111 protein-coding genes (2 of these 111 cut by a window edge) are annotated in these 111,933 nt (G+C 70.5%); 68 read left to right on the forward strand and 43 right to left on the reverse strand.

Annotated elements, in window-relative coordinates:
* The 4 genes from EIZ45_RS23440 to EIZ45_RS23455 all read left to right on the forward strand — a co-directional run.
* Nucleotides 1-1,125, forward strand: partial view of an adenosylmethionine--8-amino-7-oxononanoate transaminase gene (locus EIZ45_RS23440; RefSeq protein ID WP_134665732.1) — the 3' portion only. 162 nt of this gene lie to the left of the window's left edge; only the last 1,125 of its 1,287 coding nucleotides appear in the window; the start codon falls outside the window, past its left edge; it ends in the stop codon at nt 1,123-1,125.
* A gap of 140 nt (nt 1,126-1,265) precedes the next feature.
* Nucleotides 1,266-3,440, forward strand: coding sequence for a bifunctional SulP family inorganic anion transporter/carbonic anhydrase (locus EIZ45_RS23445; RefSeq protein ID WP_205670081.1), 2,175 nt, complete (start codon nt 1,266-1,268; stop codon nt 3,438-3,440).
* 85 nt (nt 3,441-3,525) lie between these two features.
* The gene (gene bioD, locus EIZ45_RS23450) at nt 3,526-4,251 is read left to right on the forward strand and encodes a dethiobiotin synthase (RefSeq protein WP_134665737.1); all 726 of its coding nucleotides are present in this window, start codon (nt 3,526-3,528) and stop codon (nt 4,249-4,251) included.
* A gap of 152 nt (nt 4,252-4,403) precedes the next feature.
* On the forward strand, nt 4,404-5,018 hold the full coding sequence (locus tag EIZ45_RS23455) for a DUF2567 domain-containing protein (protein WP_134665739.1): 615 nt from the start codon (nt 4,404-4,406) through the stop codon (nt 5,016-5,018).
* 496 nt (nt 5,019-5,514) lie between these two features.
* On the opposite strand, the gene EIZ45_RS23465 is transcribed toward EIZ45_RS23455, so the two are convergent.
* Together EIZ45_RS23465 and EIZ45_RS23470 are read right to left on the reverse strand one after the other, a co-directional pair.
* Nucleotides 5,515-6,231: an LON peptidase substrate-binding domain-containing protein gene (locus EIZ45_RS23465; protein ID WP_134665743.1), complete on the reverse strand. Its 717-nt coding sequence runs from the start codon at nt 6,229-6,231 to the stop codon at nt 5,515-5,517.
* A gap of 43 nt (nt 6,232-6,274) precedes the next feature.
* A complete protein-coding gene (locus EIZ45_RS23470) occupies nt 6,275-6,928 on the reverse strand; it encodes an NUDIX domain-containing protein (protein WP_240015912.1) in 654 nt (217 codons plus the stop codon).
* A 134-nt stretch (nt 6,929-7,062) separates the two neighbouring features.
* Here EIZ45_RS23470 and nadA point away from each other — a divergent pair, with 134 nt between their 5' ends.
* The 4 genes from nadA to EIZ45_RS23490 all read left to right on the forward strand — a co-directional run bounded on the left by nadA (nt 7,063) and on the right by EIZ45_RS23490 (nt 11,844).
* Nucleotides 7,063-8,073 (forward strand): quinolinate synthase NadA, encoded by a 1,011-nt coding sequence (nadA, locus tag EIZ45_RS23475; protein ID WP_037809568.1) that lies wholly within the window; start codon nt 7,063-7,065, stop codon nt 8,071-8,073.
* Entirely contained in the window at nt 8,070-9,719 is a 1,650-nt protein-coding gene (locus EIZ45_RS23480) for an L-aspartate oxidase (RefSeq protein WP_134665745.1), read from the forward strand. Before nadA ends, EIZ45_RS23480 begins: the two co-directional genes overlap by 4 nt.
* A complete protein-coding gene (gene nadC / locus EIZ45_RS23485) occupies nt 9,716-10,609 on the forward strand; it encodes a carboxylating nicotinate-nucleotide diphosphorylase (protein WP_043828856.1) in 894 nt (297 codons plus the stop codon). The genes EIZ45_RS23480 and nadC overlap by 4 nt, the downstream gene beginning before the upstream one ends.
* A gap of 62 nt (nt 10,610-10,671) precedes the next feature.
* Entirely contained in the window at nt 10,672-11,844 is a 1,173-nt protein-coding gene (locus tag EIZ45_RS23490) for a S8 family serine peptidase (protein WP_043828857.1), read from the forward strand.
* Between the two features lie 15 nt (nt 11,845-11,859).
* On the opposite strand, the gene EIZ45_RS23495 is transcribed toward EIZ45_RS23490, so the two are convergent.
* From EIZ45_RS23495 to EIZ45_RS23520, 6 genes are all read right to left on the reverse strand, one after another.
* A complete protein-coding gene (locus EIZ45_RS23495; RefSeq protein WP_043828858.1) occupies nt 11,860-12,237 on the reverse strand; it encodes a hypothetical protein in 378 nt (125 codons plus the stop codon).
* Nucleotides 12,234-13,511: an alpha/beta hydrolase gene (locus EIZ45_RS23500; protein ID WP_134665747.1), complete on the reverse strand. Its 1,278-nt coding sequence runs from the start codon at nt 13,509-13,511 to the stop codon at nt 12,234-12,236. Before EIZ45_RS23500 ends, EIZ45_RS23495 begins: the two co-directional genes overlap by 4 nt.
* Nucleotides 13,508-14,827: a WXG100 family type VII secretion target gene (locus EIZ45_RS23505; protein WP_134665749.1), complete on the reverse strand. Its 1,320-nt coding sequence runs from the start codon at nt 14,825-14,827 to the stop codon at nt 13,508-13,510. Before EIZ45_RS23505 ends, EIZ45_RS23500 begins: the two co-directional genes overlap by 4 nt.
* A complete protein-coding gene (locus EIZ45_RS23510) occupies nt 14,824-15,207 on the reverse strand; it encodes a hypothetical protein (protein ID WP_037809579.1) in 384 nt (127 codons plus the stop codon). The genes EIZ45_RS23505 and EIZ45_RS23510 overlap by 4 nt, the downstream gene beginning before the upstream one ends.
* Before the next feature lie 97 nt (nt 15,208-15,304).
* Entirely contained in the window at nt 15,305-15,604 is a 300-nt protein-coding gene (locus EIZ45_RS23515; protein WP_037809581.1) for a hypothetical protein, read from the reverse strand.
* Between the two features lie 16 nt (nt 15,605-15,620).
* Entirely contained in the window at nt 15,621-15,962 is a 342-nt protein-coding gene (locus EIZ45_RS23520; RefSeq protein WP_078870305.1) for a WXG100 family type VII secretion target, read from the reverse strand.
* A gap of 214 nt (nt 15,963-16,176) precedes the next feature.
* Here EIZ45_RS23520 and EIZ45_RS23525 point away from each other — a divergent pair, with 214 nt between their 5' ends.
* Complete coding sequence (locus EIZ45_RS23525) at nt 16,177-17,151, forward strand: hypothetical protein (RefSeq protein WP_134665751.1); 975 nt, start codon at nt 16,177-16,179, stop codon at nt 17,149-17,151.
* Nucleotides 17,152-17,200: 49 nt separating this feature from the next.
* Nucleotides 17,201-18,643: a class I adenylate-forming enzyme family protein gene (locus EIZ45_RS23530; RefSeq protein WP_134665753.1), complete on the forward strand. Its 1,443-nt coding sequence runs from the start codon at nt 17,201-17,203 to the stop codon at nt 18,641-18,643.
* Nucleotides 18,644-18,698: 55 nt separating this feature from the next.
* Here EIZ45_RS23530 and EIZ45_RS23535 read toward each other — a convergent pair whose 3' ends face one another.
* On the reverse strand, nt 18,699-19,403 hold the full coding sequence (locus EIZ45_RS23535; RefSeq protein ID WP_037809585.1) for a trypsin-like serine protease: 705 nt from the start codon (nt 19,401-19,403) through the stop codon (nt 18,699-18,701).
* A 307-nt stretch (nt 19,404-19,710) separates the two neighbouring features.
* On the opposite strand from EIZ45_RS23535, the gene EIZ45_RS46180 reads away from it, so the two are divergent.
* Nucleotides 19,711-20,025, forward strand: a complete 315-nt coding sequence (locus EIZ45_RS46180) for a hypothetical protein (RefSeq protein ID WP_167756535.1) — start codon at nt 19,711-19,713, stop codon at nt 20,023-20,025.
* Nucleotides 20,026-20,293: 268 nt separating this feature from the next.
* A complete protein-coding gene (locus EIZ45_RS23545) occupies nt 20,294-20,554 on the forward strand; it encodes a hypothetical protein (RefSeq protein ID WP_134665757.1) in 261 nt (86 codons plus the stop codon).
* Between the two features lie 6 nt (nt 20,555-20,560).
* On the opposite strand, the gene EIZ45_RS23550 is transcribed toward EIZ45_RS23545, so the two are convergent.
* Nucleotides 20,561-24,505: a type VII secretion protein EccC gene (locus tag EIZ45_RS23550; RefSeq protein ID WP_043828866.1), complete on the reverse strand. Its 3,945-nt coding sequence runs from the start codon at nt 24,503-24,505 to the stop codon at nt 20,561-20,563.
* A 135-nt stretch (nt 24,506-24,640) separates the two neighbouring features.
* Here EIZ45_RS23550 and EIZ45_RS23555 point away from each other — a divergent pair, with 135 nt between their 5' ends.
* Genes EIZ45_RS23555 through eccD form a run of 6 tightly spaced genes read left to right on the forward strand, consistent with a single transcriptional unit; the run spans nt 24,641 to nt 30,033 of the window.
* A complete protein-coding gene (locus tag EIZ45_RS23555) occupies nt 24,641-25,420 on the forward strand; it encodes a WXG100 family type VII secretion target (RefSeq protein WP_134665759.1) in 780 nt (259 codons plus the stop codon).
* Nucleotides 25,421-25,447: 27 nt separating this feature from the next.
* Complete coding sequence (locus EIZ45_RS23560) at nt 25,448-26,497, forward strand: WXG100 family type VII secretion target (protein WP_134665761.1); 1,050 nt, start codon at nt 25,448-25,450, stop codon at nt 26,495-26,497.
* Nucleotides 26,498-26,500: 3 nt separating this feature from the next.
* The gene (locus EIZ45_RS23565; protein WP_037809594.1) at nt 26,501-27,847 is read left to right on the forward strand and encodes a WXG100 family type VII secretion target; all 1,347 of its coding nucleotides are present in this window, start codon (nt 26,501-26,503) and stop codon (nt 27,845-27,847) included.
* A gap of 5 nt (nt 27,848-27,852) precedes the next feature.
* Nucleotides 27,853-28,344 carry a hypothetical protein gene (locus EIZ45_RS23570; protein WP_134665763.1) on the forward strand — a complete coding sequence of 164 codons (492 nt, stop codon included), beginning with the start codon at nt 27,853-27,855 and terminating at the stop codon, nt 28,342-28,344.
* Nucleotides 28,337-28,660, forward strand: coding sequence for a YbaB/EbfC family nucleoid-associated protein (locus EIZ45_RS23575; protein ID WP_037809598.1), 324 nt, complete (start codon nt 28,337-28,339; stop codon nt 28,658-28,660). Before EIZ45_RS23570 ends, EIZ45_RS23575 begins: the two co-directional genes overlap by 8 nt.
* Complete coding sequence (gene eccD / locus EIZ45_RS23580) at nt 28,657-30,033, forward strand: type VII secretion integral membrane protein EccD (protein ID WP_134665765.1); 1,377 nt, start codon at nt 28,657-28,659, stop codon at nt 30,031-30,033. The genes EIZ45_RS23575 and eccD overlap by 4 nt, the downstream gene beginning before the upstream one ends.
* Here eccD and EIZ45_RS23585 read toward each other — a convergent pair.
* Complete coding sequence (locus EIZ45_RS23585) at nt 30,023-30,991, reverse strand: Lrp/AsnC family transcriptional regulator (RefSeq protein ID WP_370318169.1); 969 nt, start codon at nt 30,989-30,991, stop codon at nt 30,023-30,025. The genes eccD and EIZ45_RS23585 overlap by 11 nt on opposite strands.
* Before the next feature lie 81 nt (nt 30,992-31,072).
* Here EIZ45_RS23585 and EIZ45_RS23590 point away from each other — a divergent pair, with 81 nt between their 5' ends.
* Nucleotides 31,073-32,392: an MFS transporter gene (locus tag EIZ45_RS23590; RefSeq protein WP_134665767.1), complete on the forward strand. Its 1,320-nt coding sequence runs from the start codon at nt 31,073-31,075 to the stop codon at nt 32,390-32,392.
* Here the strand turns inward: EIZ45_RS23590 and EIZ45_RS23595 are convergent.
* Entirely contained in the window at nt 32,337-33,290 is a 954-nt protein-coding gene (locus EIZ45_RS23595) for a helix-turn-helix domain-containing protein (protein WP_134665769.1), read from the reverse strand. The genes EIZ45_RS23590 and EIZ45_RS23595 overlap by 56 nt on opposite strands.
* 84 nt (nt 33,291-33,374) lie before the next feature.
* Between EIZ45_RS23595 and EIZ45_RS23600 the strand changes: the two genes are divergently transcribed.
* Nucleotides 33,375-33,968, forward strand: a complete 594-nt coding sequence (locus EIZ45_RS23600; RefSeq protein WP_205670082.1) for an NIPSNAP family protein — start codon at nt 33,375-33,377, stop codon at nt 33,966-33,968.
* On the opposite strand, the gene EIZ45_RS23605 is transcribed toward EIZ45_RS23600, so the two are convergent.
* Nucleotides 33,907-34,674, reverse strand: a complete 768-nt coding sequence (locus EIZ45_RS23605) for a MerR family transcriptional regulator (RefSeq protein WP_134665771.1) — start codon at nt 34,672-34,674, stop codon at nt 33,907-33,909. The genes EIZ45_RS23600 and EIZ45_RS23605 overlap by 62 nt on opposite strands.
* Nucleotides 34,675-34,728: 54 nt before the next feature.
* On the opposite strand from EIZ45_RS23605, the gene EIZ45_RS23610 reads away from it, so the two are divergent.
* Nucleotides 34,729-35,010, forward strand: a complete 282-nt coding sequence (locus EIZ45_RS23610) for a hypothetical protein (RefSeq protein ID WP_134665773.1) — start codon at nt 34,729-34,731, stop codon at nt 35,008-35,010.
* A 31-nt stretch (nt 35,011-35,041) separates the two neighbouring features.
* Here the strand turns inward: EIZ45_RS23610 and EIZ45_RS23615 are convergent, their stop codons facing one another.
* Together EIZ45_RS23615 and EIZ45_RS23620 are read right to left on the reverse strand one after the other, a co-directional pair.
* Complete coding sequence (locus EIZ45_RS23615) at nt 35,042-36,316, reverse strand: MFS transporter (protein ID WP_134665775.1); 1,275 nt, start codon at nt 36,314-36,316, stop codon at nt 35,042-35,044.
* A 103-nt stretch (nt 36,317-36,419) separates the two neighbouring features.
* The gene (locus EIZ45_RS23620; RefSeq protein ID WP_134665777.1) at nt 36,420-37,667 is read right to left on the reverse strand and encodes an ROK family transcriptional regulator; all 1,248 of its coding nucleotides are present in this window, start codon (nt 37,665-37,667) and stop codon (nt 36,420-36,422) included.
* 152 nt (nt 37,668-37,819) lie between these two features.
* On the opposite strand from EIZ45_RS23620, the gene EIZ45_RS23625 reads away from it, so the two are divergent.
* Genes EIZ45_RS23625 through EIZ45_RS23640 form a run of 4 tightly spaced genes read left to right on the forward strand, consistent with a single transcriptional unit; the run spans nt 37,820 to nt 42,346 of the window.
* Nucleotides 37,820-38,968 (forward strand): Gfo/Idh/MocA family protein, encoded by a 1,149-nt coding sequence (locus EIZ45_RS23625; RefSeq protein ID WP_134665779.1) that lies wholly within the window; start codon nt 37,820-37,822, stop codon nt 38,966-38,968.
* Nucleotides 38,965-39,897, forward strand: a complete 933-nt coding sequence (locus EIZ45_RS23630; RefSeq protein ID WP_134665781.1) for a sugar phosphate isomerase/epimerase — start codon at nt 38,965-38,967, stop codon at nt 39,895-39,897. Before EIZ45_RS23625 ends, EIZ45_RS23630 begins: the two co-directional genes overlap by 4 nt.
* A complete protein-coding gene (locus EIZ45_RS23635; RefSeq protein ID WP_240690747.1) occupies nt 39,894-41,420 on the forward strand; it encodes a GMC oxidoreductase in 1,527 nt (508 codons plus the stop codon). Before EIZ45_RS23630 ends, EIZ45_RS23635 begins: the two co-directional genes overlap by 4 nt.
* Nucleotides 41,417-42,346: a sugar phosphate isomerase/epimerase gene (locus EIZ45_RS23640; RefSeq protein WP_134665783.1), complete on the forward strand. Its 930-nt coding sequence runs from the start codon at nt 41,417-41,419 to the stop codon at nt 42,344-42,346. The genes EIZ45_RS23635 and EIZ45_RS23640 overlap by 4 nt, the downstream gene beginning before the upstream one ends.
* 9 nt (nt 42,347-42,355) lie before the next feature.
* On the opposite strand, the gene EIZ45_RS23645 is transcribed toward EIZ45_RS23640, so the two are convergent.
* Nucleotides 42,356-43,438 carry a type VII secretion protein EccE gene (locus EIZ45_RS23645; protein WP_134665785.1) on the reverse strand — a complete coding sequence of 361 codons (1,083 nt, stop codon included), beginning with the start codon at nt 43,436-43,438 and terminating at the stop codon, nt 42,356-42,358.
* A 152-nt stretch (nt 43,439-43,590) separates the two neighbouring features.
* On the opposite strand from EIZ45_RS23645, the gene eccB reads away from it, so the two are divergent.
* Genes eccB through EIZ45_RS23665 form a run of 4 tightly spaced genes read left to right on the forward strand, consistent with a single transcriptional unit; the run spans nt 43,591 to nt 47,439 of the window.
* On the forward strand, nt 43,591-44,997 hold the full coding sequence (gene eccB / locus EIZ45_RS23650; RefSeq protein WP_134665787.1) for a type VII secretion protein EccB: 1,407 nt from the start codon (nt 43,591-43,593) through the stop codon (nt 44,995-44,997).
* 38 nt (nt 44,998-45,035) lie between these two features.
* Entirely contained in the window at nt 45,036-45,707 is a 672-nt protein-coding gene (locus EIZ45_RS23655) for a response regulator transcription factor (protein ID WP_134665953.1), read from the forward strand.
* Nucleotides 45,704-46,357 (forward strand): response regulator transcription factor, encoded by a 654-nt coding sequence (locus tag EIZ45_RS23660; RefSeq protein WP_037809611.1) that lies wholly within the window; start codon nt 45,704-45,706, stop codon nt 46,355-46,357. Before EIZ45_RS23655 ends, EIZ45_RS23660 begins: the two co-directional genes overlap by 4 nt.
* Nucleotides 46,354-47,439 (forward strand): TIR domain-containing protein, encoded by a 1,086-nt coding sequence (locus EIZ45_RS23665; RefSeq protein WP_051728694.1) that lies wholly within the window; start codon nt 46,354-46,356, stop codon nt 47,437-47,439. Before EIZ45_RS23660 ends, EIZ45_RS23665 begins: the two co-directional genes overlap by 4 nt.
* Nucleotides 47,440-47,442: 3 nt before the next feature.
* Here EIZ45_RS23665 and EIZ45_RS23670 read toward each other — a convergent pair whose 3' ends face one another.
* A complete protein-coding gene (locus EIZ45_RS23670) occupies nt 47,443-48,237 on the reverse strand; it encodes a carbon-nitrogen hydrolase family protein (RefSeq protein ID WP_134665789.1) in 795 nt (264 codons plus the stop codon).
* Nucleotides 48,238-48,321: 84 nt separating this feature from the next.
* Here EIZ45_RS23670 and hisD point away from each other — a divergent pair, with 84 nt between their 5' ends.
* Genes hisD through hisB form a run of 3 tightly spaced genes read left to right on the forward strand, consistent with a single transcriptional unit; the run spans nt 48,322 to nt 51,349 of the window.
* Nucleotides 48,322-49,647, forward strand: coding sequence for a histidinol dehydrogenase (gene hisD / locus EIZ45_RS23675; RefSeq protein WP_037809616.1), 1,326 nt, complete (start codon nt 48,322-48,324; stop codon nt 49,645-49,647).
* Nucleotides 49,644-50,753, forward strand: coding sequence for a histidinol-phosphate transaminase (locus EIZ45_RS23680; protein ID WP_134665791.1), 1,110 nt, complete (start codon nt 49,644-49,646; stop codon nt 50,751-50,753). The genes hisD and EIZ45_RS23680 overlap by 4 nt, the downstream gene beginning before the upstream one ends.
* A complete protein-coding gene (hisB, locus tag EIZ45_RS23685) occupies nt 50,750-51,349 on the forward strand; it encodes an imidazoleglycerol-phosphate dehydratase HisB (RefSeq protein ID WP_037367102.1) in 600 nt (199 codons plus the stop codon). Before EIZ45_RS23680 ends, hisB begins: the two co-directional genes overlap by 4 nt.
* 177 nt (nt 51,350-51,526) lie before the next feature.
* On the opposite strand, the gene EIZ45_RS23690 is transcribed toward hisB, so the two are convergent.
* Nucleotides 51,527-52,264, reverse strand: a complete 738-nt coding sequence (locus EIZ45_RS23690) for an MBL fold metallo-hydrolase (protein WP_134665793.1) — start codon at nt 52,262-52,264, stop codon at nt 51,527-51,529.
* Between the two features lie 17 nt (nt 52,265-52,281).
* Here EIZ45_RS23690 and EIZ45_RS46185 point away from each other — a divergent pair, with 17 nt between their 5' ends.
* On the forward strand, nt 52,282-52,440 hold the full coding sequence (locus tag EIZ45_RS46185; protein WP_162836028.1) for a hypothetical protein: 159 nt from the start codon (nt 52,282-52,284) through the stop codon (nt 52,438-52,440).
* A 780-nt stretch (nt 52,441-53,220) separates the two neighbouring features.
* On the opposite strand, the gene EIZ45_RS23700 is transcribed toward EIZ45_RS46185, so the two are convergent.
* Together EIZ45_RS23700 and EIZ45_RS23705 are read right to left on the reverse strand one after the other, a co-directional pair.
* Nucleotides 53,221-53,865, reverse strand: coding sequence for a GNAT family N-acetyltransferase (locus tag EIZ45_RS23700; protein WP_134665795.1), 645 nt, complete (start codon nt 53,863-53,865; stop codon nt 53,221-53,223).
* 33 nt (nt 53,866-53,898) lie between these two features.
* Nucleotides 53,899-56,082 carry an MMPL family transporter gene (locus EIZ45_RS23705; RefSeq protein ID WP_134665797.1) on the reverse strand — a complete coding sequence of 728 codons (2,184 nt, stop codon included), beginning with the start codon at nt 56,080-56,082 and terminating at the stop codon, nt 53,899-53,901.
* A gap of 195 nt (nt 56,083-56,277) precedes the next feature.
* Here EIZ45_RS23705 and EIZ45_RS23710 point away from each other — a divergent pair, with 195 nt between their 5' ends.
* Together EIZ45_RS23710 and EIZ45_RS23715 are read left to right on the forward strand one after the other, a co-directional pair.
* Entirely contained in the window at nt 56,278-56,856 is a 579-nt protein-coding gene (locus EIZ45_RS23710; RefSeq protein ID WP_037809627.1) for a TetR/AcrR family transcriptional regulator, read from the forward strand.
* Between the two features lie 64 nt (nt 56,857-56,920).
* A complete protein-coding gene (locus EIZ45_RS23715; RefSeq protein WP_134665799.1) occupies nt 56,921-57,736 on the forward strand; it encodes a class I SAM-dependent methyltransferase in 816 nt (271 codons plus the stop codon).
* 80 nt (nt 57,737-57,816) lie between these two features.
* On the opposite strand, the gene EIZ45_RS23720 is transcribed toward EIZ45_RS23715, so the two are convergent.
* The 3 genes from EIZ45_RS23720 to soxR are packed head-to-tail and all read right to left on the reverse strand — an operon-like array spanning nt 57,817 to nt 59,127.
* Nucleotides 57,817-58,035, reverse strand: a complete 219-nt coding sequence (locus EIZ45_RS23720; protein ID WP_134665801.1) for a hypothetical protein — start codon at nt 58,033-58,035, stop codon at nt 57,817-57,819.
* A gap of 35 nt (nt 58,036-58,070) precedes the next feature.
* Nucleotides 58,071-58,619, reverse strand: a complete 549-nt coding sequence (locus EIZ45_RS23725; RefSeq protein ID WP_134665803.1) for an RNA 2'-phosphotransferase — start codon at nt 58,617-58,619, stop codon at nt 58,071-58,073.
* A gap of 46 nt (nt 58,620-58,665) precedes the next feature.
* Nucleotides 58,666-59,127, reverse strand: coding sequence for a redox-sensitive transcriptional activator SoxR (gene soxR, locus EIZ45_RS23730; RefSeq protein WP_037809633.1), 462 nt, complete (start codon nt 59,125-59,127; stop codon nt 58,666-58,668).
* Between the two features lie 54 nt (nt 59,128-59,181).
* Between soxR and EIZ45_RS23735 the strand changes: the two genes are divergently transcribed.
* Entirely contained in the window at nt 59,182-59,880 is a 699-nt protein-coding gene (locus tag EIZ45_RS23735) for a thiamine pyrophosphate-dependent enzyme (protein ID WP_134665805.1), read from the forward strand.
* Nucleotides 59,880-60,770, forward strand: coding sequence for a transketolase family protein (locus tag EIZ45_RS23740; protein ID WP_134665807.1), 891 nt, complete (start codon nt 59,880-59,882; stop codon nt 60,768-60,770). Before EIZ45_RS23735 ends, EIZ45_RS23740 begins: the two co-directional genes overlap by 1 nt.
* 33 nt (nt 60,771-60,803) lie before the next feature.
* On the opposite strand, the gene EIZ45_RS23745 is transcribed toward EIZ45_RS23740, so the two are convergent.
* Nucleotides 60,804-60,989: a hypothetical protein gene (locus EIZ45_RS23745; RefSeq protein WP_037809637.1), complete on the reverse strand. Its 186-nt coding sequence runs from the start codon at nt 60,987-60,989 to the stop codon at nt 60,804-60,806.
* 130 nt (nt 60,990-61,119) lie between these two features.
* Here EIZ45_RS23745 and hisH point away from each other — a divergent pair, with 130 nt between their 5' ends.
* Both hisH and priA read left to right on the forward strand, forming a co-directional pair.
* Complete coding sequence (gene hisH / locus EIZ45_RS23750) at nt 61,120-61,743, forward strand: imidazole glycerol phosphate synthase subunit HisH (RefSeq protein ID WP_037809638.1); 624 nt, start codon at nt 61,120-61,122, stop codon at nt 61,741-61,743.
* 145 nt (nt 61,744-61,888) lie between these two features.
* Complete coding sequence (priA, locus tag EIZ45_RS23755) at nt 61,889-62,620, forward strand: bifunctional 1-(5-phosphoribosyl)-5-((5-phosphoribosylamino)methylideneamino)imidazole-4-carboxamide isomerase/phosphoribosylanthranilate isomerase PriA (RefSeq protein WP_037370068.1); 732 nt, start codon at nt 61,889-61,891, stop codon at nt 62,618-62,620.
* Between the two features lie 29 nt (nt 62,621-62,649).
* On the opposite strand, the gene EIZ45_RS23760 is transcribed toward priA, so the two are convergent.
* A complete protein-coding gene (locus EIZ45_RS23760; RefSeq protein WP_134665809.1) occupies nt 62,650-62,976 on the reverse strand; it encodes a YdeI family protein in 327 nt (108 codons plus the stop codon).
* A complete protein-coding gene (locus EIZ45_RS23765; protein WP_134665811.1) occupies nt 62,973-63,398 on the reverse strand; it encodes a VOC family protein in 426 nt (141 codons plus the stop codon). The genes EIZ45_RS23760 and EIZ45_RS23765 overlap by 4 nt, the downstream gene beginning before the upstream one ends.
* Before the next feature lie 88 nt (nt 63,399-63,486).
* On the opposite strand from EIZ45_RS23765, the gene EIZ45_RS23770 reads away from it, so the two are divergent.
* Both EIZ45_RS23770 and EIZ45_RS23775 read left to right on the forward strand, forming a co-directional pair.
* Nucleotides 63,487-64,413 (forward strand): YafY family protein, encoded by a 927-nt coding sequence (locus EIZ45_RS23770; protein WP_134665813.1) that lies wholly within the window; start codon nt 63,487-63,489, stop codon nt 64,411-64,413.
* An 85-nt stretch (nt 64,414-64,498) separates the two neighbouring features.
* Complete coding sequence (locus EIZ45_RS23775; RefSeq protein ID WP_037809646.1) at nt 64,499-64,843, forward strand: DUF1330 domain-containing protein; 345 nt, start codon at nt 64,499-64,501, stop codon at nt 64,841-64,843.
* Between the two features lies 1 nt (nt 64,844).
* Here EIZ45_RS23775 and EIZ45_RS23780 read toward each other — a convergent pair whose 3' ends face one another.
* Genes EIZ45_RS23780 through EIZ45_RS23795 form a run of 4 tightly spaced genes read right to left on the reverse strand, consistent with a single transcriptional unit; the run spans nt 64,845 to nt 67,179 of the window.
* On the reverse strand, nt 64,845-65,228 hold the full coding sequence (locus tag EIZ45_RS23780; protein WP_037809647.1) for a PPOX class F420-dependent oxidoreductase: 384 nt from the start codon (nt 65,226-65,228) through the stop codon (nt 64,845-64,847).
* Nucleotides 65,229-65,247: 19 nt separating this feature from the next.
* Entirely contained in the window at nt 65,248-65,682 is a 435-nt protein-coding gene (locus EIZ45_RS23785) for a hypothetical protein (protein ID WP_134665815.1), read from the reverse strand.
* Nucleotides 65,683-65,698: 16 nt separating this feature from the next.
* Entirely contained in the window at nt 65,699-66,667 is a 969-nt protein-coding gene (locus EIZ45_RS23790) for a hypothetical protein (RefSeq protein WP_037809649.1), read from the reverse strand.
* Nucleotides 66,664-67,179, reverse strand: coding sequence for a SigE family RNA polymerase sigma factor (locus EIZ45_RS23795; RefSeq protein ID WP_037809651.1), 516 nt, complete (start codon nt 67,177-67,179; stop codon nt 66,664-66,666). The genes EIZ45_RS23790 and EIZ45_RS23795 overlap by 4 nt, the downstream gene beginning before the upstream one ends.
* A gap of 98 nt (nt 67,180-67,277) precedes the next feature.
* Between EIZ45_RS23795 and hisF the strand changes: the two genes are divergently transcribed.
* Genes hisF through EIZ45_RS23810 form a run of 3 tightly spaced genes read left to right on the forward strand, consistent with a single transcriptional unit; the run spans nt 67,278 to nt 68,766 of the window.
* Nucleotides 67,278-68,051, forward strand: coding sequence for an imidazole glycerol phosphate synthase subunit HisF (gene hisF, locus EIZ45_RS23800; protein ID WP_037809653.1), 774 nt, complete (start codon nt 67,278-67,280; stop codon nt 68,049-68,051).
* Nucleotides 68,048-68,404: a phosphoribosyl-AMP cyclohydrolase gene (gene hisI / locus EIZ45_RS23805; protein WP_037809655.1), complete on the forward strand. Its 357-nt coding sequence runs from the start codon at nt 68,048-68,050 to the stop codon at nt 68,402-68,404. The genes hisF and hisI overlap by 4 nt, the downstream gene beginning before the upstream one ends.
* Entirely contained in the window at nt 68,404-68,766 is a 363-nt protein-coding gene (locus EIZ45_RS23810; protein WP_037809656.1) for a DUF1304 domain-containing protein, read from the forward strand. The genes hisI and EIZ45_RS23810 overlap by 1 nt, the downstream gene beginning before the upstream one ends.
* Here EIZ45_RS23810 and EIZ45_RS23815 read toward each other — a convergent pair.
* On the reverse strand, nt 68,763-69,368 hold the full coding sequence (locus EIZ45_RS23815) for a TetR/AcrR family transcriptional regulator (RefSeq protein WP_037809657.1): 606 nt from the start codon (nt 69,366-69,368) through the stop codon (nt 68,763-68,765). The two genes, EIZ45_RS23810 and EIZ45_RS23815, sit on opposite strands and share 4 nt — an antisense overlap.
* A gap of 96 nt (nt 69,369-69,464) precedes the next feature.
* Here EIZ45_RS23815 and EIZ45_RS23820 point away from each other — a divergent pair, with 96 nt between their 5' ends.
* From EIZ45_RS23820 to EIZ45_RS23850, 7 genes are all read left to right on the forward strand, one after another.
* Nucleotides 69,465-71,027, forward strand: a complete 1,563-nt coding sequence (locus tag EIZ45_RS23820; RefSeq protein WP_037809658.1) for an anthranilate synthase component I — start codon at nt 69,465-69,467, stop codon at nt 71,025-71,027.
* A 109-nt stretch (nt 71,028-71,136) separates the two neighbouring features.
* Nucleotides 71,137-71,655 (forward strand): Trp biosynthesis-associated membrane protein, encoded by a 519-nt coding sequence (locus EIZ45_RS23825; protein WP_134665956.1) that lies wholly within the window; start codon nt 71,137-71,139, stop codon nt 71,653-71,655.
* A gap of 120 nt (nt 71,656-71,775) precedes the next feature.
* Nucleotides 71,776-72,585: an indole-3-glycerol phosphate synthase TrpC gene (trpC, locus tag EIZ45_RS23830; RefSeq protein ID WP_134665817.1), complete on the forward strand. Its 810-nt coding sequence runs from the start codon at nt 71,776-71,778 to the stop codon at nt 72,583-72,585.
* Complete coding sequence (gene trpB / locus EIZ45_RS23835) at nt 72,582-73,799, forward strand: tryptophan synthase subunit beta (RefSeq protein ID WP_370318170.1); 1,218 nt, start codon at nt 72,582-72,584, stop codon at nt 73,797-73,799. The genes trpC and trpB overlap by 4 nt, the downstream gene beginning before the upstream one ends.
* A complete protein-coding gene (trpA, locus tag EIZ45_RS23840; protein ID WP_037809663.1) occupies nt 73,796-74,587 on the forward strand; it encodes a tryptophan synthase subunit alpha in 792 nt (263 codons plus the stop codon). The genes trpB and trpA overlap by 4 nt, the downstream gene beginning before the upstream one ends.
* 135 nt (nt 74,588-74,722) lie before the next feature.
* Nucleotides 74,723-75,289, forward strand: coding sequence for a Uma2 family endonuclease (locus EIZ45_RS23845; RefSeq protein WP_134665821.1), 567 nt, complete (start codon nt 74,723-74,725; stop codon nt 75,287-75,289).
* A gap of 48 nt (nt 75,290-75,337) precedes the next feature.
* Nucleotides 75,338-75,997 carry a peptidoglycan recognition family protein gene (locus EIZ45_RS23850; RefSeq protein ID WP_037809668.1) on the forward strand — a complete coding sequence of 220 codons (660 nt, stop codon included), beginning with the start codon at nt 75,338-75,340 and terminating at the stop codon, nt 75,995-75,997.
* A gap of 6 nt (nt 75,998-76,003) precedes the next feature.
* Here EIZ45_RS23850 and EIZ45_RS23855 read toward each other — a convergent pair whose 3' ends face one another.
* Complete coding sequence (locus tag EIZ45_RS23855) at nt 76,004-77,311, reverse strand: glutamine synthetase family protein (RefSeq protein ID WP_205670086.1); 1,308 nt, start codon at nt 77,309-77,311, stop codon at nt 76,004-76,006.
* A gap of 171 nt (nt 77,312-77,482) precedes the next feature.
* Here EIZ45_RS23855 and EIZ45_RS23860 point away from each other — a divergent pair, with 171 nt between their 5' ends.
* Entirely contained in the window at nt 77,483-78,898 is a 1,416-nt protein-coding gene (locus EIZ45_RS23860; RefSeq protein WP_134665823.1) for an APC family permease, read from the forward strand.
* A gap of 263 nt (nt 78,899-79,161) precedes the next feature.
* Here the strand turns inward: EIZ45_RS23860 and EIZ45_RS23870 are convergent, their stop codons facing one another.
* Complete coding sequence (locus EIZ45_RS23870; protein ID WP_134665827.1) at nt 79,162-79,446, reverse strand: hypothetical protein; 285 nt, start codon at nt 79,444-79,446, stop codon at nt 79,162-79,164.
* A gap of 77 nt (nt 79,447-79,523) precedes the next feature.
* Between EIZ45_RS23870 and EIZ45_RS23875 the strand changes: the two genes are divergently transcribed.
* The 5 genes from EIZ45_RS23875 to lgt all read left to right on the forward strand — a co-directional run bounded on the left by EIZ45_RS23875 (nt 79,524) and on the right by lgt (nt 84,431).
* The gene (locus tag EIZ45_RS23875) at nt 79,524-80,369 is read left to right on the forward strand and encodes an XRE family transcriptional regulator (RefSeq protein ID WP_134665829.1); all 846 of its coding nucleotides are present in this window, start codon (nt 79,524-79,526) and stop codon (nt 80,367-80,369) included.
* Nucleotides 80,370-80,380: 11 nt separating this feature from the next.
* Nucleotides 80,381-80,944, forward strand: coding sequence for a class IV adenylate cyclase (locus tag EIZ45_RS23880; RefSeq protein WP_134665831.1), 564 nt, complete (start codon nt 80,381-80,383; stop codon nt 80,942-80,944).
* Between the two features lie 87 nt (nt 80,945-81,031).
* Nucleotides 81,032-82,168, forward strand: a complete 1,137-nt coding sequence (locus EIZ45_RS23885) for an amidohydrolase family protein (protein WP_134665833.1) — start codon at nt 81,032-81,034, stop codon at nt 82,166-82,168.
* Nucleotides 82,165-83,355, forward strand: a complete 1,191-nt coding sequence (locus EIZ45_RS23890; RefSeq protein WP_134665835.1) for a M20 family metallopeptidase — start codon at nt 82,165-82,167, stop codon at nt 83,353-83,355. Before EIZ45_RS23885 ends, EIZ45_RS23890 begins: the two co-directional genes overlap by 4 nt.
* Before the next feature lie 68 nt (nt 83,356-83,423).
* On the forward strand, nt 83,424-84,431 hold the full coding sequence (lgt, locus tag EIZ45_RS23895) for a prolipoprotein diacylglyceryl transferase (protein ID WP_134665837.1): 1,008 nt from the start codon (nt 83,424-83,426) through the stop codon (nt 84,429-84,431).
* Between the two features lie 148 nt (nt 84,432-84,579).
* On the opposite strand, the gene EIZ45_RS23900 is transcribed toward lgt, so the two are convergent.
* Genes EIZ45_RS23900 through EIZ45_RS23910 form a run of 3 tightly spaced genes read right to left on the reverse strand, consistent with a single transcriptional unit; the run spans nt 84,580 to nt 87,575 of the window.
* Nucleotides 84,580-85,392 (reverse strand): hypothetical protein, encoded by an 813-nt coding sequence (locus tag EIZ45_RS23900; RefSeq protein ID WP_134665839.1) that lies wholly within the window; start codon nt 85,390-85,392, stop codon nt 84,580-84,582.
* Between the two features lie 15 nt (nt 85,393-85,407).
* On the reverse strand, nt 85,408-87,192 hold the full coding sequence (locus EIZ45_RS23905; RefSeq protein WP_134665841.1) for a hypothetical protein: 1,785 nt from the start codon (nt 87,190-87,192) through the stop codon (nt 85,408-85,410).
* Between the two features lie 41 nt (nt 87,193-87,233).
* On the reverse strand, nt 87,234-87,575 hold the full coding sequence (locus tag EIZ45_RS23910; protein WP_037809678.1) for a hypothetical protein: 342 nt from the start codon (nt 87,573-87,575) through the stop codon (nt 87,234-87,236).
* 398 nt (nt 87,576-87,973) lie between these two features.
* Here EIZ45_RS23910 and gltB point away from each other — a divergent pair, with 398 nt between their 5' ends.
* The 3 genes from gltB to EIZ45_RS23925 all read left to right on the forward strand — a co-directional run bounded on the left by gltB (nt 87,974) and on the right by EIZ45_RS23925 (nt 94,451).
* A complete protein-coding gene (gene gltB, locus EIZ45_RS23915; protein ID WP_134736072.1) occupies nt 87,974-92,515 on the forward strand; it encodes a glutamate synthase large subunit in 4,542 nt (1,513 codons plus the stop codon).
* Entirely contained in the window at nt 92,508-94,016 is a 1,509-nt protein-coding gene (locus EIZ45_RS23920) for a glutamate synthase subunit beta (RefSeq protein ID WP_134665845.1), read from the forward strand. Before gltB ends, EIZ45_RS23920 begins: the two co-directional genes overlap by 8 nt.
* 63 nt (nt 94,017-94,079) lie before the next feature.
* On the forward strand, nt 94,080-94,451 hold the full coding sequence (locus tag EIZ45_RS23925; protein ID WP_134665847.1) for a MerR family transcriptional regulator: 372 nt from the start codon (nt 94,080-94,082) through the stop codon (nt 94,449-94,451).
* On the opposite strand, the gene EIZ45_RS23930 is transcribed toward EIZ45_RS23925, so the two are convergent.
* Nucleotides 94,448-95,335: an NADP-dependent oxidoreductase gene (locus EIZ45_RS23930; protein WP_134665849.1), complete on the reverse strand. Its 888-nt coding sequence runs from the start codon at nt 95,333-95,335 to the stop codon at nt 94,448-94,450. The genes EIZ45_RS23925 and EIZ45_RS23930 overlap by 4 nt on opposite strands.
* A 133-nt stretch (nt 95,336-95,468) precedes the next feature.
* Between EIZ45_RS23930 and EIZ45_RS23935 the strand changes: the two genes are divergently transcribed.
* From EIZ45_RS23935 to EIZ45_RS23945, 3 genes are read left to right on the forward strand one after another with little or no spacing between them, the layout of a single operon-like run.
* Nucleotides 95,469-97,289 carry an ATP-binding protein gene (locus tag EIZ45_RS23935; RefSeq protein WP_134665851.1) on the forward strand — a complete coding sequence of 607 codons (1,821 nt, stop codon included), beginning with the start codon at nt 95,469-95,471 and terminating at the stop codon, nt 97,287-97,289.
* A gap of 18 nt (nt 97,290-97,307) precedes the next feature.
* Nucleotides 97,308-98,642: a hypothetical protein gene (locus tag EIZ45_RS23940; protein ID WP_134665853.1), complete on the forward strand. Its 1,335-nt coding sequence runs from the start codon at nt 97,308-97,310 to the stop codon at nt 98,640-98,642.
* A gap of 52 nt (nt 98,643-98,694) precedes the next feature.
* Entirely contained in the window at nt 98,695-100,086 is a 1,392-nt protein-coding gene (locus tag EIZ45_RS23945; protein WP_037809686.1) for a class II 3-deoxy-7-phosphoheptulonate synthase, read from the forward strand.
* Between the two features lie 45 nt (nt 100,087-100,131).
* On the opposite strand, the gene EIZ45_RS23950 is transcribed toward EIZ45_RS23945, so the two are convergent.
* From EIZ45_RS23950 to pknB, 5 genes are all read right to left on the reverse strand, one after another.
* Nucleotides 100,132-101,412, reverse strand: a complete 1,281-nt coding sequence (locus tag EIZ45_RS23950; protein ID WP_134665855.1) for a wax ester/triacylglycerol synthase domain-containing protein — start codon at nt 101,410-101,412, stop codon at nt 100,132-100,134.
* A gap of 104 nt (nt 101,413-101,516) precedes the next feature.
* Complete coding sequence (locus tag EIZ45_RS23955) at nt 101,517-102,212, reverse strand: hypothetical protein (RefSeq protein ID WP_037809689.1); 696 nt, start codon at nt 102,210-102,212, stop codon at nt 101,517-101,519.
* On the reverse strand, nt 102,212-103,687 hold the full coding sequence (locus EIZ45_RS23960; protein ID WP_134665857.1) for a flotillin family protein: 1,476 nt from the start codon (nt 103,685-103,687) through the stop codon (nt 102,212-102,214). The genes EIZ45_RS23955 and EIZ45_RS23960 overlap by 1 nt, the downstream gene beginning before the upstream one ends.
* Nucleotides 103,688-103,753: 66 nt before the next feature.
* Nucleotides 103,754-103,963: a hypothetical protein gene (locus EIZ45_RS23965; RefSeq protein ID WP_037809693.1), complete on the reverse strand. Its 210-nt coding sequence runs from the start codon at nt 103,961-103,963 to the stop codon at nt 103,754-103,756.
* On the reverse strand, nt 103,960-105,978 hold the full coding sequence (pknB, locus tag EIZ45_RS23970) for a Stk1 family PASTA domain-containing Ser/Thr kinase (RefSeq protein WP_043828970.1): 2,019 nt from the start codon (nt 105,976-105,978) through the stop codon (nt 103,960-103,962). Before pknB ends, EIZ45_RS23965 begins: the two co-directional genes overlap by 4 nt.
* A 92-nt stretch (nt 105,979-106,070) precedes the next feature.
* On the opposite strand from pknB, the gene EIZ45_RS23975 reads away from it, so the two are divergent.
* From EIZ45_RS23975 to EIZ45_RS23985, 3 genes are all read left to right on the forward strand, one after another.
* Nucleotides 106,071-106,439 carry an Rv2175c family DNA-binding protein gene (locus tag EIZ45_RS23975; RefSeq protein ID WP_037809697.1) on the forward strand — a complete coding sequence of 123 codons (369 nt, stop codon included), beginning with the start codon at nt 106,071-106,073 and terminating at the stop codon, nt 106,437-106,439.
* A 258-nt stretch (nt 106,440-106,697) separates the two neighbouring features.
* A complete protein-coding gene (locus EIZ45_RS23980) occupies nt 106,698-108,866 on the forward strand; it encodes a hypothetical protein (RefSeq protein WP_134665859.1) in 2,169 nt (722 codons plus the stop codon).
* Entirely contained in the window at nt 108,863-109,978 is a 1,116-nt protein-coding gene (locus EIZ45_RS23985) for a S8 family serine peptidase (RefSeq protein WP_043828974.1), read from the forward strand. Before EIZ45_RS23980 ends, EIZ45_RS23985 begins: the two co-directional genes overlap by 4 nt.
* Here the strand turns inward: EIZ45_RS23985 and EIZ45_RS23990 are convergent.
* Entirely contained in the window at nt 109,956-111,110 is a 1,155-nt protein-coding gene (locus EIZ45_RS23990; protein WP_043828976.1) for an MFS transporter, read from the reverse strand. The genes EIZ45_RS23985 and EIZ45_RS23990 overlap by 23 nt on opposite strands.
* Before the next feature lie 19 nt (nt 111,111-111,129).
* Here EIZ45_RS23990 and EIZ45_RS23995 point away from each other — a divergent pair, with 19 nt between their 5' ends.
* Together EIZ45_RS23995 and EIZ45_RS24000 are read left to right on the forward strand one after the other, a co-directional pair.
* Nucleotides 111,130-111,678, forward strand: coding sequence for a CGNR zinc finger domain-containing protein (locus tag EIZ45_RS23995; RefSeq protein WP_043828978.1), 549 nt, complete (start codon nt 111,130-111,132; stop codon nt 111,676-111,678).
* A gap of 5 nt (nt 111,679-111,683) precedes the next feature.
* A protein-coding gene (locus tag EIZ45_RS24000; protein ID WP_043828981.1) for a pyridoxamine 5'-phosphate oxidase family protein crosses the window boundary here: on the forward strand, nt 111,684-111,933 show its 5' portion. The gene runs 179 nt beyond the window's last position; only the first 250 of its 429 coding nucleotides appear in the window; the start codon lies at nt 111,684-111,686; the stop codon falls past the right edge of the window.

Consider the following 111,933-nt stretch of genomic DNA (forward strand, 5'->3'; position numbering starts at 1 on the left):
TGGTGGGCGGCGGTGCACGGCTACCGGAACCCGGTGCTCGACGCGGCATTGGCCGAGCAGGCCGGGCGGATGAGCCACGTGATGTTCGGCGGGCTCACCCACGAACCGGCGATCACGCTCGCGAAGACGCTCGTCGAGATGACCCCGGACGGGCTCGAGCACGTGTTCCTGTGCGATTCGGGCTCGGTTTCGGTCGAGGTCGCGGTGAAAATGTGCCTGCAGTACCAGCGTTCCCGCGGGCTGCCCGGCAAACACCGGCTGCTGACCTGGCGCGGCGGCTACCACGGCGACACGTTCACGCCGATGAGCGTCTGCGATCCCGACGGCGGCATGCATTCGCTGTGGCGGGGAGTGCTGCCGGAACAGGTTTTCGTGCCCGCGCCGCCGTCCGGGTTCGACGCGCCGGTCGATGAGTCCTATGTGGACGAACTGGCGAAGGCTCTCGAGCAGCACGCGGACGAACTGGCCGCGGTGATCGTGGAACCGGTGGTGCAGGGCGCGGGCGGCATGCGGTTTCACCATCCCGGTTACCTGCGCGCGCTGCGCGAGCTGACTCGGGAACACGACGTATTGCTGGTGTTCGACGAGATCGCGACCGGATTCGGCCGTACTGGAAGGCTTTTCGCGGCCGAGCACGCCGGCGTGACGCCCGACGTGCTGTGCGTCGGCAAGGCGCTCACCGGCGGCTACCTCACGATGGCCGCGGCGTTGTGCACGCCCGAAATCGCCGACGGCATCACGCGCGGCGAGCTTCCGGTGCTCGCGCACGGCCCGACGTTCATGGGGAATCCGCTGGCTTCCGCGGTCGCCAACGCGTCGCTCGGTTTGCTGGCCGAAGGCCGCTGGCAGGCCGACGTCGAGCGGATCGAAACCGCGCTGCGCCAAGGGCTCGAGCCGGCTCGGGAGCTGCCGCACGTCGTGGACGTGCGGGTGCTGGGCGCGATCGGCGTGCTGCAGCTGGACCACGAGGTGGACATGGGTGTCGCGACGGAAGTGGTGACCGCCGAAGGGGCGTGGCTGCGGCCGTTCCGGGATCTGATCTACGCGATGCCGCCGTACCTCAGCACGGACGCGGACCTGGCGGTGATCACGTCGGCGATGCGGGCCGCCGCGGCGAAGGCCTGAGGTTACTTCGGGTTTGGCGTGGCTGCCTGTGGTGGATCTTGCCGGGTCGCGCAACCCGATCGTGGGTAATTCGATAAAGATCCACTCCATAGAGTGGTACATAGCGGACATTTCACAGGGATCCCGGTTTCCTGGTGATCATGAGACGACTTGCCGTGCTTCGCCACGACGTGCCCGCCTCGCTCGTGGTTTTCCTCGTCGCGGTCCCGCTTTCGCTCGGGATCGCCCTCGCGTCCGGCGCGCCGATCGTCGCCGGGCTGATCGCCGCCGTGGTGGGCGGCGTGGTCGCCGGCGCTCTCGGCGGCTCTCCGCTGCAGGTCAGCGGGCCCGCCGCCGGGCTGACCGTGCTGATGGCCGAGACGATCTCGACCTTCGGCTGGGCGGTCACCTGCCTGATCACCGTCCTCGCCGGGGCACTGCAGATCCTGTTCGGCCTGAGCCGGGTAGCGCGGGCGGCGCTGGCGATCTCGCCGGCGATCGTGCACGGGATGCTCGCCGGGATCGGCATCACGATCGTGCTCGGCCAACTGCACGTGCTGTTCGGCGGGAAGGCGCAGAGTTCGGCGCTGGAGAACATCGCCCAGCTGCCCGCGCAGATCGCCGCGCACCACGACGCCGCCGCCCTGATCGGCATCCTGACCCTCGCCATTCTGCTGGCCTGGCCCAAACTTCCCGCTGCGGTAAGGAAAATCCCCGGACCGCTGGCGGCCATCGCGGTCGCGACGGCGGTGTCCCTGGTCGCCGGGATGACGCTGCCGCGCGTCGAACTGTCCGGCGACCTGCTGCAGATCCGCTTCGCGCCGCAGCTGCCGGACGGCGGATGGGGTCAGATCGCGGTCGCGGTGATCACGATCGCGCTGATCGCCAGCGTCGAAAGCCTGCTGTCGGCGGTCGCGGTCGACAAACTGCAGAACGGTCCGCGCGCCAACCTGAACCGCGAGCTGATCGGTCAGGGCGCGGCGAACATGGTGTCCGGCTCGCTCGGCGGCCTGCCGGTGACCGGCGTGATCGTGCGCAGTTCCACCAACGTCGCGGCCGGGGCGCGCACGCGGGCGTCGGCGATCCTGCACGGCGTGTGGGTGCTGGTGTTCGTGGTCGCGCTCGCCGGGGTGCTGAAGTCCATTCCGCTGGCCGCGTTGGCCGGGCTGCTCGTGCACGTCGGCGCGAAGCTGGTGAACCCCGGTCATCTGCGACAGGTGCTGCGCCACGGCGATCTGCCGCTCTACCTGGTGACCGTCGCCGGGGTGGTCGTGTTCGACCTGCTGACCGGCGTGCTCGCCGGGATCGTGCTGGCGGTGCTGCTGATGCTGCGCCGGACCGTGTGGTCGGGCGTGCACGCCGAGCACCACGGCGGCGAATGGCGCGTGATTGTCGAAGGCGTGCTGACGTTCCTGTCCGTGCCGCGGCTGACGAAGGTGCTCGGCACGATCCCGGCGGGCTCGAAGGTGACGCTGGAGCTGGTCGCCGATTACCTCGACCACGCGGCGTTCGAGAGCCTTTCCGCCTGGCAGCAGGCGCACGAACGGACCGGCGGCACGGTGGTCGTCGACGAGATCGGGCATCCGTGGTTCGCGAAGGGCAAGGAAGGCCGTCCGACGCTCCGGCGCACCGCGGCGGCCGGTGCGATGCCCAGGTGGCTGGCGCCGTGGTCGGCTTGGCAGGCCGCGGACGTGCGGGTGCCCGGTCAGCGGACGCACCGGGGCGCGACCGAATTCCAGCGCCGGGCCGCGCCGCTGCTCAAGGACGTCCTCAGCGGGCTCGCGCACGCGCAAGAACCGCACACGCTGTTCATCACTTGCGGTGATTCGCGGATCGTGCCGAACCTGATCACCACGTCCGGTCCGGGCGACCTGTTCACCATCCGCAACATCGGCAACCTGGTGCCGCCGGGGCAGGCCGATCCGTCGACCAACGCGGCGATCGAATTCGCGGTCGGGGTGCTGGGAGTGCGGGAAATCGTGGTGTGCGGGCACTCCTCGTGCGGTGCGATGGGCGCGCTGGCCAGCGGTCCGCCCGCGGACACGGCGCTCGCGTCCTGGCTGGTGCACGCCGAACCGAGCCGGAAGCGGGCGGGCGCGGTGACCCTCGACGGGGAACGGCCGGAGCGCGAACCGGACCGGCTGGCGTTGCACAACGTCCTGCAGCAGCTGACGCATCTGCGGCAGTACCCGCTGGTGGCCGAGGCCGAAGCGCGCGGCGAACTGGCGCTGACCGGGCTGTACTTCGACGTGGGCGAGGCGCAGGTGTACCTGGCCGATCCGGCGAAGGGCGAGTTCGTGGCCGCGGGAGCGCCCGCGGCGGCCCCGGCCGGCTGACCCGGGCCCTCGCGCGTGCCCCCGGGTGCGCGCGAGGGAGCCCCGAGTGTTGACATCGGGGAGCACGGCAATATCTTGATGGCTCGTGACGACGCTCGTGATGACCGGAACCGGGACCGACGTCGGCAAAACGGTCGCCACCGCGGCGATCGCGGCGCTGGCCCTCGCGCAGGGACAACGCGTCGCGGTGCTGAAACCCGCGCAGACCGGCGTGCTCCCCGGCGAGGCGGGAGACCTCGCCGAGGTGGTGCGGCTGGCAGGCAAGGACCTGACGATCCGGGAGCTGCGGCGGTATCCGGATCCGTTGTCCCCGGAAGCCGCTTCCCGGCGCTCCGGGCTCCCGACTGTCGGGCCCGGGGAGATCGCCGCCGCGGTCAGCGACCTGGACGCGGCGCACGACCTGACCCTGGTCGAGGGCGCTGGCGGGCTGCTGGTCCGGTTCGATTCGCAGGGGAGCACGCTGGCGGATGTCGCGTGGTCACTGGGGGCGCCGGTGGTTCTCGTCGCGCAAGCCGGGCTGGGGACGCTCAACACGACTGCGTTGACCGCTGAGGTGGCTACCCGGCGTGGGCTGAACGTCGTGGGGGTCATCATCGGGTCCTGGCCGGCTGATCCGGATCTGGCGGCTTTGGAGAATCTTCGGGATCTGCCGGTCGCTGGCGGCGCGCCCTTGCTGGGGGTTCTTCCGGCTGGGCTGGGCGCGGCGGACCGGGAGACCTTCGCCGAGCAGGCTCGGCAGGGGTTGTCGCCGTGGTTCGGCGGGGAGTTCGATCCCGAGGCGTTCACGGCTGCTGCTTCCGCCCAGAACTAGCGCCGCGCGGATTGAGCGATCCGATCGGCTCGCGGGCCGGGTGAAGGCGATTTCTTCGCGGACTCGGGGCAATCAGACACGAGTCGCGGCGGTCGGACGCGAGGCAACCGGTTACCCTCAGTTCCGCACACGCGCAGGGAAGGGAGCCTCGGGTGGTCGATTCCGCGGGCAAGGCGGCGCATCGGTCTTCGGCACACCGGTCTTCGGCGGTGGCCGAGGGGTGGTCGGTGCCGGTGTTGTTTCCGCCGCAGCGGCCGCGGGTGGTGGTGAAGGCTGATCTGCTTCCCGCGGTGAGCGTTCTCTCGACTGCTGCGTTGCTGGGGATTCCGCTGGGGTGGTTGTGGTCGCTGCTGGCTCCGGCGGAGAAGGTGCGGGTGATCGGGACCAACGGTCAGCTGGCGCCCCTGGAACTGGAGAGCTGGCATCGGTTCGACGATCTGGCTGTGTTCGGGTTTTTGGCGATGGCCGCTGGGTTGTTGATCGGGCTGGTGGTGTGGTTCCTGCGGGAGCGGCGGGGGCCCGTTGTTTTGGTGGCTGCTGCTGGCGGGGCGTTGGTCGCGGCTTGGCTGGGGACGCAGATGGGGCCTGCGTTCGCCAATTCGAAGTATTCGGTGGACGCGCCGCCTGCGTTGGGGGCGGTGATCGAGCAGGCGCCTCGGCTGGAGACTGGGTGGGTGGTGCTGGCCGCGCCGTTGGTGACGTGTTTGGTTTATGCGTTGATGACGGCGTGGAATGGGCGGGAGGATCTTGGGCGGCGGTTGGGGTGAGTTCGGCTCGTCGCCTGGCGGCGACATTGCGCTTCTAGGTGGGCCCACCACCCCTCAGCTTGATTGTGACTACGGGCGGCGAGTGCTTGTCAAGGCGGGAAAGATGCCTTGACAAGCACCCGCCGCCCGTGTTTTTGGCTTCGTATCGGGGTTGTGGGGGGCGTGGGTGCCTTTCTTCGTTGGGTGCATCGGCTGCGGGTGGTACGCGGCTTGGGTGGTGGGTTGCGGTGGGGTTCGCGGGTGGCGGTTTAGCGCCCCAATGTGGCATTGGGTGCGTTAGATGCACCGAATGCCGCATTGGGTGCATGTGACGCACCCAATGCGGCATTGGGGGCGCAATTGCGGCGGCGGGTGGGGCGGGCCGTGAAGGGCTCCTTGAGGGAATCTAGGTACGTGAAGGGGTCCTTCAACGGCGCGCGGGAGGGCGTGAGGGGAACCCTGGGGGAATCAGGGGCAATGAGGGTGGCCCTCACGGCGGGCGGAACCCTGGGGGGAGCTAGTTCAGGTCTGCGGGTTTGGTGAAGGTCGCCAGTTCGGTCGGAGGCAGCGGTACAGCGCCGAGGGTTTCCAGGAAACCGGCTTCTCGGGTTAGCAGGCGGCAGGCGATGCGCAGGCGGCGCAGCGGGTGCGTTTCCTCCAGCAGCAACTGCCGGTCCTCAAGCGGGAGGAGGCAGTCGGCGGCTAGCTGGTAGGCGAGTTCGCCCAGGTCGGCGTCGTCGTGGGGTGGGCGCCAGTCGTCTGCGTGCCAGGCGGCTTCGCAGTATCGCTGGTGGGCGCCTCTCGCTACGTCGGCCAGTTGGCGGGCCGTTGACTCCGCGGTGGCGGGGACTGGGTCGTCGGGGAGCCAGTCGACCACGGCCATCAGGTACGGCGCGGACGCTCGGTGCAGTTCGCGCAGGCGGAAGCGGCGGGCGGCGCGGGTGACTACGTCGTAGCGGCCGTCGGGGAGGCGTTTCGCTTCGCGCAGGATCGTGCTGCAGCCCACGCTGTACACGTGGTCCAAACCACTGACCTCGCGGACGAGCGGGGCGCGCAGGGCGACCACGCCGAACTCGTGTTCCGGGACGTTGCCCGTGACGAGGTCCGCGGTGAGCTGCCGGTAGCGCGGTTCGAAGATGTGCAGCGGCAGGTGCGTCCCGGGGAGCAGCACGGTCTGCAGCGGGAACAACGGCAGGGTCGCCGTTCCGCTGGGGCACTGCTCAGACTCGGTCACGGCGTCCACGGTACGGGCTGCGGAGCCCCGCCGCAGTTCGTGTTTACCGTCGCGGCGGGGGCTTCAGGACCGCGAAAGGGTCGGTGATGTGCATGTCTTTCGCGGCAAAGGAGAACAGCGCCGCAGGTCGTCCGCCGGTCCGGCCGGGGGCCGCGGTGTGGCCCGTGGGGACCAGCAAGCCACGCCGTTGGAGCACGCGTTGCAGGTTCGTCGCGGACACTTTGTAGCCGAGTGCGGCGGAGTACAGGCCCCGTAGCGCGGAGATGGTGAATTCCTCTGGGGCCAGTGCGAAACCGAGGTTGGTGTAGCTCAGTTTCGACCGCAGGCGGTCGCGGGCGCGCAGGACGATCGCCTCGTGGTCGAAGGCGGTGCGGGGCAGGGCGTTCACGTCGTGCCACTCGGTGTCTTCGGGGACGGCCGGGTCGACGTCGGAGGGGACCAGCCCGAGAAACGCGGTGGCTACGACGCGGGGGCCGGGGACGCGGTCGGGGGCGCTGAACACGGCGAGCTGCTCGACGTGCTTCAGCTGGCGGACGTCCACCTTCTCCGCGAGCTGCCGCCGGATGGAGGTTTCGACGTCCTCGTCGGGGCGCAATCGGCCGCCGGGGAGCGACCAGCGGCCCAGGTGCGGATCGAGCGCTCGGCGCCACAGCAGCACGCGCAGTGTGTCCGAGCGCACTTGAAGGACTGCCGCCAGAACCTCGTGGGCGAGGGGGGCTCGGGTGTTAAGATGGCTTCGCACGGTTTTCGATTATAAGGCGAAAACCGGGTTGGGGAGGAACCGGGGTCGATCCGGTTCCGAGGCCGGCGATTCTCGAGAGGGCCGAACACATGACCACCACGCTTGACCAGGATCTGACCCCTTACGGCGGGGTCGAGGCGGACGCCGACTGGGCCGCCCGCGTGCGGGAGCTCGCCCGCAAGCGCGACGCGGTGCTGCTCGCGCACAACTACCAGGTCCCGGAGATCCAGGACATCGCGGACTTCACCGGCGACTCTCTGGCGCTCAGCCGCATCGCGGCCAGCAGCGACGCGTCCACGATCGTCTTCTGCGGCGTGCACTTCATGGCCGAGACCGCGAAGATCCTGGCCCCGGAGAAGACGGTGCTGATCCCGGACGCGCGGGCAGGCTGCTCGCTCGCCGACTCCATCACCGGCGCTCAGCTGCGCGAATGGAAGGCCGAGCACCCGGGCGCGGTGGTCGTGTCGTACGTGAACACGACGGCCGAGGTCAAGGCCGAGACGGACATCTGCTGCACGTCGTCGAACGCGGTCGACGTGGTCGCTTCCATCCCGGCTGACCAGGAAGTTCTCTTCCTGCCGGACCAGTTCCTCGGCGCGCACGTCAAGCGCGTGACCGGGCGCGAGAACATGCACGTCTGGGCCGGCGAATGCCACGTGCACGCCGGCATCAACGGGGCCGAACTGGCCGCGCGCGCCGAGGAGAACCCGGACGCCGACCTGTTCATCCACCCCGAATGCGGCTGCGCGACGTCGGCGCTTTACCTGGCCGGAGAGGGTGCGGTGGCCCCGGAGCGGGTCAAGATCCTCTCCACCGGCGACATGGTGCACGCGGCGCGCGACACCAAGGCGACCTCGGTGCTCGTGGCCACCGAGATCGGCATGATCCACCAGCTGCGCAAGGCCGCGCCGGAGATCGACTTCCGCGCGGTGAACGACCGGGCGTCGTGCCGGTACATGAAGATGATCACCCCGGCCGCGCTGTTGCGGAGCCTCACCGAGGGCGCGGACGAGGTCCACGTCGACCCGGAGACGGCTTCGCGGGCCCGCGCCTCGGTGCAGCGGATGATCGAAATCGGGCAGCCTGGCGGTGGGGAATGAGCGGCCTAGTTAACGCCGATGAGGCGAAAACCTCACCAGATCCGCGGTGGGAGGCCCGGGCCGATGTCGTCGTGATCGGCAGCGGTGTGGCCGGGTTGTCGGCGGCGCTGCGGGCCCGCGAACTCGGGCTGCACGTGCTGGTCGTGACTAAAGCGGCGGTCGCCGACGGCAACACCCGGTGGGCGCAGGGCGGCGTGGCCGTGGTGCTGGACGGCGAGCGCGACGAGGGCGACACGGTCGAGAAACACACGGCGGACACGCTCACCGCCGGAGCCGGGCTCTGCGACGAGGACGCGGTGCGGTCGATCGTCGGCGGCGGTCCGGCGGCGGTCACGGAGTTGCGGCAGAACGGCGCGGTGTTCGACCACAGTGCGGGCGCGCTGGCAAGGGCACGCGAGGGTGGGCACAGCGCGTTCCGGGTCATCCACGCGGGTGGCGACGCGACCGGTGCGGAGGTCGAGCGCGCGCTCGTCGCGCAGGCCGGCGAACGGCGGATTCCGGTGCTGGAGCACCACATCGCGGTCGACGCGCTGCGCACGTCCGCGGGCGAGGTGGCCGGGGTGACGGTGCTCGACCGCAACGGCGTGCCCGGGGTGGTGCGCGCGTCGGCGGTGGTGCTGGCAAGCGGCGGGTACGGGCAGCTGTACCAGGCGACCTCCAATCCCGAGATCGCGACGGGCGACGGGCTGGCGCTCGCATTGCGCGCCGGTGCGGCGGTGGCCGACATCGAGTTCGTGCAGTTCCACCCGACGGTGCTGTACACGCCGGGTGCGCGCGGGCGGTGTCCGCTCGTCACGGAGGCGGTGCGCGGCGAGGGTGCGACGCTCGTGGACGGCGCGGGCGCGTCGGTGATGGCCGGGGTGCATCCGCTCGGCGATCTGGCTCCGCGCGACGTCGTGGCGGCGGCGATCACCCGGCGGCAGGCGTTGGCTCCCGGCGGCATCGACGATCACGTTTTCCTTGACGCCACCGGCATTCCCGGGTTCGCGAAGCGGTTCCCGACGGTGCACGCGGCGTGCGCGGTGCTGGGGATCGACCCGGCGGTGGACGCGATTCCGGTGACCCCCGCGGCGCACTTCGCGTGCGGCGGTGTGGTGGCCACTGTGGACGGACGCTCGACCGTGCGCGGGCTGTACGCGGCGGGCGAGGTGGCTCGCACCGGACTGCACGGGGCGAACCGGTTGGCGTCCAACAGTCTTCTCGAAGGATTGGTCGTCGGGCAGCGAGCTGCGGAGGCGGTAGCCGCGGATCTGGCCGCTGGGTTGCTGCCGGATCCTTCGCGCGGCCGGATTCCGGAACGGACCACCGCGCCGGCGGCGGAACGCGATGTGCTGCAACGGGTGATGAGCCGGTACGCGGCGATCGGCCGGGACGCGGACGGGCTCGCCGCGGCGGGCTCGGCGCTCGACTTGTCGACAACGGACAGTCCGTTGTGGACGCACCGCGCGGTCGAGGACGCGGCGCTCACCGTGGCGGCGCAGGCGTTGCTCGCGGCGGCGGAGCGACGGACGGAATCGCGGGGATGTCACGTGCGGACGGACTTCCCGGAGCGGGTCGAAGGGCTGCGGCGGAGCCAGCTGATCCGGCTGAGCCCGTCGGGACAGCCGGTGCTGGTCGAGGCGGCGTCGTTGGAAGGGGTGGCATGAGCGGGGAATTCTCGGAAGCAGTCGTGCGGGCACTGGTGGTGGACGGGCTGGACGTCGCCGACGTCCGGCGGGTCGTCACCACGGCGCTGGAAGAGGACTTGCGGTACGGGCCGGACGCGACGACGGCGTCCACGGTTCCGGCGGACGCTCGCGCGGTGGCCGAGCTGACGCCGCGCGTCGCCGGGGTCGTCGCCGGGATTCCGGTGGCGCTGGCGGTTTTCGACGAGGTGCTCGGTTCCGACTACGAGGTGGTCTCGATCCGCGAGGACGGTTCGCCCGCCGTCGCGGGGGAACCGGTGCTCGTGCTGCGCGGTCCGGTGCGCGGATTGCTGACCGCGGAGCGCACGGCGCTGAACCTGTTGTGCCTGCTGTCCGGAGTGGCGACGGCGACCGCGGCGTGGGTGTCCGCGATCGAGGGAACCGGTGCTGCGGTAAGGGATTCGCGCAAGACGATCCCGGGGTTGCGGCTGCTGCAGAAGTACGCGGTGCGATGCGGCGGCGGCGTGAACCACCGGATGGGTCTCGGCGACGCGGTGCTGATCAAGGACAACCACGTGGTCGCGGCCGGTTCGGTCACCGCGGCGCTGGCGGCGGCCCGGGAACTCGCGCCGCAGCTGGCGTGTGAGGTCGAGGTGGACGATCTGGCCCAGCTGGACGAGGCGCTGGCCGCCGAGGCGGACGAGGTGCTGCTCGACAACTTCACGCCGGAGGAGTGCGTGAAGGCGGTCGCGCGGCGGAATGAAGTGTCGCCGAAGACGCGGCTGGAGTCGTCCGGCGGGCTGACGCTCGACCGTGCGCGACCGTACGCCGAGTCCGGAGTGGACTACCTGTCAGTCGGCGGGCTCACGCATTCCTCGCCCGCTCTCGATCTCGGGATGGACCTGCGGTAACCCTGTCGCCGCGGCCCGCTCTCCACTAGAATCTCCTTGTCCGACAAGGGGAGGGGGCCGCGGTGCGGGGAATTGCCGCCGGAGCGGTGGCCGCGCTCGTGGCGCTCGGCCTGCCCGTCACGGCCGCCTCGGCCGGAGCGGCTTCGTGCGCGAATCCGTCCGGCCCGTACACCGGGGCGGTGTCCTGGGGGCAGCGGCTGGTCAACCCGCCGCGGCTGTGGGCCCTGACGAGGGGCGAGGGCCAGACCGTCGCGGTGATCGGCACCGGGGTCGACAAGCAGAACGCGCAATTCGGGCCCGGACAGGTGCTCGGCGGCGCCGGCACCGCGGATTCCGATTGCGACGGCCGGGGCACGATCGCCGCGGGCATCGTCGGCGCGCAGCCGGCGAACGAGACCACCTTCACCGGTGTCGCACCCGGCGTGAAGCTGCTTCCCTTGCGCTACACCGAAAGCAACGGCTCGTCCTCGGACGGCGGCGGTGATCCAGTCGCGCTGGCGGGTGCGATCGACACGGCGGTCGACCGCGGGGCGGGAGTGATTCTCGTGGCGGTCCCGGCGGGTTCGGACAGCCCGGCGCTCGGTGCGGCGCTCGACCACGCGAAGTCGCGCGGGGCCGTGGTGATTTCGGCCGCGGCGGCGACTCAGCAAGGGGCGCATACTTACCCGACTGCGTCGAAGGGCGTCCTCGCGGTCGGTTCGACGGACGAATCCGGCGCGCCAGTGCAGTCCGAAGCCGGGGATTACCTCGGAATCGCCGCGCCTGGCGCGAATTTGGTGAGCACGTCGGCCGGCGGCGGGGGCGCGGTCGCGCATCGCTGGCCGATCACCGACCCGAGCCTCGCCGCGGCTTATGTCGCCGGGGTGGCGGCGCTGGTTCGTTCGGCGCATCCGGAGCTGAAGGGCGAGGAAGTGGTGAACCGGTTGATGCTCACTGCTTCCCGCCCGCCGTCCGGCGCGCATGACCCGCGCCGCGGTTGGGGAATGCTCGACGCTTACGCTGCGGTGTCTTCCACCTTGCCTGCCAACGCGCCTGGTCCGAGTGCGGCTGCGGTGCGGTCTGAGTTGCCTGTGGTGGTTCCGGCTGCGGCTCAGGTTCGGCCGAGGTCTGATGTGGCGGCTGGAGTTGTCGCGGTGGGTGGGGTTGTGGTTGCTGCTGGGGCGGGGATTGGTGTCGCGGCGTTCCGGCGGGGGCGGCGGCGCGGGTGGCGGCCGTCGCGGTTTCGGGCGTCGTGAGCGGCAATCGCGGTTCTAACCGGGATTAGCACTCACGAGGCGCGTCGAGCCGATGATCGCCACCCCGCGTCCGTCGCGGGCGATGTGCACGCTGAAATCCGCGCCGTCCCGGGAAAACCGTGCGATCACTTCCCGATAAGTGCTGCGGTCGTAGGATTCCCAGCCCGCCTTTTCCAGCGTCGGTCGCACCGCTTCGGTCAGCACCCGCAGCGCGGCGGGGCGCTCCTCCAGCCGGACTCCGTACTGCCAGCACACCAAATGGCCCGGCTGCGCGGGATCGCAGTCCAGCTCACCGTCCACTGTGGGCAGTGCACGGGAGCCGAACGCGGCGGCGACGCTGTCGATGACGTTCGTCAGTTCGGCAGCCAGGTCCTTCAATTCGCGCGTGATCACGGCAGCACCGCCGGAACCGGCGCGGGCGCTTCGGTGACGTGGCCGCCGGTCAGCACGCCGTAGATGTTCTCCCACGAATCCGAACCCGGTTTGAGCACGCCGCTGTGCGAGGACAAGCCCCACTGCACGTCGCCGGCGGCGTCGCGGCCGGTGGTGAGATCGGTGACGCCGGGGAAGGTGTCCGGGTCGGCGCCGTGGCCGATGCCGGTCCATTCCAGTGCCCCGGCGTTGCCCTGGGCGAGGATGATCGGGTCCAGCGGGGCGGTCATCGAATACCGCTGCACGCCGGCTTGGCTCGGCGGCAGGTCTGCTGGGCTCCATACGCCGTGTCCCATGCCCGCCGACTCTACGTGCAGCACCCGGTCCACTGGCAAGCCTTGCTGGTCAGCGAGCCCGACGGTGGCGCCGCCGTAGCTGTGGCCGATCGCGGTGATCGTGGCCGCGCCGCCGGTCTGGGAGTCGACCTGGCCGCGCAGTTCGTCGCCGAACGCCTTGAGGTTCGGGGCCATCGTCTGCGCATAGCTGGCTTCGGCGCCCTCGGTGGTGACGTTCTGCGGGAAGACCCCGTCGGCCCAGACGACCATCGCGGTCCGGCCGCTCGGGTCGGCGGCGACGAGGCTGCGGCCGAGGTCGGCGTAGGACTGGAAGGTGTCCATCCGGGTGTGCACGCCGGGCACGAACAGCCCGACGTTGCGCGTGCCCGGCTGGATCGTGCCGACCAGTTCGGCGATCCGGCCGTTGCCGGACGGATCGAACCGCAGGATCTGCCGGTGGTCGTCGATAATGCTTTGGTACAACGCGATCCGCCGCTTCGAGCGGGCGATGGCGTCCGGGTCGGACAGTCCGGCCAGGCGGGTCCGTTCGGCGGCGAGCGCGTCGGACACCTTCATCCGGTTGGCCGCGATGGTCCCGGCCCAGCCGCCGCTGGCGGCCGATTTCCCGGCTGACGGCACCGGATCTTCGGGCAGCAGCGAACGGTACATCGCCGCCACCTGCTCGTCGGCGCGCCGGTAGCCCGCCGACGAAGCCGTGAGGCCGTCGCGAAGGACCTGGGCGCGGGCGACGCGCTGGTCGACGTCCGCGGCGAGTGCGCTGAACGTTTTCGCGAGCCCGGCGGCACATCCGGACGACGCGGAGACCTGGCCGAAGGCCGTGGCGGGGATTCGTTCGCCCGCCACGGCCTGCTGGACGGTCCGGAGCGCGCCGGCGCGAGTGTCCAATTCGGACGCCGCAGTGGCGAGTTTCGCCGGTGCGACCCGGTAGCCGCCGGTCACGGCTGGTCGGCCGGCTCTTCGCCGATGACCGAGGGCGCGACCGGAGCCTGCTGGCCCCACACGTTCTCGGTTTCGACGAGCCACGCGGGAATCCGGCGGCCGGAGCCAAGGTCCCCGCCCGCTCCCATGCCGCCCATCGGCATCATGGGCATCATCGGCATGGCGCTCTTGGCCGCCGCGCCCGCTGCCCCGGCGGCACCGCCCGCGAGTCCGCTGAGGACGTTCGACTGCGCGTTCCCGGCGAGCCCGGAGTGCGCGGCCGGAGCTTCCCCGGCGCCGCTGAGACCGCCGCCGGACGGAATGCCGCCGCCGTCGATCGACGGGGCTTCCCCGCCGCCGACCGGGATCCCGCCGCCGCCGCCCGCGGGACCGGCTCCGCCGCCGAGCTTCGTGCCCGGAGGCGCGTCCTGCTCCTTGTCCTTGCCGTCCTTGTCTTTGTCCTTGCCCGAGGCCCACGGCGGAACCTTCGGCATGATCGACCCGAACCGGCCGAACGCCGCCGCGGAAGCGGCCGCGAGACCGGCGGTGAACATGTCGCCGAACAGCGGGCTGCCCGGATTCTGCGCCGGGTGTCCGGGCTGCGAAGAGCCGGGAACCTGCGTGCCGTCGGTGGGCAGCGGGTGCGAATCGACGGGTGCGCCGACCGCGGTGCCGCCGTCCGGGGTGTTGCCGATCGCGCCGGCGCCGCCGGTCGAAGCGCCGCCGCCGGGGACCGGCTTGGGCGGCGGGGCGGCCGCGTTGGGCGAGACCGGGATCGAGTCTTCGGCGGTGTCGTAGTTCGTCGCGAGGTTGTTCATGACGACGATCGCCTTCGCGTGCGCGGAGCCGGCGGCGTTGGCGGCCTGTTGCTGCGCTTCGACGTTGGCGATCGCCTGCTGCCGTTGCTGCGTCGCGGCGATGATCGTGGCCGGCGGGGTGTCCGCCGGAAGCAGCGGCGGGTTGACCGCGAGCGCGACGTCGGCGGGGGAGACGTCCGGCACCGCGACCGGCGGCGGCATCTCGGCCTTCGCCTTGACCAGCGCGTCCGCGGCGTCCTCCAGCATGTCGCGCATGCCCTGCGCGGTGACCGCGACCTTGCGGATGCCGCCGACCAGGTCGGTCATCATGGTCCGGTACTGGTCGGCCGCGCCGCCGGTCCACGAGCTGGAGAAGTCGGTGAGCTGGTCCGACAGGTTCTCGGCCTGGTCGTACAGCCCGCGCGAGGCCGAACTCCACTGTTCGGCCGCGGCGCGCGCGGTGGTCGGGTCGCCCGCCTGCAGCATCGCGTAGAGCTGCTGGTGGGTGTAGCCGGCGAAGTTGGTGCGAGGCCCGCTCATGTGTTCTTACCCCCTGAAGAATCAAGGCCCAGCAACGAAAAAAGCGGGTCGAGCAGACCGGTCTGCTGACCCGATTGGTGCAGATCGCCCGCGACCGACTGGTCGGCCTGGGCGTATCCGTCGGCGACGGTGGTGGTGACGTCCTGCGCGAACGTGATCGCCCCGCGGACCTGCTCGAGCAGGCCCTGCATCTCGGCGACCGCGGCGCGGTGGGCGTCGGCGAGCGAAGCGGCTTCCCCGAACTCCCCGAACAGCAGCGGATGCTCCCCGAGGGTGCGCAGGAAGTCGTTCGGCCGGGACATCGCGTGGATCTGGGTTTCCAGCTCCCGGACGAAGTCCGTCAGCGATTCCAGGTGGACGTAGTACGACTGGTCGGGCATCGGCCGGTGACCTCTCGTGCGGCAGGACGCGGGAAAGCCGGCCGTCCGGAGCGGGCGGGGGGTGGTCCCGCCCCGGACGGCCGGCGTCGGGGCCGGATCAGGCGAACAGGCCCTGGTTGCGGTTCTCCAGCTGGTGCTGGAGATCGTGGGCGTCGCCGACCTTGGTGCCGAACTGCGCGATGATCGCGACGATGTCGGCGGTCGCCTGGCGGAGCCGGGTCTCGGACGCGCGCGCCGCTTCACCGGCGGAGCTGCCCGAGGCGTACCAGGTCTGGGTGATCGGCTGCAGGTTCTGGTGCAGCTGCTCCAGCTGGGAGGTCAGCGCCTTCGCCTTGGCGGCGAGCGACGCGGAGCTGTGCTGCAGGGCCCCGAAGCTGATTTCTACGACGTCAGCCATGGTGTCTTGTCCTCTCTCAGGGGTTGAGGCGAGGGATCACGTTGCCCTCGACGGTGTGGCTGACGCTCTGGAAGCTCTGGTGCACGTCGGAGTCGCCCGAGTTGTAGTTCGCGTGGCTGGTGTGCACGAGCTGCGACATGGTGTCGAGCTCCCGGACGGCGGCGCCCATCTTCTCCTGAAGCCTGCGCTGCAGGTCCCAGAAGGCGACCGCCTGGTCGCCCTTGTAGTTCCGCAGCGTCTCGGTCAGCTCGGACTCCAAGCTGGCCATGGTCGTCTTAGCGTTCGAAGCGGTTTCCTCGAAGCCCTGGACGGCGCGCGTCATGGCAGCGGAATCTGCCTGGAATCCCGGACTGGACATCTGACGGGCCACCTCCTTCCCTCTCGTGGAAAATCCCGGTGCGCGGCGGGCCGCGCGGTGTGAATGTCACGCTAGAAAAAGAGCGGGTGTGGTCAAACGGCACAACTGCCGGTCGCTTTGACGGCACTATTACCCACAGGTGGGGCGCTCCCTACCAGCAAGACGGGGGACGACGCCAGTGCTCGCGGCCCCGCGCGCGGCCAGGCTGACCCCCATGACTTCCTGGGGATTACGGCTGTTCCGGCTGCATCGCCCGCTGGGGGTGCTGGCCGGGGCGATGGCGGTGCTGCTGGTCGCGTGCGGGTTCGGGCTGCTCCTGGATGATCGCACGCTCGTCAACGCGCCGCTGTGGGCGAAACCGTTCAAATTCGCGGTTTCGGTGGCGTTGTACGCGCCGACGCTGGCGTGGCTGCTTTCACTGGTGAAGCGCGGCCGCCGAGCCGGCTGGTGGATGGGCACGGCGTTCGCGGTCGGCATGGGCACGGACATGGCGTTGCTGGTGTGGCAGGTGCTGTTCCAGGACCGGCCGTTGCACTTCAACCACGCGACGCCGGCCGACGTCACGATCGGCAACATCCTGGCCACCGGCGCGTTCACCGCGTGGGCCGCGACCGCGGCGGTAGTCGTGCTGCTGCTGTTCCAAAAGCTGCCGGACCGCGCGCTGACGTCCGCGCTGCGGTGGGGAACCGCGCTCGCGGCGGGCGGAATGGGGTTGGCGCTCCTGATGTTCTCGGCCAGCCCGGCGCAGCAGCGGGTACTGGACGGCGGCGGGAAACCGGCGATGATCGGCGGGCACACGATCGGTCTCGAGGACGGCGGGCCGGGGCTGCCGCTGCTGGGCTGGAGCACGGTCGGAGGGGACCTGCGGATCCCGCATTTCGTCGGGATCCACGCGATTCAGGCGTTGCCGCTGCTCGCTTTGGCGCTGGTCGCGTTGTCCCGGCGGTATCCGGTGTTGTCGCACGAGCTGGTGCGGCGTCGGCTGGTGTGGACTGGGGCGGCCGGGTACGCGGGGGTCATCGTTATTACGGCGTGGCAGGCGATGCGCGGGCAGTCGATTGTGCGGCCGGACTTTTGGACGCTGTCGGCGTCTTTTGGCTTGGTCGCCGTGGTGGCGCTTGGCGGCTTGCTGTCGGTCCGGTCTCGCGCGGGTGTTCCCGATGAGCGGCATGCGCTGAGGGGATTCTGAGATCTCTCCGGTACGCCTTGGCGGGTTGGCCCGACGGGAGGACGGTGTGATGGCATTTCCCCAAGACCTGCTGGACGCGCTGCGGCGCGCGCCGGACGCGATCGCGTTCGAGCACGGGGAGCGGCGGGTGCGCCGGGGCGAGGTGCTCGACCTGATCGGCCGGTTCGCCGCCGGGCTGCGGGCGGCCGGGATCCGGCCGGGAGACGGCGTCGGGCTCGCGACCGGGGTGACGCCGGAGGGCTGGGCCGCCCAGATCGCGGTGCAGACGCTGGGCGCTCGGGCGGTGGGGGTGCGGGCCGGGTTGCCCGCGGCGCATCTCGACGCGGTGCTGGACGGGGTGACCGCGGTGGTGACCGACGCCGAACTGCCGGAGCTGGCGGGGGTGCGGACGCTTCCGATCGGGCCGGAACTCCTTGCCGCGGATGAGGAACCGGTGCCGTGCGGGAAACCGTCGGACGTCGGCTGGGTGGTGTTCACCAGCGGGAGCACGGGGGTGCCCAAGGGGGTCGCGTACCGGTTCGACGCGTTGGGGGAGTTCGGGCTCGAGCAGCGGGCCGGGGATTCGGCGGCGGACTACCGGCGGTTCCTGCTGTTCGGGACTTTGAGCAGCGCGGTGATGGTGCTGCATTTGCAGGCTTGTTTGCTCGCTGGCGGTACCGCGGTGATTCCGGAGGGGCTGCCGGACTTTCCCTGGATTCTGCCGCGGTTGGACATCACGGCGGCGCTGGTGACGGTTCCCCGGTTGTACCGGATGCTGGATGTGCTGCGGGAGGAGGAAATCGATCTTTCCGGGCTGCGAATGCTGACCGTCGCCGGGTCTCCGGTGGAACCCGGGTTGCTGGCTGAGGGATTCGAGCGAATCGGACCCGCGTTGCGGCAAGGATACGGGCAGACCGAGACCGGGAAATTGACGGTGCTGGACACGGCGGACGTGGCTGCGCATCCGGAGGCGATCGCTTCGGTCGGATTGCCGGTCGAAGGGGTTTCGCTGGAGGTGCGGGATGCTTCGGGCCGTGCGGTTCCCGCTGGGGAGACGGGGGAGGTTTTCGCCCGTACCGCAAGGGCTTTCGCGGGCTACTGGCGCGATCCTTCGCTGAGCGGGACGGTGCTGGCCGACGGTTGGGTCCGCACGCAGGACATCGGGCGGCTCGACGAGAACGGTTTTCTGTATTTGACCGGTCGCGCCCGGGATGTGGTGATCGTGAACGCGGTGATTCATTACACCGGGCCGATCGAGCGCGCGCTCGCCGCGCATTCCGCCGTGGATCAGGCGTATGTCGTCGCGGTTCCGGACGAACGGACCGGGGAAGCGGCGCACGCGTTCGTGGTCGCCGCGCCGGGGCGCACTCCGGATCCGGGGGAATTGCGGGCGGCGGTGGCCGCGGAATTGGGGGAGGCCGCGGTTCCGGCTTCGTTCACGGTGCTGGACGAGGTTCCGGTCGCGGAGTCGGGAAAACCGGACAAGGCCGCGCTGCGCGCCCTCGCCCGGTGATCGCCGCGGGGTTCCGGCCTGCCGCGCACGGGGGCGGCAGGCCGGAACGCGCGGATCAGACGCCCGCGGTCTGCTTGATCCAGTCGCGGCTGTTGGCGACGCTGGCGTAGTTCTGGGTGCCGTGTTCGTCGCTGCCGGAGTTCTCGCCGGTGGAGCAGACGCCGACCTGGACGCCGTCGGCCAGCTGCGGGCCGCCGGAGTCGCCGTGCCACGAGGAGCCGGTGACGCCCTTGCTCGCGATCGCCTTGCCGTTGAAGGCGTCCGTGCTCTCGCCGGTCACCTGGACGTCCGCGGTCTTGAGCGTGTCCGAGGGCGGGCTCTGGTCCTTGGTGCGGCCCCAGCCGTAAATCTGGTTGGTGGCACCGTTTTCCGGATCCTTGTCGGCCAGCTTCATGAACGTGGTGTCCACAGCGGACTTCAGGTGCAGCAGGGCGATGTCGCCGTTGGGCGAGGCCTTCTGCTCGTCGACCGCGGCTTCGGTGCCCTGACCCAGCGCGACGTCGCCGACCTTGACGTGCATGCCGCCCTTGTTCAGGCAGTGCTGCGCGGTGAGCACCCACTGCGAGGCGATGATCGTGCCGGAGCATTCGAAGCCGCCGTAGTCGGTGACGTCGTCCCAGAACACCTGGGCGCCCCACGGGGCCGACTTCACGGTGTCGCCGCCGATGATGTGCGTGTCGGCACTCGCCGGGACGACCGCCCCGACCCCGAAGGCCATCGCAGCCCCGGCGACCACGGCCGCCGCTTTCGCGTAACGCATGGAAAATCCCTCCGCCTCGGTGGTGATTTCCCGACCGTAGGCGGCAAGTGGAAATCCGGTAACCTACGGAAGTCGGTCTTCGATCCACGTTTCGCGGAGCGCGCCGTCCGGGTCCAGCCGCCGGTGGAGGGCATCGGCTTGCTCCGGACGGGTGAGCACGGCGACGGCGGCTTCTTGCGTTCGGTGCAGGGCGTGCACGGCGACGCGAAGTCTGCGGATGCGGAGCCGGGCTCGCCACGGGTGCCAGAGGACGGCGAGCAGGAGGCTGGTGGTTTCCGTCCGGTAGTCCTGGGCGGCTTGGGGCCAGTTGACCGGAGTCGGCGATTCCGCCGAGTTGACGGTCGACGCCGGTCACTACCGCGCTTTCCAGGACGCGTTCGTGCGCACCGGCGGCGAAATCGGCTACACGGCGGGGGATTCCGGCGACCAGCACGGCGGTAAGCAGTTCGGAGAGGGCTTCGCGGAGGGCGCGGTGGGCGTCTGTCCCGTCTCCGAGGACGGCGACGATCCCGAGCGCGTCGGCGAGGTTTTTCCGGCTGGTCAAGGTATTCGGGGGCAAACCGATCCGGATTTCGCGCACACCGCCGGAGATCGCGCGGGCCGCTTCGAGCCGCCGTCGTGAGGGGAACCCTGAGGGAATCAGATTCCCTCAGGGTTCCCCTCACGAACGGTGCCTGGCGATCAGCCCGCGAGTTTGCAGGAATTAGGGGCGGGGCCCACGTGTCGGTGTTGTCGGAGTAGCGGTACCAGCGCAGCACCGGCACCGTCTCGTTGCCCCACGGGCTCTTGCCGTGGCTGCCGCGGGCGTACAGGATGTCCGCGCCCGGCGAGAAGATTTCGCTGAGGGTCTGCCAGCCGTTGCCTACCGGGTTGTTTCGCTCGTCAGCTCGGTGACCACCACTGGCGACCCCGCGTCGCCGGAGCTCGGGCTGAGCGAGGAACTGTCTCACGACCTGTCCGCGTGGCAAGACGAATGGGACGACACGCTGAACTACGCCGACCCAGCGCCCGCCTTCCCCTCGGAGGAAGCCGGGCGCCGTTTCGACGAGCGAGGTTGGGAGCTGGTCCGGCGGGTCCGCAGTGAGGTACCCGCGGACTGGGACGTTTCCTACGTGAGCCACCTGACCCACCTAGAGGTCTTCCTCGACTGAGCCCGTTCAGTCCTCCACCGGCTTGGTCCACGCCACCTGCACCAGCTCAGTTCCGTGCCGACGCGACACCAGCGTTCCCCGGCCCGCGGGCTGCGGCGAGGGTTTCACATCGCCCAGCAGTGCGCCCTCTTCCTTGCCGCCGGACATGACCAGGCCTGGCGAGCCCAGTTCCCGCACCCGCTGGATCACCGCCTCGTACAGGCCGCGTCCGGCGCCGCCGGAGGAGCGGGCCAGGATGAGGTGCAGGCCGATATCCCGTGCTTGCGGCAGGAATTCCAGCAAGGGCAGCACTGGGTTCCGGCCCGCGGTGGCGACGAGTTCGTAGTCGTCGATGACCACGTACAGGTCTGGGCCGCGCCACCACGAGCGGTTGCGCAGCTGGTCGGGCGTGACGTCCGGGCCGGGGAGGCGGTTGCGCATCGCGGTCGCGCATTGGTTCACCAAGTCGGTCAACGTGTTCTCGGCACCGGCATAGCCGAGCAGGTGCGGTTGGTCTACCACGCCGAGCAGGCCGCGGCGGTAGTCGCCGACCAGGATCAACGCCTCGTCGGGAGTGTTCGCCTGGCAGATGCCGGTGACGAGCGCGCGCAGCAGTGAGCTCTTGCCCGATTCGACGTCGCCGAAAGCGAGGAAGTGCGGGTCCGTCCGGAAGTCCAGGTGGACGGGGCGCAGCGTGGATTCCGCCAATCCCAACGTGATCCGGCCGGACGGGGCGGCGGGCAAGGAGTCCAGCGGGACTTCCGGCGGGAGGAGGCGAACTTGAGGGGCGCGGGGGCCGGTCCAGGCGGCGGAGACTCGGCGGACCAGGTCCAGACCGCCGGCGCCGACGGTTTCCGGGCGTTGGTCGGAGTCGATGCGCGGGAGGGCCGCGAGGAAGTGCAGTTTGTCGGCGGTCAGGCCGCGGCCGGGGCGGTCGGCGGGGACGTTTTGTGCGATCTTGCGGTCGATCGACGAATCCGCCGGGTCGCCCAGGCGCAGTTCGAAGCGGGTGCTGATGGCGTCACGCAGCTGCGCACGGGCGCCGATCCACTGGTTCAGCGAGACCAGGACGTGGATGCCGAAGCCGAGACCCCGTTGGGCGAGCGCGGTGATTTGTTCTTCCAGGCGTTCGTATTCGGAGCGGATGGTGGTCCAGTTGTCCACGAACAGGAAGACATCGCCGAACTCGCGGTCGTCGCTGCTTTCGGTGAACTCGCCGCGGCGGCTGCGGAAGGCGGCCATCGACTCGATCCCGTGCGCGGCGAAGAACTCTTCCCGCTGTTCCAGCAAAGTGACCAGTTCCGCGACGACCCGGCGGCAGCGTTGCGGGTCGCGGCGGGTGGCGTAGCCCGAGACGTGCGGGAGGCCGGCGATCGGGGCCAGTGCGCCGCCGCCCATGTCCAGGATGAAGAACTGCACTTCGGCGGGGGTGTGGGTGAGCGCGAGCATCGCCGCGATGTCCTTCATCAATGTCGACTTGCCGCTTTGCGGTGCGCCGACGATGACCGCGTTGCCCGCGGCGCCGGAGAAATCCGCCCACAGCATGTCGCGGCGCTGTTCGAAAGGCTTGTCCACCAACGCGACGGGAATGGTGAGTTTGCCGTTGCCGCCCCAGCCGAGCGGGCACAGACCGCGGCGCGGGTCTTCGCCGATGGGCGGCAGCAGCTGGTCCAAAGTGGGCGGTTCGGCCAGCGGGGGCAGCCAGATCTGGTGCGCGGCCGGGCCGCGTCCCTCCAAACGGGACAGCATCGCGCCGATGATGGTCTCGCCGGTGCCCTTCTCCGGAGCCTCGGCGGCGGGTTGTTCGGCGACCGGGACCTCAACCGGGCCCAGGGTGAAGGGCAGCACGCCGAGTTGTTGTCCGTCCGAGCGCACGATCCGGCTGCGCGGCGGGAGTTCGCCGGAGACGTAAGCGGCTTTGAGCCGGATCAGGGTGTCGTTGTCGGACTTCAGATAAGCCGAACCCGGCACCGGCGGCAGTTGGTAGGCGTCCGCGACACCCAGCACCGCACGGCTTTCCGCGGCGGAGAACGTGCGCAGGCCGATCCGGTACGACAGGTGCGAGTCGAGCCCGCGCAGGCGGCCTTCCTCCAGCCGTTGAGAAGCGAGCAGCAGGTGGATTCCGAGGGAACGACCGAGTCGTCCGATCGCGACGAACAGGTCGATGAACTCCGGCCGCGACGAAAGCAGCTCGGAGAACTCGTCGATGATCACCAGCAGCGACGGCAACGGTTGCAGCGGCGTACCGTCCGCGCGCGCCTTCTCGTAATCGCGCACCGACGCGTAATTCCCGGCTGCGTGCAGAAGTTCCTGACGCCGCAGCAGTTCGCCGTTCAGCGCGTCCGCCATGCGGTCGACGAGCGCGAGGTCGTCGGACAGGTTCGTGATCACCGCGCAGGTGTGCGGCAGGTTGGTCATTCCCGCGAACGTCGCGCCGCCTTTGAAGTCGATCAGCGCGAGGTTCAGCTTCTCCGACGAATGCGTGACGGCCAGCGCGGTGACCAGCGTGCGCAGCAGTTCGCTCTTGCCGGACCCGGTCGCGCCGATCACCAGCCCGTGCGGGCCCATGCCGCCCTCGGCGGATTCCTTGAGGTCCAGGTCGACCGGGCGGCCGTCGGGGTTGACGCCCAGCGGGATCCGCAGCCGGTCGCGCGCCGGGCGCGGTGCCCAGGTGACGGTCGGGTCGGTGTCGCGCGGGTCGCCGATGCCGAGCAGCCCGGCGAGCCCGAACGTCGAGGACATCGGCTGTTCGCTGACCACCGCGCCGCCTTGGTGCAGCGGCGTCAGCATCCGGGCCAGCGCTTCGGCCGCGCCGTGGTCGAGCCGGTCCGGCATGCCGAGGAACCCGAGCCGCGCTTCGGTGCCGTCGAGCACCACCATGCCGAGCTGATCCGGAGCGACGTGCAGGCTCAGCAACCGGTCGGTCGACGTCGCGCGCGGCTGGTCGCCGCCGATCTCCAGCACCGTGACGCCCAGCCGGCCGTCCTCGGCCAGCAGCCGCGGTTCGCCGTGGGAGTCTCCGCCGTCGACGACGAGCACGATGTGCGGCAGGTCGGCGGCGGCACCACGGCGCGAGAACGCCGGACGGTCGCCGAGATCAGGACCGAGCAGCTTCGCGAGTTCCGGGGCGCTGTCGGCGAACAGCCGCCGCGGGCCGGTCGCGTCGGACAGCACCGGCGCGGTGGCGTGCGGCAGCCACTTCGCCCATTCCCAGTCGTGCGAACGGTCCGGGGCAACGCAGAACGCCACGCGCAGGTCGGTCGGGGAATGGAAAGTCACCAGCTGCGCCAGCACCGCGCGGGTCATCCCGAGCACCTCGAACCGACGCCCGGACAGCGTCGCGGCCGCGTAGGAGCGCAGCGAGATCGAAACCGGCAGGCCCTCGACGGTCGAGAAAGTCTGGATGAAGTGCTTGAGGTTGGTGGAGGAAACCGGGTCCAGCTCTTCCAGCGGCGCGATCTGCGGCGCGCGCAACGGCGTCGCGAGCGGCTGCGGGCCGGTGGCCGCGCGCACCATCGCGAACGAGCGGTCGCCGCGGCGGCGGTCCCAGTGCTGGTCGGTTTCGACGTACGCCCACAGGTCGGCCGGATCCGGCTGCTGCGCGATCAGCGTGGCGCGCTGGGAGTCGGCGACCGCGCGCACGCGCGTGCGCAGGCCCGCGAGGTACCGCTGGTAGTCGCGGCGCTCCTCGTTGATCTGCGCCTTCTTCGCCATGCCGCCGCGGCCGAGCGACATCACGATCATGCCGCCCATCGCGGTGACGAACAGCGCGCCGAAGATCCAGGTCATCACCCCGCCGTCGCGTCCGATGTAGACGAACGACATCGCGCCCATGCCGAGCATCATCGGCAGGAACATCATGAGCTGCATCACGCCGCCGGAGCCGCTCTTGGGCAGCATCGGCGGGGACTGCAGCATGATCTCCCCAGGCTGCTCGCCGAGCAGGCCGAGGCGGTCGCGGGGGGCACTCATGCCCCGTATTTTGGCCGTCCGCTGTCCGGTCGCGGTGGGTACTTTTGCCGTCCGCTCGCCCGGCGGCGCGAACTTACGCTCTGCGCAGACGCCCCGCACCGGTGCGTCGATCGCGGGAGAGCGGGAGGGAGCGCCATGGGCACGACCGGCGAGTACCGGGCCGAGCCGGAGGCCATGCGCTCCACCGTCGGCAACGTGGGCGCCGTCATCGCCCACGGCATCAACGCCGTCGCGGACCTGGAAAAACTCGTCCTGCAGCCGACGACGTTCGCCAGTTTCGGCAGCGTCGTCGCGGCGGCGAACGAGGCGCTGCACTCGCAGCAGGTGACCGCGGTGCGCTCGCTGCTGCAATTGCTGCAGGAGATCAACGGCCTGGTCAAGCACAGCGCGGACGCTTACCAAAGCGCCGACGAAGCAGTATCCGACGGCTACGGCGGCGGCCATGCGCAGTCCTCGTCGCCGTCGTTGACGTCGATCTGGGGAACACCGCACGCCGCGCACTTGGCCGAGGCAGCGATCACCGACAGCGCCGGTGCGCACGGCGAACCGTCGTCAGTCGGCAACGTCCTGCGTTACCTCGGCGACGCGGATCTCGGCAGGCTCGCCGAGCATCCGCTCACCGACGCCCGGTTCCACGGCGTCGCGGACTTCAACGACTGGCTCGCCGGCGACGCCGACAACCAGGCGCGCGTCGGCCTGATCGAGGTCTATTCGGGCACCGCGCGCACCTTCGGCGACGTGCCCGGCGGCGTGCACAGCGGTGACGTCGTCGTGGTGGAGCCGCTTCTGCTCGCCGACCAGCATCCGGTGATCGGCGTCGCCGGGGACGGCGGCGCTCTCTACAACCATGGCCTGCTCGATCCGGGCCTCGGCGGACTGGCCAAGGTCAGCGTGTACCGGCCCGCCTCCGTCTGACCCCGAACCCCGACCAAGTGAGGTCCGATGCTCTTCCCGAACTCCAGCGCGATGGACGCCACCGCTTCCGGCGGGGGCCCGATCACCGTGCTGCCGCAGATCGTCACCGGCCAGCCGGAGCAGATCGCGAAGCACGTCCTCGACCTGCTGCACAAGGCCGCCGAGCTGACCTCGCTCTACACCGAGCTCAGCAGGGCCGCCGACCAGCTCGGCAAGGTCTGGTCCGGCGGGGCGTCGGAATCGGCGCTGCAGAAGATCTCCCACTCGCTCGACCAGCTCACGAAGATCATCACCGTGATCGAGAAGGGCGCTGAACTGCTCGGCGTTTCCGGCACGCTGGTGAAGACGGCGCAGGAGGCGTACCGGTCGGTGGTCGCGGCGGTGAACCCGACCGTCGCGTCGCTGATGTCGAACTGGTGGACCTACGGGGCCGCGGTCGCGCTTTCCACCGCTACCAGCGCGACGCTGCGCGGATTCATCACCGCGGTCGGCGGGCTGCTGAAGGCGCTCGGCGCGGGCGACCTCGCGAACCAGATCACCCAGGTCGCGACGATCATCGGCGACCTCGAAAAGCTGTTCCACCACGGTTCTTCCGACGGAGGAGGAGCGGCGGGCAACGCGGCGGTCTCCGGCACGCCGGTCACCGCGCCGCAGATGCCCGCGCCGGTCGCGAGCGCGTCCGGGCAGGCGGCCATCGGCGGCAGCGGCGGGGGAGTGCCCGGCGGGAACCCGTCGTTCACGAACTACACGCCGCCCGCGTTGGCCAACGGCGGCTGGCCGACGGGCAGCGGTACTGGCGGCTGGCCTTCTGGCGGCGGTGCGGGTGTGGGGGCCAATGCGGGGAACAGCTGGATTCCGGTGGACCACCCGGCTCCGGCACCGTCTCCCGCGCCTTCGGTGCCTTCGGTGCCGGGCCAGTCGACCGGTGCGCACGAGGTCGTGATCCACACCGACCTGACCACCGGGCAGTCGACCGTCGAGGCCCCGGCCGGGCAGGACGTGGACATCGATGTCGACGTCACCTACCAGGGCAAACACTTCCAGCAGCACGTCGACATCGACGTGAAGGGCGCGTAGCCGGTGGCCGTGGACGCGTCCGGAGTCGTCAGCTCGGTGCTGTCGAACTACCGGCAGGTGCTGGTCGAATACCAGCGCCGGGTCACGGGCGACCCGGCGGCGCTCGAAGCGGCGGCGAACCGCTGCGGCACCAACGCGTCCACGATTACCGGCAAAGCCACCGAAATCGCGGACGCGGCCACGGCATTGCACGCTGACTGGGACGGTGCTGCGTACACCGCGTACGCGACAGCAGCGGCCGACGTCGCGCACGCGTTGACCGAAGACGGCACGAAGCTGGCTGACCAGAGCAAGCGGTTGTCGATGGCCGGACAGCTGTTGCGGTGGGCGCGTTCTGGTGTTGACTCCGTCGCCGCGCAGTTCGATCAGTACGGCGCGCAGCTGATCAACCAAGCCCGGTCGGCGGATCCGAACGCGGTGGGCGCTTTTATCGCCGCGGCAAGGGATTTGGGCGAGCAGGCGGTCGCGGCGGCCGGGCAGGTCGCCGACGAGCTGTCGGACGCGCTGGCGGAGTTGTTCCCCGCGCCGTGGGCCGGGCCGATGAGCAAGCCGGGCAAGCTGGGCAAACGCGTCTACGGCCCGTTGTCCTGGGTCAACGGCGACACGCTCGACGGACGGAAGCGGCCGCGTTCGGTGCCGTCGTGGTTCGGCAATTCCGGCTGGAAGAAGCTGACCTGGAACGGGCTCGAAGGCACCCGTGCGCCGAAGAAGGCGGACACGCCGTTCGGGCAGCCGAAGCAGAAGAGCGCGATCGCCCGCGCCACCGAGATCACTTACCTCAAGACAGCGCACGAGCAGGACGGCTTCATTCCGGAGTACGACGGAAAAATCTCCTCGCAAGGCTGGGACGCGAAGGCGTCCGGCCACGCCGAGCTGGGGTTCCGGGAGGACATCGGGACCAGCGGAAGCTACGGCGTCGCGCACGGCAGCGCTCGCGGTTCGGCTTTCGCAGGCGGCGAGGTGAGCGGTTCCGCGCAACTCGGCGTGCACGGGCTTGGGGTGCACGCCAACGCTTTCGCGGGCGGCAAGCTCGAAGGCCAGGTCGCGGCGGATGTCGCGGGAGTCGGCGTCGGCGCGAGCGGGAGTGTCCAATATGGAATCGGCGCGCAGCTCGACGGCCAGTTCGTGTATGACAACGGGCATTTGAAGATGAACTTCAAGGCCGGTGCCGCGTTGGGCCTGGGTGCCGGAGTCGGTGCGAAGATCGACATCGACCTGCCGAAGGTCGGCGCGGCGGTCAGCGAATACGGCGGCGCGGCGGTCGACGCGGTCGGCGACGCGGCCGGTCAGGCGGCGGACGCGCTCGGCGGGGCTTGGGACGACGCCGTGCAGTATGTGGGTTCGTGGTGAGCGCCATGGCGGATCTGGTGACGCTCCCGCTGGGCTTCGACGTCCCGGAGGGCTGGACGCCGGTGCCGCCGATCGCACCCGGTCTCGTTTTCGTTGCCGTGCACCCGAATCCGCGGGCGGAGTTCACCCCGAACATCACGCTCGGCATCCAGCAGCGCCAGGATTCCTTGCCGATGAAGGACATCGCCGACGAGGCGGTCGAACGGCTCGGCCGGACGATGGCGCTGCTCGACGTCCTCGACCGCCAAGAGGTCGGCAGTGCGGTCGCGCCCGGCTGCACCCAAACCTTGCGGATGCGCACCGGCGAAGGCCAGGATCTGGTGCAGATCCAGGTGTTCCTGACCGTGCCCGGCCCGGCCGGGCGGGTCGTGCTGGAACTGGTCTGCACGGCCGATCCGCGGGACGCGCGCACGCTCGTCCCCGACTTCCGGAAGTTCGTCGCCAGCGTGCACGTCCGCCGCGAAACCCCGCAGGAGAAGGAGAACGACGGTGACTGAACCGTATGCCGTGCCGGACATGGACGAGCTGCTCGCGCAGGTCCGCAAGCAGACCGAAGAGGTCCAGCGGATCCAGCGCACAGTCGAGGCGATGGAGGTCAAGGCCGCCTCGCGGCAGAACGAGGTGACCGTGACGCTGCGCGGCGACGGCCGGTTCACCTCGGTCGACATCGACCAGCGCGCGATCCGCGAGTACGACGCGCGCACGCTGTCGGAGATCGTCCTCGAAGCGGTGAACGCCGGCCTGCAGAAGCTCGCCGAGGCGAGCAGCGCGAAGTTCGCCCCGGTGATCGAGGCGTCCAGGTCCCAGCAGTGAGCGCGCCGGCCGTCGCCGGGTCGACCCGGCGCGTCACGATCGTCACCCCGCGCGCCAGGGTGGACGTCGCGCTGCCGCAGCAGAGCACGTTCGCCGAACTGGTGCCGCAGCTGGTCCGGCTCGCCGGGGCGGCCGGGCAGGCGTCGGCCGAGCATCCGGGCTGGGTGCTGTCGCGGCTCGGCGGCGCGCCGCTCGCGCTCGGGCTCACCGTGGCCGCCGCGCAGGTGCGAGACGGCGAGGTGCTGCACCTGACCCCGCGCGAACGTCCGCGCGGCCCGCTGCTGTTCGACGACGTGGTCGACTCGATCGCGAGTGTCGGCGAATCCGCGTCGACCGCGTGGGGGCCGAAGGTCGCGCGGCGGGCCGGGATCACGGCGGCCGCGCTGCTGTTGTTCGCGGGCGGGCTGCTGATCCAGGCGTCGCTGGCGGGCAGCGTGCTCGCGCCGATCGGCACCGGGCTGCTAGCGGTCGTGCTGCTGCTCGGCGGCGGCGCGCTGAGCCGCGCATACGGCGATTCGGGCGCGGGTGCGGCCGGTGCGCTGGCCGGGGTCGGCGTGGCGTTCCTGTCCGGGATGTCTTTGCTGCCAACGCATCCGATGTTCTCGCTCGCTGCCGGACCGCTTGCCGCTGGGCTCGCGGCGGTGACTGTTTACGGGGTGCTGGCCGCGGTTTCGGTGGCGGACCGGCTGCCGTTCTTCGTCGCGGTCGTCGGTTCGGCCGGGATCGGCGCGATTGCGACCGGCGTGGTATTGCTGACGGGCGCGAAGCCAGTTGCCGCCGCGGCTGTCGCGGCCGTGCTGGCGACCGCGTTGGCGGCTGTCGCGCCGATGCTCGCATTGCGGCTGGGCCGGATGCCGCTCCCGCGCGTGCCGGACGACATGGAATCCTTCCGCGCCAACGAACAGCCGTCGCTCGGCGCGGAAATGGCCGGGCGGACGACGTATGCGCAGGCGTTGCTCACCAGCCTGCTGGTGGCGCTCGGGCTGGTGGTGATCGGTTCGTCGATCGTGCTCGCCACCGGCGGACCGTGGGAAGCCGGGCTGGCGGCGCTGGTCGGGACGGCGTGGATCCAGCGTTCGCGCGCATACGCGGGCCGCACGCAACGGCTGGTGCTGGTTGGTTTTGGTCTCGCCGCCTTGCTGACCGCGGGTTTCTGGCTTATCGCGGACAACCAGCGGATCGCGCTCCTCGCGGCCGGACTGGCGCTGGTGCTGGCCGCGGTGGTGTCGCTGTTCTACGCGACGCGGGTCGCGCGCGGGGTGCGGTCGCCGTACTGGTCGCGGTTGCTGGATATTTCCGAGTTTCTGGTGCTGTTGTCGTTGGTGCCGTTCGTGGCGTTGATCGCTGGGGTGTACGAGGCGGTCAGCGGGTGAGTGGGCTGGCGGCTTTGAGGGTGCGCAGGACTGGTGCGGTTTCGCAGGAGCGGATGCCGGGGAGTGCGCCGAGTTGGTGGGTGAGGTAGCGGTGCAGGGCTGGGGGATCAGCGCAGAGGGCGTGCGCAAGGAGGTTCGTCGGCCCTGTGGTCGCGGCGACGACGGCTAGTTCGCGGTGGGTGGCTAGTTCGGTAGCGACGGCGTCGAGGTCGGCGGGGGCTACGGCCATCCACAGCAGCGCCTGCGTGGTCGCGCCGAAGAGCCGGGCGTCGATTTCCACGTCGAAATAGAGAGTTTCCGCCGCGCGCAGGTCGGCGATCCGGCGGGCGACGGTCGCGGCGGACCAGCCGGTGACGGTCGCCAGCTCGGTCTGGCCTAGGCGGCCGTCTCGCTGCAATGCGGTGAGCAAGGGCTCGTCGGCGGCGGTCGCTTCGGCGGCCGTGGCGCGGGTTTCGGGTTCCAGTTGGCGGCGTTGGGCGTCGGTGAGAACCTCGGCGCGGCCTTGCCAGGCGGTCGGTCCGCCGTGATACAGGTGCAGGAGCTGGTGCGCGGACACGGCAGTGATGCCGGTCGTGCGCGGGATGTCGTGCAGCAGCAGGCCGTGCTCCGGGGCGGACCCGTTGGCGGTGTGGACGATGACGCAGATTTCCGTACCGCCGCCGGCGAGCTTGACCCAGGTCGTGTCGGTGCGGCGGACGAGCGCGTCGGCGACCCGTTGCGCGACTGCCGGGACGACGGTGAGCCGCACGAGCCACTGCGTCTGTCCGGCGCGATGCGGTGCGGCGAGCCCGACGACGCGCAGTCCGGCTTCAGCGCGCAGCCGTCGGTAGCGGCGTGCGACGGTCTGCGTCGAGACGCCCAGGACGGTGCCGATCCGCGCGAACGGGGCGCGGCCGTCGATCTGGAGTGCGTGGACCAGGGCGTGGTCGAGGTCGTCGAGCATGGCTTGATTCTGCACCAGACTGTCCTGAGTGGAAGATTTCTGTTCCTTTGAGCCGGTGGCTGGAATCCTGTCTTGCCGCTCGCCCAGGCTGGCGGCATGAACGATTCACGTCGCTGGGCCGCGCTGGCGGTCCTGCTCGTCGCGGAGGCGATGAACCTCCTCGACACCACCATCGTCCAGGTCGCCGCGCCCGCGGTGCACGCCGAACTCGGCGGCGCGCCCAGCACGATCTCCTTCTACACCGCCGGGTACACGCTGCCCTTCGCGCTCCTGCTGATCACCGGCGGACGCCTTGGCGACATCATCGGCCGACGCCGCACCTTCCAACTCGGCGTGGCCGGTTTCGTGCTCTCCTCGGCCTTGTGCGCGGCGGCGACCACGCCCGGGTTCCTGCTCGTTTTCCGGGCCCTGCAGGGAGCTTCGGCCGCCCTGGTGATCCCGCAGACGATCGGCCTCATCCGCGTCCTGTTCGACGGCGCGGCCCGGGCGCGCGCACTCGGCATGATCGGCCCGGTGATGGGGCTGGCCGCGGTGAGCGGTCCGGTCCTCGGCGGACTGCTGACCGACGCCTGGTCGTGGCGGTCGGTGTTCCTGGTGAACGTCCCGCTCGGGGTCGCCGTGCTCGCCGCGTCCGGATTGCTGACCGAAGACCGGTCCGCCTCCCGGCCGCGGCTCGACCTGCTCGGGACCGGTTTGGTCGTGCTGGGGGCCGGGCTCGTCGTCTATCCGCTGCTCACGCAGTGGAACGGTTATCTCGTTGCCGCCGGAGTGGCGGTGCTCGTGGTTTTCACTCTGCAGCAACGGTTTTGCGGCGGCCTGATCGAGCGCAGCCTCTTCCGCGGCCTCGGTTTCCCGGCTGGATTGACGACGTCAGTGCTGTTCTTCGCCGTGATGACCGGTCTGACCCAGGTTGTCGTCCTGTTCCTGCAACTGACCCAGCACGCCGACGCCCGGACCGCCGGACTCTCGTTGCTGCCGTGGTCGTGCGGACTGGCAGTATCGTCCTTTGTGGCCGGACGCTGGCTCGTCCCGCGCTTCGGCACCCGGATTCTCTTTGCTGGCGTGGCTTTCCTGGCCGCGGGAATCACCGGGATCGCACTGGGCTGGCCGCTGCTGCTCCCGCTGGCGATCGCGGGAACGGGAACCGGGTTGTTCACCGTGCCGTTCTTCACCGCGGCGCTCGCCCTCGTCCGTCCCTCGGAGACAGGTTCGGCGGCCGGGCTGCTGAACGCGGTGCAGCAACTCGGCGGAACCGTCGGAGTCGCCATGCTGACCACGGTTTTCCTCGACGCCGGCGTGACGGTCGCGTGCTGGACAGCGGTCGCCCTGACCGTCGCGGCCGGGGTGACCGCGCTCGGTCTCATCCGCGGAACGCGCGCCGATATTCCGTCGGAGCCGTCCCCAGCCGGAGTGTGAAGTGGCGGCGGAGATTGGCCGCCGAACCGAGGCCGCTGCGTTCGCCGATCAGGCCGACCGGCAGATCGGTGGATTCCAGCAGGCTGCGGGCGCGCAGGACGCGCTGGTCGAGCAGCCATTGCAACGGCGTGGTCCCGGTGGCGTCGTGGAACCGGCGGACGAACGTGCGCGGGCTGACCCCGGCTCGGCGGGCCAGCTGCTCGACAGTCAGCGGCTGGTCGAGGTGGCGCGTCGCCCAGTGCAGCACCGGCCCGAGCCCGGCGTCGTCGGTGTCCGGCACCGTCGCGGAGACGTACTGCGCCTGCCCGCCGCCGCGATGCGCGGGCAGCACCATCCGGCGGGCGACCTCGTTGGCGACGTGCGCGCCGAGGTCGCTACGCACTACGTGCAGGCAGAGGTCGATGCCCGCGCTGCGTCCGGCGCTGGTGAGCACTTGTCCGTCGTCCACGTAGAGCACCGACGCGTCCACCTGAACCCGCGGATGCAGCATGGCGAGCGTGGCGGCGTACATCCAATGCGTCGCCGCTCGCCGACCGTCCAGCAGACCCGCCGCCGCGAGCGCGAACGCACCCGTGCACAGCGAAACGATCCGGGCGCCATGGGCTGCTGCCTCCTGGATGGCGTCGACCAGATGCGCCGGGATCGGCTGTCCAGTTTGGACACACGCGTACGGCAAGGCGGGAACCAGCACGGTATCGGCGTCCTTGAGCGTTTCGAGACCGTGACTGGCGTGCTGCCGGAAGCCGAATTCGGTGCGGGTTTCCGGCTTCTCCGCGCAGAACCGCAGCTCGTACCAGGGGTCGGCGAGGTCGGTCCGGGACGGCCCGAACACCTCGGCGGCGATGGCCAGCTCGAACAACGGCATGTCGTCGACCAGCGCGACCGCGACGGTTCGCATGCTGCGAGGATACGGCAGGAATTTTGCGGAAGCCGTCAGTCCTGCCACTCGCTCGCGCCGCGGCGAGGTGGCAGATTCGCTGGCGTGACCGTCGTGGAACTCCGCCAGTACACCCTCCGGCCCGGGCAACGGGACGTCCTGATCGACCTGTTCGACCGTGCGCTGGTGGAACCGCAGGAGGCCGCGGGCTGCACCGTCGTCGGCCAATTCCGCGACGAGGACGACCCGGACCGGTTCGTGTGGTTCCGTTCCTTCCCGGACCTGGCCGCCCGGCACGCCGCGTTGACCGCGTTCTACCTCGAAGGCGAGGCCTGGCGGAAACACCGCGCCGCCGCGAACGCCACCATGCTCGACAGCGACAACGTCCTGCTGCTCCGCCCCGAAACCGACTTCCCGCCGATGTCCCGGCCCGCCGATGCCGTCGAACCGCCCTCGCGAATCCTGGTCCTGATCGGCCCGGCTGGTGCTGATTTCGTTGCGCCGCTTGCCTCCTTCGTCACCGAGCCCGCGGAGAACACCTTCCGTGCGCTGCCGGTGCGCGAAGGGGAGAACGTCCGCGTCGGGGTCTGGGTTTTCCCGGATCTCGCGGCGTTGCGGGCATTCGAGTCCCAGCTGGTTATCGGTGCCGAGGTACAGCGGCTTCGCTTGGCTCCGACGGCGCGTTCTTCGCTTCGCTGATCCGCTGGGCGACGAGCTGGTCGATGCGCTGCCAGGCGGGGCTGTCGAGATGCGTGGCGAGAAGCTCGACGACCTGGCGGGGCACCTTCCGGAAGTCCGGCAGGTCAGACGGCAACGTCATCCGCTGGCCGAGCTTGGCGGCCGCGTCGGCGATCGCTTCGAGCCGCGGATCGTCGGGACTCCACTCGATCGCCTCGTCGTACGCGCGGAGAACGGCGACGTACTCCGGATCGTCCAGCAACGCGGTGCGGCTGGCGAGAATGGCGTGGGCGACGTCCGGGGCGAGCGCGCAGGCAAGGATCCAGCCGTCGCGGATGGCGTTCTCGTGCCGCGCAGACAGTCCTACTCGCTTCAGCCGGTCCATGAACGCGATGGCTGCGGGCGGCAGACAGAGCCGGTCGGGCCGATCGAGGTCCCGCAACCGGGCGCGGCGTTGTTCGAGCTGCCGGATGCGATCCCGCAACTCGGCGTCGATCCGGTCGAGGGCGTCCTCGTCGGCGTTCAGCACCTGCGGGATGCGCGCCAGCGGGACCCCGGCCTGGGCGAGCGTGACGATGCGGGCCAGGTCGATGACCGCCTGCGCGTCGTAGCGGCGGTATCCGGAGGCGTCGCGCGCGGGCTCGGGCAGGAGCCCTTTCGCGTGGTAGACGCGGACCGCCTTGGCCGAAACCCCGGCGTGGCGCGCGAGCTGGCCGATGGTGAGCATGGCTCCAGTATCGCGCTTGACCTTGTCCCAGGGGCAAGGTTGGAAGCTGGCGGCATGCACGATTACGACACCCTGCGCGCCCTCGCTGACGAGGGGAACGAAACCGCACTGGACCGTCTCGCCGATCTCGCCGACCGTCGCGGCGACCTGGCCGAGCTGTCCGAACTGCTCGACGAGGGCAGCGAACACGCCGGACGCTTGCTGACCCGCCGGGCGGTGGCGAACCGTGATCTGCGGGAACTGCAACGGCTTTCGGACGCCGGAAGCAGCGAGGCCGAAACCGAACTGGAGCGCCTGCTTTCTCCAGGTCGTGAGGGGAACCCTGACGGAATCTGATTCCTTCAGGGTTCCCCTCACGAACCTCCCGTCATCCCACAGGCGGCCGGTTGAGCCCGCGGATCTTCCGCATCACCGGAATCGCCAGCAGACAAGCGACCACACCCGACCCGAACAGCAGCGGGTAATTCGTGCTCGTGCTCGAACCGAACGACAACAACACCGGCCCGTAAACCGGCACCAGCGAACTCGGCAGCGTGAGCGCGATGTTCACCACCCCCATCTCGCGCGCCGCCTCGCCGTCCCCCGAGAGGAGCGCAGCCGGGACCGCGAAATGGCCGCAGAAGTACCCGCCCAGCCCGACTCCGGCGATCGCGGCGCTGACGTAGAGCATCGGGACGCTCTTCGCCACGATCAGCACCGCCAGCGCGAGCGCCAGCAGCACCGCCGACGAGAGCATCATCAGCCCGCGGCGGCCGAACCGGTCGGTGATCCAGCCGCCGGCCAGGCTCGCGGGCAGGGCGATGCCGAAGGCGATCAGGTTCACGACGAACGCGGCGTGCGCGACCTCGCCGCTGCCCACGCCCAATACGTCGGACAGGTAGTAGACCAGGTAGGTGGTGAAGGTCGAGAATCCGATCGACAGCAGGAAAACCATCAGGCAGGCCCACGCGAACGGCGGGTTGTGCCGGGGCCGGAACGAGAACATCCGGCCGAGGTCGCGGATGCCGAACGGGGTCCGCTCCGCCGGGTCGAGGCGGCGGTCCCGCAGGACGGCGCACAGGATGACGACGGTGATCGGCGCGGCGATCGCGGGGAGCAGGAACATCCAGAACGGCGGCAGCCCGGTCACGGCCTGCGCGACGTAGCTGCCGCCGATCATCGAAACCGGGAAGCAGACGCCCATCAGCGCGCTCACCACGCCGCGCCGCTCCGCCGGGATCTGGTCGGGCAGCAGGGCGACCATCGCGGCGAGCGCGGCGTTGAACAGGATCTGCGTCAGGCACCAGCCGACCACGACCATGGCCGTCGTGGTGGCGAACGCGACCACGAGCAGTCCGCCGGTGCCGCCGAAGATCCCGGCGATCAGCCAGGGTTTGCGCATACCGAACCGGGACGTCGTGCGGTCGGAGAGGTGGCCGAAGAGCGGGTTGGCGACGACGGCGAGCAGCGCGCCGAGGCCGAGCGCGAGCGCGAGGGCGCCGACCTTGTGCTCGGGGTCGATCTGCTGGAGCCGGAGGGCGACGGTGACCGACGCCGGGGTGATGAGGGCGAAGTAGCAGCCGAGCAGTGCCGCGATGTAGGCGACGACGAATTTCGGGCCTGCCGTGCGAACGGACCGGTCCGCACTGACCGTGTGCGTCATGGCTTTCTCCGAGAGGGGATCGGTTCCGCGGGTCGCCGGGGCGACGCAGACGCCACCCGCGGTGGCGGTTCCGACGTTCTCGGGCGTGAGACAGCAAGGATGTTCACCTCGCGCCGGGCACCCTGTCAAGTACGGATTCCTTCAGCGCCCGGATCCCGGACGGCGAAAGGGTGTGCTCCACCGCCGAGACGATCCCGCCCGCGACGCCCGCGTGCCTGCCGAGTTCGCTGTGCGTCAGCACCAGGTTCCGGGTGGCCAGCGGCAGCGCGCGGCGGTAGACGACGCTGCGGATCCCGGCCAGCACGTCGTCGCCCGCCGCGGTGATCAGGCCGCCGAGCGCGATCGTGCGCGGGTTGTAGAAGTGCACCAGCATCGCGACGACCTCGCCGATCGTTTCGGCCGCGGTGCGGACGTAGCGCACCACGGTCGGCTCCCCGTCGCGGAGGGCGCGGGCGAGGTCCTCAATGGACTGAAGCGCGGGCAGTTCGGCCTGGACGATGCGCAGCACGGCTCCGGCGGAGGCCACGGCCTCGACGCAGCCGACGTTGCCGCATTGGCAGACGGTCTGGTCGTCGCCGGGGACGCGCACGTGCCCGATGTCGCCGGCCGCGCCGTCGGAGCCGCGGTGGATGCGCCCGTCCGCGAGCACGAGACCGCCGCCGATCCCGGTGCCGATCTTGAGGAACAGCAACGGATTCGCTTCGGCAGGCCGGGCCCGTGCCTCGCCGAGCGCCATCAGGTTCACGTCGTTGTCCACGAGCACGGCGCAGGAAAGCCGCTCGCCCATCACCTGCCCGACCGGATACCGGTCCCAGCCGGGCATGATCGGCGGACGCACCGGGGAACCGGTCCGCGCGTCGACCGGGCCGGGCAGCCCCATGGCGAGCGCGGTGACCTCGCCGGGCTCGACCTCGGCCTCGCGGAGCAGTTCGCGCAGCCGGTCGGTCAACGCGTCCAGCGCGGCTTCGGGGCCCTGCTCCAGCGCGAGCGGGAACTGCTGCTCGGCGAGGATCGTCTGCGCCGTGTCGGCGACGGCGACCCGGGTGCTGTGCGCGCCGAGGTCCGCCGCCAGCACCACGCCCGCCCGCGCGGCGAGCCGGAGCCGGTGCGCCGGACGGCCGCGGCCGGCGTGCGCCGAGGTGCCCGATTCGACCAGGACGCGGGAGCGCAGCAGCGCGTCCAGGTGCCCGTTCAGCGTGGACCGAGACATGCCGGTCGAGCGCACGAGCGCCGCTCGCGTTTCCGCCGAACCGGACGCGATCAGCCGCAGCAGCTGGCTGTGCGCCCGGTCGGCGGCGTCGTTTTCCGGGGCGGGCGGGGAGGAGAGCCGGACGGGGGTCCAGTCGGTCATAGCCCGGATGTTAGACCATTAATGCCGTTCTTTTTGACTGAAAGTGGCTTTATTTTTGACTTGATCCGACATAAAGCGGCGGCTTAGCGTGGGGCCACGACGGAGCAGGGCGTGAGACCCCAGGCCACGTCTTCGCAGGTGAAAGGACACGTATGGCGGAGCAGGACCCCCGGAAGAAACCCCGGCGAGGCGTCGCCGTGCTCGGTGCGGGGATGATCGCCGCCGTGCACCGCCGGGCCGCGCTGCTGGCGGGCGCGGAGGTGACCGGGGTGCTGGCCTCGACGCCGGAGCGGTCCCGCGAGGTCGCCGACCAATGGCGGATCAGCACCGGATACCGGGACCTCGCCGAGGTGCTCGAAGACGAGCGCGTCGAGGTCGTGCACGTCTGCACGCCCAACGCTACGCACGCCGAATACGCCGAGGCCGCGCTGCGGGCGGGCAAGCACGTGATCTGCGAGAAGCCGCTGGGCGTCTCGGTCGAGCAGGCCGGGCGGATGGCCGCCCTCGCCGAGCAGAGCGGGCTCGTGGCGACCGTGCCGTTCGTCTACCGCTACCACCCGATCGTCCGCGAACTGCGGGCCCGCGTGCGCAGCGGAGAACTGGGCGACCGGCTGCTGCTGGTGCACGGGAGCTACCTGCAGGACTGGATGCTCTCCCCGGACGTGTCGGGCTGGCGCGTCTTCCCGGACTCCGGCGGGCCGTCGCGGGCGTTCGCCGACATCGGCTCGCACTGGTGCGATCTGGTCGAGTGGATCACCGGCGACCCGTTCGCCGAACTGACCGCCGCGACCTCGGTCGCCGTGCCCGACCGCCCGGGCTCCGGCGGCCCCAGCTTCGGCGGATCCGGTTCCGGGGAACGGGTCCCGGTGCGGACCGAGGATTCGGCGACGCTGTTGCTGCGCACCGGAACCGGGGTGCTGGCCTCGGCGACGATCTCGCAGGTGGCCGCCGGCCGGAAGAACCGGCTGTGGTTCGAACTCGACGGCTCCGGCGGCAGCGCGGTCTTCGACCAGGAACGGCCCGAGTCGATCTGGCTCGGCGGCGCGGACGAGTCCCGGATCGTCGTGCGGGACAGCGGAACCGGCTCGCCGGAGCAGCGCAGGCTGTCGCAGCTGCCCGCCGGGCACGCGCAGGGGTACGCCCAGTGTTTCGAAGCGTTCGTCGCCGACACTTACGCGGCGGTGGACGGTGCCGTGCCCGACGGCCTGCCCGGTTTCGCGGACGGGCTGCGTTCGGCTCGGCTGGTCGACGCGGTGCTGCGCTCGGCCCGCGACGGATCGTGGACGAAGGTGGAACGATGAAACTCGGAATGCTGACCGCGTGCCTGCCCGGATGGGACCTCGAGCGGATCGCGAAGTGGGCCGCGGGCGCGGGATACGAAGCGCTCGAAGTGGCCTGCTGGCCCTCGACCGGCGGCCGGGATTTCGAAGCGTCCCACCTGCCGGTCGCCGAGTTCGGGCCGGAACAGGCCGACCGGACCCGGGAACTGATGGCGCGCCACGGTCTCGGCATTTCCGCGCTCGCCTACTACGAGAACAACCTGCACCCGGATCCGGTGCGGCGGGCGGAGATCCACACCCATCTCCGGGCTTCGATCGACGCCGCGCAGGAGCTCGGCGTCGGGCTGGTCGGCACGTTCGTCGGCCGGGACCCCGGCAAGTCGGTCCGGGAGAACCAGGCCGAGGCCGAGACCGTCTTCCCGGCGCTGGTCGAGTACGCGGGGGAGCGCGGGGTCCGGCTGATCATCGAGAACTGCGTGATGGAGGGCTGGCATCCGGACGGCTACCCGGGCAACCTCGCCTACTCGCCCGAGCTGTGGGAGTGGATGTTCAGCCTCGGCCTGTACCTGAACTGGGACCCGTCGCACCTCACCTGGATCGGCATCGACCCGGTGGAGACCATCGCCCCGTACGCCGACCGCATCCTGCACGCTCAGGCCAAGGACGTCGAGCTGGACCCGCGCGCCCGGCAGCGCTACGGCTTCTTCGGCAAGACCGCCAAAACCGACCCGTGGGAAACCGGCTGGTGGCGCTACCGGATCCCGGGGCTCGGCCAGGTCGACTGGGCGAAGGTCGTCGACCGGCTGCACGAGCACGGGTTCGACGGCACGCTCTCGGTCGAGCACGAGGACCCGGTCTGGGGCGGCACTCCCGGGAAAGTCATGCGCGGTCTCGAGATCGCGCACCGGACGCTGCGGCCGCACGTGATCGAAACCCCGGAGGAAGCGTGAACGACGTGCTCATCGTCGGCGGCGGGCTCATGGGCGCCGCCGTCGCCCGCGAACTGCGCGACGCCGACCCGGACGTCCGCATCGTGATCGCCGACGGCGGCCCGGTGATCGGCCCCACCCCGGGTCAGCACCTCCACGACGTCGCCGACCCGGAGATCTGGGAGCGCTACAACCAGCGCGTCGCCTCCGGCATCCAGGGTTTCTACACCGGCGTCGCGCCGACCGCGGACGTCGGCGCCACGCTCGTGGACGTCGAGCCCGGCATGTACCACCTCACGTCGCTCGGCGAGAACGCCGCCGAGATGCCCGCCGCCTCGATCGCCTGGAACGCGGGCGGAATGGGCGTCCACTGGACCGCCGCGACCCCCGCGCCGTGGGGCGACGAGATACCGTCCTTTGTGGACTCCGTGGAATGGCGGAACGACCTGGACCGGGCCGGAGAACTGCTGCGGGTCAACCGAAACCCCTTCCCGGACACCGAAGCGGGCCGGGTGGTGACCGCGACAATCGAAAAGCTGTTCGCGGACGTCGACGCTCCCGGCCGCGGCATCCAGCCGATGCCGATGGCAGCCCAGCGGGACGCCGAGGGAGTGCTCCGCCGCACCGGGCCCAACGTGATCTTCCCGCCGATCGCCGACGCCGCAACGGATCCGAACTTCACCCTGTTGACCGGCACCCGCGCGATCCGGCTGATCCACGAAGGCGGCGAGGTGCGCGGTGCTGTGCTGCAGGACGTGCGATCCGGTGCCACCCGGGAAATCCAGGCCGCCGCCACGGTCGTCTGCGCCGACACGATGCGCAGCCCTCAGCTGCTGTTCGCCTCCGGAATCCGGCCGCCCGCGCTGGGCCGCTACCTCAACGAACACGCCTTCCTCACCGGACGCGTACTCGCCGACCCCCAGCGGCTCGGATTCGACCTGTCCGCACTGCCGGTGCCAGCCGACGGCGAGATCATGGTCGAGCACTACTGGCTGCCGCACAGCGGTGCCGCGCAACCGTTCCAAGTCCAGATCGGCACGCAGACGTTCACCGCCGAGGACGGCACCCGCCTGGCGTACCAGGTCGGCGCGAGCTTCTACATCCCGACGGAAATCCAGGCGGACAACCGGCTGGAATTCTCCGACGAGGAGACCGACGCGATGGGCATGCCGCGCCTCACTGTCCACTTCGGATGGTCTGAGCGCGACCGCGAACTCATCGAGCAGGCCCGGCGCACCCAGCAGGCGCTCGGCGACGCGCTCGGCTCGTTCGACCCGGCGACGGAATCGGCGCTGCTGGATCCGGGGTGCTCGCTGCACTTCACCGGAACCGTCCGGATGGGGCCCGCCGACGACGGCACGAGCGTCTGCGATCCGGACTGCCGGGTGTGGGGCTTCGACAACCTTTACGTGGCAGGCAACGGCGTCGTGCCCACCGCGCTGGTCTGCAACTCGACCCTCACCGGCATGACGACCGCCGTGCGCGCCGCCCGCGCCGTGCTCGGCCGGACATCTTCGACTTCGACGAAGCAGGAGCAGCCATGACGCTCGACCGTTCCCAGTTCGCCATCAACACCCTCCAGTGGACGGACCTGGCCAAGGGCTGGGAGTACGACGACCCGGCCTTCCTGGACAAGCAGCCGCGGGTGCTCCGCGAGGCCGCCGAATCCGGGTTTTCCGCGGTGATGATGGAAGTCCTGCCCACCCAGACCATCCGGGCCTACCGCGAACTGCTCGCCGAGAACGGCCTGCGCGCGGCCCCGGGTTACCTGCAGGTCCCGCTGCCGGAATCGCACGGCGTGACGCTCGAACCGGGTTCCGCGGCGGAATTCCGCTGGTTCGACGGCGTGCGCCGCCGCGCCGACGAAACGCACGCCCTCGGCCTCGACACGATCTTCCTGTCCGCCGAGATGGTCACCGGCGGCGGAATGCCGCGCTTCGACGAGGCGGCGGGCGTCGGACACGCCTTCGACCGGGCCCGGCTGGAGCACTACACCGACCTCCTCGGCCGAGCCGCGGAAATCCTGACCGCGGAAGGGATCCGGCCCGCGTTCCACAACCACGTCGGCTCGTGGGTCGAAACGCGGGAGGAGATCGAGCACGTCCTCGCCGGGATCCCGGATTCCGTTCTCGGCGCGGGATTCGACCTCGGACACCTGTTCTGGGCGGGCGCGGACGTCCGCGGGATGCTGCGCGAACACCGCGACCGGATCGCCGCACTGCACATCAAGGACCTCGACGTCGACCGGGTCCGCGCTCTGCAGGCTTCGCCGGGGCCCTACACCCGCTCGACCGACAACCTGTTCCTCGAACCGGGCCTCGGCGGCGTGCCGCTGCTCGACTGCCTGGGCGAACTGCCCGCCGCGTTCGACGGCTGGATCATCGTGGAGGTCGACCGGCCGTCGATGGAGCCGCTGGCCAGCGCGCGGGCGAGCTGGAAGTGGGTGGAGAGCAACTTCCCTGCCGCGTGACGCCGGGTCTCAGGTGAGGGCGAGCGGCAGGGTCCGTCGTACTGCGGCGGCGTGTCCACCGTGCAGCGGTACGACCGAAACCCACTGCGGCACAGGCACTTCCGCCGCCCTCGCCCCCACCCGGACAGTCAGCTCCAGCTTCTCCCGCCCGCCCGGCGTCCGCCGCACGGTCGCCGACGTGGCGGTAAACGCCGCCCCCGGCACCGCCAATCCGAGCGTCCGGGCGAGCCCCCGCGAGGACCGCGGCGAGTAGCACGTCTGCGTCAGCCCGCCCCATTGCCAGGCGCGCCAGAAATCCCCGTCGGACTCCGGGTTGCCGGCGGAAACCCCCAGCGCCACCCGGAGCTCGTTGGTCAGCTCGCCAGCCTCCAGCACCGTCGAGGGAAAGCCCGCCTCCGCCAGCGCCACCATCAAGCTCAGCGCCGCGCTCGCCGTGCTCCGCAGCGCCCCCAGTTCGCCGCCGCCGCGGGCGAGGGCGGCGATCGGCGCGTCTTCCGGCCGGTAGCGCACCGCGAGCCAGCGCACCCGGTACACCCGCGAATCCCTGGGCACCGCCCACGTCAGCAGCTGCACGGCGGCCAGCGGGATGTCCGGGTTCCGGAACGTCGTGCGGAGGATGGCCAGCAGTTCGTCCGTCGACGGTTCCCCGGCGCCGGGCGTGAGGCGGACGATCGCGCTCCAGTCGCCGTCGACCTCGGCGACGCCGAAGCGGTTGCCCGCGCGGTCGACGTGCTGACGCACCTTCACCGGACCGGCGATGCGCAGCAAGGCGTCCGGGCTGTCGCGGCGGCTGTCGTGGCGACGCAGCCGATGCGCGAGCCACGTCCACGCCCAGCCGGCGAAATGCCGTCCGGCGACCCGTACCGACGTCGTCACCACCAGCAGCCCGGCCAGCGCGGCGATGGTGATCCGCATCGGCTGGGCCAGGCCGTGCACGGTGAACGCGAGCAGCAGCGCCAGCGCGGCGATCTCCCACCCGGCCGCCTGCAACGGGCGGATCGGCAGCAGCCACGGCCACGGCGCGGTGCCCGAAATCCCGGCGGTCCCGGGGGCTCGGGCAGGAGCCGGGGCAGGCGGCGCGGACACGGACAACGCATTCCCCTCTTCCCCGGGCGGAGACCCGGCCCCGCGAACGCTAGCGTCCCCGCGCGGGCGCGTGGGCGTAAAAATTACCCTCGTGCGCGTCCGGAGAGCTGTCTAGCCTGCGCGGGAAGCGGATGTGATCTCCAGGGGGCCGGGACAGCGTGTGGACGCAGCGGGACCAGATCCAGGCGTACCAGTTCCTGCGCCGCCGTCTCGTGTCCGCGCTCGTCGCCGCGGACGCCAACCATCCGGTGTCGCCCAGCCGCCGTCTCGTGCTCGGCACGCTGCTCGGCGTCGGCGCGGCGCTGCTCGTGACCGCGGTGTTCGGGGTGATCGGCCTGGTCAGCCCGTCCGGCGGGAAGGACTGGCTGGCCGGCGGCAAGGTGATCGTCGAGGAGGACAGCGGGGCGCGGTTCGTGCTCGGCGCGGACGGCGCGGTGCACCCGGTGCTCAACTACGCGTCCGCGCGGTTGCTCGCCGGCGGCAACGGCCACGAGACCGTCACGGTGCCCGCCGAAAAGCTCGGCACGGCCCCGCGCGGCACCCAGATCGGCATCGTCGGCGCGCCGGATTCCTTGCCCAGCACGCTGATCACCACCCCGTGGGCCAGTTGCAGCCGCACCACCCAGGACGCGCCCGCGTCGGCGGAACCGCTCGTCGCCGTGCTGCTGGAACCGGCCGCGTCCGGGGTCGAGCTGCCTCGCGATTCGGGCGTGATCGTGCGCGTCCCGCAGGGCGGCCGGTTCCTGCTCGCGGGCGGCCACCGGTACCGGCTGAGCGACGAAGCCGCGGCGGCCCTGCAATTCGACAGCTACCCGACGATCACCGTGTCCGCGCGCTGGATCGACACCGTGCCCGCCGGACGCGACCTCGGCGAGATCCCCGTCGACGGCGCGGGAAACCCCGGCCCGCGCGTCGGGACGCAGGAGACGCGCGTCGGCCAGGTGCTGTCGGTCGTCGACCCGATGGCCGGGCCCGCCACCGCCTCGACCTACTACCTCGTCCGCCCGGACGGCCTCGAACCCGTCGGCCAGACCGAGGCCGCGCTGCTCGTCACGACCCCGGCGAACGAACCGGCGTATTCGGGCCGTCCGGAACCGGCGCGTGTGCGCGCCGCGGACGTCGCCTCGGTGAAGAAGGTGAGCGAACCCCGTTCCGGCGGTGCGGATCCGGCGGCGTACCCGGACCGGATCCCCGGGAAAGCGCCGATCACCGGCAGCGCGGTGACCCTGTGCGCGCAGAACGGCCGCGTGACGGTCTCGGCGGATCTGCCGGTCCCGCCCGGCGCCCGCGCGCTGCCGGTGCAGAGCCGGACCGACGCCCGGGTCGCCGATGTCGTCTACGTCCCGCCCTCGCGCGGCGCGGTCGCGACCGATCCCGGGTCGGGAACCATTTATCTCGTCACGGACACGGGGCGAAAATATCCGGTGGCGAACGGGACGGCGCTCACGTCGCTGGGCTACGGTTCTGGGTCCGGGCATCCGGTCGCGGGCGGGCTTCTCGCGCTGATGCCGACCGGTCCCGCGCTCGATCCCGCCGCGGCCGGGCAGCCTGCGGGAACGGGGTGAGCGAGCCGGTGACCACGACAGCGCAGCGACCCAGCGACGTGCCGGACCGCCCCGAATCCGCGGCGCCCGGCAGCGTCCAGGTCGCCGTGATCGAAGACCATCCGCTGTACCGCCGGTCGGTGGAACGCGTCCTGATGGAGGCCCCGGACGTCGAACTGGGCGCGGTGGTCGATTCGGTCGCGCGCTTCCACGTCGCGCGCCAGCCCGCCGGAAGCGTCGTCCTGCTCGACCTCGGCCTGCCCGGAGTCGCTGGCGCGGCCGCGGTGCTCGAGGTCGCCGAACTGGGCCATCACGTGCTGGTGGTGTCCGCGCAAGCCGAGCCGGAGACGGTGCTCGCCGCGATCGCCGCCGGAGCCAAGGGATTCCTGTCGAAGGATGTCGACGTCGACGAGTTGCTGATCGCCATCCGCGCGGTCGCGGGCGGCGGCGCGTACGTGTCGGCCGTGGTCGCCGGAATGATCATCAAGGACAACACCGACCGCCCGGTCACCCGGCCGGAGATGGAACTGTCGCCGCGCGAAGTGCAGGTGCTGCGGCTCGTCGCGGCGGGCGAACGGGACGTCGACATCGCGCGGATCCTCGGCATCGGCGTCCGCACCGTGCGCGGCTACCTCGACCGGATCCGCGACAAGACCGGCGAACGGCGGCGCCCCGGCCTCGTGAAGGAAGCGATCCGCCGCGGCCTGGTGGGGAAGGAAACAGTGACGTGAAAGCCGACGAGGGGCGGCGCCGGAGCGGACCCATCCAGGTCGGGGTGATCGAAGACCACCCGCTGTACCGGGACGCGGTCGCGCGCGTGCTGAACGACGCCCCGGACATCGAACTGGGCGCGGTAGCCGACTCCGTGGCGCGGTTCGCGGTGCAGGACCAGCCGAAGGGCAGCGTGGTCGTGCTCGACCTGAAACTGCGCGGCGTCCAGGACGCGGCCGCGGTGCTCGAGGTGGGGCAGATGGGGCACAAGGTGCTCGTGGTGTCCGCGCACGCGGAACAGCCCGAGGTCCTCGGCGCGATGCAAGCCGGCGCGAAGGGCTTCCTGTCGAAGGACGTAGACGGCGACGAACTGCTTCGCGCGATCCGGACGATCGCGGAGGACAACGCGTACGTCTCGCCGACCTTGGCCGGCATGATCATCCAGGACAGCGACGAACGGCACGCGGGACCGAAGATCGTGCTGTCGGAACGGGAAAAACAGGTCCTGCGCCTGGTAGCGGCGGGGGAGCGGGACGTCGACGTCGCGGAGATCCTGGACATCAGCGTCCGGACGGTGCGGTCGTATCTGGACCGGATCCGGGACAAGACGGGAGAGCGGCGAAGGGCGGGATTCGTGCGGGTGGCGATCCGGGAAGGGTTGCTGCGTTGACGGCGAGAGACCCGGCGCGGGCCTACGACTACGACGTCGCGGTGTCCTTCGCCGGGGAAGACCGCGTTTTCGTCGAGGCTGTGGTCCGGGAGGTGGTCGACGCCGGGTACAAGGTTTTCTACGACCAGGACGAGCAGGTCGCCCTCTGGGGCGAGGAGATGGTCGAGTACCTGCCGAAAGTCTACGAGGAACGCGCGCGATACGCGGTGGTGTTCGTTTCCCGGCACTACGCGGCGAAACCCTGGACGAGATTCGAGCGGCGAAGCGTGTTGCTGCGGGCGCTCAATCAGCCGGAACCGTATCTGCTCCCGGTGCGATTGGACGCCACCCGGCTCGACGGTGTCCGGGACAGCATCAGCTACCTGGACGGGAACATCGTCGGGACGAGCGGCATCGCGAGCGCTATCTGCGAGAAGTTGGGCAGCGAAGCGGCGGCGGGCGGAAGAGGAGGCTTCAACGGGTACGTCCCCCGTAATGAACACGAAGCCACGGTGCTGATCGGCGAACGCCCCGCGGCCTGGGAATACCTCTTGTTTTCGTATGAATTGGTGTGCGGAATCGAGCGGTTGCACGACGCCTATCTCGATCATCGCATGGGCTTTTCCCATCCGGCCGATTACGTGCCGGTCGACCAGGTCCCGTCGACCATACAGCGAGAACTCGCGACAGTTCTGAGCGTGATCAGGAACTTCGCCGCGGTGCTTTCCGACGACGCGCAAACGGCCGCGTTCGGGGTTGTCGGCGAAGCCGGGGATGTCCCGCGAATAATCCACGTGGCGAGCCGCTACGTCGCCGTCTACCGATCATTCCTCGAATGGTCCTACCGGCTCCGCGGCTATGCGACACCGTCGGACGAGGTGCATGAAGTCTTCGCGGCGCTCGCCCGGTACGCGGATCGGCCTGTGGAGCGGTTGAGATCCTTCGTGTACGAGCTCCGCGACCGTGCGGACCCCCTGCACGCGCAACTGCTCAACGGCGAGGACGTCACGATCCAGCTGACGCTTCCGCTGGAAATCGCTCCCGAAGCGTCAGCCCAGTTCGACCAGGCGCTCGAAGCCTTCCAGCGCCACCTGCAGAACTGACCTCTACAGCCGCCGGTTGGCCAACGCCCCAGTAGCCGTCCGAGCCTTCCCCGCCACCTCCGGGTCCACGTCCACCACCAGCATCTCCACCCCGGCCCCAGCCTGCGCCTCCACCCGCCCGAAACCGTCCGCCACCAGCGAGTACCCGATGCCGGTCGGCGCCTTCGGATTCACTTCCACCCCGGTCACCGCCGGGTCGGCCTGCCCGCAAGCCGCCACCCAGCAGCCCGAGTCCAGGGCCCGTGCCCGCACCAGGACTTCCCACTGCTCCCGCTTCCCGGCTCCCGCGCCCCACGAAGCCGGGACCGTCACCACGTCCGCGCCGTCGTCGGCCAGGCGTCGGAACAGCTCCGGGAACCGCAGGTCGTAGCAGGTGGCGACCCCGAACACGGTCCCCTCCGCGGAGAACGTCACGACCTCCGCACCCGGCGCGACAGTGTCCGATTCGGCGAAGCCGAAGGCGTCGTACAGGTGGATCTTGTCGTAGCCGAGATGCTGCCCCAGCCCGGTGATCAGCAGCGTGTTCCGCACCCGCCCGTTGTCCGCTGGCGTGAACATCCCGGCGATCACCAGCACGTCGTGCTCCGAGGCGATCGCGGCGACCGCCGACGCCCACGGGCCGTCCAGCTGCTGCGCGACCGGGGCGAGCGGGCGGCCGAAGCGGGCCATCGTCGCCTCCGGGAACACCACCACCCGCGCTCCGGCGGCCGCCGCGGCCTCCACGCCGGAGCGAACCGTTTTCAGGTTTTCTTCCGGGTCGTCGCCCGAGTTGAGCTGGCACAACGCGATCCGGGGCACACGAGCCTCCCTGGTCCGGGGACAGCGGGTCGGCATCGAGTATCCCTGCCGGGCGCGCGCGGGCCACCTCGTACCCTGGTGTCCATGTTGAACCGCACCGACCTGCGCGGGCAGGTCCCCTCCGCTGCCGAGCTCCGTGCCGCGCTTCCGCGCGCCGAGTACGACGTGGACGCGGCGCTGCATCAGGTCCGGCCGGTGGTCGAGGCGGTCCGCGACCACGGGGTCGAGGCGGTCCTCGAGTTCACCGAGCGGTTCGACAAGGTGCGCCCGGAGACGGTCCGGGTGCCCGCCGAAGAGCTGTCCAAGGCGCTGTCCGAGCTGGACCCGCAGGTCCGCGCCGCGCTGGAGGAGTCCATCAAGCGCGCCCGGAAAGTGCACTCCGACCAGCGCCGCCAGGACGTCACGACCCAGGTCGTGCCCGGCGGCACGGTCACCGAGCGCTGGGTGCCGGTCGACCGCGTCGGCCTGTACGCGCCGGGCGGGCTGGCGGTGTACCCGTCGACCGTGGTGATGAACGTCGTCCCGGCGCAGCTGGCCGGCGTGCGCTCCCTGGTCGTGTGCTCGCCGCCGCAGGCCGCGTTCGGCGGACGGCCGCACCCGACGATCCTGGCCGCGGCCGCGCTGCTCGGCGTGGACGAGGTGTGGGCGGTCGGCGGCGCGCAGGCGGTCGCGCTGGTCGCCTACGGCGGCGTCGACACCGACGGCGCCGAACTGGCCCCGGTGGACATCGTCACCGGCCCCGGCAACATCTTCCTCACCGCGGCCAAACGCCTGGTCCGCGGCGTGATCGGGATCGACTCCGAGGCCGGTCCGACCGAGATCGCGATCCTCGCCGACGAGACGGCCGACCCGGCCCACGTCGCCGCCGACCTGATCAGCCAGGCCGAGCACGACCCGCTCGCCGCGAGCGTCCTCGTGACCACGTCCGAGAAGCTGGCCGACGCGGTCGAGACGGAACTGGCCGCCCGCGTCCCCGCGACGAAGCACTCCGAGCGGGTCGGCCAGGCGCTGGGCGGCAAGCAGTCCGGCGTCATCCTGGTGTCCACTGTGGACGACGGACTGCGCGTCGTGGACGCGTATGCCGCCGAGCACCTGGAAATCCAGACCGCGAACGCCCGCGAAGTGGCCGCGCGGGTGCGCAACGCCGGAGCGATTTTCGTCGGCGCGTACGCCCCGGTTTCGCTGGGCGACTACTGCGCCGGCTCGAACCACGTGCTGCCCACCGGCGGGTTCGCGCGGCATTCCTCGGGCCTGTCGGTGCAGAGCTTCCTGAAGGGGATCCACGTCGTGGACTACTCCGAGGACGCCCTGCGCGAGATCGCTCCCCGCGTCGTCGCGCTCGCGGACGCCGAAGACCTGCCCGCGCACGGCGAAGCCGTCACCGCACGTTTCGAAGGAGACGGCCGATGAACGAAGCCACTCCCGGCGGCGAGGTCACCCTCGCCGAACTCCCGCTGCGCGAGGACCTGCGGGGCCGCACCCCGTACGGCGCGCCGCAGCTGGACGTCCCGATCCGGCTCAACACCAACGAAAACCCGTACCCGCCGCCGCCCGAACTGGTCGACGACGTCGCCGAGGCCGTGCGCGCCGAAGCCGCGTCGCTGCACCGGTACCCGGACCGCGACGCGGTGGCGCTGCGCACCGATCTGGCGGACTACCTGACGGTGTCCACCCGGGTCGTGCTGTCCGAGGCGAACGTGTGGGCGGCGAACGGGTCGAACGAGATCCTGCAGCAGATCCTGCAGGCGTTCGGCGGCCCCGGCCGCACCGCGCTGGGCTTCGAGCCGTCGTACTCGATGCACCCGATCATCGCGACCGGCACCCGCACCGACTGGCTGCCGGTGCCGCGCCGCGCGGACTTCTCGCTCGACACCGCGCAGGCCGCCCGAGCGGTCGCCGAGCGGAAGCCGGACATCGTGTTCGTGACCAGCCCGAACAACCCCACCGGCGGGTCGATCCCGCTGGACCAGCTGCGCGGCGTGCTCGACGCGGCCCCGGGGATCGTCGTGGTGGACGAGGCGTACGCGGAGTTTTCGTCGCAGGCCTCCGCGATCGAGCTGATCGCGGAGTACCCGGCGAAGCTGATCGTGTCGCGCACGATGAGCAAGGCGTTCGCCTTCGCCGGCGGACGGCTGGGCTACCTCGCCGCCGCACCGGCCATCGTGGACGCACTGCAGCTCGTCCGGCTGCCGTACCACCTGTCCAAGGTCACCCAGGCGGCCGCCCGCGCCGCCCTCCGGCACGCCGACGCCACCCTCGCGTCGGTGCACCGGCTCTCCGCCGAACGCGACCGCGTCGTGGAAGCCTTGCTGGGCTTGGGATTCACCCCGGTGCCGAGCGACGCCAACTTCGTCCTCTTCGGACAGTTCAGCGACGCGCCGGCCAGCTGGCAGTCCTATTTGGACCACGGCGTGCTGATCCGGGACGTGGGCATCGAAGGCCACCTGCGGGTGACCGTCGGCACCCCGGAAGAGAACGACGCTTTCCTCGAAGCGAGTAAGGAAGTCAAGCGATGAGCCGCGTCGGCAAGGTGGAGCGCACCACCAAGGAATCGTCCATCCTGGTCCAGCTTGACCTCGACGGGACCGGCCAGGTGGAGATCGCCACCGGCGTGCCGTTCTACGACCACATGCTCACCGCGTTCGGCGTGCACGGTTCGCTGGACCTGAAGGTCGAAGCGACCGGCGACGTCCACATCGACGCCCACCACACCGTCGAGGACACCGCGATCGTGCTCGGCCAGGCGCTGCGCCAGGCCCTCGGGGACAAGAGCGGCATCCGCCGCTTCGGCGACGCGTGGATCCCGATGGACGAAACCCTCGCCCACGCCGCGATCGACGTCTCCGGCCGCCCGTACTGCGTGCACGTCGGGGAACCGGAGCAGTTCAACACCTTCACGATCGGCAACAACTACCCGTTCGTCCTGACCCGGCACGTCTTCGACTCGCTGGCGTTCCACGCGCAGATCGCCCTGCACGTCCGCGTCATCCACGGCCGCGACCCGCACCACATCGCGGAAGCGGAGTACAAGGCCGTGGCCAGGGCACTGCGTGCGGCCACGGAACCGGACCCGCGCGCCGGTGGGATTCCGTCCACGAAGGGCGTGCTTTAGCGGCTACGGACGTGCGCGGCGTTGCTCTGGACGCCGCGCACGGTGGCCGCGCCGGGGAATGCGGCCCGCATCGAGCAGGAGAAGCGGGAATCGACCGAGCGATATTCAGTTCGGTGATTCGAGGGCAAGCTCGCCCCAGCGGAGCGGCACCGCGCACTCGGTTCTCGTTCTGACCGCTCACACGCGGAACACCGTCCGCGGCGCGGCATAAGCCACCGGCCCGGGAAAGTGTTCGGCGGCAAGGCGAACCGCGTCGCGGGCGGTGACCGTGTGGCCGAGATGCGTGAGCACCAGTCGTGCGGCACCGGCAGCCGCGTGGCCTGCTTCCGCCGGAGTCAGGTGTTCCGCGGACGGCTCGATGCTGTCCGCTTCGCACAGGAACAGATCCGTCCCCTTCGCCAGCTCCGAGAGCGCCGAGCACGGCCCGGTGTCCCCGGAGTACGCGAAAGTCCGCTCTCCGTCAGTGATCCGCACCCCGAACGCCGGGAACCCGTGCGACACGGCCACCGTCTCGAGGCGCAGCCCGCCGACCCTGGTCCGATGCCCGTCGTGGAGTTCCCGGACGGCGAACGCCTCCTCGATCGGCGCGCGGCCGGTGTTGCTGAGGAACGCCGAGATCCGCGCCGCTGTCCCCGGCGGGCCGTAGAGCGGGATCGGTCGCCGCGGGTGGAGATCCGCGAACAACAGTGCGTACACCGCCGGTAACAGATCCGCGACGTGGTCCGCGTGCAGATGCGAGATCCAGATCGCGTCCAGCTCCGCCGGCGAGACGTGTTCCTGCAGGGCAGCGAGGGTACCGGGCCCGGCGTCGAGCCAGATCGCGGTGTCCTCGTGGCGCACCAGGTACCCGGAGCACGGAGCGTCCGGGCGCGGGTACGGCGTCGCGCTGCCCAGTACCGTCACGGTGAAAGCCATGTGGCACGCTAACCCCTGTGAGCAAAGAACTGATCGCGGTCCTGCTGCTGGCCCTCGGCGGCTTCCTGGCCGGCGGGGTCTACTCGCTGTGGAAGACCGCGAAGTTCTTCGCCGTGGTGCTGGGCATCGCGGCAGTGCTGGCGATCGGCGGGGCCATCGCCTGGCTGGTCAGCTGACCACTCCCGGGATCTTCCCGCTCCCGACGCACGCTTCCCGCACTGTTGACGCGGGCCTTCTCGCCGACGCGGACCTGGCTGCTGACGCGGACCTGCTCGCCGACGCGGACCTGGCTGCTGACGCGGACCTGCTCGCCGACGCGGACCTGCTCGCCGACGCGGGCTTGCTCGCCTACGCGGGCTTGGTCGCCGACGCGGACCTGCTCGCCTACGCGGGCTTGGTCGCCGACGCGGACCTGCTCGCCTACGCGGGCTTGGTCGCCGACGCGGACCTGGTCGCCGACACGGGCTTGCTCGCCGACACGGGCCTGGTCGCCGACACGGGCCTGGTCGCCGACACGGGCCTGGTCGCCGACACGGGCCTGGTCGCCGACACGGGCCTGGTCGCCGACACGGGCCTGGTCGCCGACGCGGACCTTCTCGCGCAGGCGTGTGCCCGCACCTGCCCTGCGCCGCCCAGCAATTGATGCGGACCTTCGCGCCTCCCGAGACTTGCCCAGGCAGCTAACGCGAGCCCTTCCACAGCAGCCCGTGGTTCGCGGCGGCTAACGCGGCCGTTGTCGCTCGTGGCGCCCTCCCAGCAACGAAACACGGACTTCCCCGCCCACAGCGTGCCTCCCCACAGCTAGCGCACGCCCCTCACGGCAAGCGCGTAACTCGCGGCGACGTGCGAGGTCCTAGCCGCCTTCGACGCACGCCTTCCCGGCAACGAACGCGAATCTCCCCACGCCTAGCCCGTGACTCCTGTCAATAAAACACCTCCCCAAGCGCACCCCGAGACTAAGCCGCCAACGGCTGATAAATGCACTCAGCCAGCGTCGCGTGCTTTTTCCACCCCAACGTCTCGTACAGCGCCCGCCCCGCATCCGTCGCCCCGAGCACGCCCAGCACCGCTCCGTCCGAGACCGCGCGGTCGGCGAGCGAGCGCATCACGAACCCGCCCAGTCCGCGGCGCCGGTGGGCTTCCTCAGTCACCACCCGGTCCACAACAACCGCGTCGCCGACAGTCGCCATCTGGCCCTTTGCCGCCTGCTCGCCCGACGCGTCCAGCACGCGGAGAAACGTGACGGCGCCGCTGATCTCCACCGTCACCGTGTAGCCCTCCGGCGCGACCGGGTTCGTCGCCAGCAGATCCGTCGCCATCAGGTGTCCGGTTTCTTCCCACGCGACTATCCAGCCGTCCGGCATCCACGGTTCGATCGTTTCCGGCTCGGCAGGCGTTTTCAGCCACGTCCGAGGTTCGCTGACCGCGCCCGCAGCAGCGCGGACCAGCGATTCCTCAGCCTCGGGCAGGACGTGCCTGCCCACTTCCGCGGGATTGTCCGGCACCTCGACGAAAAGCCCCCATGGCTTCTCGACCGGCGCCGGCGTCTGGCGTGACAACGCCCATCCCGCGACCCAAGTCCGTACCGTGTCCTCGATCATGAAACCAGGGTACGAACCACCACCGACAAAAACTCAGACTCGAGTCAGCTCGCGTTCGTCGTCGCCGCGGGCGCCGAGTTCGCGGACGAGGCCCTCGCCTTCGACGTCGACGTTCGGCAGGATCCGGTCGAGCCACTTGGGCAACCACCACGCGCCGCGGCCGAGCAGGGACATCACCGCGGGCACGATGGTCATCCGGATCACGAACGCGTCCACCAGCACGCCGAAGGCCAGCGCGAACCCGATCGACTGGATCAGCGTCGACTCGGCCAGGACGAACCCGGCGAACACCGAGATCATGATCAGCGCGGCCGCCACGACGACCCGCGCGCCGTGCCGGAACCCGGTCACCATCGCTTCCTGCGGCTCGGCGCCGTGCACGTGTTCCTCGCGCATCCGGGTCACCAGGAACACCTGGTAGTCCATCGCGAGCCCGAACAGGACGCCGATCAGCAGGATCGGCAGCATGCTCATGATCGGGCCGGTCGAGGCGACGCCGAGCAGGTCGGTGAGCCAGCCCCACTGGAACACCGCGACCACCGCGCCGAACGTCGCGACCACCGAGCCCAGGAACCCGAGCGTCGCCTTCAACGGCACTACGACCGACCGGAACACCAGCATCAGCAACAGGAACGCCAGCCCGACGATCAGCGCGAGGTAGGGCAGCATCGCGTCCGACAGCTTCTGCGACACGTCGATGTTGGCCGCGGTCTGGCCGGTCACCGCGAGACTGCCGCCGGTGTTTTCCTGCAACGGCGCGGATTGCGCGCGGATCGCGGACACGAGGTCTTCGGTCTGCGTGCTGCTCGGGCCGCTCTTCGGGATCACCGTGAGCACCGCGGTGTCCCCGGCCGGGTTGACCCGAGGCGGCGTCACCGCGGCGACGTCCGGCAGCTTGCCGATGTCCGCCGCGGCCTGCTTCAACGCGGCCGGATTGTGGTTCGGGCCGGTGTCGACGACGACGAGCAGCGGTCCGTTCGCGCCCTCGCCGAAGCCCTTGCTGACCAGTTCGTAGGCCTTGCGCTGGGTGGTGTCCGGCGCGGCGGTGGAGTCGTTGGGCAGGCCGAGCTGCATGCTCAGCGCGGGAATCGCGACCACGGCCAGCCCGACCAGCGCGGTCAGCAGGACCGGAACCCGGTGCCGCGCAACGAAACGCGCCCAGCGCTCGCCGTGCGTCGGGCCTTCGGTGCGGCGGCGCACGCGGATCTTGCTGCTGGCGACCCGGCCGCCGGCGAAGCCGAGCACGGCGGGCAGCAGCGTCAACGCGATTAGCACCGCGATCACGACGGTCGCCGCGGCGGCGACGCCCATCTGGCCGAGGAACGGAATACCGACGACGGTCAGCCCGGCGAGCGCGATGATCACCGTCAGCCCGGCGAACACCACGGCGGAGCCGGCGGTGCCAACGGCTCGACCGGCGGCTTCCTCGGGTTCGCGGCCCTCGGCCAGTTCGTGCCGGTAACGGGAGACGATGAACAGCGCGTAGTCGATGCCCACCGCGAGCCCGATCATCAACGCCAGCACCGGAGTGTTGGAGTTCAGCTCCATCGAACCGGACGCCAGCATGATGCCCGCCATCCCGACGCCGACCCCGATCAACGCGGTCAGCAACGGAATCCCGGCGGCCAGCAGCGAACCGAAGGTGATGATCAGGACGACCGCCGCGACCGCGACGCCGAGCCCTTCGGTGGCTCCGGTCGCCGGGATGCCCTGCACCGCGTCGCCGCCGTACTCGACCTGATATCCCAGCTGCTTCGCGTGATCACCGGTCGCCAGCAGCGCGGACCGGTCGGAATCGCTGAGCTCGAAGCCCTTCACCTGGTAGCTCACCTGCGCGAGCGCGACCCGGCCGTCGGGGGACACCGACTTCGCCTGGAACGGGTCGACCACCGCGGCCACCTTCGGCGCGGACTTCAGCTTGCCCACCACCGACTCGACGGCCGCCTGCCCCGCCGGGTCGGTGACCTTGTGCCCCTCCGGCGCGGCGATCGCCACGCGCGCGGTGCCGCCGCCCGCCGCGGCCTGCGGGAAGTGCTCGGCCAGCCGGTCGATCGCCTGCTGGGATTCGGTGCCGGGGATGGTCACCGAATCGGACAGCTTGCCCGACAGCGTGAGCGCGCCCGCGCCCACCGCCGCGAGGACAAGCGCCCAGACCGCCGCCACGAGGACCCGGCGGCGGAACGACAGCCTGCCGAGCCGGTACAGGAAGGGTGCCACGAGTCGTCTCCGTTTCGCGCCCGAAGCGGGCTCTCCGCACTGGGAATCGCCCTTTCGAAGCTAGCCGTTCGGCAAGGGGCTGCCAAGCCGATCGGCTAGGATGTGACTAGCCGCACGGCAAGTTTCGGACTAGTCGCCCGGCAAGTACGATGATGTGCTGCGGAGCAGCGCACTCCGCTTGACGAGGAGGGCGCGATGACGACCGTCGAACCGGTCGCGGACACCCGGACCAGGCTGCTCGCCACTGCGCTGCGGCTGTTCTCGGAGCACGGCGTGGAGGGCACGTCGCTGCAGATGATCGCCGACGAGCTTGGCGTCACCAAGGCCGCGGTGTACTACCACTTCAAGACGAAGTCGGAGATCACCGAGGCGGTCGCGGAACCGGGCATCCGGGAACTGGACGAACTGGTCGTCGAGGCGGCGAAGCACCGCCGCCACGGCGCGCGCGTGGATCATCTGCTGGACGGTTTCGTCGATCTCGTGGTGCGGCACCGGGTGCTGGTCGCGCTGTTCTCCAGCGACCCGGGCATCGACGCGGCGCTCGCGAAATCGCGGCACGGCGTCGAAGGATTCAAACAGGCGCTGATCTCGATCGTGGCCGGGGAGCCGGAGCCGGACGTGACCGCTCGCGTGACGGCGATCGTGGCGTTCACCGGCATCGCGATGGCGGGCGGCGCGCCCGATCTGGCCGAGGTGGACGACGAAACGCTGCGCCAGGAGTTGGTCGGAGTGGGGCGGCGGCTGCTGGGCAGGCCGCGCCGCCGGGTCTGCTGAGCCAGCTTCTCAACTGTTGAGAATCCTGTTGCAGTATCTGGGACGAGGCTCCTAACCTCGGAGCATGTCTTCGGATAGCGCTTACGGGCAGGGGCACGCGGAAAGCGTTGTACGGTCGCAAACTTGGCGAACCGTCGACAATTCGGCGGCCTACCTCGCACCGGAGCTGCTTCCCGGGCGCAGCGTGCTGGACGTCGGCTGCGGACCCGGGACGATCACGGTGGATCTCGCCCGCCGGGTGGCTCCGGGCGAGGTCGTCGGCATCGACGTGTCGGAAGCCGTTCTGGAGCAGGCGCGGGCGCACGCGCGGAGCGAAGGCGTGTCCAACGTCCGGTTCGAGCGCGCCGACATCACCGCGGCCCCGGCGATCGGCCGGTTCGACGTCGTGCACGCACACCAGGTGCTGCTGCACCTGACCGAACCGGTGGAAGCGCTGCGGCACATGCTGGCGCTGGCGAAACCCGGCGGTGTGGTCGCTGCCCGCGACACCGACTACGCCGCAGCGTTCTGGTGGCCGGCGGATTCGCGGCTCGACCGCTGGCTCGAGGTGTACCGCGCGGTCGCGCACGGCAATGGCGCCGAGCCGGACGCGGGACGGCGATTGCTGGCCTGGGCGCACGCCGCGGGCGCTCGCGACGTCAAGCCGAGTGCCTCGATCTGGTGTCATTCCACGCCTGAGGAACGCGCGTGGTGGGGCGGCATGTGGGCGGAACGGATCCTGGATTCCAAGATTGCCGAACAGGCCGTGGCGGGCGGGCACGCGTCCGCGGAAGACCTCCGCGAGATCTCCGCCGCGTGGCGTGCGTGGGCGGCCGATCCGGACGGCTGGTTCTCGATTCCGCACGGGGAAATCCTGTGCCAGGTCGGCGAAACCGGCTGAACCGCGGAAGCGCTCCGGTGGCCCTCACGCACCTCCGCAACGTCCGCACCCGCTCCCGGAAAACTCGCCGAGGCGGTCGGCTACGGCAGCCGGGAGTCCTTCAACGCTTCAGCCGCGCGCCGTTCCTCGGCCGTCAACTGATCCGCGGGAACCCGGACTACGGAGCGGAAACGGCGGCACACCGGGCATCGCTGCAGCCGCCGGTCGCCGAGCCGGATCGCCTTGAACGACACCAAGGGCTGCCAGATCGTGGAGAAATAATGGCCTTCGCTGCACTGGACGATCGTGTAGTCCGGCATGGCCACCTCCTCGGGCGCGACCCGTTCAGTATGCGCTACTCGGGTGCCGTCAGAAACTCCGCCGGAACCGCCGAAGTCAGCCACACCCCGTTGTCGCTCACCTGAAACACGTGCCCGCGCGCGGCCATTTCCCCGGCCGCCACCGTGAGCACGACCGGCTTCCCGTGCCGCGATCCGACCTTCCACGCCGTCTCGCGGGTTGCCGACAAATGCACCGCGTGCCGCTTCATCGGGCGCAATCCCTCCGCCTGGATCGACGGCAGGAACCGCGTCGCCGTGCCGTGGAAAAGGATTTCAGGCGGCGGCGCGTCCGACAGTTCCAGATCCACCCGGACGCTGTGTCCCTGGCTGGCGCGGATCAACGTCCCCGTTTCGTCGAAGCCGAACCGCTGTTTGGCGCAGTTCGCGACGACCTCGTCCAGCTCCGCGCGGCTCACCGGGAACTGGTTACGGGCCAGTGCGGCGAGCAACTCGTCGACCGGAACCCAGCCGCCAGGGGAGAGGGTGAGGCCGAGCCCGCCGGGGTCGTGGCGCAGGTGCCGGGACAGCCGTTTGGATACCCGGGTTCGATTTTTCTCGTTCATCTCTGCCCGCAGTAACCCACACCGAAGCACTGGCGCGCAACGGAATTCAGATGCCGCCCTCCAGGACCGGACGAAGCTTGCTGGCCCCGGGCCCGAACCGGGAGAGCTCGTCGTCCGCGTTGTACAGGCCGCAGCTGCGCAGCGACAGGCATCCGCAGCCGACGCATCCGGTCAGCCGGTCCCGCAACCGCTGGAGCGCGTCGATCCGGGCGTCGAGTTCGGTCTGCCATTCGCGCGACAGCCGGGCCCAGTCCGCCTTCGTCGGCGCGTGGTCGGCGGGGAGCGTCTCCAACGCCGCGCTGATGTCTTCCAGCGACAGCCCGACCCGTTGCGCGGCGCGGATGAACGCGATCCGCCGCAGCACCGAACGCGCGTAACGGCGCTGGTTGCCCGCCGAGCGCTCGGACGTGATCAGGCCGCGCTCCTCGTAGAACCGCAGTGCCGTGTGCGGGACCCCGCTGCGTTCCGCGACCTGGCCGATGCTCAGCTTGTCCGCCAACCTCGTCATTGGTCCAGGTTAGCGCTTGACCTTCAGTTTGGTCGAGGTTGCATGGTCGGGACCATGACCACGACGACGCACGAGCCGGGCTACGCGGACCTGCCCCGGCTGATCTCGCTGATGACCGGCGACGACAAACACCACGCGGCCGCGGAGTCCACAATGGACGTCCTGTGGGTGCTGTTCGACCGGGTCCTCGACCTCGGCCCGGACACCGCCCGGCACCCGGGCCGCGACCGGTTCCTGCTGTCCAAGGGGCACGGCCCGATGGCGTACTACGCGGTGCTCGTCGCGAAAGGCTGGCTGGACGAGGACGAACTCGCCGGCTGGAGTTCGGCGCGTTCGCGGCTCGGCCACCATCCCGACCGCGTCCGCGCGCCCGGCGTCGAAATCTCCAGCGGTTCGCTCGGGCACGGCCTGCCGATCGCCGTCGGCACCGCGCTCGGCCTGCGCGCCCGCCGGTTCCGCTCGCGCATCGTCACGCTGGTCGGCGACGCCGAACTCGACGAAGGCTCCAACCATGAGGCGATCGTCGTCGCCGCACGGCTCGGGCTCGACAAGCTCACCGCAGTGGTCGTGGACAACCAATCCTCGACGCACGGCTGGCCAGGCGGCATCGCGCGCCGTTTCGAAACCGAGGGCTGGGCCGTGCGCACGGTCTCCGGTCGCGACCACGAAGCGCTGTACGACGCGTTCACCACCCCTCATCCCGGACGGCCGCTCGCGGTCGTCGCCGTCGTGGAACCGAAAGGCGCGCACTGATGCCGAACATGCGGGACACCTTCCTGACCACCGCCGAGGAAATCGTCAACCGCGACCAGGACGTGGCGATCGTCCTCGCCGACATCTCGGCCGCGTCGCTCGCCGAGGCCGCGCGACGGCATCCGGACCGGGTGATCAACGTCGGGATCCGCGAGCAATTGCTCGTGAGCACCGGCGCCGGCCTCGCGCTCGCCGGGCTCCGGCCGATCGTGCACACCTTCAACGCGTTCCTCGTGGAGCGCGCGTTCGAGCAGATCAAACTGGACCTCAGCCACCAGGACCTCGGCGCGGTGCTGGTGTCGTACGGCGCTTCCTACGACATGCCGATGGAAGGCCGCACGCACCAGGCTCCCGGCGACGTCGCGCTGATCGATTCCCTGCCTGGCTGGTACGTGCACGTGCCCGGGCATCCCGAGGAGGCGCGGCGGCTGCTGCTCGACTCGGTGCCCGGGGACAGCCGGACGTACCTGCGGCTGTCCGCGCAGGAGAATTCCGAGCCGCACCTCGGCGTCGGGCTCCAGACGATCCGCCAGGGCACGCGCGGCGTGGTGATCGCGGTCGGGCCGATGCTGGACCGGGTGCTGGAGGCGGCCGAGGGCATGGACGTGACGGTGCTCTACACCTCGACGGTGCGCCCGTTCGACGCCGAAGGGCTGCGTGCCGCGATGCCGGAGGTGGCTGATGTGGCGCTGGTGGAGCCGTACCTCAGGGGAACCTCCGCGCATTGCGTCGCCGACGCGCTCGCGGACCGGCCGCACCGGCTGCTGAACCTCGGCACCCGCCGGGACGCCGAGGTGCGGATCTACGGCACGCTCGCCGACCACGATCTCGTGCACGGGCTCGACGCGGGTTCGATCGCGTTGTCCCTCAAGGAATTCTTCACCGGATGAGGAGAGACCCCGGCAACGGGCAACCTCCCGGGATCACCAGCCGCTGTCGGCGCGTCGCACGGGGTTCACCGTGCGCGCGGTCGACCGGCGCGCGAGGTCGATCTCCGCGCGGGTCTTCTGCAGCGGGATGGTCAGCTCCCTGAACTGCGGGAACGGCACGCTGTCGATGTCTTCCCGCCATGCTTGGAACATCCGGCAAAGCAGATCGGACTCGGACATTTCGTCCTCTTTCCGGGTCCGGGGGCGCCGGCGGCACCCGCACATAGCCCAGTGGGTACCCGTTCGGGGCGAGAACGAAACGGGCTCGGAACGAAATTGTCCGGGAGGCTAGGCTCGGGGCGTGTCTCGTGTGGTGATCCTCGATTACGGCTCCGGAAACCTCCGCTCCGCCGAACGCGCCGTCGCGCGCGCGGGCGCCGACGTGGAAGTCACCGCGGACCCGCATGCCGCGCTCGAAGCCGACGGCCTCGTGGTGCCCGGCGTCGGCGCGTTCTCGGCGTGCATGAGCGGGCTGCTGGGCGTGCACGGGCACCGGATCATCGGCAAGCGGCTGGCGGGCGGACGCCCGGTGCTGGGCATCTGCGTCGGCATGCAGATCCTGTTCTCGCGCGGCGTCGAGCACGGCGAGGAGACCGAGGGCACCGGCGAATGGCCGGGCACGGTCGAGCGGCTGCACGCCGACGTGCTCCCGCACATGGGCTGGAACACCGTCCGCGCGCCCGCCGATTCGCAGCTGTTCGCTGGGATCGACGCGGACGAGCGGTTCTATTTCGTGCACTCGTACGCGGCGCGGAAGTGGGAACTGGACTCCGGCCTCGCCGGGCAGCAGCCCAAGGTGACCTGGGCGAACCACGGCGAGGACTTCGTCGCGGCGGTGGAGAACGGGCCGCTGTGGGCCACCCAGTTCCACCCGGAGAAGTCCGGGGACGCGGGGGCGCAGCTGCTGCGCAACTGGCTCGGCACGCTGGCGTAGCCGGGAGTTTCCGTCAGGAGGCGACTGTGCCGCCGCTCACTTCGCCGGTCCGTGGCGTGCGCCGCATCGCCAGGTCGCCGAGGCCGTCCGGCCGCGCGGATATCCCCCGGAAGGTGCGCCCGGCCGCGCCGCTTAGGCTGTGCGCGTGACTTTCACGCTCCTTCCCGCAGTTGATGTTGCCGACGGCCAGGCGGTCCGACTCGTCCAGGGCGAGGCGGGCACCGAGACCTCCTACGGCAGCCCGCTCGAGGCGGCGCTGCAGTGGCAGCGCGACGGCGCCGAGTGGATCCATCTCGTGGACCTCGACGCGGCCTTCGGCAAGGGCAGCAACCGCGAGCTGCTCGCCGACGTCGTCAAGCGGCTCGACGTGCAGGTGGAGCTGTCCGGCGGCATCCGCGACGACGCGTCGCTCGAGGCGGCGCTCGCCACCGGCGCGCGCCGGGTCAACCTCGGCACCGCGGCGCTCGAGGACCCGGACTGGACGGCGAAGGTCGTCTCCGAATACGGCGACCGCGTCGCGATCGGCCTCGACGTGCGGATCACCGAGGCCGGGCACCGGCTGTCCGCGCGCGGCTGGACGTCCGACGGCGGCGACCTGTGGGAGGTCCTGGAGCGGCTCGACCGCGACGGGGCCAGCCGGTACGTCGTCACCGACGTGAGCAAGGACGGCACCCTGCGCGGCCCGAACCTGGACCTGCTGCGCGAGGTCACCGCCCGCACCGACGCCCCGGTGATCGCCTCCGGCGGAGTGTCCAGTGTGGACGATCTGCGGGCGCTCGCCGGGCTGGCGTCGGACGGCGTCGAAGGCTCGATCGTCGGGAAGGCGCTGTACGCGGGCGCTTTCACCCTCCCGGAAGCCCTCGCCGCCGTCCGCTGACCGCGGGAATCGTCGGCGAGCACCGGAAATCACGCCGGAATCGCGGCCCGGTCGAGCGCGAGTTGCCCGGCTGGGCGCATCCGGCCCTCCTGCCGGAGCAGCTCGGCCCGGGCGAGATTTCGCGGCGACCACGGGCTTTTCGGCCGTCGCGGCGTGTACCGCTGGGTGTAGGTCGAGTCGTCGCGGCGGCGGGTCAGGCCGTCGATCCAGCCGTAGCAGAGCGCTTCTCGCAGCGCCTGCTCGTAGGTGAGGCCGGGCGTGCCCTTCTTCGCCAGCACCACCCAGACTTCGGTGGCGGAATCGTGGTGCTCGGCCAGCCAGTTCCGCCATGCCGCGGCGTCGGCGAAGATCGTCATGCCTGCACCAGCGTTTCGCGGACCGAGACGTAGTGCGGGTTGTACATCAGGCCGAGGACGTTGCCCCACGGGTCGATCACCGACGCGGTGATGAACCCGGTGCCGCGGTCGCGCGGGGCGTCGTGGATCTTCGCACCCATCGCGACGACTCGCTCCAGCGTCGCGGGGACGTCCTCGACGTGCCAGAACACGACCGCGCCCGCGGGCTGTCCGACGGTGGCGAGATCGGCGGTCCGGGACAGCTCGCTGGTGGCGTACGAGCTGTGGACGATGCCGAATTCGTGCTGGTAGTCGCCGATGCGCCACTCCAGGTACGCCGGGGTGTCCAGGTATGGCGCGACGCCGAAAAGGTCGGTGTACCAGCGCTTCGCCGCGTCGAAGTCGGGGGAGTAGAAGGTGACGGTGCTGAGTCCTCGAAGCATCTCTGAGTCCTTGTCTGCTCGGTGGTGGGACTAGCTTCTCCGCCAAAGTGCTCATCTTCTGAGCACTTTTAGAGAGAGAATCGAAACCATGCGCGCTGACCGTCTCGTCGCTGCCGTCCTGCTGCTTCAGGCCCGCGGCCGGGTGACCGCTGCCGAACTGGCCGAGGACCTGGAGATCTCCGTCGCCACGGCCCGCCGCGACCTGGAGGCGTTGTCGGCGGCCGGGATCCCGGTCTATCCGCAGCCCGGACGCGGCGGCGGCTGGTCGCTCGTCGGCGGGGCGCGCACCGACCTCAGCGGGCTGACCGCGGCCGAGTCCCAGGCGTTGTTCTTGATGCTGGGACCGGCGGCGTCCGGCGGTCCGGAACTGTCGTCCGCGCTGCGCAAGCTTGTCCGCGCACTGCCCGCCACGTTCCGGGCCGACGCCGAAGCCGCCGCGCGGGCTGTCGTGTCCGATCCGGCGGGGTGGGGCGAGCGGGATCGCGAACCGCCCGCGCTTGTCCAGTCCCTCCAGCAGGCGGTGGTGCAGCGGCGCAAGGTGCGGTTCGACTACAGCGGCAAGGACCGCTTAGTGGATCCGTACGGCCTCGCCGACAAGGACGGCGTCTGGTATCTCATCGCGGGAACCCCTGCGGGACAACGGACTTTCCGCGTCGACCGGATGTCGGCGGCGACGATTACAGACCTGCCTTCGCAGCGGCCGGACGACTTCGATCTCCGCGAACAGTGGGCCCGGGTCGTGGCGGAGATGGAGCAGCGGCGTTCGCTCGTGTCGGCCACGGTACTGGTCGACGCGCGGTATTTGTCCGTGCTGCGGTCCCATTTCGGGCGGCATTGCGAGGTGCTCGGGGAGCAGGACGGCCGGGTTCACGTGAAGGTGGCGGCGCACTGGGTGCGTTCGATCGCGGAGCAACTGGCCGGATGGGGAGACCTGGTCGAGGTGGTGGAACCGGACTCGGTGCGCGCCGAACTCGCCCGCATCGGCCGCGAGCTGACCGCCCGTTACGGGGGCTGAACGATTACCCGCGAGGTAATCGACTCCATTCCCCGGAGCGGACAGGATTGCTTGGCAGACAACGGAATCGAGCCAAGGAGCTGACATGACCGCCTACGCCATCGCCCACCTGCGCCAGCCGGGAACCGTGGACCCCGAGGTCTACGAGTACATGGAACTGATCCAGGCGACGCTCGACCCGTTCGAGGGCCGGTTCCTGGTGCACGGCGGGGATACCCGCGTACTGGAAGGCACCTGGCCGGGCGCGACCGTGGTGCTCGAATTTCCCGATTTCGCCGCCGCCGAGCAGTGGTACGCGTCGGCGGACTACCGCAAGATCCTGCACCTGCGCACCGATCATCTGGTGGGCGACGTGATCCTGGTGGAGGGCTGCGGACCGAACCACGATTCGGCCGCGATGGGCGCCCGGCTCCGTGAAGAGGCTCGGTGACTTATTCGGCGATTTTGATCGCGATCCCGATCGTCCGCTCGGGTCCGCCGCGGAGGCGGCTGAAGAACATGGTCACGCGTCCGACGAGGCCGTAGTCGCGGGCGATGACACCGCGGATGCGGTCGCTGTCGGCGGTGTCGAGGAGCCGGGCGGTGCCGCTGACTGCGGCGCCGTGCACTCGGCGGCCGCGGACGTCGCAGGCTTGCAGCCGGACGTCGCCGTTGTTGCGGATGCGTTTGACCTTGCCCGCGTTGCGTTCGGAGAACAGGACCAGCTCGTCGCCGTCGCGGGAGGCCCACACCGGGGTCGGGACCGCGCGGCCGTCGCGGCGGAAAGTGGTCAGCACGACGTACTTCTCGGCGCCGAGACGCTCCAGTTCGGACATAGCCCTACGGTAGACGGCGTCACAGTCCTTGGCAGCGGTCGGCGGGCTGCGGCGAGCCGGGCGTCGTCGGCACGGCGACCGAGGTGCCGTGGCCGGCCACCTTCTCCATCACCACGTGCGTCGCCGCCACGTAGCCCCAGGTGAACAGCACGACCACGGCCGCGCACACGCCGAGCGCCGCCTTTCGGCTCCCGATTCGCCCCAGGAGCGCGGAAATCCCGGCTCCGGCGAGCAGAAAGAGCAAGAGCGAACTGACCTGCCACAGCGTCACGCCCAGGCCGGACCACGGCACGAGTTGGCGCAACCGGCAGGTCAGCTGCTCGCTCGCAGTGAGCTGGGCGAGGTAATTGGCACCCACGCACCAAGCCACCAGAACGGCGATGATCGCGGCGCCGATCCCGACGGCGTACGCCACTCGCGAAAGCGTGCTCCGAGACTCCCCCAGTTCGGACATGGCTTCACGGTAGCGGTCAGCGGGCGCCCAGCCATCCGTATTCCGGTGCCGAATCGAGCACGATCCCGTCCGCCACCGCGACCAGCTGCTCGCGCGGCAAGCGGCCGGAAACGGTCAGCCATCGCCCGGTCGACAATCGCACGGTGACCTGCGCGTCGGCCGGTCCGGAGGCGGGCACGTAAGCGCCGGGGAGGCCGCGCACTTGCACCGGCCCGGACCCGCTGAGCGCCGGGGAGCCGCCGCTGATCGTCGCGCGCACCTTGCCGCTCGGGCCGCTCGCGTCGAGCACGGTCGTCGCGTTGTCGGAACTGGTGCCGCGCACGGTCGTGGCCTCTTCGTGCAGACCGGCGGGCAGCGGTCCGAAGCGTGCCTCGCCGCGGACCCGGACTGGTTCGACGGTCACGGAATCGGCTACTTGCTGGGCCGCCTCGCGCGCGTCCGGGACGCCTTCCACCTTGGCGGTCAGCACGTAGCGGTTGTCCGGCATCCAGGTAAGCGTGGCGATCGTGTCGCTCGGGCCGGTCACCATGGCGATCCGGCCGTGCACCACGACCTGGTCCTTCACCGCCGAGATGCGCAGTGCGGTCTGCGCCCATTCCGGATCGGCCGTCGAGTGCGCCGCGAGTTCCACCCGGCTCGCGCCGGACTGCCATTGCCGCACCTGCGCGGTCGTCCCGGGCCCGCCGGAGCGGTACTGCTCGGTAAAACCGTCCGGCAGCCAGCCCGGCGTGTACGCGAGCACCGGCCGTCCGGCGGCGGGCGTGAGCTGCGCGGGCGCTTCGGCGACCGTTTCGACCACCAGCGGAACCCCGGCGGCGACCGCGATCACCGCGGCGGCCGCGGCGGCCAGCGCGAGGCGAGGACGGCGCCGGCGTTGCCGGGCCCGGGCGAGCGCGTTGAGCACCTGGTTGCCGTCCGGTGCCCGCTCGGCGAGCCGTTCGAGGCTGTCGCGCACCAGCGTCTCGGTCTCGTTCGAGGGGGTCATTCTCCTGCTCCGGTGGTGAGGGCGGCCGGCAACGAGGGCATTCCGGCGCGCAGCGTCGCCAGCGCGCGCGAAATCTGGCTGCGCACGGTCGAGACGCCGCAGCGGAGGAAATCCGCGATCTCGGCGTCGGTGTAGTTCTCGTAGTAGCGCAGGACGACCGCGGCGCGCTGTTTCCGCGGCAGCGTGGCCAGCAGGGCGAGCATTTCGTCGCGTTCGTCGTAGGCGGTGCTGGGATCGGCGGTCGGCGGCCCGAGCGCGTCGAGCACCGTGTGGTTCGACGGGACCACGCGGCGGGCGGCGCGGCGGCGCCACGACAGGTACTCGTTGGTGATCATCCGGCGGACGTAGGTGGGCGGCGATTCGATCTTCGACCAGCGCTGCTGCGCGCGCAGGAGCACGTCCTGCACGATGTCCTGCGCCAGATGCGGGTCGTCGGCGAGGACGGTCGCGTAGCGCAGCAGCCCGTCGAGGCGTTCCGCCACGAAATCGTCGAAACCGGTGGTCACGATCATCAGACGCGCGAGGGGCCGGTTTTGATGCTTCGGATCCGCAAATTGGTGACGAAGCCGTCGCGGCGGGCTCGTCCGAGCGGCCGACTAGGCTGGTGGGCATGGCTGTGGCGGTTCGGGTGATTCCCTGTCTCGACGTCGACGCGGGCCGGGTCGTGAAGGGCGTCAACTTCGCCGACCTGCGCGACGCGGGCGACCCGGTGGAGCTCGCGCGCCGGTACGACGCCGAAGGCGCTGACGAGCTGACCTTCCTCGACGTCACCGCGTCCTCCGGCGACCGCGAAACCACCTTCGACGTGGTCCGCCGCACCGCCGAGCAGGTCTTCATCCCGCTCACCGTCGGCGGCGGCGTGCGCTCCACCGACGACGTCAACCGGCTGCTGCGCACCGGCGCGGACAAGGTGAGCATCAACACGGCCGCGATCGCCCGCCCGGAGCTGCTGCGCGAGGCGTCGCGCCGGTTCGGGGCGCAGTGCGTCGTGCTGTCCGTCGACGCGCGGCGAGTGCCCGAAGGCAGCGAACCGACCGCGTCCGGTTTCGAGGTCACCACGCACGGCGGCCGGCGCGGCACCGGCATCGACGCGGTGGAGTGGGCCGCGCGCGGCGAGGAACTCGGCGTGGGCGAGATCCTGCTCAACTCGATGGACGCCGACGGCACCAAAACCGGCTTCGACCTCGAACTGATCGACCTGGTCCGCAAGGCGGTGCGGGTCCCGGTGATCGCCAGCGGCGGCGCGGGCGCGACCGAGCACTTCCTGCCCGCCGTGCAAGCGGGCGCGGACGCGGTGCTCGCGGCGAGCGTATTCCACTTCGGACAGTTGACGATCGGCGACGTGAAGGGCGCGCTGCGCACCGGAGGGGTGGTCGTGCGATGAGCCTTTCGCCGGAACTTTCCGCCCGGATCAAGCGCAACGCGGACGGGCTGATCGCCGCGGTCGTGGTGGACCACGCGACGTCCGACGTGCTGATGATGGCCTGGATGAACGACGACGCGCTTGAATCCACGCTCACCACGCGCCGCGGCACGTACTGGTCGCGCAGCAGGCAGGAACTGTGGGTGAAGGGCGAGACCTCGGGTCACGTCCAGCACGTCCGCGAAGTCCGCATCGACTGCGACGGCGACACGGTGCTGCTGCGCGTGGACCAGACCGGCCCGGCCTGCCACACCGGCACGCACACGTGCTTCGACACCGACGACCGGCTGCTGCTCGCGGACGAGAACGCGTGATGGCCGTCGTCGCGAACGTGCTGATCGGGCTCGTCGCCCTGATCCACCTGTACATCGTGGTGCTGGAGATGGCCCTGTGGACCACGCCGCGGGCGCGCGCGGCGTTCGGCACCACCGAGGAGTTCGCCCGCGAGAGCAAGACTTTGGCAGCGAACCAGGGGCTGTACAACGGATTCCTCGCCGCCGCGCTGATCTGGGGCCTGATCGCGGCCGATCCGGCGGGTTTCCAGCTGAAGCTGTACGGCTTGGCGTGCGTGATCGTCGCCGGTCTGTACGGGGCCGCGACGGCGTCGAAGCGGATCCTGTTCGTGCAGGTGCTGCCCGGCGTGCTGGCGCTGGTTTTCCTGCTGCTGTCGCGCTAGTCGATGTTCCCGGTGAGGTAACGCTGCAACGTCGGCGCCACCGCCGTGACCAGCGTGTCCACCTCCGCCTCCACCATCGGCGGGAACCGCGCCACGTACCGGATCAACCCGACCCCCACCAGCTGCGAAGCGCACAACGCCACCCGCAGCTCCTGGCGGTCGCCGCCGAGGTCGCTCAGCAGTCCGGTGAAAAACCCGGAGAAGAACTCACGCAGCACGGTGCTCGCCGCCTCGTGGCTGGCGATGCTGCGGATCAGCGCCTGGAACGTGTCGCCGCCGACGCCGTCCCAGCGGGTCAGGAACGTGTGCACGATCCGGGTGCCCAGTTCCTCGACCGGGCCGGCGCGCAGGACCGTGACCAGCTCCGCCGGTTCGAACGGCAGTTTCAGCACCGCTTGCGCGAACAGGCCCTCCTTGCCGCCGAACCAGTGGTTGACCATGGCCGCGTCGACGCCGGCGCGCGCGGCGATCGAGCGGACCGTCGCGCGTTCGTAGCCGTTCTCGGCGAACACCGCGCGGGCCGCTTCGAGCAGCACCGCGCGGGTGTCCTGACCAGCGGGGCGGCGGCCGCGGCGGCGCGCGGTAGTGTCTTCGGTGCTCACCGGACCATCTTGACCGGTCGCCGCCTCGAATTCAACAGTCATTGAATTGAGAGCCCGCTGACCGGCGCACCCGGGCGTAGCGGCACAATGAGGCGCATGGTCAGCTCAGCAGCCACGTCCACGGCCGGGCCCGGCCCGGTCAGCCCGTCCCGCGCCGAGTTCCGCGCGCTGGCCGAGAGCCGCCGCGTGATCCCCGTGGTGCGCCGGGTGCTCGCCGACGGCGAGACCCCGCTGGGGATTTACCGGAAGCTCGCCGCCGACCGGCCCGGCACGTTCCTCTTCGAATCGGCCGAGAACGGGAAATCGTGGTCGCGCTGGTCGTTCGTCGGCGTGCGCAGCCCGGCCGCGCTGACCGTGCGCGACGGCAAGGCGGTCTGGACCGGCACCCCGCCGGACAACCTGCCGACCGAGGGCGACCCGCTGCAGGTGCTGCGCGCGACCGTCGAGGCGCTGCACACCGAACCGCTTCCCGGCCTGCCCCCGCTGACCGGCGGGATGGTCGGCTACCTCGGCTACGATTCCGTGCGCTGGCTGGAAAAGCTGCCCGAGCTGGCGGAACGGGACCTCGACATCCCCGAGCTGACCATGCTGCTCGCCACCGACCTCGCCGCGTTCGACCACCACGAGGGCACCGTCACGCTGATCGCCAACGCGGTCAACTGGGACGACTCGGCCGAGCGCGTGGACGCCGCCTACGACGACGCGCTAGCCCGGCTGTCCGCGATGACCGAGCAGCTGCGGGTGCCCGCGCCGCCCACGGTCGCGACGTTCGACCGTCCCGCGCCGGAATTCCGCCGCCACCGCAGCAAGGAAGACTTCCACGCGGCGGTCGACAAGGCGGTCGAGGCGATCAAGGCCGGCGAAGCGTTCCAGGTCGTGCCGTCGCAACGATTCGAGATCGAGACCGGGGCCGACGCGCTCGACGTGTACCGCGTGCTGCGCACCTCCAACCCGAGCCCGTACATGTACCTGCTGCGGCTGGAGGGCTTCGACATCGTCGGCTCCAGCCCGGAATCGCTGGTGACCGTCCGCGACGGCCGCGCCACCACGCATCCCATCGCGGGCACCCGCTGGCGGGGCGCGGATCCGGAGGAGGACGCGCAGCTGGCCAAGGACCTGCTCGCGGACGAGAAGGAACGCGCCGAGCACCTGATGCTCGTCGACCTCGGCCGCAACGACCTCGGCAAGGTCTGCAAGCCGGGCACCGTGCACGTGGTCGACTTCTTCCAGATCGAGCGCTACAGCCACGTCATGCACATCGTGTCCACGGTGACCGGCGAGCTGAAGGACGACGCCACGGCGTTCGACGCGGTCGCGGCCTGTTTCCCGGCGGGCACCCTTTCCGGCGCGCCCAAGGTCCGGGCGATGCAGCTGATCGAGGAGCTGGAACCGGTGCGCCGCGCGCTGTACGGCGGCGTGGTCGGCTATCTGGACTTCGCCGGCGACGCGGACACGGCGATCGCGATCCGCACCGCGCTGATGCGCGACGGGACCGCGTACGTCCAGGCCGGCGGCGGCGTGGTCGCGGACTCGGTCCCGGACTACGAGGACACCGAGTCGCTCAACAAGGCCCGCACGGTGCTGTCCGCGATCGCCGCGGCGGGCACGATGATCCCGGCGGGGGAACTGGACCCGGCTGAGGACGCGGCCGGTGTCTGAGCAGTCCGGCGAGGCGGAACCACGGCGCGGCGGCGCCGAGGCGGAAGCGGCGGGCCCGGAAGCCCGGCCCGCGAACGGGGCGAAGGCGAAGCGTCCACTGTGGACGATCATTCTCGCCCTCCTGCTCGGCGCGCTGGCGCTGTGGGGAGCGTCCCGGATGGTGTGGTTCGCCGAATTCCGCGACGAGGGCGTGCGCGGCACCGTCCTGTACACCGAACCCGGCGAACAGCGCGCCACCGCGCTCGTGCCGCTGGCGCTCCTGGCGCTCGCGGGCGTCGCCGGGGCGGTCGCGACCGGCGGCTGGCTGCGCCGGGTGCTCGGGATCGTGCTGGTGCTCGCCGGTGCGGCAGGCGTCTGGAACGGCGTCGACGGGATCAAGTTCGGCGGGTTCGCACCGGGGCTGCCGGGCACGGAAATCGTGCTCGGCCACCTGATCGCCGTGCTCGGCGGAATTCTCGTCGCGCTCGGCGGGTTGGCAGCGATCAAGTGGGCGGGAGCCGCGCGGAAGCTCGGGGCCCGTTACGCCGCGCCGGGAGCCAAGGCGGCGCGCAAGGATCCGGACACCGAGCTGTGGGAGGCGTTGTCGGAGGGGGACGACCCGACCGATCCGCCGGATCCGCGGCGCTGAGCAACCCGGAACCGGCCGGTCATCGAGCGGGGGTTAGCATCGTTTCGGCGGGAAGGGGAAGGTTTTTGTGAGCGAGCTTGCGAGTGGACCCAGGAGTGCGGCAGCGAGTAGGGGCGTCCGATGAGCGTGCTCGAAGACATCGTCGCCGGCGTGCGCGAGGACCTCGCGCAGCGGGAATCCGCGCTGCCGTTCGACGAACTGAAGGCAAGGGCGGCCAAGGCCGTCCCGCCGCGTGACGTGATGTCCGCGCTGCGCGAGTCCGGCATCGGCGTCATCGCCGAGGTGAAGCGGCGCAGCCCGTCCAAGGGCGATCTGGCCGCGATTCCCGACCCGGCCGCGCTGGCCCGCGACTACGAGGACGCCGGCGCGCGCGTCATCAGCGTGCTCACCGAGCAGCGCCGCTTCGGCGGCTCGCTCGCCGACCTCGACGCGGTGCGCGCCGCGGTCGACATTCCCGTGCTGCGCAAGGACTTCATCGTCAGCCCGTACCAGGTGCACGAGGCCCGGCTGCACGGCGCGGACATGGTGCTGCTGATCGTCGCCGCGCTGGAGCAGAACGCGCTCGCCGCGCTGCTCGACCGCGTCGAATCGCTCGGCATGACCGCGCTCGTGGAGATCCACAACGCCGAGGAGGCCGACCGCGCGCTCGAAGCGGGCGCGAAGGTCATCGGCGTCAACGCGCGCAACCTGCACACCCTCGAAGTGGACCGCGACGTGTTCTCCCGCCTCGCGCCCGGCCTGCCGATGGACGTGTTCAAGGTCGCCGAGTCCGGCGTCCGCGGCCCGGGCGACCTGATGTCGTACGCCGGCCACGGCGCGGACGCGGTGCTCGTCGGCGAGGGCCTGGTCGCCTCCGGAGACCCGAAGGGCGCGGTCGTCAAGCTCGTCACCGCCGGTTCGCACCCCGCCTGCCCGAGGCCCTCGCGGTGACCGAACGAGGCAAGCACGACCCGGACGAGCGCGGCTACTACGGCCCGTACGGCGGCCGGTTCATGCCGGAAGCGCTGATCGGCGTGGTCGACGAGGTCGCGGCGGAGTACGAGAAGGCCCGCCACGATCCCGCGTTCACCAACGAGCTGAACCGGCTGCTCACCGAGTACGCGGGCCGTCCGTCGCTGCTGACCGAGGCCAAGCGGTTCGGCGAGCACGCGGGCGGCGCGCGGGTGTTCCTCAAGCGCGAGGACCTCAACCACACCGGTTCGCACAAGATCAACAACGTGCTGGGCCAGGCACTGCTCACCGTGCGGATGGGCAAGAAGCGCGTCATCGCGGAGACCGGCGCGGGCCAGCACGGCGTCGCCACGGCCACCGCGTGCGCGCTGCTGGGTCTGGACTGCGTCGTGTACATGGGCGAGGTCGACACCGAGCGGCAGTCGCTGAACGTCGCGCGGATGAAGCTGCTCGGCGCCGAGGTCATCCCGGTGAAGACCGGGTCGCGCACGCTCAAGGACGCGATCAACGAGGCGCTGCGCGACTGGGTCACCAACGCCGACACCACGCACTACCTCTTCGGCACCGCCGCCGGTCCGTCGCCGTTCCCGATGATGGTGCGCAACTTCCACCACGTCATCGGCGAGGAGGCGCGGGCCCAGATCCTGGAGAAGGCGGGCAGGCTGCCGGACGTCGTCGCGGCGTGCGTCGGCGGCGGGTCCAACGCCATCGGCATCTTCTCCGGCTTCTACGACGACCCGTCGGTGCGGCTGGTCGGCCTCGAGCCGGGCGGCGAGGGCATCGAGGGCAACCGGCACGGCGCGACGCTCACCAAGGGCAGCCCGGGCAACCTGCACGGCGCGATGTCGTACCTGCTGCAGGACGAGGACGGCCAGACGGTCGAATCGCATTCGATCTCGGCGGGCCTGGACTACCCGGGCGTCGGCCCGGAGCACGCGTGGCTCAAGGACTCCGGCCGCGCCGAGTACCGCCCGGTCACCGACGCGGCCGCGATGGACGCCTTCCGGCTGCTGTCGCGCACCGAGGGCATCATCCCGGCGATCGAATCGGCGCACGCGCTGGCCGGGGCCCTGGAACTGGGCCGCGAGCTGGGCCCGGACGGGCTGATCGTGGTCAACCTGTCGGGCCGGGGCGACAAGGACATGGACACCGCGGCCCAGTGGTTCGGGCTCGTGGACGGGGAGGGCAAGTGAGCGGCCTCGACGAGCTGTTCGCGGCGACGCGGGCGGAACACCGGGCCGCGCTGGTCGGCTACCTGCCCGCCGGATTCCCCTCCGTGGACGGGTCGAAGGACCTGCTGGCCGCGACGATCGACGGCGGAGCGGACCTGGTCGAGGTCGGCGTCCCGTACTCCGACCCGGTCATGGACGGCCCCACCATCCAGGCGGCCGCCGAGTCGGCGCTCGCCAGCGGATTCCGGCTGAAGCAGCTGTTCGAGGTCGTGGAATCGGTGTCCGCGCGCGGCGGCCGCGCGGTCGTGATGACGTACTGGAACCCGGTGCACCGCTACGGGGTCGACGCGTTCGCGCGCGACCTGGCGTCGGCCGGCGGGCTGGGCCTGATCACGCCGGACCTGATCCCGGACGAGGCCGACGAGTGGATGGCCGCCTCTACGGAACATGGGCTGGACCGGATCTTCCTGGTCGCGCCGTCGTCGTCGGAGGAGCGCCTGGCGAAAACCACGGCGGCCTCGTCGGGCTTCGTGTACGCGACCGCGGTGATGGGCGTGACCGGCGCCCGCGACGCGGTGGGTGTGCACGCGGAGGACCTGGTGCGGCGGACTCGCGCGCACACGGAGCTGCCGATCGGCGTCGGCCTCGGGGTCCGGTCGCGCGAGCAGGCCGCGCAGGTGGCCGGGTTCGCGGACGCGGTGATCGTCGGATCCGCACTGGTCACGGCCGCGGCGGACGGTCCGGACGGCGTGGCGAAGCTGGCCGCGGAGCTGGCGAAGGGCGTGCGCGAGGCGGTCGCTCCGGCCTGATCGCGGGCCGGTCGCCGGAAACTGTCGGTGGTCGTTCGTACTCTCTCGGTATGCATCAGAACCGAGAGGGAGAACGGAGATCATGGCAGACTGGACCCGGCACGAAAGACCGAACGCAGGCGGAGGTGACCCGTGTTGGCAACACCGACGGGCCTTGAGTTCCGGGTCACCGCCCCGCCCGGCGGCTGGACGGTGGAGAGCGTTCTCGAGCTGCCGGACGAGGAACGGGCGCGCAACGTCGTCGAACTCGTCGACGGGGTGTTGCACGTGAGCCCGCTGGCGAGGCTCGAGCACCAGCGGCTGGTCGGCCGGTTGTGGGGCCAGCTGAGTCCCGGGGCCGCACCCCGCTGTGAAGTGCTTCCCGGAGCCAATCTCGTCCTGGGCAACCGGAACGACCGGCTGCTGATCCCCGATCTCGTCGTCAGTACGGCTCCCGGTCTCGAAGGGGTCAGCCTGACCGAGAAGCACGTGCTGCTCGTCGCGGAGATCGAATCGCCGTCCACGCGGGTGCAGGACCGGATCTTCAAGAAAGCCCTCTACGCCGAAGCCCTCATCCCGTACTACCTGCTCGTCGACCCGGAGCAGGAAGCCGCCACCGTCTACGCGCTTTCCGACGGCGACTACCTGCCGCACGCGAAGAGCGAAGGCGGGGTGCTCACCCTGGCCGAACCGTTTCCCGCGGAGCTGGATCTGCGGGCTTGAGCGGCCGGTTGTACGCATCGTGTACGCCGTCCGCGCACAGTGCGGCGCATGGCTTTCGACATCGGACAAGTTCCCCGGAGGACGTTCCTGCGCGGGGCGGCCGGCGTGAGCGCTGCCGCGGCGGCGGGGCTCGTGCTGCCCGGTCTCGCGGACGCCGCCGACGCGCCGCGCATCTACAGCTGTGCCGAATGGGGTGCGCGCCCGCCCGCGGATCCGCTCACCACGCTCGACCATCCCGCCAACCGCGTGCTCATCCACCACATCGACTGCCCCAACAGCACCGACTACTCGCTCGAGCACGCGTTCCAGGTCGCGCGCGACGACCAGGCTGACCACATCGACAACAACGGCTGGTCCGACACCGGCCAGCACTTCACGGTCTCCCGCGGCGGCTACCGTCTCGAAGGCCGCCACGGCAGCCTGGACGCGTTGCGCAGCGGCAAAAAGATCGTCCGCGCGGCGCATTGCCCCGGCCAGAACGACAACGCGATCGGCATCGAGAACGAGGGCACCTACATGCAGGTCGCCCCGCCGAAGGCGCAGTTCGATTCGCTGGTCGTGTTCGTGGCGTACGTGTGCCGCCAGTACGGCATCCCGGTGAAGGAAATCAAGGGACACCGCGACTTCTACAACACGGATTGCCCGGGCGACAAGCTGTACGCGATGCTGCCGGAATTGCAGTCCCGGGTGGCGGCCCTGCTTCGTTGAGCGGGTTCAGTGCAGGAAACGCATTGCCCGGCACAATTCCGCGGGCTCCAGCGATCTCAGCTCGGCCACCTCGGCGCGGCGCACGTCCGCCAACGTGGTGGCCAGCTGGGGTCCGAACGCCGTCCGCAGCACCTCGTCGGCCTCGAACGCGTCGACCGCCTCCGACAACGACTTCGGCAACCGGGCGACTCCGGCCGCGGCGGCGTCAGCAGGGGAGAGCGAGCCTGGATCCACGCTGACCGGTTCCGGCAGGCACGCCTCGGCGTCGATCCCCGCCAGTCCGGCGAAAAGCAGGCCAGCCACCACCAGGTACGGGTTCGCGGTGAGGTCGAAGCACTTGACCTCCAGATTCGCCGCCGTGTCGCGCTGTCCGGCCGCGCCGCGGATCAGCCGCAGCGGTGCTTCGCGGTTTTCCAGTCCCCACGCGGTGAACACGCCTGCCCAGTGGTGCGGTTCCAGCCGCAGATAGCTGACCACCGACGGCGCGCCCACCGCCAGCAACGCGGGCAACCGGCGGAAAATCCCCGCACCGAAGGATTCCGCGGTCGAGGTCAACCCGAACGCGCCGGTCCCGCCCGCACACAGATTCCGGTCGCCGTCCCAAAGACTCAAGTGCACGTGCCCGCCATTGCCGACGCCGCCGGGTTCGAACTTCGGCGTGAACGACGCGCGCAACCCGTGCGCGGCGGTCACCGTTCGCACGGTTTCCCTTGTCAGCACGGCTAAATCGGCTGCCCGCAAGGGATCCGTCGCTGCGATCGACAGCTCGAACTGGCCCGCCGCGTACTCCGGGTGGATCTGCTCCACCGTCACCCCGCAACGCTCCAAAGTGGACACAAGGGCACGCAGGTACTCGTGGTTCGCGCTCAACCGGGAGTATCCGTAAGCCGGTCCGGGCAGCGGGACCCCGTCCGCGTCGGTCGCGATCCACTCCAGTTCGAACGCCATCCGCGCGGTCAGGCCGCGGTCGGCGAGCTGGGCCACGGCGGTCGCGGCGAGCGCGCGGGTGTCCTGCGGGTGCGGCTGTCCGTCCTGGTCGTACCGCCACGCCGGGGCCCACGCCCAGCCGGGTTGGGCGGCGAGGACGGTGAGCGCGTCGAGGTCGGGATGCAGCCGCAGGTCGCCGACCGGTCCGAGGGAGTGCTCGCCGTTCGCGATGCTGTCGGTGCCGAGGAAGAAGTCGAACGAATTGGACGCGCCGACGCCCCACGCCGCGACCGTCGCCAGCCTCGCCACCGGGACGGCTTTGACCCGCGAAATCCCGGAGTTGTCCACGAAACTCAGCGCGACGAGCTCGACGCCCGCTTCCTTCATCCGGCCGGCGGCGGCAGCGCCGAGTTCCGCGAGCCGGTCGCGGTCGAGGTGCGAGGGGGTGGACGGCAAGGCGCGCTCCTTCGATACCGGACGAGGTTCAGCCAGTCGGCGCTGGTTGTCCGCGCCGCCTCGGATGTTCACTGTGTACTCCGCGGGGAAAGGAGCGCATCCGTGTCCGGAGACCGTCCCGAATTGCGGCGCACCCTGTCAGTCTGGCAGGCCGTCGGGTTGTCCGTCGCGCTCATGGCACCCAGCATGGCCGCGAACATCAATCCACAGCAAACAGCCGCGGCCGCCGGGCGCGCGGTGCCGCTGGCGTTCCTGCTTTCGGCGGCGGGAGTGCTGCTGGTCGCGTACGGCTTCGTCCAGCTCTGCCGGCACTACCAGCACGCCGGATCCGTCTACGCCTTCGTCGGCGCGACGCTCGGGCCGCGTGCGGGCGTGGTGTCCGGGATCGGGCTTCTCGGCACGTACACCTTCTACGCCGTGGTCACCAGTTCCGCCGCGGGCGTGCTGGGCACGGCGTTCCTGACGCAGGTCGGGATCTGGCCGCATCCGCCGTCGTGGGGGCCGTTCGTGCTGACCGCGGTCGCGCTGATCGGCAGCTGGCTGCTCGCGGTCGCCCCGGCCCGCCGCGGCACCAGCACGCTGCTCGCCGTCGAGGGCGCGACCATCGCGCTCATCCTGCTGGTCACCGTGGTCATCCTGGTCCGCTTGATCGCGGGCGACGCCCCCAGCGGCCGGTTCACCCTCCAGGTTTTCGTGCCGGACACCGGAATCTCCGGCATTTTCCTCGGTGCGGTGTTCGGTTTCCTGTCGTTCGCCGGTTTCGAGGCCGCCGCAACGCTCGGCGAGGAAACCCGAGACCCGCGCCGCAACATCCCGCGCGCGATCCTCGGCACGGCCATCTTCGGCGGCACCTACTTCGTCCTCGTGACCGCCGTCGAGATGATGGCCTTCGGCGGCAACGCCACCGCGTTCCACGACTCCCCGTCGCTGCTGGGCGACCTGGGCAGCCGCTTCGTCGGCCCGTGGGTCGGCGACGTCATCAGCGCGGGCGCCGCGATCAGCGCGTTCGGCTGCTGCCTGGCCTGCGTGGTCGGCGGCTCACGCCTGCTGTTCGCCCTCGGCCGCGACGCCTTCGACAGCCGCGGCATCGGCCGGATCTCCGCCAAGGGCATCCCCGCCGTCGCGGTAACCGTGGTCGCACTCGCGGCGGCGCTGATCATCTTGGTGTGCGCGGTGTTCTTCGGCGCGACCGCGGACGACACCTTCTCCTGGGCCGGATCCATCGGAACCCTGCTGTTGCTGGTGATTTACCTGCTCACCACAGTCGGCGCGATCCTGCTGCTGTTCGTGCGGCGACGGATGCGCGTGCCGTGGTGGCATCTGGTGTTCCCGATTGGTGCACTGGTGCTGCTCGGCTACACCGTGTACGTCAACGTCGTGCCGTACCCGACCGAAGGCCCGCCGCGCTGGTTCCCGGTGGTAGCGGGCGGGGTGCTGGTGCTGGCTGTGGTCGTGGTGGCGTTGGCGCCCGGATTCGCCCGTAGGGTGGGGGAGAGGCTCGCTGAAGGAGAGGCATGACCCTGAGCAGTGCCGGGTCTGGTCGTTGCGCTAGAAGCGTTCGCCGCACTCGTGGCACTTGTTGTCTGTCGGCGTTGCGGCGGCACGGCACCCTTTGCATGCGAGGCGTATCTGTGTCGGCGGGCGAGGCGGACCTGGGCGGGCGAAGCCCGGTTCCTGGCGCAACCAATTGGTGAACAGATACAAGGGATTGATGCCGGTTTGGTCCTCGGGGTGATAGCGGCGCTGGTAACCACGGCTTCGGAGCCGGGGCCTCGCCGCGCTCATTGCGTATCCAGCCCGGTGCAACCGCTGCACCATTCGACACCGGCGAATCCGGTCGAGGCGAGTTCGTCGCGTTCGTGGCGCTCCGGGTAGGCGTCATCGACCGAGCACCATGGGATCAGCCACCGAACAGACGGGTCGGCCAACTCTTGTTTCCCGTAGCGATGCACTGTCCGCCGGAACGCGGCGGTCGGGTCAGCGTGCACTCGCAACGCCAGATCCGACGTGTGCGTCGCATGAGTGCGTATTTCCTCGGCTCGCACGCGCCCTGTTCGCTTGGTCATGATCTCAACGTTCGACTACGGACGGCGCCGGACCCATCCCTCAGCGGGTATCTCACCTTGAGAAGTACCATCGTGAGATGGCCGAGCCGAACCCCAGAGGCGGACCGCTGGCGTTGCCGGACTGGGCGTGGCGACGCTCCGACGTGCGGGATGCTCTGAAGGCACGCGACATCGGCGCATTGCTGCAAGCTGTGCAGCGCTACACCGGCGCGAGCCAAAGCCGGATCGCTGTCGCCGTCGGACTGTTGCAAGGCCGCGTGTCGGAGATCGTGCGCGGCAGCCGGACCGTGACCGCTCTGCAGCTGTTCGAACGGATCGCTGACGGACTGGAGATGCCCGACGACGCGCGAATGCTGCTCGGCCTGGCACCCGTCCATCCGGCTGGGCTCGACCACCTCGGTGCGAGCGGGCGGGCCGAGATCCTGGCTGTGTTCCCCTCGCAGTCCAGGGCGCGGCCGGAGATCGAGCAGAGAGCCGGCGAAGCAACCGAAGTCGATGTGCTGGCCGTGCGCGGGCTCGGCATCCTCGGCATGAACGACTCGCTGTTGCGCACCCACGTCCGGCAACGCGCGGCGTCCGTGCGGGTGCTCCTGCTCGATCCCGACGGAGAGGCGGCGGAGCGTCGCGCTGCTGAGATCGGCGAGAAATGGGGCAGCTTCTCCGCCGGAATCCGGCTGTCGATCGAACTGCTGCACGACCTCGCCGACGACGGGGCGGAAGTCGAGGCGCACACCTATGACGTGTTGCCGACGTGGCGGGTGATCGGCCTGGACTCGACGTTGTTCGTGTCGGCGTTCGGCAACAGCCACGAGGGGCACACGTCGCCGATGTACAAGATCACCGGGTCGCCGCATGGCGCACTCCACCGCGGCTTCCGTAGGTTCATGGACGAGCTGCTGCGGACCGCACGCCGCGTCGTTTAGGGAGGTGCCGAGTGTCGATAGAGGCTGAGCTGACCGCCGTCGTCCGGAACCCCGATCGCGTGCGGGCGGAGCTTGCCGAACGGGCCAAGCCGGTGCGCTCGGTCTACGCTGACACCTACTACGACCGTCCTGACCACTCGATGGATCGGGATGGCTACGAGTTGCGCGTGCGCACCATCACGACCGGCAGGCAGCAGCGAACCGTGGTGACCTACAAGGAGCCGCCGGTGGACGCGTCCTCGCGGTCCAAGCCGGAGCACGAGACGGCCGCCGACGATCCCGCGGTCATGGCGACGATCTTCGACGCGCTGGGGTTGGTGGAGCTGGTCTCGCTCGAAAAGCGTTGCGAGAACTACAGTTTCACCGCTGATGGGCGGGAAATGCTTGCCACCGTCGTCACGATCCCTGAGCTGGCCGGGCAGACGTTCATCGAACTGGAAACGATGGCCGAGCGAGACGAGTTGCCGGAAGCGCTGCGGTCGCTGCGCGAGGTGCTCGACGGGCTCGGCGTCGGCGAGGGCGACGCGGTCGAGCAGTCCTACACCGACATGGTGATGAAGGCCCGGGGCGACTAGGCCAGCGGGCGTGGAGGTCGTGCTGGCTGTCGCCTCGGCGCCCGGATTCGCCCGTAGGGTGGGGGAGAGGCTCGCTGAAGGAGAGGCATGACCGATCTGCTGGATTTCGTCGCGGACCTGCCGCTGGTCGATCACCACTGCCACGGCGTGCGCACCGGCGGCGTCGACCGCGACGGGTTCGAGCGGATGCTGACCGAGGCGGACACCGTGTCGCCGCTGGGGACGTCGCTCTTCGATTCGCTCATCGGCCTCGCCGTGCGCGAACGCTGTGCGCCGATCCTCGACCTGCCGAAGCACGCCCCGGCCGACGAATATCTCGCGCGCCGTGACGAACTGGGCGCGCAAGAAGTCAACAGGCGGTTCCTTCGCAGCACCGGCAGCACGGATTACTTGCTGGACGGCGGTTTCCTCCCCGAATCCCTCACCACCACCCAAGACTTCGCCGCACTGGCCGACGCCCGCGCCCACGACATCGTCCGGCTCGAACAGGTCGCCGAAGACGTCATCCGCGGCGCCAGCGCCGCCGGTTTCGCCGAGGACTTCGCTGCCGAACTCGACCGCCGCACCGCCACTGCGGTAGGTGTGAAGTCGATCGCGGCGTACCGGGTCGGGCTGGAGCTGTCCGGGGAACGTCCTGCTCCGGCCGAGGTCGAAGCCGCCGCCGGACGCTGGCTGTCCCGGATCGAGGCGGGCGAACCGGTCCGGCTGGCTGACGAGGTGCTGCACCGACACCTGATCTGGGCCGGTATCGACCGGCGGCTGCCCGTGCAATTCCACGTCGGCTACGGAGATTCCGACGTCGACCTCCACCGCTGCGATCCCTTGCGGCTCACCGGTTTGCTGCGCGCGACCCGCGACGCGGGCGTCCCGATCCTGCTGCTGCACAACTACCCGTTCCACCGCAACGCCGCCTACCTCGCGCAGGTCTTCGAGCACGTTTTCGTCGACGTCGGCCTCGTCACCCACAACGCGGGCTTCCGCGCCCCCGCGATCCTGGCCGAGACGCTGGAACTCGTCCCGTTCGGGAAACTGCTGTTCTCCACGGACGCGTTCGGCCTGGCCGAGCTGTATCACCTGGGCACCGCGCTGTTCCGGCAAGGACTGTCCGACTTCCTCCGCACCGCCCTCGCCGCCGACGCACTGTCCGAAGTAGACGCCATCCGGCTGGCCCGCCTGGCTGGCCATGAGAACGCGGCCCGGATTTATCGGCTGGAGCGGAAATGAACGACCTGGTCGAGGCTTGGCGCGCGGCGTTGGCCGAGGAATTGCCCGCGGCGGTCGAGTTGCGGCATCGGATTCACGCCGACCCGCGTGCGTCTGGCGACGAAGACGACACTGCCCGGATCGTGGCGGCCGCGTTAGGTGAAGGCGAGCGAGTGGCCAAGACCGGGCGGCTGATCGAAATCGCCGCACCGCACCCCGGCCCAGCCGTAGCGTTGCGTGCCGAACTCGACGCGCTCCCGGTAATAGAGCGCACCGGCGTCGAATGGGCCGCGAAAACCGGCCTCATGCACGCCTGCGGCCACGACGTCCACCTCGCCGCCTTGACTGCGGTCTGCCGAGCGGCGCGGCGGGTCGAACTCCCGCGCCCGCTGTACGCGATCCTGCAACCGCGTGAGGAAACGTCGCCGTCCGGAGCGCTTGACCTGGTCGAATCGGGCATTCTGGAGGAGCGCGGCATCGACACCGTCATCGGCGCGCACGTCCAGCCGCGGCTGCCGTACGGCGTCGTTTCGGCCGCGCCGGGGCCGGTGAACGCGTCCACGGACGAGTTCGAGGTCGTGGTGCACGGCGAAGGCGGGCACGCGGGGTATCCGCATTTGCTGCGCGACCCGGTGCTGGCGCTCAGCCAACTGGTGGTGAGCCTGCAGCAGATCGCGAGCCGCCGGATCGACCCGATGCACGGTGCGGTCTGCACGATCGGCAGGCTCAGCGCGGGCACCGCGGCGAATGTCGTGCCGAATTCGGCGTCCGCGTTCGGCTCGCTGCGGCTGATGCGCGCGAGCGACCGCGAACGTGCGCTGGAGGCGCTCGACGAGGTCGTGCACGCCACCGCCCGCGCGTACGGCTGCACGGCCGACCTCCGGATCAGCCCGTGCGAACCGGTCCTGGTCAACGATCCGGCGCTGGCCGCTGCCGCGCGGACCTGGCTCGAACGCGGCGGCGCGGACGTCGATGTCGATTTCCGGTCTTTCGGCGCGGACGATTTCGCGCATTACTGCGGCGACGGCGTCCGCGGCCTGATGCTGTTCGTCGGACTCGGCGAGACCGCGGGCGCGCCCAGCCTGCACGGCGAAACGTTCCTGCCCGAGGACGCTGCGGTCGGCCAGGTCGCGGACGCGCTGCTCGCCGGATACCTGGCCGCGGCCTCGGACCTGGAGTACCCGGAGGCGGCCGTGACCGGGCTGTGACCGGGTCTTGACTAAGGGTTCCGCGGCACCGGGACCACGACCGGGGCCCGACGCGCTACGGTGGCCGCGTGTACTCCGCAGCATTCCTGGCCACGATCCCGAGCCCCGACCAAGGCGTCTGGCACCTGGGCCCGATCCCGATCCGGGCGTACGCGCTCTGCATCATCGCCGGCATCATCGTCGCGATCTGGTGGGGCGAGCGGCGCTGGGAGGCCCGGGGCGGCACCAAGGGCACGGTGCTCGACATCGCGGTGTTCGCGGTGCCGTTCGGCCTGGTCGGCGGCCGGCTCTACCACGTCATCACCGACCCGGAGCTGTACTTCACCGAGGGCAAGAACCCCTGGAACGCCTTCGCGATCTGGGACGGCGGGCTCGGCATCTGGGGCGCGGTCGCGCTCGGCGCGGTCGGCGCGCTGATCGCCTGCCGCCGCCGGGGGATCCCGCTGCCCGCGATGGCCGACGCGATCGCGCCCGGCATCATCGTCGCGCAGGCGATCGGGCGGCTCGGCAACTACTTCAACCAGGAGCTGTACGGCGCGCACACCGACCTGCCGTGGGGCCTGGAGATCTACCAGCGCTTCGACCCGGCCACCGGCGCCCCGGACGCCCTCGGCGGCGTCGCGACCGGGCACATCCCGCTGCCGGAAAGCCCGGTGCACCCGACGTTCCTGTACGAGCTGATCTGGAACCTGCTGATCGCCCTGCTCGTGGTGTGGGCGGACCGCAAGTTCAAGCTCGGCCACGGCCGCGCGTTCGCGCTGTACGTCGCTGGCTACACCGTCGGCCGCGGCTTGATCGAGCTGATGCGCACCGACACCGCCAACCACATTCTCGGCCTGCGGGTCAACGTGTGGACCTCGATCCTGCTGTTCATCGGCGCGATGGCGTACTTCGTCGTCGCGGCCAAACGCGGTCCGCGCGAGGCCCCGGAGACGTTGCGCAGCAAGGGAGACGAGCGGAACGCGGCCGTCGAGTCCGAGTCGGGCGATGTGGGGGAGAAGGACGAGAAGGCCGCGGAGGACACTGTGGACGCCGGGTCTTCCCCAGTCGAGAACGGCAAGTCCGAGAAATCTTAGGCCCAGAGCCAGAAACGAGGCCCTCGCCCGGGTTGGGCGGGGGCCTCGTTTCGTGCTGCCGGCTGAGGTACGTGAGGGGAACCCTCACGGAATCTGATTCCCTCAGGGTGGCCCTCACGGACTTCTGCGGAGCGGAGTGCCGCGGGGTTCAGCTGAGGAACGAACCGCCGAAGTAGTCGTCGTCATCGCCGGAGTCCTGACGCCGGGCGCGGCGGCCCGACGACGACGGCGGCGGCTGGGGCGCGGATCGCTTCGGCCGGTCGCCTCGGTCGGCGAGGGGATTGGCGAAATCGTCCTCCGGCTGCGGTTCCGGCGCGCGGTGCCGAGGCGGAGCGGGAGGAGCGGGCGGCTCCTCCTTCGGCGGCTCCGGAGCCGGTGCCGGGGGCGGCGGCGTCCGGTCGGCGAGCGGATTGTCGTTCGAGTACTCGGGCGGTTCCGGCGCGGGCGGGGCCGGGGGCTGCGGACGGCCGCTGCTCGCCAGCGGGTCCGCGGCGGAGAACCCGGCGGGCTTGTCCGGCGTGTCCGGATACGTCGACCTTCCGGTGTCCGACAACGGGTTCCCGGCGCCGCCGGTGCGCGCCTCGAGGATTTCCTCGGGGCTCTGGCCCTCCTCCAGCTCCTCGAGGATGTCCTTGGCCTCGCTGAGCTTCTCGTCGGCGAGCGCGCGGACCTCGGGGTCGGCGAAGGCCCGGCCCGCGGCGACGTCTTCCCAGGAGAATTCGCCTGCTTCGACCTTCTGCTTGACCAGCCGGAGCTGAGCGGGCGCGTCCGGACGCGAGGCGGCGCGCTTGATCGCCTCGATCCGTTCCGGCGTGTCGGTTTTGGGCAGCGGGCGGAGCTTGATCTTCTCCAGGTCCTTCAGCAGCTGCTGGGACTTGCGGACCGTCCGGTCGAGCGCGGCCTCGGCCTCCCGCAGCTCGGGCGTCTTCCACGAATCGTCCGCGGTGACGGGGTAGGACATCTCGGCAGTTCCTCCTTAGTCGATGCGGCCGTGGATCCGGCCGCTCGCCGAGCGCCGGGGCGGATGGGACGGCGGATGGTTCGCGGGCGGGTGGTTCGGCTGGGACGGCGGGTGGCTCGGTTGCTGGGGCGGCTGGTGGTTCTGCTGGTTCTGCGGGGGCTGGTGCTGCGGACCGTCCGGTTGGGACCGCTGGTTCTGCCCGCGCTCGCCGTCTCCCTGCGACCGGTCGCCTTCGTCGCCGGAGCGGCGGTCGCTGTTCCCCTCGTCGCCGGACGTGCGGTCGCCCTCGTCGTCTCCGCCTTCGCGCGAGCGCCGGTTTTCCGCGTGCGCCTCGCGCGACTCGTTGACGCCGTCCTTGCCCGCCTGCACGGCGTCCTTGGCGTCCTGGCCGATGCCCTTGGCGTTGTCCTTGATGTCGCCGACGTCGCCGCCGATGTTCTTCGCGATGTCGACGAGATCGCCGATGCTGCCGACGTCCTTGATCTTCTGCAGCTGCGACCCGATGTCCTTGATCGAGTTCCAGATGTCCTGGACCTTCGTGATGATGTCCTGGATCATCTCGATGATCGAGATGAGCGCGTTGATCAGCGGCAGCAGTTCGCTGAACGCGGTGATCGCGTCGGCGATCCAGCCCGCGATCGGGACGCACGCCTCCGCGGCCATCACGAGCAGCCGGTCGATCAGGCTCTTCAGCAGGTCGAGCGCCTTGGCCGCGAGCTTCTTCGACGTGTCGGACAGCAGATCGAAGCCCTTGGCGATCAGCGACGCGATCCCGGCCTCGGCGGCGAGCCCGGCCCGCCACCCGGCCTGCACATAGGCCTTGTGTTCCAAGGAAGCCATGCCGTGCCAGGAATCGCTGACGGTCTTCTCGTTGGCGACCATCACCTCGGAGAACGCCTTCATCGCCTCGGAGATGTTGCGCCACGCCTCGGCGTCCGCCGACATCTTCGAGAAATCGCCGGTGAGCGGTTCGATGAACTGCTGGGTGAGCGTGGTGCCGGTGAACTTCTGGTACACCCACTCGACGGCCATCACCTCGACGCCGGCGTCCTGCACCAGCGCCTGGATGTCCTCGCCGGAGGTGTCTTCCGGCGGCTGCAGCAGTTCGACGATCGAATCGCCGCGGTCGAAGTCGCCGGTGCCGCCGGGCACTCCGCCGGGTTCGCCGCCCGAAGCACCGGTGCCGCCCTCGCCGCCGTTGCCGCCGCCTTCACCGCCTTCGCTGCCGGAACCGCCCTCGTCGCCGCCTTCGCCGCCCCCGTCGCCGCCTTCGCTTCCGGAGCCGCCCTCGTCACCGGAGCCGCCCTCGTCGCCGCCCCGGCCGCCGCCTTCGTCGCCGCCCTCGTTGCCGCGGTCGCGGCCCCGCTCGTCGCCGCCTTCTCCGCCGCCGTCCCGGCCGTCCCGACCGTCGCCGCCGTCCTGACCGTCCCGGCCATCTCGACCGTCGCGGCCATCCCTGCCGTCACGACCATCCCGACCATCCCGACCATCTCGGCCGTCGCGACCGTTGTCGTCGCCGGAGTTTCCCCCGGTGCCGCTCGGATGCGTCCCGTCGTCCCCTCCGGACGGACGGCGTCCGTCCGGGCCGGTGCCGGGGTGCTGGTTCCCTCCCGGATGGGTGGGCTGATGGCCGCCCGGAGGCGGCTGGTTGCCGGGATGCGGCTGGTTTCCCGGATGCGGCTGGTTCCCGGGGTGCGGCTGGTTGCCGCCGGGATGGGACGGCGGATGCGTCGTCCCCGATCCCCCGGAGTGGTGGCCGCCGCCGTGGCCGCCCCCGTGCCCTCCGCCGTGCCGTGCCATGTCTTTTCCCCCTCGTCAGAACCGTGCGGTGCGGATGCGCATCAGGCCGCGCCGCGGCCGGAGTCGATGCCGTCGAACTGGTCGATGAACTGCTGGAGCAGCTGCGCGGAATTGGCGTCGTGGTGCGCGTAGGCCTGCGCCGCCTGCTTGACCCCGTCCGACAGCGAGGTCAGCCGCGAGTGGCCGAAGTCGAGCGTTCCGCCGTAGAGGTTCGCGACCAGCTGCACCACCGGCTGCAGCACCACGAACAGGCCGGTGAACCCGGACGTGTCGCACGCGGTGGAGCGCATGTAGTCGTTGATCTTGCTGATCTTCTCGTGGAGGCTGTCGAGCACCTCGGCGTACTGGTTCATCGTCTCGACGTCGACTTCTATGCCGGACATGAAAGAAACCGCCCTCCCCGTGAGCTATTCGGTTGCCGAACACTATGGCAACCGACGATCACCGGGCGTGGGCGGTTCCCCGAAATTTGTGCGATTACCTGGGAAGATCGGGCGAAGGGGACGAAGCGGGCGCATCGACTTCGTCACGTGCCGGGTGCGCGAGGCGGCCCCGGGGCTTATGCTTCGCGGACCGAAGCATCTCAGGACCCATCCGGAACTATGTCGTTCCGCGCTGCCGGATCGTTACCGTTCTTCCCCGTTCGGGGAGCTCCGAGGCGCTGCTGGGGTGTTTCCCAGGTGTTAAAGTCGCGCTAACAAGCGGGCCATCGTCGTCCCGTGCGCTCCCCGCGGCCGGTTCGCCGGCCACCGCACGAAACGACGAAGGAGGTCCCTTTTCCATGATCTTCTCCGCCATCCCCGGCAAGCAGGGTCTGTACGACCCGGACACCGAGCAGGATTCCTGCGGCGTCGCCATGGTCGCCGACGTCCAGGGCCGCCGCACGCACGGCATCGTCACCGACGGTCTCGCCGCGCTCACGAATCTCGACCACCGCGGAGCCGCGGGAGCCGAGCCGACGAGCGGCGACGGCGCCGGGATCCTGCTGCAGCTGCCCGACGAACTGCTGCGCGCCGAGGCGGGTTTCCCGTTGCCTCCCACCGGCGCCTACGCCGCCGGGATCGCTTTCCTGCCCTCCGACGACGAGCAGCGCCGCAAGGCGATCGGGCTCGCCGAACGGATCGCGGCCGAGGAAGGGCTCGCCGTCCTCGGCTGGCGCGAGGTCCCGGTGGACGCCGACGGCGCGGACATCGGCCCCACCGCGCGTTCGGTGATGCCGCGCTTCGCGATGCTGTTCGTGTCGTCCCCGCACGGCGAAACCGGCCTGGAGCTGGACCGGCTGGCCTTCTGCCTGCGCAAGCGCGTCGAGCACGAGAGCCTCGCTTCCGGCTGCGGCACGTACTTCCCGTCGCTGTCCGCGCGCACGATCGTCTACAAAGGCATGCTCACTCCCGAGCAGCTGCCGCGGTTCTTCCCCGATCTGCGCGATTCCCGGCTCGCCAGCGCGATCGCGCTCGTGCACTCCCGGTTCTCCACCAACACTTTCCCGTCGTGGCCGCTCGCGCACCCGTTCCGGTTCGTGGCCCACAACGGCGAGATCAACACGATCCGCGGCAACCGCAACCGGATGCGCGCCCGCGAGGCGCTGCTCGAATCCGACCTGCTGCCGGGCGATCTTTCCCGGCTGTACCCGATCTGCTCGGCCGACGCGTCGGACTCGGCGTCCTTCGACGAGGTGCTGGAGCTGCTCCACCTCGCGGGCCGCTCGCTGCCGCACGCGGTGCTGATGATGATCCCGGAGGCGTGGGAGAACCACACCTCGATGGATCCGGAACGGCGCGCTTTCTACCAGTTCCACGCCAGCCTGATGGAGCCGTGGGACGGCCCGGCGTGCGTCACCTTCACCGACGGCACGCTCGTCGGCGCGGTGCTCGACCGCAACGGGCTGCGCCCGGCGCGCTGGTGGCGCACCGCCGACGACCGCGTGGTGCTCGCCAGCGAGGCCGGAGTCCTCGACGTGGCACCGGAAAACGTCGTCGCGAAGGGCCGGTTGCAGCCGGGCCGGATGTTCCTCGTGGACACCGCCGCGGGCCGGATCGTGGACGACGAAGAGGTCAAGTCCGCGCTGGCGCGCAAGCAGCAGTACAGCGACTGGCTGCACGCCGGCCTGCTGAAGATCGCCGAGCTGCCCGATCGCGACCACGTCGTGCAGAGCCACGATTCGGTGCTGCGCCGCCAGCTCGCTTTCGGCTACACCGAAGAAGAACTGAAGATCCTGCTCGCGCCCATGGCCGCCAACGGGGCCGAGCCGATCGGGTCGATGGGGTCGGACACCCCGGTCGCGGTGCTCTCCAAGCGCTCCCGGCTGCTGTACGACTATTTCAAGCAGAACTTCGCGCAGGTGACCAACCCGCCGCTGGACGCGATCCGCGAAGAGCTGGTCACGTCGATGAGCCGGATCATGGGGCCGGAGCGCAACCTGCTCGCGCCGGGGCCCGCGTCGTGCCGGCACCTGAACCTGCCGTATCCGGTGATCGACAACGACGAGCTGGCCAAGCTCATCCACATCAACGACGACGGCGATCTGCCCGGTTTCGCCTGCACTGTCCTTTCCGGACTGTACGAAGTGGACGGCGGGGCGGACGCGCTGGCGGCGGCGATCGAGCGGGTGCGGCGCGACGCGTCCGAGGCGATCGCGGCGGGCGCGCGCACGCTCGTGCTGTCCGACCGCGATTCCGACCACCGGATGGCGCCGATCCCGTCGCTGCTGCTGGTTTCCGCGGTGCACCACCATCTCGTGCGCACCAAGGAGCGGCTGCGCGTCGCGCTGGTCGTGGAGACCGGCGACGCCCGCGAGGTGCACCACATCGCGCTGCTGCTGGGCTACGGCGCGGCGGCGGTGAACCCGTACCTGGCCTTCGAAACCATCGAAGACATGATCAGCCAGGGCGCGATCACCGGCATCGAGCCGGCGAAGGCGATCCGCAGCTACGTGCAGGCGCTCGTCAAGGGCGTCCTGAAGATCATGTCCAAAATGGGCATCTCGACAGTCGGCGCGTACACCGCGGCGCAGGTCTTCGAATCCCTTGGCCTGAGCCAGGAACTGCTCGACGAGTACTTCACCGGAACGTCGTCGAAGCTCGGCGGCGTCGGGATGGAGGTGCTCGCCGAGGAGGTCGCGGTGCGGCACCGCCGGGCGTATCCGGACAACCCGACCGACCGGGTCCATCGTGGACTCGACACCGGCGGCGAGTACGCGTACCGCCGCGAGGGCGAGCTGCACCTGTTCACGCCGGAGACGGTGTTCCTGCTGCAGCACGCGTCGAAGACCGGGCGCGACGAGGTGTACCGCAAGTACACCGACGAGGTGCACCGGCTCTACCGCGAGGGCGGCACGCTGCGCGGGCTGTTCAAGTTCCGCGACGGCGCGCGCGAGCCGATCCCGCTGGACGAGGTCGAACCCGCGTCGGCGATCCTGCGCCGGTTCAACACCGGGGCGATGTCGTACGGCTCGATTTCGGCGGAGGCGCACGAAACCCTCGCCATCGCGATGAACCGCATCGGCGGCCGGTCCAACACCGGCGAAGGCGGCGAAGACCCGGAGCGGCTCTACGACCCGCAGCGGCGCAGCGCGATCAAGCAGGTCGCGTCGGGCCGGTTCGGCGTCACGAGCGAGTACCTCGTCAACGCCGACGACATCCAGATCAAGATGGCGCAGGGCGCGAAGCCGGGCGAAGGCGGGCAGCTGCCGCCGAACAAGGTGTACCCGTGGATCGCCCGCACACGGCATTCGACGCCGGGCGTCGGGCTGATTTCCCCGCCGCCGCACCACGACATCTACTCCATCGAGGACCTGGCGCAGCTGATCCACGACCTCAAGAACGCCAACGAGCAGGCCCGCATCCACGTGAAGCTGGTGTCCTCGCTGGGCGTCGGCACGGTCGCGGCGGGCGTGTCCAAGGCGCACGCGGACGTCGTGCTGATTTCCGGGCACGACGGCGGCACCGGCGCGTCGCCGATGAACTCGCTCAAGCACGCCGGCACGCCGTGGGAGATCGGGCTCGCCGAAACGCAGCAGACGTTGCTGCTCAACGGTTTGCGCGACCGGATCACGGTCCAGGTGGACGGTGCGATGAAGACCGGCCGCGACGTCGTGATCGCGGCGCTGCTCGGCGCCGAGGAGTACGGCTTCGCGACCGCGCCGCTGGTGGTCGCGGGCTGCATCATGATGCGCGTCTGCCACCTCGACACGTGCCCGGTCGGCGTCGCCACGCAGAGCCCGGAGCTGCGCAAGCGCTACACCGGACAGGCCGACCACGTGGTGCGGTACTTCGAGTTCGTCGCCGAAGAGGTGCGGGAAACCCTGGCACAGCTGGGATTCCGCACGCTCGACGAGGCGATCGGGCACGCCGAGATGCTCGACACCGACGAGGCCGTGCAGCATTGGAAGGCCTCCGGGCTCGACCTCAGCCCGGTCTTCGAGATGCCCGCGGAGACGCCGTACGGCGGTGCGAAGCGGCGTGTGCGCGAGCAGGACCACGGTCTGGCGCACGCACTCGACCGCACGCTCATCCAGCTCGCCGAGGCGGCGCTGGAGGACGCGCATCCGGTGCGCCTGGAACTGCCGGTGCGCAACGTGAACCGCACCGTCGGCACGCTGCTGGGCTCGGAGATCACCCGCCGTTACGGCGGCGAGGGCCTGCCGGAGGGCACGATCCACGTGCGGCTCACCGGTTCGGCCGGGCAGTCGCTCGGCGCGTTCCTGCCGCGCGGCATCACGCTGGAAATGGTCGGCGACGCCAACGACTACGTCGGCAAGGGCCTGTCCGGCGGCCGGATCGTGGTCCGCCCGCATCCGGAAGCGAGCTTCGCCGCCGAACAGCAGACGATCGCGGGCAACACGCTGGCCTACGGCGCGACGTCGGGCGAGCTGTTCCTGCGCGGGCAGGTCGGCGAGCGGTTCTGCGTCCGCAACTCCGGTGCGACGGTCGTGGCCGAGGGCGTGGGCGACCACGCGTTCGAGTACATGACCGGCGGCCGCGCGGTGGTGCTCGGCCCGACCGGGCGGAACCTGGCGGCCGGCATGTCCGGCGGCACCGCGTACGTGCTCGACCTGGACCCGGCGAAGGTCAACCGGGAGATGGTGGACCTGCTTCCGCCCGCTCCGGAGGATCTGGCCTGGCTCAAGCAGATCGTGCAGCAGCACCACGACCTCACCCGCTCGGCCGTGGCCGCGTCGCTCCTGGGCGACTGGACCCGGCGCGCGGCGGCGTTCACCAAGGTGATGCCGCGCGATTACCAGCGGGTCCTCGATGCGGCGAAGGCGGCACGCGCCGCCGGCCGCGATGTCGACGAAGCGATCATGGAGGCGGCTCGTGGCTGACCCCACCGGTTTTCTGAAGCACGAACGGCAAGAACCGAAGAAGAAGTCCTACGAGGAACGGCTTTCCTCGTGGGGCGAGGTCTACGCGGACGTCGCGCCCGAAGAGCGCAACGAGCAGGTGCGCACGCAGGCGTCGCGGTGCATGGACTGCGGCATCCCGTTCTGCCACTCCGGCGGTTCCGGCTGTCCGCTGGGCAATCTGATCCCGGAATGGAACGACCTCGTCCGCCGCGGCGACTGGGCGGCGGCCAGCGATCGCTTGCACGCCACCAACAATTTCCCGGAGTTCACCGGGAAGCTGTGCCCCGCACCGTGCGAGGCGGGCTGCGTGCTGTCGATTTCGCCGTTGTCCGGCGGGCCGGTGGCGATCAAGCGCGTCGAGGAGACGATCGCGGCGCAGTCGTGGGAAGCCGGATACGTGCAGCCGCAGGTCTCCGAGGTGTCCTCGGGCCGCAAGGTGGCCGTCGTCGGCTCCGGCCCGGCCGGGCTCGCCGCGGCGCAGCAGCTGACCCGCGCGGGCCACGAGGTCACCGTGTTCGAACGGGACGACCGGCTCGGCGGCCTGCTGCGGTACGGGATTCCCGAGTTCAAGATGGAGAAGAAGGTCCTCGACCGGCGCCTCGCGCAGCTGCGCAAGGAGGGCACGAAGTTCGTCACCGGCTGCGAGGTCGGTGTCGACCTGACGGTGGAAGACCTGCGCGCGCAGTACGACGCGGTCGTGCTCGCCGTCGGCGCCCTGCGCGGCCGCGACGACCGCACCACGCCGGGCCGTTCGCTGCAGGGCATCCACCTGGCGATGGAACACCTGGTGCCCGCCAACAAGTTCGTGGAGGGCGACGGCCCGTCCCCGGTCGACGCGAACGGCAAGCACGTCGTGATCATCGGCGGCGGCGACACCGGCGCGGACTCCTACGGCACCGCCACCCGGCAGGGCGCGCTGTCGGTCACGCAGCTCGACCAGTACCCGACGCCGCCGGAAATCCGCGACGACGAACGTTCGCCGTGGCCGACCTGGCCCTACATCCTGCGCACCTACCCGGCGCACGAGGAGGCGGGCGAGCGGAAGTTCGCGGTGGCGGTCAAGCAGTTCGTCGACGACGGCAACGGGCACGTCAAAGCCGTGGAACTGCAGGAAGTCCGCGTGCAGAAGGACCCGGAAACCGGCCGCCGCGAGGTCATCCCGGTGAACGACGCGGTCGAAACGCTGCCCGCGGACCTGGTCCTGCTGGCGATCGGCTTCGAAGGCGTCGAGGAAATGCCGCTGCTGGAAGGCCTCGACCTGACCCTGACCCGCCGCGGCACCCTGTCGTGCGGCGCGGACTGGCAGACGGAAACCCCCGGGGTCTTCGTCTGCGGCGACGCCCACCGCGGCGCGTCGCTGGTCGTGTGGGCCATCGCGGAAGGCCGCTCGGTGGCGGCCGCGGTGGACACCTTCCTGACCGGTGCTTCGGACCTTCCCGCTCCGGTGCACCCGACCGCATTGCCGCTCGCGGTGGTGTGATCGGCTCGAGCTCGGGCCCCGGCGCAACGGCGCGCCGGGGCCCGTTTCTTTACGCTGGAGAGCGTGCGAATCGGTGAATTAGCCCGGAAGACCGGGGTCAGCGCCCGCTCGCTGCGGTACTACGAGCAGCAGGGCCTGGTGCACAGCACCCGGTCCGCGGGCGGGCAGCGGCATTACCTGGCGACCGAGGTCGAACGGGTCGAACTGATCCGCCGGTTGTTCGCCGCGGGCTTGCACAGCAAGGTGATCGCCCGGCTGCTGCCCTGCGTGCACAGCGACGACGCGGCCGTCATCGAAGACGCTTTCACCACCATGGTGTCCGAACGCGACCGGCTGACCGCCGACATCGCCCGCCTCGCCGACGCCCGCGCCGCGCTGGACGTGCTGATCGAGGCGAACACCCGGTACCGGCAAGGCGAGTCCGTCTCGTGCTAGATGCTGATGACTAGCTTGCCCGCGGCATGCCGGGACTCGACCAGCGCCAACGCTTCATGCGCCCGTGCGAGCGGATAGGTCCCGGTGATGTTCGGATCGAGCCGCCCTTCGGCCATCAGCTCAGCGACCCGTTCCAGACTCGCCCGGTCGAGCCGACGACGGACGAATTCGCCGCCGAGTTCGGTCACCGACGCATCTCCGACCGCGACGAGCTTCTTCCCTAACGGCGCGACGTCGCGAAGGGACTGGCCGCCAACGGTGTCGACCACGGCGTCGAAACTGCCCTCGACGCTTTCCGTCGTGTAGTCGACGAACGCAGCGCCGTACTTCGCCGCGAGAGGCCGCTTGGCCGTGCTGCCCGTGCCTGTAACGACGAGCCCCCGGTCCCGCGCCAGCTGCGCCAACGCGATGCCGACGCCCCCGCCGATCCCGTTCACCAGAAGCGACGCGCCCTTCGGCAGATCGAGCTGGTCGAGCACGTCCAGCGCCGTGGTGCCCGCGACGGGAATGGTCGCCGCCCAGGTCCACGGGAGAGCGTCGGGAATGCGGGCGGTGGACTCGCCGAGCAGCAGCGTCGTTTCCGCGTACGTCCCCGCGCCGGTCAGCGCGAACCCGGTGACCCGGTCGCCGACGTCGAGGCCGGTCACGTCTTCTCCCGCGGCGAGCACCGTTCCCGCCGCTTCCATCCCGATGACCTGAGGGAACGGCAGGCGCCCGTTCAGGTCGGGGACGTGCCCGGACCGCAGCAGATGATCGAGCGGATTCACCCCCGCGGCCGCGACCCGGACCAGCACCTCGGCGGGGCCGGGCACCGGGTCAGGCCGGTCGAAGAACTCCTGGACGTCGGCAGCGCCGAATGCCCGGTATCCCAAGGCAGTGCTCATTCGCTTGTCCCTTCCGCGGCAGGCTCGGTTCGGGAACGACGCTATTTCTTGACACCAGTGTCACCTTCCAGCCAATGTGACCCGGCCGACACGGTTCGTGCGAAGCTGAACCGCGTCGGAGGGGGACGCCCAGGTGGACGAACGGATCACGAACCAGGTCTTGGGCCCGGTCACGGGCAAGGTCGTGCAGGTGGGCCACGCCGACTCGGTCGTCGTCCACGCGCACCCGTCCGCCCGGTCCCGCTACCGGCAATGGGTGCGCCAGGTGGCCCCGGACCAGCTCGTCGGCCGCGAAACGGAACTGGCTGAACTCGCCCGCTTCTGCACCGCCCCGGACGACGCTCCCGCGTACGTGTGGTGGCGCGCGGCTCCCTGGACCGGTAAGTCGGCTCTGATGGCCTCGTTCGTCCTCTCGCCGCCCGAGGGAGTGCGAGTGGTGTCGTTCTTCGTCACGGCGCGTTCGCTCGGCGACGACACGCGTGAGGCGTTCGTAGACGTCGTCCAGGAGCAACTGGCCGAAGTCCTGGGCGCGGCGAAAGACCCCGAGGCGCGAAACCTCAACGCGGTCTTCGCCGAAGCCGCCGCACACTGCCGAAACCGCGGCGAGCGCTTGGTACTGGTCGTCGACGGACTGGACGAGGATCGTGGGGCCAGCTCCGGCGGCCACAGCATCGCCGCGCTGCTGCCGTTCCCCGAAAACGGTCTCCGCGTGATCGTCGCGAGCCGCCTCAACCCCGGCGTCCCGCCCGACGTGCGCGGTGATCATCCCTTGCGGGATCCCGGAATCGAGCGTTCCCTGGCGCCTTCGCCCGCAGCCGTCGCGGCGAAGGCCGATATGGAGCAAGAGTTAGACGCACTGCTCCGCGACCAAGAGGACCTGCTGGGCTTCTTGGTCGCGGCTCGCGGCGGGCTCAGCAGCGACGACCTGGCGCAGCTGACCCAGCGGCGCCCACGCGACGTCGAACGGGTTTTGAACAGTGTGGCGAGCCGTTCGTTCACCCGTCGCCCAGCGCATTGGCGACCCCGCGAGGCCCCGGCGGTTTTCCTGCTGGGCCACGAGAACCTGCAACGCGAGGCGGTCGACGCCCTCGGCGGCGAACTGTCCCGGTACCGCGCGGCAATCGACGAATGGGCCGCCGGATACCGGTCGGCGGGCTGGCCGCCGGACACTCCCCAATTCCTGCTGCGCGGCTACTTCCGGCTGGTCCAGGAAAGCGGCGACGCGACGGCGCTAGTAGATCTCGCGGGAGACCCTGCGAGGCACGAACGCCTGCTGGACGTCTCCGGCGGCGACCTGGCCGCAATGGGGGAGCTGGACGCCGCCCGCGCGGCTCTGCTCGCGTCCGACGATCCCGACCTCGTCCGGCTCGTCACGCTCGACACGTACCGGGACAATTTCCGCGACCGCAACAAGACCACGCCGGTGCGGCTGCCCGCGGTGTGGGCCGCGCTGGGGCAGTTCGACCACGCCGTGGCGCTGGCGCAGTCCATGACCGATCCCGTTTCGCGCAGGCGAGCACTGCTCGAGCTGTCCGGTGAGCTGGTCCGCGCCGGACAGCCGGAGCGAGCCGAGCAACTGGCCGACGACGAGCACGATCCGGAGCTGCGCGACTCCCTGCTCGCGGAAACCGCGGTCGGATTGGGGTACGGCGGGAAGCCCGAAGCGGCCGCGCGGATCGCCGGGCGGGTCAGCGCGGATCAACGACGGCGGATCGCCGCCGTCGCCGAACCGGACCTCTCCCGGGCCGGGCAGCTGGCCAGGGAGATTTCCCGCGAAGACCTCCGGGACCGGACACTGAGCGAACTGGCGGTGCAGGCTGTCGACGACGTGGCCGTGGCCGCGGAACTGGCTGGCGCGGTGACTCGCGACCTGAGCCGGGACGCGACGTTCGCGGAGATCGCCCAGCGGCTCGCCCAGCGGGGCGAGGTCGAGCGGGCACGCGCCTTCGCGTAGGAGCACGGCGCGTCCGGAGTGCTGTTCCGCCTCGACGTCACCGCAGAATTGGCCGCGGCGGACGACCCGGTCGCAGCTGTCGAAGCGAGATCCGCCGAGGTGCACCGCGAGCACACGCTGGTGCCCGTCCTGATCGATTTCCTGGCCGGGACGGGCAGGCTGGCGGACATTCCCGCGGTACTCGATGCGATGACCGACCCCTTCGCCCGGCGCAACGCGGTGAACCGGTTCGTCCAGGCACTCGTGGCCGCGGGCCAGCCCGACCAGGCCTTCCAGTGGGCTGCCCGGCACCTCTCCATCCGCCGGTCGGCCCTCGAACTGCAAGGCGACGCGGATCGGTTCGTATCCCTGGCGGACGCGCTGCTGGCGACCGGGGACCGCGCCCGCGCGCACGAGGCGGCGGAGCGGGCGGAGTCAATGACTCGCCGTCCGGCGGACGATCGGCGGGCGGTAGCGGCGATCGGTGCGCTGAGCACAACCGTCGCCGCGGCAGGCGACGTCCGCCGGGCCGAACTGCTCGCTCCTCTGGTGCGCTCGGAATGGCAGGGACTGGGGGAAATCAAGTCGCTGGCGTGCCTTCTCGCGGAAAAGGGAGATCCGCTGATCGCCGAGAGGCTGATCCGCGGCGTCGAATTCTGGTCGGCGATGCGGGAACCCGTGATCCTGCTCGCCCGCAGGCTCCGGGCCGACGGCGACCAGGCCGCGCTGGCCCGGATCGCGGAGTACGTCCGGACCAGGATGAGGGAGACGCCCTCGGACCGGCACTTCGCCGCGCGCCGCTGGCCCGCGGCCGTCGTGATGCTGGCCGCGGTGGGCGACCCCGCCGAGGTCGTCGAATTGGTGGCCGCCGGTGGCGAGGAGGACGCCAACTCCGAGTTGGCGATCGAGGACGCGATCGAGGACCTGGCGGTGCGCGGCGAGGTCGCCGCGGCCCTCGAGCTGTGCGGATACCTGAAGGAGGGGAGCCGCGCATCCGCCCGGCGGATCCTGGTCCGCGGCCTGGCCTCGGCGGGGCACCTCGACCAGGCCGAGGCTGTCTTCGAGAGCGTCGAAAGCGATCAGGAACGGGAACGGCTCACCCTGGCGTTCCTGCCGGAACTGGCCAAGCACGACCTGCCCCGCGCACTCGCCCGGACCCGTCTCGTCGAACCCGCCGACGACCGCGCCCGTCTGCTGGTCGAGATCTCCGCCGCCGCCCCGCCGGACGAGCGCCGCCGGATCCTCGCCGAAGCGGTCAGCCTCGACCACTGGTCGGTCATCGTCCCAGCCCTTGAAACAGCCGAACTCGCAGGTCTGCTGGACGTGGCCGACCGATTCGGCGCCCTGTACCGCGAAGACGCCCCGGACGCGTGACCCTCGCCGCCCACCGGCCCGGGCAAAGGCGGCAGACCCTATCCTGAGACGCGTGAACTGGACAGTCGACGTTCCCGTAGACACTCTCCCCGAGCTGCCGCCGTTGCCTCCTGAGCTGCGGGACCGCCTCGACACCGCCTTGTCGCTGCCCGCCGCGCAGCAGCCGGAGTGGCCGGACGCCGCGCTGGCCAAGCGGGTGCGCGGCGTGCTGGAGAGCGTGCCGCCGATCACCGTGCCCGCCGAGATCGACCGGTTGAAGAGCCGGCTCGCCATGGTGGCCCGCGGGGAGGCGTTCCTGCTGCAGGGCGGGGACTGCGCGGAGACGTTCGAGTCCAACACCGAACCGCACATCCGGGCGAACCTGCGCACGCTGCTGCAGATGGCCGTCGTGCTCACCTACGGGGCCAGCCTGCCGGTGGTGAAGGTCGGCCGGATCGCGGGCCAGTACGCGAAGCCGCGCTCGTCCGGCACCGACGCGCTCGGGCTGCCGGTCTACCGCGGCGACATCATCAACTCGCTCGTCGCCAAGCCGGAGCTGCGGGTGCCGGACCCGGGCCGGATGATCCGCGCCTACGCGAACGCGGGCGCGGCGATGAACCTGGTCCGCGCGCTCACCGGGGCCGGCATGGCCGACCTGCACCAGGTGCACGACTGGAACAAGGACTTCGTGTCCTCGTCGCCGGCGGGGGAGCGGTACGAGGCGCTCGCCGCCGAGATCGACCGCGGCCTGCGGTTCATGAACGCCTGCGGCGTCACCGACACGTCGCTGCAGTACACCGAGATCTTCGCCAGCCACGAGGCGCTGCTGCTCGACTACGAGCGCGCGATGCTGCGGCTGGACCAGGCCGACGCGGCGAACCCGAAGCTGTACAACCTGTCCTCGCACTTCCTGTGGATCGGCGAGCGCACCCGCCAGCTCGACGGCGCGCACATCGCGTTCGCCGAACTGCTGTCGAACCCGATCGGCCTCAAGATCGGCCCGACGACCACGCCGGAACAGGCCCTGGAGTACGTCGAGCGCCTCGACCCGCGCAACGAGCCGGGGCGGCTCACGCTGATCTCCCGGATGGGCAACGGCAAGGTCCGCGAGGTGCTGCCCGCCATCGTGGAGAAGGTCGAATCGTCCGGGCACAAGGTCATCTGGCAGTGCGACCCGATGCACGGCAACACGCACGAGTCGTCCACCGGCTACAAGACCCGGCACTTCGACCGCATCGTCGACGAGGTCCAGGGCTTCTTCGAGGTGCACCACAAGCTCGGCACCTACCCGGGCGGCATCCACGTCGAACTGACCGGCGAGGACGTCACCGAATGCCTCGGCGGCGCACAGGAAATCTCCGACGTCGACCTCTCCGGCCGCTACGAGACCGCCTGCGACCCGCGGCTCAACACCCAGCAGTCGCTGGAACTGGCCTTCCTCGTGGCGGAGATGCTGCGCGGCTGACCACAGCTCGTGAGTGTTGATCACGGTTCTAACCGTGATCAACACTCACGAGACGTCCAGCAACTCGGCCGCCGACTTGGCCACCGCGTCCCGCAGCGACCCCAGATCCGCCACCGCCTCCGCGTTCGCCTGCAGTCCGATGTGGACACTGTCGCGATAAGGCGCGACCGCGATCCCCACCGCCTGGCGCGGGGCCAACGGCACGAACGGATACACCTGCGTCAGCGGCGCACCGTCGAGCGCGTGCCGGGCGCGCGGCACCGGAACGGTCGTCACCACCAGGTCGAACAGCAACGGCGCGGCCAACCCCGCAGTCCGCGTCCCGAGCCGGTGCAGTGCCGCGGGCATCCGGTCAGCCAACAGCGGAAACGCCCCGGCGCCGCGAGCAGGGCCAGCGGCTTTGTTGCGTGCCATCGAGGCGCGCACTTCGGCCAGTCGCCGCACCGGATCGTCCATTCCGATCGGCAGATCGCACAAATAGCCGGAAAGCTTGTTCCCGCCCCGTTGCTCGGCCGCCCTCCCGCGCACGCTCACGGGAATCAGCGCGCGCACCGACCGTCCCGTCGCGCGAATGCCGCGGTTGACGAGCCATTCGCGCAACGCGCCGGAAAGCACCGCGAGTACCACGTCGTTGGTGGTGCCGCCGTGCGTTCGCCGGATCCGGCGAAGATCGGACGACGCCAGCCGGGTGAAACCGAGGCGTCGTTCGGCGGTGGCGGGTGCAGCCAGCGGCAGGCACGGCGGACGCGCCGCCCGGACCACCGACGACGCGATTCCCGCTGTCTCCCACGTGTCCCGCACCGCGCTCAGCGGCGAACGCGGCTGCGGAATCACCGGTGCGGGCTGCGCAATCGGCAATCCGTCCAGAAGCCCGGCCGTGACGGCGTACGCGCCCGCCCCGTCAGTCAACGCGTGGTGCAGTTTGAGCAGCACCGCGAAGCTTCCGTCCGGAAAGCCGGTCACCACAGTGAGTTCCCACAACGGACGGTGCGGGTCGAGCGGTTCGGCGATCCACCTCGCCGCGAACTCCGGCAGCGGGTCCGGGTCGTACAGCGTAGTGAGCCGGTGGTGCCGGATGTGGTGCACTGCCCGGAAATCCGGGTCGTCCACCCACGTCGCGGAGCCGGGCGGGAAGAGCCCGGCGCGGATTTTCCGGCGCAGCGGCGGAATATCCGCCGCCCGGCGCGCGAGCAGCGCGGTCAGCCGGTCCGGATCGACCGCCTCCTCCGGTGCGAAAACCAGCGCCGCGCCCATCTGCATCGGCGCGGTTTCCCTGGAGAGGCAAAGAAAAGCGACATCGAGCGAGCTGAGCGGGGCAGGCGCCATGGTCCACCTTCCAACGTCGGACGTCGAGGGCGAATGCAACGACACTACCCAGGTGTGACCGGCGCACGGCCGTGATGTTGCGAGGACGCTAATTCCGCGGAATTTCACTCGCCCGTGGAGCGCCGCCGCTGCGGCAGACCGGGCCCGGCGGCCGGGCCGGGGCCGCCCGCCTCGGTGACCTCGGCGGCGATCTGGCGCATCGCGACGCCGTTGCCCGGCCGCTTCGGCAGCCCGGGCCACAGCTCGCTGGCTTCGAGCGCGGCGGCACGCAGCCGTCCGCCGTCGAGTTTGGTGTGCGTTTCGGCGATCTCGCGGTCGAGCCACTGCACGATCACCTTCAGCGGACCGGCGCTGGGCAGCGGCCACACGAACACCGGATGCTCGTAGCGGAACTCCGACCCGCTGCCTTCCTCGACGCGCAGCACCGGCTCGTGCGGTTCGCCCGCGCTCGGCACCGAAACGGTTTCGGAACTGGCCCGTCCGCCGTCCGGGAACAGCACGCCGACCAGCAGCGAGTTGTAGTCCGGGACGCGCCGGTGGCCGATCAGCGGCGCGCCGTCCATGCGGTCGCGCGAATACACCGCGATCCGCAGCGTCATCGCCTCCGGCCACACCTCGACCGCGCGCAGCGCCACGATGGTGCGCTCGGACCGGCCCAGCGGCGTCGCCCACGGCACCAGCGCGGGCACGATGTGGTCGGCGGGCGGGCCCGTCCACGGACGGCCCTCGTAGCCGAACAGCTCCCGTTCCCGGACCGGGAACAGGGGGCGCTCGCGAGGACCGTCCGTGAAGAAGCTCATCAGTCCTCGCGAGGGGCGACGCTGCCGTCGGAACCGGACTGCTTGGGGCCCATGGCGTCCATCAGCTGGCGGGCGAGGCCGAGGCCCGTGCCGCCGAGGGAGAGCGCCTTGGTGAACATGTCCGACATCCCGTCCGCGCCGTTCAGGACCACCATGTGGTCGACATTGCCGAAGGCCTGCGCGCCCGCTTCGACGATCTCCGGCCAGCGCTCGGCCAGCTGTTGTGCTACCACAGCCTCCTGGTTCTCCGCCAGTGCGGCCGCGCGCGCCTTGATCGACTCGGCCTCGGCGAGCCCCTTCGCTTTCGCCGCTTCGGCTTCGGCCAGACCCTTGGCTTTCGCCGCCTCGGCGTCCGCGAGACCCTTCGCCTTGGCCGCCGCCGCTTCCGCCTCGCCAGTGGCCTTCGTCGCACTCGCGCTGGCTTCCGCCCGCGCCTTCGTGGCCTGCGCTTCAGCGTCCGCCGCCGTCTTGACCCGGGTCGCGTCCGCACCGGCCCGCAGCTCGGTTTCCTTCGCCTGTGCCTGCGCGCGGGCGATTTGCGCGTCGCGTTCCGCGTCCGCCGTGGTGCGCGTTTCGTACGCCTTCGCGTCGGCCGGCTTGCGGACCTGCGACTGCAGCCGCTGCTCGGACAGCGCCGCCTCGAGTTCGGCGGCCCTGGTCTCCTGGACCACGACCTCCTGGCGCGCGGTCGCCTCGGCCAGCGGACCGGACTGGCTCGCCTTCGCCTTGGCCTGGTCCACCTCGGCCTGGTACCCGGCCTGCTGGATCTGGCTTTCCCGGATCGCACCCGCCTTGCGCGCGGCGGCGACCTGCTCGGCCTCGGTCGCCTCCTGGTCGCGCTGCGCCTCGGCGATCCGCGCGGAGGCGGCGATCGCGGCCGCGTGCGGTTTGCCGAGGTTGACGATGTAGCCGGACTCGTCGTCGATCTCCTGGATCTGCAGCGAGTCCACGATCAGCCCGAGCTTGATCATCTCGGTGGCCGACGACTGGCGGACCTCGCCGGTCAGCGCGTCGCGGTTGTGGATCATCTCCTCGATGGTCAGCCCGCCCACGATCGACCGCAGGTGGCCGGAGAACAGCTCGTGGATGGTGTCGTTCATGCCCTTCTGCTGGTCGAGGAACCGGCGGGCGGCGTTCGCGATCGACGCGAAGTCGTCGCCGACCTTGTAGATCACGACCGCGCGCACGGTGACCGGCAGACCCTGTTTCGTCACACACGAGACCTGCAGGTTCACCCCTCGGGTGTCCAGCGACAGCCTGCGCGCGGTCTGGAAGCCCGGCAGCACGTTCACGCCGCGGCCGGTGACGATCTTGAACCCGAGGCTGTCGGCGGTCTCGGTGCGCTCGACCCGGACGCCCCAGCCGGAGATGATGAGCGCTTCGTTCGGCTCCGCGACCTTGTACAGGATCCGCAGGAGCCCGAACAGCAGGATCACGGCCACGACCGCGATCACCACGATGACCCAGATTTCCATAGCCCTCGCCGCACTTTCCGTATTCAGCTGGCACGGCGCTGAGGCGCCGTCAGCACTGCGACGCGGTCAAGCGCGCAACGGTTGCCACCTTTCCACGTAGACCGTGCGCGGGGGCTCGAAATCGACCACCAGAACGGGTGTTCCCACGGCGAACGTGGTGTCCGGCTCGGCCGGATAGGCGTAGAAGGCCTCGGTGCCGCCGCGGACGCTGAGCAGCACCTCGCCGATCAGCCCCGGCCCGACGGTGCCGGTGACCCGGCCGCGGCTGCCGATCATCCGCCGAACCCCCGGATCTTGACCTTGGTGCCCTTCGGCACGAACGTGCCCGGGGCCGGGTCCTGCTGCAGGACGAAGTCGAAGCCGCCGTGCCCGTGGCCGTTGCCGTCGCCGCCCTTGCGGTCGACCTCGAGCCCGGCCGCCTTGAGCGCGTCCGCGGCCTGGTCGAACGGGCGGTACCGGACGTCCGGGACCTGCACCGCGTTCGAGACGTAGACCTTGACCTTCTTCGTCCCCGGCGAGCCCGCGCCCGGGTCGGTGCGGGTGACCGCGCCTGCGGGCACGGTCTGCGAGAACTCCTCGCCGCCGTCCTGCGGCTGGAATCCGGCCTGCTTGAGGATCTGGAACGCCTCGTCCTTGGACCGCCCGGTCACGTCCGGGACCGGCGGAAGCGGCTCCGGGCCCTTGGACAGGACCAGCGTGACCTGGCCGCCGACGTCCACCGGGGTGCCCGCCGCCGGGCTCACGCTCACGACGGTGCCCTGCGGCGCGGTGTCGCTGTACTCCGGCGTGCCCTGGACGACGGTGAGCTTCTGCTCCTGGATCGCCTTCGTCGCCGTGTCGAGCGCGGTGCCGACCTGGATGTTCGGCACCTTCGGCTTGCCCTTGGACACCACCACGGACACGGTGGCGTCCTGGTCGAGCGTGGTGCCCGGGGCCGGATCCACCTTGATGACCTTGTAGGCCTCGACCGTGTTGTCGAACTCCTGGCTGTAGCGCGGGTTCAGCTTCGCCGCGCGCAGCTGGTCGCCCGCCTCGGCCTGGGTCAGCCCGGCGAGCTTCGGCACGGTCGTGGTCGTGACCTTGGAATCGCTGAGGATGAACGCGAACGCGCCGATCAGCCCGCCGAGCACGAGCACCCCGGCGATCGCCAGCGCGATCAGCTTGCGCTTGTCCCGCGGCTTCCGCGGCTCGTCCGGCGCGGCGGCGGGCCCGGCACGCGGCGGTACCGGAGGCGGCGGCGCGGCGGGCACGGCGCGGGTCAGGGCGCGCGTGCCGCGAGGTCCGGAGACCGGCATGGTCTGCTGGTCAGCCGGCACGTTCTGCTGGACGGCCGGGATGTTCGGGAGGGTGCGTTCGACGTCCGACACGCGGTCGCCGTCCGGCGGCGGGGGCACCGGCACCGCGACCGGCTGCAGCCCCAGCTCGGCGCGCGCGGCCTGCAGCTGCGCCAGGAACTCGCCTCCGTCGGCCGGGCGCTGCTCCGGGTCGCGGCGGGTGGCGCGCAGGACCAGGTCGTCGAGCGCCGGCGGCAGGTCCGGCCGCAGCTCGCTCGGGCGCGGGACGTCGTCGTTCACGTGCCGGTAGGCGACCGAGATCGCGGTGTCGCCGGTGTAGGGCAGCCGGCCGGTGAGCATCTCGTACAGCAGGATGCCCGCCGAGTAGACGTCGCTGCGGGCCGTGGTGTCGCCGGTGGCGACCTGTTCGGGGGCCAGGTAGCCGACGGTGCCCAGGATGACGCTCGAACTCGTGGTGCCCGCGCTGGCGACCGCGCGGACCAGGCCGAAGTCGCCGACCTTGACCACGCCGCCCGCCAGCTGCCCGCTGCGGCCGATGAGCACGTTCTCGGGCTTGACGTCGCGGTGCACCAGCCCGGCGGCGTGCGCGGCGGCCAGCGCGGCCAGCACCGGCTCCGCGACGCTCAGCGCGAGCGAGACGTCCAGCTGGCCCTGTTCGTCCAGCAGGTCGCGCAGCGTGCCGCCGTTGACCAGCTCCATCACCAGGAAGGCGAGACCGGCGTCCTGACCGGCCGGGGTGTCGAAGCCCTGGTCGTGCACGGCGACCACGTTCGGGTGATGCAGCTGGGCGGCCGAACGCGCTTCGCGCACGAACCGGTCGACGAACGACCGGTCGTCGGCGAACCGCGGATCCATGATCTTGATCGCCACCGCCCGGTCCAGGCGGGTGTCGAGGCCCCGGTAGACAGCCGACATCCCGCCCCTGGCCAGCAGCTGGTCAACGCGGTACCGGCGTTCGAGCAGGGTGCCGACGAGGCTGGGCTGGGTGCGCGTCACGGTGGGCAATCGTACGGAAGGCCGCGCGTGCCGGGGCGGGTCACCCGTGCGTAGCAGTGGTCCGGACGGGGGAATGTGGCACAGTGTCACGTGTGAGTGGGATTCCTGTCGCCGACGACATCCTCGACGCCGCGGTCGCGGTCAAGCCGTTGCCGGAGGTGGCGGCCGCATTGGGCGTGTCGGCCAACAAGGTGCGCCAGATGCTGCGGGACGGCGAGCTGATCGCTGTCCGGCGCAAGGGCGAACTCTGCGTGCCCGGCGATTTCTTCGTGAAGGACGGCATCGTCAAGGGGCTGGGCGGCACGATCACCGTGCTCGCCGACTCCGGGTTCAGCCGCACCGAGATGCTGCGCTGGCTCTTCACCGCCGACGACACGCTCCCGGGCAGCACGCCGATCAACGCGCTGCGCACCAGCCACGGCACCGAGGTGAAGCGGCGCGCGCAGGCGATGGCGTTCTAGCCCCGTCCCGCATTGCTCCGACCGCGTCTTCCCGTTCGTGAGGGCCACCCTGAGGGAATCTGATTCCCTCAGGGTTCCCCTCACGAACGTCCACCGCGCGGATCGCGCCGGCCGCCGCATTGCTCCGGTCGGGCTGACAACAATTGCCCTTCCGGACAGAACCCGCGTTTTTCGTTGACGCGGTCAATTGGTCTGGTCCATCGTCGGAAACCGTCCTGAAAATCCTGCTCGGCCGCATGCTGGAGAGGAGCATCGGGCATGGGAGGACGGGTTTCCGGAAGACGCTGCGCGCTCGCGTCGGCAGTGCTGGTGCTGGGCGGTTCCGCTTTGCCGGCACCGCCTGCGGCCGCTGAGACCGCGCCCTTCGCGGCGGCGCCGCAAGCGCGGGAAGTGACGCTGGTGACGGGGGACCGGGTCACGGTTTTCCCGGGACCGAACGGCGGTACGAATTACGCCCTTTCGTCGCCGCCGCGCACCACTTTTCAGTCGTATCAAGCCGACGGCGGCGACCGTTACGTCATTCCGAGCGACGCCGTTCCGTTTCTCGGAAAGCTGGACAAATCGCTGTTCGACGTCACCGCGCTCGCGCGGATGCAGCCCGGGAACACCCCGCTGGAGATCACTTTCCCGGCGGGCGCGGCCCCGGCGGCACTGCCCGGCATCACGCTCGCCTCGGCCGCCGGGAACACGGCGACCGGCACCCTCGTTTCCGCCACCGAATTCACCGCTGACCTGCACCGACGTCTCGCCGAAGACGCGTCCGCCGGCCGTCCGGCAGGCAGCAGCGCGCTGCCCGCGACGATCCGGCTGGCCGGTGCGCCTCGCGAACAGCAGCCGCGCTACCCGATGAAGATCCTCGAACTCCGCCTCGCCGATCTGCAGGGCCGCTCGGTCAACGGAATGGTGTCGCTGATCAACACCGATTCCTCGGCCAAGCTGCTGCGGCACGTCGACGTCGACGGCGTCACCCGGATCGCGGTCCCCGAGGGCCATTACGCCGCGTCCGCGACCTTCTCCGACTTCGACAGCTCCGGCAGCGTGACTGCGACGCGGACCTCGTGGGTCGAGGGCTTCGTCGTCGGCGACTCGCCGGACGTGCAGGTCCTGACCGTCGAGGAGAAGTACGCGACCGCCGAGGTCAAGGTGGCCGCGCCGAAGTCGACGACGCAGGACCTGCTCACCACCAACTTCTTCCGCGAGGACCCGACCGGCCGCGGATTCGCCGTCGGCATCGCGGGCGGCAAGACCAAGCAGTACGTGCGGCCGGTGCCGAAGCCGGATCAGGGCTTGCTGCACTACGTCGTGCAATGGGGCGGCAAAGCACCCAAGCCCGAAGACCGGTATCGGGTGGATCTTTCCTTCGCCACCGAGGGCATCTCCGAGAACCAGTCGTTCTCCACAAAGGACAGTGAACTCGCGACGGTCCGCGACCGGATGTACGCCGATCCTGCGGACAAGATGCCGGTCGCGATCGACAGCGGTCCGGTCGACCCGGTGATCCGGCGGCACGGCCTCGGCGCGAGCGGCTTCTTCATCCCCGCTCCCGGGGTGCTGACCGACTACCTCGGCACCACGCACACGAGGGAATGGGTGCAGTACGAGCAAAAAGGCTCGTCGTACCAGCTGATGACCGCCGATCCGCACCCCTATCGGCCGGGCAGCACCACGACCGTCGACTGGTCCCGCGGTCCGCTCTCCGCCGGTCTCGGCCAGTGGCAGCGGGACCGGCTCTGCGAGGCCTGCTACTCCGGCGGCACCGTTTCGGTCGCGATTCCGGCATTGCGCGACAGCGTGCCGGACCACACCGCGGTTCCGTTGTTCTACGCCCCGCGGCTGCATTTCTCCCTGTACCGCGACGATCAGCAGCTCTTCGACCAGGACGGCACCTACGGCGTGTCGGTCGAGGTGCCGAAGACGCCCGCGACCTTCCGCGGCGTACTGGACGTCGACCGGACCGCTATTCCGGGCGTCAGCCAAGCCGGAAAGCTGCGCACCGAACTGACCCTGCGATACGACCCGGCAGCGGGCACCGCGCTGCCGTCCCCGCATCGCTGCCGGGCCAGCGACCCGACGCAGCCGTGCCGGATCCTCGGTGCGCTGACCGTCGACTACCGGTTGGATTCCGATCTCTCCACGACGTCGTCCTCGTCGGTGCAGATGCTGGAACTGCACGTCGGCCACGCGGCGTACAGCGGTGCCGGTTCGCATTCGCCGATCACCTCGGCGACGGTTTCGGTATCCGTCGACAACGGCGCCACCTGGCAGCCCGCGCAGGTCTTCGGACTGTTCGGCGAATACGTGGCGGTCTGGCGGAACCCACCGGCCGGGACTTCGCCCTCGCTGAAGGTGACCGCGCAGGACCTGGCGGGCAACGCGATCACCCAAACGATCAGCAACGCCTACACCGTCGGGAAGGTCCAGCGATGAAACGCATCCTGGCTGTGCTGATTCTCCTCGGCGCGTTCATCCCGTCCGTCGCGTCCGCCGCCCCACGAGACATCTGTGGTCCCGCCGCGCCGGGATTCGCCCGCTGTTACGCCAAAGTGGACAGTCGGACTGCCTTGCGCGCCACCGGCTACAGCCCCGCTGACCTGCGTTCCGCATACCGCCTGCCCGACACCGGCGGCGCTTCCGAAACGATCGCCATCGTCGACGCTGGCGACGCCCCGACCGCCGAAGCAGACCTGGCGGTATATCGACAAACCTACGGCCTCCCGCTCTGTACCACCGCGAATGGCTGCTTCCGCAAAGTCAACCAGCACGGCGATGCCACGCCCCTCCCGCCGCGGCAAGGCGACTGGCCGGTGGAGACCGCGCTGGACCTGGACATGGCTTCCGCCGCCTGCGCCCAGTGCAAAATCCTGCTGGTAGAAGGAGACGACGCGTCCTTCGATGCACTCGGCGCCTCCGTGGACACCGCCGTGAAACTCGGCGCGACGATCGTGTCGAACAGTTACGGCGCGCCCGAAAGCCACTGGTCCGGCGATTTCGCTGCGCACTATCAGCATCCCGGCGTCGCGATCGTCGCGTCGAGCGGTGACGGCGGATTCGCCGCACCCAACGCGCCCGCGGTGTACTCGAGTGTCGTCGCGGTCGGCGGCACGTCACTGTCCAAAGCGGACAACGCACGCGGCTGGACCGAATCGGTGTGGATCGGCGCGTCGAGCGGATGTTCGGCCTGGGTGGCGAAACCGTCGTGGCAGAAGGATCCGAACTGTCCCGGCCGGACCGTCGCCGACGTCGCCGCGGTAGCCGATCCCGCCACCGGGCCCGCCGTTTACGAGACCACAGTCCTGTCCGGCTGGAGTGTGGTCGGCGGGACCAGCGCGTCGGCGCCGTTCATCGCCGGAGTCATCGCGCTGGCCGGGCACCACGACCAGTATCCGGACGCTTCGCGGCTGTATTCGGGGAAGCTCAACGATGTCGTCAGCGGAAACAACGTCGGCTTCGAGGAATGCGGTGACTACCTGTGCACCGGCGTCCCGGGATACGACGGACCGACCGGCAACGGAACTCCTAACGGACTAGCTGCTTTCTGACCGTCCACAACGGATGCGCGACCGCCGCGACCACCTGCATCCCCGCCGCCGCGGCCAATCCGGCGGCGGGGGAGCAGGCAGCCAACGGCCCGGCCACCGCGTTCCCTAGCGCAATTCCGGCGATCTTGATACTCGCCGCGGTGGTGAACACCTGCGCCCGCATTTCCGGCGGCGCTTCCCGATGCCGCACCGCGAACAACGACGCCAGCTGCGGTCCTTCGCCAACCCCGGTGAGCGCCACCGCAGCCACCAGCAGCACTGCGTTCGGCGCCACCGCCGCCCCCGCGAGCCCGATCCCGATTGCGATGGTGCTCAGTTGCACCGCACGGTCCGGAGAATACGACCGTCGCGAAAGGACCGCGTTCGCCAGCAACGACGCGACTGACAACCCGACGAGCAGCAACGTCCCGTATCCCGCGCTGCCGAGCCGCTGCGCGCCGACCAGCGGATAGCAGACGAACGCCATCCCGATCCCGACACACGACAACGTCGAGGTCGCGGTCGACTGCCGCAACGCGGGATTGCGCACGAGAACCGTGGCCGCGGCAAAGAATCGCGACGGCTGCTTGGCGGTACTCCCGGGCAGCCGCCACGCGAACGGCACCGCAACCAGCATCAACCCGCCCGCGAGGACCACTGCGACCGGCGCCCCCGCAGTCGCGGCGAGCACTCCGGCCAGCCCCGGCCCGACGAGCGCTGCCGCAGTGAACGTCATCGCGTCAAGCGTGCTCGCCTTGCCGAGCTTCTCCGTCGATACGAGCGCGGGCACCTGCGCCGTCCACCCGCCACCGATCGCCGGTGCCAGCAACCCGGTCACCACCGCAATCGCCACCACCAGCACAAACGGCACCGCCCCGAAAAGTGCCGTAATCGCCGCCAGCCCCACCGCATACCCGACCAATCCAACCGCCAGGATCCGGCCCGGCGTACGCGACCGGTCCAGAACTGCACCCAGCAACGGCCCGCCCACCGCCGCCGCGATCGTGAGCCCGGCCAGCAACGTCGATCCCGCGACGGCTCCCGAAGCACCCACGCCCAGCAGCAACACCGCCGGGCCGGACAGCTCGTCCCCAGTGCGCGCGGCAGTGGCCCCGGTGAGATACGCCGCGAATCTGTAACGGCTTGTCACCATCAAGATGTTACAGTGAGGCATGCCTGGAACGCAGCCGGATTTCGCGGGCCGCTCCGCCCGGGACGCGGTCCGTCGTGCTGTAGCGCTGCTCGATGTGCTGCTGGCGGAGGATCCTGCGCCGGAATCGGTGGTCGCAGTGTTGGTCGAGCACGGAGAACCGCAACTGCAACTTTCCGCGCGCGAAGTGGCCGAGCTACGCGCCGCCGCACTGGAACTGCGGGAGGTGTTCGCCGCACCAGACGCCGCTTCGGCCGCCGAGGTGCTGAACGCGCTGTTCACCGCCTACGCCGGACCCCCGCGCCTGACCGCACACGACGACAACTTCGGCTGGCACCTCCATGTCGACGCATCCGACGACGGCCCGTGGGGCGCCTGGCTGATCACGTCCTCCGCGCTGGCCTTGGCCACCTTGCTAGCCGACCGCCAAAGCGCCCCCGGCGGCCTGTGCGCGTCGCCGTCGTGCGGAAAACCCTTCGCCCACCTAGGCGGTGGCAGTCCACGCCGGTACTGCTCTTCCCGTTGCGCCACAAGGGAACGCGTCGCCGCCCACCGCGCCCGGCTAACCTGACGCTCATGGAGATCCTGTCCCTGGCGGACTTCACGACCTTCGTCCGAGCCAACCCGCTAGGCGTCGTCGCGACCACCGCCGCGAACGGCCACCCCGAAGCGGCCCTGGTCAGCTTCGCCGTCACCCCGGACGGCTCGCTGCTGTTCAACACCCACCGCACCGCCCGAAAAGTGGCCAACCTCCGCGCCAACCCGCGCACCGCCGCGGTCATCGGCTGCACGGACACGGTCTCTGTCCAGGTCGAAGGCGAGGCGG

Source organism: Amycolatopsis sp. CFH S0740 (genome assembly GCF_004522315.1).
Taxonomy (GTDB): domain Bacteria; phylum Actinomycetota; class Actinomycetes; order Mycobacteriales; family Pseudonocardiaceae; genus Amycolatopsis; species Amycolatopsis nivea.

Excerpts from the sequence above, each read along its gene's own strand:
- EIZ45_RS23770 (WP_134665813.1), top strand. The coding sequence starts at position 63,487 with ATGCGCGCTGACCGTCTCGTCGCTGCCGTCCTGCTGCTTCAGGCCCGC.
- EIZ45_RS23735 (WP_134665805.1), top strand. The coding sequence starts at position 59,182 with ATGACCACGACGACGCACGAGCCGGGCTACGCGGACCTGCCCCGGCTG.
- EIZ45_RS23520 (WP_078870305.1), bottom strand. The coding sequence starts at position 15,962 with ATGTCCAGTCCGGGATTCCAGGCAGATTCCGCTGCCATGACGCGCGCC.
- EIZ45_RS23930 (WP_134665849.1), bottom strand. The coding sequence starts at position 95,335 with ATGAGCACTGCCTTGGGATACCGGGCATTCGGCGCTGCCGACGTCCAG.
- EIZ45_RS23855 (WP_205670086.1), bottom strand. The coding sequence starts at position 77,311 with ATGAAGGAAGCGGGCGTCGAGCTCGTCGCGCTGAGTTTCGTGGACAAC.
- soxR (WP_037809633.1), bottom strand. The coding sequence starts at position 59,127 with ATGACGAGGTTGGCGGACAAGCTGAGCATCGGCCAGGTCGCGGAACGC.
- EIZ45_RS23605 (WP_134665771.1), bottom strand. The coding sequence starts at position 34,674 with ATGCTCACCATCGGCCAGCTCGCGCGCCACGCCGGGGTTTCGGCCAAG.
- EIZ45_RS23785 (WP_134665815.1), bottom strand. The coding sequence starts at position 65,682 with ATGTCCGAACTGGGGGAGTCTCGGAGCACGCTTTCGCGAGTGGCGTAC.
- EIZ45_RS23710 (WP_037809627.1), top strand. The coding sequence starts at position 56,278 with ATGACGACCGTCGAACCGGTCGCGGACACCCGGACCAGGCTGCTCGCC.
- EIZ45_RS23700 (WP_134665795.1), bottom strand. The coding sequence starts at position 53,865 with ATGATCGAGGACACGGTACGGACTTGGGTCGCGGGATGGGCGTTGTCA.
- EIZ45_RS23990 (WP_043828976.1), bottom strand. The coding sequence starts at position 111,110 with ATGGTGACAAGCCGTTACAGATTCGCGGCGTATCTCACCGGGGCCACT.
- EIZ45_RS23795 (WP_037809651.1), bottom strand. The coding sequence starts at position 67,179 with ATGATCGTGACCACCGGTTTCGACGATTTCGTGGCGGAACGCCTCGAC.
- hisD (WP_037809616.1), top strand. The coding sequence starts at position 48,322 with ATGTTGAACCGCACCGACCTGCGCGGGCAGGTCCCCTCCGCTGCCGAG.
- EIZ45_RS23555 (WP_134665759.1), top strand. The coding sequence starts at position 24,641 with ATGGGCACGACCGGCGAGTACCGGGCCGAGCCGGAGGCCATGCGCTCC.
- EIZ45_RS23955 (WP_037809689.1), bottom strand. The coding sequence starts at position 102,212 with ATGAGCTTCTTCACGGACGGTCCTCGCGAGCGCCCCCTGTTCCCGGTC.
- EIZ45_RS23620 (WP_134665777.1), bottom strand. The coding sequence starts at position 37,667 with ATGACCGACTGGACCCCCGTCCGGCTCTCCTCCCCGCCCGCCCCGGAA.
- EIZ45_RS23515 (WP_037809581.1), bottom strand. The coding sequence starts at position 15,604 with ATGGCTGACGTCGTAGAAATCAGCTTCGGGGCCCTGCAGCACAGCTCC.
- EIZ45_RS23640 (WP_134665783.1), top strand. The coding sequence starts at position 41,417 with ATGACGCTCGACCGTTCCCAGTTCGCCATCAACACCCTCCAGTGGACG.
- EIZ45_RS23965 (WP_037809693.1), bottom strand. The coding sequence starts at position 103,963 with ATGATCGGCAGCCGCGGCCGGGTCACCGGCACCGTCGGGCCGGGGCTG.
- EIZ45_RS23445 (WP_205670081.1), top strand. The coding sequence starts at position 1,266 with ATGAGACGACTTGCCGTGCTTCGCCACGACGTGCCCGCCTCGCTCGTG.
- EIZ45_RS23905 (WP_134665841.1), bottom strand. The coding sequence starts at position 87,192 with ATGGCACGGCACGGCGGAGGGCACGGGGGCGGCCACGGCGGCGGCCAC.
- EIZ45_RS23525 (WP_134665751.1), top strand. The coding sequence starts at position 16,177 with ATGACTTCCTGGGGATTACGGCTGTTCCGGCTGCATCGCCCGCTGGGG.
- EIZ45_RS23590 (WP_134665767.1), top strand. The coding sequence starts at position 31,073 with ATGAACGATTCACGTCGCTGGGCCGCGCTGGCGGTCCTGCTCGTCGCG.
- nadA (WP_037809568.1), top strand. The coding sequence starts at position 7,063 with ATGACCACCACGCTTGACCAGGATCTGACCCCTTACGGCGGGGTCGAG.
- EIZ45_RS23995 (WP_043828978.1), top strand. The coding sequence starts at position 111,130 with ATGCCTGGAACGCAGCCGGATTTCGCGGGCCGCTCCGCCCGGGACGCG.
- EIZ45_RS23790 (WP_037809649.1), bottom strand. The coding sequence starts at position 66,667 with ATGACCCCCTCGAACGAGACCGAGACGCTGGTGCGCGACAGCCTCGAA.
- EIZ45_RS23775 (WP_037809646.1), top strand. The coding sequence starts at position 64,499 with ATGACCGCCTACGCCATCGCCCACCTGCGCCAGCCGGGAACCGTGGAC.
- EIZ45_RS23720 (WP_134665801.1), bottom strand. The coding sequence starts at position 58,035 with ATGCCGGACTACACGATCGTCCAGTGCAGCGAAGGCCATTATTTCTCC.
- EIZ45_RS23950 (WP_134665855.1), bottom strand. The coding sequence starts at position 101,412 with ATGGCGCCTGCCCCGCTCAGCTCGCTCGATGTCGCTTTTCTTTGCCTC.
- EIZ45_RS23885 (WP_134665833.1), top strand. The coding sequence starts at position 81,032 with ATGACCGATCTGCTGGATTTCGTCGCGGACCTGCCGCTGGTCGATCAC.
- EIZ45_RS23910 (WP_037809678.1), bottom strand. The coding sequence starts at position 87,575 with ATGTCCGGCATAGAAGTCGACGTCGAGACGATGAACCAGTACGCCGAG.
- EIZ45_RS23505 (WP_134665749.1), bottom strand. The coding sequence starts at position 14,827 with ATGAGCGGGCCTCGCACCAACTTCGCCGGCTACACCCACCAGCAGCTC.
- nadC (WP_043828856.1), top strand. The coding sequence starts at position 9,716 with ATGAGCGGGGAATTCTCGGAAGCAGTCGTGCGGGCACTGGTGGTGGAC.
- EIZ45_RS23595 (WP_134665769.1), bottom strand. The coding sequence starts at position 33,290 with ATGCGAACCGTCGCGGTCGCGCTGGTCGACGACATGCCGTTGTTCGAG.
- EIZ45_RS23630 (WP_134665781.1), top strand. The coding sequence starts at position 38,965 with ATGAAACTCGGAATGCTGACCGCGTGCCTGCCCGGATGGGACCTCGAG.
- gltB (WP_134736072.1), top strand. The coding sequence starts at position 87,974 with ATGATCTTCTCCGCCATCCCCGGCAAGCAGGGTCTGTACGACCCGGAC.
- EIZ45_RS23560 (WP_134665761.1), top strand. The coding sequence starts at position 25,448 with ATGCTCTTCCCGAACTCCAGCGCGATGGACGCCACCGCTTCCGGCGGG.
- EIZ45_RS23850 (WP_037809668.1), top strand. The coding sequence starts at position 75,338 with ATGGCTTTCGACATCGGACAAGTTCCCCGGAGGACGTTCCTGCGCGGG.
- EIZ45_RS23820 (WP_037809658.1), top strand. The coding sequence starts at position 69,465 with ATGGTCAGCTCAGCAGCCACGTCCACGGCCGGGCCCGGCCCGGTCAGC.
- EIZ45_RS23740 (WP_134665807.1), top strand. The coding sequence starts at position 59,880 with ATGCCGAACATGCGGGACACCTTCCTGACCACCGCCGAGGAAATCGTC.
- EIZ45_RS23810 (WP_037809656.1), top strand. The coding sequence starts at position 68,404 with ATGGCCGTCGTCGCGAACGTGCTGATCGGGCTCGTCGCCCTGATCCAC.
- EIZ45_RS23510 (WP_037809579.1), bottom strand. The coding sequence starts at position 15,207 with ATGCCCGACCAGTCGTACTACGTCCACCTGGAATCGCTGACGGACTTC.
- hisB (WP_037367102.1), top strand. The coding sequence starts at position 50,750 with ATGAGCCGCGTCGGCAAGGTGGAGCGCACCACCAAGGAATCGTCCATC.
- EIZ45_RS23570 (WP_134665763.1), top strand. The coding sequence starts at position 27,853 with ATGGCGGATCTGGTGACGCTCCCGCTGGGCTTCGACGTCCCGGAGGGC.
- EIZ45_RS23550 (WP_043828866.1), bottom strand. The coding sequence starts at position 24,505 with ATGAGTGCCCCCCGCGACCGCCTCGGCCTGCTCGGCGAGCAGCCTGGG.
- EIZ45_RS23535 (WP_037809585.1), bottom strand. The coding sequence starts at position 19,403 with ATGCGTTACGCGAAAGCGGCGGCCGTGGTCGCCGGGGCTGCGATGGCC.
- EIZ45_RS23980 (WP_134665859.1), top strand. The coding sequence starts at position 106,698 with ATGGGAGGACGGGTTTCCGGAAGACGCTGCGCGCTCGCGTCGGCAGTG.
- EIZ45_RS23690 (WP_134665793.1), bottom strand. The coding sequence starts at position 52,264 with ATGGCTTTCACCGTGACGGTACTGGGCAGCGCGACGCCGTACCCGCGC.
- EIZ45_RS23530 (WP_134665753.1), top strand. The coding sequence starts at position 17,201 with ATGGCATTTCCCCAAGACCTGCTGGACGCGCTGCGGCGCGCGCCGGAC.
- hisF (WP_037809653.1), top strand. The coding sequence starts at position 67,278 with ATGGCTGTGGCGGTTCGGGTGATTCCCTGTCTCGACGTCGACGCGGGC.
- EIZ45_RS23625 (WP_134665779.1), top strand. The coding sequence starts at position 37,820 with ATGGCGGAGCAGGACCCCCGGAAGAAACCCCGGCGAGGCGTCGCCGTG.
- EIZ45_RS23985 (WP_043828974.1), top strand. The coding sequence starts at position 108,863 with ATGAAACGCATCCTGGCTGTGCTGATTCTCCTCGGCGCGTTCATCCCG.
- EIZ45_RS23765 (WP_134665811.1), bottom strand. The coding sequence starts at position 63,398 with ATGCTTCGAGGACTCAGCACCGTCACCTTCTACTCCCCCGACTTCGAC.
- EIZ45_RS23725 (WP_134665803.1), bottom strand. The coding sequence starts at position 58,619 with ATGAACGAGAAAAATCGAACCCGGGTATCCAAACGGCTGTCCCGGCAC.
- EIZ45_RS23890 (WP_134665835.1), top strand. The coding sequence starts at position 82,165 with ATGAACGACCTGGTCGAGGCTTGGCGCGCGGCGTTGGCCGAGGAATTG.
- hisI (WP_037809655.1), top strand. The coding sequence starts at position 68,048 with ATGAGCCTTTCGCCGGAACTTTCCGCCCGGATCAAGCGCAACGCGGAC.
- EIZ45_RS23610 (WP_134665773.1), top strand. The coding sequence starts at position 34,729 with ATGCACGATTACGACACCCTGCGCGCCCTCGCTGACGAGGGGAACGAA.
- EIZ45_RS23615 (WP_134665775.1), bottom strand. The coding sequence starts at position 36,316 with ATGACGCACACGGTCAGTGCGGACCGGTCCGTTCGCACGGCAGGCCCG.
- EIZ45_RS23875 (WP_134665829.1), top strand. The coding sequence starts at position 79,524 with ATGGCCGAGCCGAACCCCAGAGGCGGACCGCTGGCGTTGCCGGACTGG.
- trpC (WP_134665817.1), top strand. The coding sequence starts at position 71,776 with ATGAGCGTGCTCGAAGACATCGTCGCCGGCGTGCGCGAGGACCTCGCG.
- EIZ45_RS23480 (WP_134665745.1), top strand. The coding sequence starts at position 8,070 with ATGAGCGGCCTAGTTAACGCCGATGAGGCGAAAACCTCACCAGATCCG.
- EIZ45_RS23760 (WP_134665809.1), bottom strand. The coding sequence starts at position 62,976 with ATGACGATCTTCGCCGACGCCGCGGCATGGCGGAACTGGCTGGCCGAG.
- EIZ45_RS23715 (WP_134665799.1), top strand. The coding sequence starts at position 56,921 with ATGTCTTCGGATAGCGCTTACGGGCAGGGGCACGCGGAAAGCGTTGTA.
- EIZ45_RS23900 (WP_134665839.1), bottom strand. The coding sequence starts at position 85,392 with ATGTCCTACCCCGTCACCGCGGACGATTCGTGGAAGACGCCCGAGCTG.
- EIZ45_RS23680 (WP_134665791.1), top strand. The coding sequence starts at position 49,644 with ATGAACGAAGCCACTCCCGGCGGCGAGGTCACCCTCGCCGAACTCCCG.
- EIZ45_RS23780 (WP_037809647.1), bottom strand. The coding sequence starts at position 65,228 with ATGTCCGAACTGGAGCGTCTCGGCGCCGAGAAGTACGTCGTGCTGACC.
- EIZ45_RS23745 (WP_037809637.1), bottom strand. The coding sequence starts at position 60,989 with ATGTCCGAGTCCGATCTGCTTTGCCGGATGTTCCAAGCATGGCGGGAA.
- EIZ45_RS23960 (WP_134665857.1), bottom strand. The coding sequence starts at position 103,687 with ATGGAAATCTGGGTCATCGTGGTGATCGCGGTCGTGGCCGTGATCCTG.
- EIZ45_RS23870 (WP_134665827.1), bottom strand. The coding sequence starts at position 79,446 with ATGACCAAGCGAACAGGGCGCGTGCGAGCCGAGGAAATACGCACTCAT.